The organism is Sphingopyxis sp. OPL5 (genome assembly GCF_003797775.2).
Taxonomy (GTDB): domain Bacteria; phylum Pseudomonadota; class Alphaproteobacteria; order Sphingomonadales; family Sphingomonadaceae; genus Sphingopyxis.
Genome location: NZ_CP060725.1, coordinates 1 through 115,343, shown reverse-complemented (window position 1 = coordinate 115,343; position 115,343 = coordinate 1). Strand labels below are relative to the sequence as shown.

The window sequence follows — 115,343 nt, the reverse complement described above, 5'->3', positions numbered from 1 at the left end:
CGTCGATATCAAGATGCCGGGCGGCTTTTCGGCGCGGGTCGAGGGCGAGTTCACCGCCGACCCGATCGAATTCGTCGACGCCTATGTCGCGTGGAACGGCGACGGCATCAATGTGACCGCGGGACAGCAGAAATTCTTCACTCCGCTCGACGATATGACGAGCGACCTCAACACCAGCTTCACCGAACGCGCGGCGCTGGTCACGGCGTTCAACTTCTCGCGGCGCACCGGCCTGTCGGCGGGCTATGCCAAGGGCGATTTCCAGATCAACGGCGGGGTCAGTACCGATCCGCTGATCCAGCTCGACGATGTCGACGACAACAGCCAGGCGGCGCATATCCGTGCGGTGTGGATGCCGAAGTTCGGCAAGACCAATGTCCATTTGGGCGCCGCCTATCACTGGAAGCATCGCCAGGATTCCGAGCTGGTGCCGGTGCGCTATCGCCAGCGTCCGCTCGTCCATTCGACCGAGACGCGCTATATCGCGACCCCCGGCCTGCTCGCCGAACGCGAGCAGACCTATGGCGTCGAGGCGGCGGCGGTGAACGGCCCGTTCCATTTCGCCAGCGAAGCCTATTGGCAGCATGCGAGCCGCGACGGGGCGAGCGACCCGACCTTCTTCGGCGCCTATGCCGAGGTCGGTTTCTTTCTGACGAAAGGCGACAGCCGGCCGCTAAAGGGCGGGCAGTTCGGCGCGATCAAGCCGAAAAAGCCGCTTGGCGACGGGGGCATCGGCGCGGTGCAGGTCAACGCGCGCTACGATTATCTCGACCTCAACGATGCCGGGATCACCGGCGGCACGCAAAAGGGCTATATGGCGTCGATCATCTGGTCGCCGACCAGCTGGATGCGGTTGATGGCGCAATATGCGCGGCTGAACTATCGCGACGCGGCGATCGCGGTCGTGGGCGACCGCGACTATGGCGTCGACGTCGTCGGCGCGCGGGTGCAGTTCACTTACTGAGGTTGCAAACAAATACGCCGTCATTGCGAGCCCTTCGACTGCCTTGCAGGCGCTCAGGATAAACTCGCGCTCTGCGCGAGCGAAGCAATCCAGAGCGGTTTACACGCGCTCTGGATTGCTTCGCTGCGCTCGCAATGACGATGAAAGGGATCAGCCCTTGCCCGCATCCAGCGCATAACCCGCCGAACGCACGGTGCGGATGATGTCCGCGGTGCCCGGCAGGTTGATCGCCTTGCGCAGGCGGCGGATATGGACGTCGACGGTGCGCAGCTCGATGTCGCTGTCCTGTCCCCACACGCTGTCGAGCAATTGTCCGCGCGAGAAGACGCGTCCCGGATGCTCCATGAAATGGCGCAGCAGGCGGAACTCGGTCGGCCCCATGTTCACGATCTGCCCGCCGCGCACCACCTTGTGCGCGACCGAATCGAGTTCGATGTCGGCATAGGTCAGCATCTCGCCGGCGAGCGCGGGGCGCAGGCGGCGGAGCACCGCCTGGACGCGCGCGACCAGCTCGCGCGGGCTGAACGGCTTGGTGACATAATCGTCGGCGCCGGTTTCCAGCCCGCGAATGCGATCCTCTTCCTCGCCGCGCGCGGTGAGCATGATGATCGGCACATTCGCCGATTTCGGGTTGCGGCGCAGGCGGCGGCACACCTCGATCCCGGGCAGGCTTTCGATCATCCAGTCGAGCAGGACGATGTCGGGGACGCGTTCCTCGACGAGGATCAGCGCCTGCTCGCCGTCGGGGGTCTGGCGCACCGAGAAACCTTCGCGGGCGAAATGCCACACGATGAGTTCGGCGATCGCTTCGTCATCTTCGATGAGAAGCAGGTCGGGCTGCGGCATCAGCCTTGCTCCTGTTCCGCGGCGCCGTCCTCGGGCTGCTCGCCGCGTTCGCGTTCGTCCATCTGGCCGCCGGTCACGACATAATAGACCATCTCGGCGATGTTGGTCGCATGGTCGCCCATGCGTTCGAGGTTCTTGGCGACGAACAGCAGGTGTGCGCTTTCCGAGATATATTTCGGATTTTCCATCATGAAGGTCACGAGGGTGCGAAAGATGCTGTTGTAGAAATCGTCGACATTCTTGTCGCGGACGGTCACCCGCACCGCGAGTTCGGCGTCGCGCGCCGCGAAGCTGTCGAGCGCGTCGTGGATCAGCTCGGCGACGATGTTGGACATCGAGATCAGCAGCGGGATCGCCTCGATCGACCGCGTCTGGTCCATCAGCGCGACGCGCTTGGCGATATTCTTGGCATAATCGCCGATGCGCTCGACGACCGACACGATCTTCAGCGCCGCGATCATCTCGCGCAGATCGTCGGCCATCGGGGCCCGAAGGGCGATGGTCTGGACCGCGAGCTGTTCGACTTCGCTTTCGAGCGCGTCAATCTTCTTGTCGTCGCGCACGACCTGTGCCGCGAGTTCGAGGTCGCCCATGTTGAGCGCGGTCATCGCCTGGAGCAGCGCCTGTTCGGCGCGGCCGCCCATCTCGCTGATCAGGCCGCGGAGGCGGTTGAGATCCTCGTCGAACGCCTTGACCGTATGATCATTCACAATCGCCATCGTTCAGTCCTTCAGGGCCGGTGCTTAGCCGTAGCGGCCGGTGATATAGTCCTTGGTGCGTTCCTGCTTCGGGTTGGTGAAGATGTCGGTGGTCTTGCCATATTCGACCAGCGTCCCGAGGTGGAAGAAAGCGGTGCGCTGCGACACGCGGGCCGCCTGCTGCATGTTGTGGGTGACGATCACGATCGCGAAACGGCCGCGCAATTCGTGGATCAGCTCCTCGATCTTGGCGGTCGCGATCGGGTCGAGCGCCGAGCAGGGCTCGTCCATCAGGATGACTTCGGGATCGACCGCGATCGCGCGCGCGATGCACAGGCGCTGCTGCTGGCCGCCCGACAGCGCGGTGCCGCTTTCGCCGAGCCGGTCCTTGACCTCGTCCCACAGGCCGGCGCGGACCAGCGCGCGTTCGACGACGACGTCGAGATCGGCCTTGTTCGGCGCGAGGCCGTGGATGCGCGGGCCATAGCCGACATTGTCATAGATCGACTTGGGAAAGGGGTTCGGTTTCTGGAACACCATGCCGACGCGCGCGCGCAGCTGCACGACGTCCATCGACGGCGCATAGATGTCCTCGCCGTCGAGTTCGATGCGGCCGGTCACCTTGGCGCTGGCGACCGTGTCGTTCATGCGGTTCAGCGAGCGCAGGAAGGTCGACTTGCCGCAGCCCGACGGGCCGATGAAGGCGGTGACCAGGTCGGTGCCGACGTCGATCGACACGTCGTTGATCGCCTGTTTCTCCCCATAGAAGACGTTGACGCCCTGCGCCTTCATCTTGGGATCGAGAATCGTGAGGTCTTCTTGGGTCATGATCACCAGCGTTTTTCGAATTTGTTGCGAAGATAGATCGCGAGGGCGTTCATCGACAGCAAAACGATGAGCAGCACGATGATCGCGGCGGAGGTTTTTTCGACGAAGCCGCGATCGACCTCGTCCGACCAGAGGAAGATCTGCATCGGCAGCACCGTCGCGGGCGAGCACACGCCGCTCGGCACGTCGCCGATGAAAGCGCGCATCCCGATCAGCAGCAGCGGCGCGGTCTCGCCCAGCGCGCGCGCCATGCCGATGATCGTGCCGGTGAGGATGCCGGGCAGCGCGAGCGGCAGGACATGGTGGAACACCACCTGCACCGGGCTGGCACCCACGCCGAGCGCCGCGTCGCGGATCGAGGGCGGCACCGACTTGATCGCGTTGCGGCTGGCGATGACGATCACCGGCATCGTCATCAGCGCCAGCGTCAGTCCGCCGACGAGCGCGCTCGCCTGGCAGATGCCGAACCAGTTGATGAACACCGCGAGCGCGAGCAGGCCGAAGATGATCGAGGGCACCGCGGCGAGATTGTTGATCGACACCTCGATCAGGTCGGTCCAGCGGTTCTTCGGCGCATATTCCTCGAGATAGAGCGCGGCGAGCACCCCGGTCGGGAAGGCGATGAGGAAGGCGATCAGGATCGTCAGCACCGACCCCTTCAATGCACCCCAGATGCCCGCGACCGCGGGGTCGGTGGCGTCGGCGTTCTTGAAGAAGGGCCAGTGGATGCCCGTCGACAGCTTGCCGTCGCGCTCCAGCGCATCGACCTTCGCGCCGAGTTCGCCCTTGGCGCCCTCCTTGGCGGCGATGTCGACCGTGCTCGACGTCGGCAGGTGGAAGACCGTCGCGCCCTTCAGCAGGTCGGGATCGGCCTTGATCGCGGTGCGGACTTCCTTCCACGCATTTTCGCTGATCATCGCCGACCCGCCGTCGCCCAGCGCCTCGTCGGCGGCAAAGGCGACGATGTCGGCGAGGCCGGCGCCCGCGATCACCTGGTCGGCGTCGGCATCGCCCAGCCGCGACGCGTCGACGGTCAGCGGCATCGCCTTGAAATCGACCGGCACTTCGACATTGGTGTAGGTGAAGCCGCGCAGGCCGTTGCCGACCATCGTGAACAGCAGGAAGGCGAGGAACAGGCCCGATAGCAGCACCGCGCCCAGCCCGAGCAGGCGGAACCGGCGCTCGGCGGCATAGCGCCGGGCGATGCGGCCCTGCATCGCGCCGCCCTTCCAGTCGGTGGGGGAGGTTCTATCACTCATAAGCTTCGCGATACTTTTTGACGATGCGCAGGGCGACGATGTTGAGCAGCAGGGTCACGACGAACAGCACGAGGCCGAGCGCGAAGGCGGCGAGCGTCTTGGCGCTGTCGAATTCCTGGTCGCCGGTGAGCAATTTCACGATCTGCGCGGTCACCGTGGTGACGCTGGCAAAGGGGTTGGCGGTCATGTTGGCGGACAGGCCGGCGGCCATCACGACGATCATCGTCTCGCCGATCGCGCGGCTGACCGCGAGCAGGATGCCGCCCATCACGCCGGGCAGCGCGGCGGGGATGAGCACCTGGCGGATCGTTTCGTTCGGGGTCGCGCCGAGCGCGAGCGATCCGTCGCGCATCGCCTGCGGCACCGCGTTGATGCTGTCGTCGGCCATCGACGAGACGAAGGGGATGATCATCACCCCCATCACGATGCCCGCGGCGAGCGCGCTTTCGGTGCTGGCGTTGGGGATGCCGATCATCACCGCGAATTCGCGCAGCGCCGGCGCGACGGTCAGCGCGGCGAAATAGCCGTAGACGACCGTCGGCACGCCCGCGAGGATCTCGAGGCACGGCTTGACCCAGCGGCGCACGCGCGGGTTGGCATATTGGGTCAGATACACCGCGCTCATCATGCCAATGGGAATGGCGACGATCATCGCGATGATCGCGCCGATCAGCACCGTGCCCCAGAACAGCGGGATGCCGCCGAAGGTGTCTTTCACCGGCGCGCCGCTGGTCGGCGCCCAGTTGGTCCCGAACAGCAGTTCGGCCGGCGAGACGAGGCGGAAGAAACGGATCGATTCGAACAGCAGCGACAGCACGATGCCGAAGGTCGTCAGGATCGCGACGAGCGACGCCACCAGCAGCAGCAGCATGACGATCTTTTCGACCCGCGTCCGGGCGCGGAAATCGGGCTTGATCCGCGTGAAGGCGTAAAGCCCGCCCGCGAGCGCCAGCGCCAGCATCGCGGCGATGCCGACCCACGCATAGGTGTGGCTCGCATCGGCATAGGGTTTGACCAGCGGCGCCGCCGCGGGAATGCGCACCGCCGCCTGCCTGCCCGTCGCGACGTTGCGCGCGTCGGACAATATCGCACCGCGTTCGAAGCCGAAGGCGGGCAGCTCTTTCGCCGCCTCGCTCGCCAGCACCGTGTTGGTGACCAGCCCGGGCGACACCGCGCTCCACACGGCAAGGAACAGCGCGGCGGGGGCGAACAGCCACAGCGCGACATACCAACCATGATATTGCGGCCGCGAATGCAGCTTGGCGCCCGCGCGGCCCGCGAGCATCGACGAGCGCGCGCGGCCGGCCAGCCAGCCGATCAGCGCGAGGCCGGCGATCAAAAGCAAAAGGGCGGCGGCGTTGAAGGTCACTTGGTCCTCGTCAACTCGTGAAAATAAAGCGGCATGCCATCCATCCCGCGATCGTCATTGCGAGGAGCGAAGCGACGCGGCAATCCAGAGTAGGCGCAAACCGCTCTGGATTGCTTCGCTTCGCTCGCAATGACGATGGTATTTGATGGTCTGATTACGCTTTACCGACTTACTTCAGCGTCGAACCGTCGAGCGCCGTCATCCCCTTGGCGTTCGCCGCGGCGGTCGCGGCGATGTCCTTGGGCGACACGATCAGGCCCTTGGCGGCGAGGTAGCCGCCTTCGCCCGAACCCTTCAGGAATTCGGCGACATATTCGGCGAGGCCGGGGATCACGCCGATATGCTTCTGCTTGACGTAGATGTAGAGCGGGCGCCAGCCGGGATAGCTGCCGTCGGCGATCGTGGTGTAGGTGGGCGACACGCCCTGCACCGGCACCGCCTTGATCTTGTCCTTGTTGGCGTCGAGATAGCTGAAGCCGAAGATGCCGAGGCTGGTCGGGTTCTTGTCGAGCTTCGAGATGATGAGGTTGTCGTTCTCGCCCTGCTCGACATAGAAGGGCGCGCCGCGCAGCGCGGTGCAGGTCGCTTCGTGCTTGTCCTTGTCGCTGTCCTTCAGCGCCTTCATCTCGGGATTGGCGTCGCAGCCCTTGCCGAGGATCAGCTCCTTGAACGCGTCATAAGTGCCGCTGGTCGACGGCGGGCCAAAGACCGAGATCGCGACCGCGGGAAGGGCGGGGTTGACGTCTTTCCAGGTCTTGGCGGTGTTCGGCTTGCCATAGGGGTTGGCGGCGAGCGCCTTATAGACATCCTCTTCGGACAGCTTGAAGCCGGGGCCGCGTGCGGCCTCGCCCAGCGCGATGCCGTCGATGCCGATCTGGATTTCGACGATGTCGGTCACGCCATTCTTGGCGCAGGTGTCGAATTCCTTCTTCTTGATGCGGCGCGAGGCGTTGGCGATGTCGGGGGTGTCGCCGCCGACGCCCGAACAGAAGCGCTCGAAGCCGCCACCGGTGCCCGTGCTGTCGATCTTGGGGGTCTTGTTGCCGGTCGCCTCGGCGAATTTCTCGCCGACGGTGGTGGCAAAGGGATAGACGGTCGACGAGCCGACCGCGCTGATATAATCGCGCGCCGCGCCGCCCGAGGAGGCCTGGTCCTGGCACGCGGAAAGCGCCAGAGCGCACGTCGCGGCGCCGGCGATAAGGGCGAATTTCTGCAGCATTTGAGAATGTCCTGTCGGGGGTCGCTAACGGACCGAGCCACCACCCCCGCGGCGACTCGCTGAGGGCCATTTGGGGGTTTTGTGTGACGTGTTTGTGACAGGGATTGTCATGGAAGTGTCATGGATGAGGGGTCGCTTTGACAGTCCGAGTACTTTATTTAATGTAGGAAGAGAATAGAGGTTGGGGGCAGGCATGGAGCAGATGAAATTCGTTTTTGACGGCAAGCTAGCGTCAATGCACCGGATGGAGTTTTACGAATCGGCAAGATTTCAATATTCTGCATCTAGGCTATTGGTAAAAATAGACAATTTTCGACGAACGGGATCATTTCCTTCGAAAATTTCTTCAAAAAATATTCACGACATCCAGGTCAGGGCCTTCCAGCAAGGAAGTTTCGGTATCGAAATTTTGATCCCGGCTCTGATGGCAGCCGGTCCCGCCGTGTTCGAGACTTCAGTTTCTGCCATATTCTCGTATGTAGTGGATAGGGTGTTCAAGAGTGCAGATGATGACGTCATCCGCGACGCGCTTTCTACTCAGCGTCAACTTATGGAAACTTTCGATGACACCATACGCGGGCGAGATGACACGATAACCCGGACGTTGGACCTTCTGAGGGATGAAATGGCGCATGAGCGAGAGTTATCTCTCGATAATAAGGAATTATATGAAAGATTGCTTGCAGAGCAAGAGCGTCGCTTGCTTGTGCAGGCCGAAAGAGACGTTTTGCGGAGAATGACTGAAGAGCAGCGTGCAGATTTAGTCACCATGTCGGCTCCTTTGCTCAAGGAAATGAATGTTCCTCTCCGTAGGAGCGCCTCTCATGTTTCGATATCGTCGGTCGTGGACGGGCAACCGCGCAGGCTTCTTTACGCAGATAAGCGAATGACTGATGAGGTCGACGTAGCAGTCGTAGATCGGCATCTGACAACGATCGATATCAATGTCGTACAGTTCAACAAGGAGAATGGGTGGGGCAAATTCCGGAACGAGGAATGGGATGGATTGGCCTCGTTTTCAGTTCCTGCCGACATCCTTGACGAGCTACGCCGAGAACTGGTGGCGGCTATGAGATTAAATGGCGTGTCCGTCGACTGCTATGTGGTTAGAAGTCCCGCGCTGGTGCCTTTGCGGATTATAGTGGTCGATGTAAATCCTATAGATGATTGAGATTGTCCAGAAATGTCTATTGAATTCAGTATAGCTGCAGCATTGGAAGCCGCATCAAGAAAGATTCTAAGGGCATATTTTTCTCCAATAGAGAGATTGCTTGAATTACTGGCACCATCGCTCCATCGGCGATTTCCAAAGACCTTTGGCCCGTTCCTTCCTCCTTCAGTGGACGAGCGGATCGCTCACATTGATACGGCTCGACAGAGCCTGACTTCGGCACTTTCCGCACTGAATGAGATGAAGGAGGAGGCGACGCAGCGAAAATCCGATCTTGAGGCACTCTTGGAAAATCTGAAGAGTGTAAAGTTCGAACACCAGAGTGAGGCGCAAAAGCTCGAATCCATTAGAAGAATGAAGGCGGAGGAGATTTCTGGATTCCAAGAGATGGCGGGAATTGGAAGTAAGAATGTTGAAAGAATTATAGGATTTGTAGGAGGTATATTTGCCTCGTTGATAGCGACTGCGCTTTGGGTTTTCTTTTCTCGTGCTTTCTCGTGAGATGATTGACGGCGACATGATCCTCATCACCGGCCACGTCATCCTCACCCCCGAGCATCGCGAGCGCATGATCGCGCTGGGCGTCGAGCATAGCGCGCGGTCGCGGGCCGAGCCGGGGTGTCTGGCGCATAATTGCCATATCGATGTGGAAAACCCCGACCGCCTCGTCTTCGTCGAGGAGTGGGAAAGCATCGACGCGGTCCACGCCCATTTCGCGGTGCCCGCGTCGGGCGCCTTCGTCGCCGAAATGCGCGCCCTGTCGCCGCAACCGCCAGCGATCCGCATCTATGCCGCCGACGACATCACCGCGAAGCTGATGGGCTAGGAGCGGAACTTCCGCCCAAAGGGTGGGAGTAGCATATTTCGTCGTCATGCCGGGCTTGACCCGGCACCCGCCTTGCCCTTCAGAATAGGCAGGCCCCGGATCAAGTCCGGGGTGACGAGGGAAGCACGGGGGTTTCGGGACATATGAGCGGGTTCGAATTCGTCTTTTCGCTGTTCGGGCTGATCCTCGGCCTCGCGCTCGCCGAGGGGCTGGGCGGGCTGGCGCGCGCGCTCAAGGCGAGCCACCGCGTCCGCATCGGCTGGCCGACCGCGCTGCTCGGGCTGTTCGTGTCGTGCGACGTCGTCACCTTTTGGATGTACGGCTGGGCGGTGCGCGACCTGATCCCGATCAGCTGGCCGGTGCTGTTTGGCGGCTTCCTCGTCACCGCGCTCTATTATGTCGCGGCGTCGCTGGTCTTTCCCGACGATCCCGAGGAATGGACCGACCTCAATGCCCATTTCGACAAGCACCGCCGCAAGGTGATCGGCGCGCTGCTGCTCTGCAATGTGGCGCTGTTCGCGACGGTTATCTGGCTCGACGGCTTTCCGCCGCTGACCCTGCGCAGCCTGGTGATCGCCTGGAGCTTCTTCCCCGTGTCGGCGCTGGCGATCGCGGCGAAGGATCGGCGGGTGACGCTGGGCTGCCTGGTGTGGCTGATCGCGCTCTATCCGCTGTCGGCGGTGTGGGGCGCGGGTTAGCTCCCCTCCCATTTATGGGAGGGGTTGGGGAGGGCCGGTTCGCCGCTCGATCCGATGGGACAAGCCCTCCCCAAACCCCTCCCGCAAGCGGGAGGGGCTTAAGTTCTTAAAGCGCGACGAGGTTGACGGCGCTGGTCTTGCCCTTGCGCGGGTCGGTTTCCTCGTCATAGCTGACCTTCTGATTGTCCTTCAGGTCGCCGAGGCCCGAGCGTTCGACCGCCGAGATGTGCACGAAGACGTCACCGCCGCCGCTGTCGGGGGTGATGAAGCCATAGCCCTTGGTGCTGTTGAACCATTTGACGGTACCGGTAGCCATTTTTAGATATCTCCACGAACTGCGTGGACGATATGCCGACGCGTTGCCGCAGCCTTTTGCCATAAGATGAACGGAAAGCCAGCGAGAAATGGCGATGGCGTGCTGTGTTTCAAACGAGGACGTTATCCCCCTCCCACTTGTGGGAGGGGCCAGGGGAGGGCCTGTTTCGCCGATAGGGAAGGTCACAGACCCTCCCCAAACCCCTCCCTGAAGGGAGGGGCTTCAAATTACTTCGCCGCCGCCAGCATCGGCGCCAGATATTGCCCCGTATAGCTGCGCGGGTTCTTCGCGACCTGCTCGGGCGTGCCCGCCGCGACGACCTCACCGCCCTTGACCCCGCCTTCGGGGCCCATGTCGACGATATGGTCGGCGGTCTTGATGACGTCGAGATTATGCTCGATCACGATCACGCTGTTGCCCTGTTCGACCAGCGCCTGCAGCACTTCGAGCAATTTGCGGACATCCTCGAAATGCAGCCCGGTGGTCGGCTCGTCGAGGATGTAGAGCGTCTGCCCGGTCGAGCGGCGCGACAATTCCTTGGCCAGCTTGACGCGCTGCGCCTCGCCGCCCGACAGGGTCGTCGCCTGTTGCCCGACCTTGATGTACCCCAGGCCGACGCGCACCAGCATCGCCATCTTCTCGCGGATCGACGGCACCGCCTTGAAGAACTCCGCCGCATCCTCGACGGTCATGTCGAGCACGTCGGCGATGCTGTACCCCTTGAACTTCACCTCCAGCGTTTCGCGGTTGTAGCGTTTGCCGTGGCACGTCTCGCACGTCACATAGACGTCGGGCAGGAAGTGCATCTCGATCTTGATGAGGCCATCGCCGGTGCAGGTCTCGCAGCGCCCGCCCTTGACGTTGAAGCTGAAACGCCCGGGTTTGTAGCCGCGCGCCTGGCTTTCGGGCAGCCCCGCGAACCAGTCGCGGATGATCGTGAAGGCGCCCGTATAAGTGGCGGGGTTCGATCGCGGGGTGCGCCCGATCGGCGACTGGTCGATGTCGATGACCTTGTCGCAATGCTCCAGCCCCTTGAGGCTGTCGTGCGGCCCCGCGACCATCCGCGCGCCGTTGAGTACGCGCGCCGCGCTGGCGTAGAGCGTGTCGATGATCAGGCTCGACTTGCCGCTTCCCGACAGGCCGGTAACGCAGGTGAAGGTGCCGAGCGGGATCTTGACCGTGACATTGTCGAGATTGTTCGCGCGCGCGCCCTTGAGCACGAGGTCGAAGCCATTGCCCTTGCGGCGGTGCTTCGGGATGTCGATCTTCTTCGCGCCGGTGAGATAGGCTGCGGTCAGGCTGTTCTTGTTCGCGAGCACCTGTTCGAGCGTGCCCTCGGCGACGATTTCGCCGCCGTGGAGTCCCGCGCCGGGCCCCATGTCGACGATATAATCGGCGTGCCGGATCGCATCCTCGTCATGCTCGACGACGATGACGGTGTTGCCGAGGTCGCGGAGACGCTTGAGCGTCGCGAGCAGCCGGTCGTTGTCGCGCTGGTGAAGCCCGATGCTCGGTTCGTCGAGGACGTACAGCACCCCCGACAGGCCGCTGCCGATCTGGCTGGCGAGGCGGATGCGCTGGCTTTCGCCGCCGCTGAGCGTCCCGCTGGTGCGGTTGAGGTTGATATAATCGAGCCCGACATTGTTGAGGAAGCCCAGCCGCGCGTTGATTTCCTTCAGGATCGCCTTGGCGATCTGCTGCTGGGTGTCGTTCAGTTTTTCGTCGAGGGTCGAGAACCATTCGAGCGCGTCGGCGACCGAGCGCTGCGCCGACAGGCTGATGTCCTCGCCGGCGATCTTCACCGCGAGCGGTTCGGGGCGCAGGCGTGCGCCGTGGCACGTCTCGCACGGCTGCGGCGTCTGATATTTGCTCAGCTCCTCGCGCATCCACGCGCTTTCGGTCTGGAGCAGGCGGCGGTTGAGGTTGCCGATGACGCCCTCGAACGCCTTGTGCGTCGTATAGCTGCGTTTGCCGTCCTTGAAGGTCAGTTCGACGGGCTTGCCGCCGGTGCCATAGAGGATGACCAACTGCACCTCGCCGGGCAGGTCCTGCCAGGGCGTCGTCAGGTCGAAACCATAGGCTTTGCCAAGGCTTTCGAGCACTTGCATATAATAAGGCGAGGGCGGGTTCGATTTCGCCCACGGCACCACCGCGCCCTTTTTCAGGCTCAGCGCATGGTTCGGCACTACAAGGTCTGGGTCAAACTCCTGCCGCTCCCCCAACCCGTCACACGCGGGGCAGGCGCCCTGCGGCGCGTTGAAGCTGAACAGCCGCGGTTCGATCTCGGCGATCGTGAAGCCCGACACGGGACAGGCGAATTTCTCCGAGAAGATCAACCGGTTCGCGGGGATGCCCGCGCCCTTCATCGCGCCGCCGGTGTCTTCCTCTTCGCGCCCCGGCACCGGGCCGTCGGCGAGGTCGACATAGGCGAGCCCCTCGGCGAGCTTCAGCGCGGTCTCGAAACTGTCGGCGAGCCGCGTGCCGAGGCCTTCGCGCACCGCGATGCGGTCGACGACGACCTCGATGTCATGTTTGTATTTCTTGTCGAGCGCGGGGGCGTCGCCGATCTCGTAAAATTCGCCGTCGATGCGGACGCGCGTGAAGCCGTCCTTCTGCCACTGCGCGAGTTCCTTCTTATACTCGCCCTTGCGGCCGCGAACGACGGGGGCGAGCAGATAGGCCCGCGTGCCCTCGGGCAATTCCATCACGCGGTCGACCATCTGGCTGACCGTCTGCGCGCTTATCGGTTCGCCGGTGGCGGGCGAATAGGGAATGCCGACGCGCGCCCACAGCAGGCGCATATAGTCGTAGATTTCGGTCACCGTCGCGACCGTCGAGCGCGGGTTCCGCGACGTCGTCTTCTGCTCGATGCTGATCGCCGGCGACAGCCCGTCGATATGCTCGACGTCGGGCTTCTGCATCATCTCGAGGAACTGGCGCGCGTAAGCCGACAGGCTCTCGACATAGCGCCGCTGGCCCTCGGCATAGATGGTGTCGAAGGCGAGGCTCGACTTGCCGCTACCCGACAGGCCGGTGATGACGACCAGCGCGTCGCGCGGCAGGTCGACGTTCACGCCCTTCAGATTATGCTCGCGCGCACCGCGCACGGAGATGTGGGTGAGACTCATGGGAGGGGTGTGTTCCAGATTTGTTCTTTGCGCGCAAGGGGGCGCGTTCGCTTGAAGATAAGAACAGCTGGGCTGACTCGCAATGTATTGGGGCGCCGCCACCGCGGAATGACGTCGCGCCGTGATTCCGTCGAGAATGCGGATTCGCTATGTGTCGTTGTCGATCGAAATATCCGCCTCGATCATCGGCGATGCGACGACAATCGTCTGGCCCGACAGGCCCCTCAGCCGCACAGTATACCGTTCATCGGGCAGAATTCGGGCAATTTCGCCGGGCCAGTAAGCATCAGTGCCAAGTCGCCGGACACGGATCGCGCTGCCCACCGGAAAATCGGCATTCGAAACCATGAGCGCCGCGGACAAGTGGATATCGGCAGAGTTGGTGACGGGGTATTCGCCGGGCGCATCGACTCGCTTGACCCCAACGTACTGCATTAATTCCGACCAAGGCTTCACCACAACGGCCGAGCGCCACACGCCGGCAAGCCTTGCCTCAACCAAATCATCCGGCTTATAGTCCTTAAGGTTCATGGCCCCGTCCCATCCCCGCTGCCCGGCGTCGAACCGGAGTATGTCGATTTGTTGGCCGCGATCGTCGCATTCACGATGCCTGTCGCCGCCCCGTCACCCGCTCTTAGTTTTGCAAAATTGGCAACCACCGTATCGCCGATCTGGAAAAGGCTGTTCCGAAACGCTTGGTTTTTGGCGGCATCGGCGGCGATCGCAATTTCGGGGTCGGATAGCAAACTGTCTGGCGTAAAGGCGATTTGAGACGGAGCACCACCCTGTCCGGGCGTCAGCGCCACCGGCGCTCCATATGCCGCGGCGACCGTGGACACCGCTAGCGTCGATAACTTCTTTACCATGTCCGCAGTCGCACGTCCATCGAACACAAAACCTTTCACCGAAAAATCGGCCGTATTATTCAATTTCAGGGCGACGCTGGTGTTGCCTCCAAAGCCGCGACCAAACGCATGGTTGTAGTTCGGCGCCCAAGCCGAATCTCCGGCTCTCGTAACGAAATAGGCGTGCGGCAGATAATTTAATAACGTGCCGTCACCGACCACAGACGGCGAAGCCGACTGCGTTACTTGTTTTTGAGCGATGTCTTCTGCCGTTTCTGCCTGAACTTCCAACTTGGGATATTTTAGATTGGAGCAAGTTCCAATTCGCTCTGCGGCCACATAGCCTCGTATATTCTCGGCATGCTGGTCATAGGCCATCTGCCAGATCATCAGCGCCGCTTTTGCCTCATCGGGAAGCGGCGTAGCCCACACGTTCTGCGAATTACGAGATTGTTGAAACCCGCTCAGTCCCGCGAAAGACGAAAGCGACGGAATGGACGCGCGAGCCTGTTTATCAGCTTCTTCCAGGGCCGGACGCTCACGATCGATGATGCGATGAATAGGTGAGAGATCGGCTTTCAAGCTTCTCAACAAGGTGTTGGCATCCGCCGCGCCGGCGGCTTCGTTAGACGCTATTTTCAAGTCATAGCAGGTATCGACAAAAGCGATCATGCTGGCTTGGGAGACCGACAAAACGCGCCCTGCTCTCGAATGTCCGCCGCTCGCTAGTTCGTTAATGTCTTGCAACATGCGGGCCTCGGTTACCGCTGCTGCGGCGTAGGCCGGATTCATCACATCCACCTGAACGGTCAGATTGCTGGTACAACCACAAAGCAAAAAGAATGCGGTTACCAAAATGGGGAAGAGGCGGCTCATTGTTGAAGCCCGCGGGGCTGCCTTGCGAACCATGCGTTCGCCTCGGCGATGGTTGTGAACCCGGGTGGCGCCTGCGGCGCTATCCCAGCTGCCGCGGCGCGCAGGATCGCAAGCCAGCGTTGCTCCTGCTGTGCCGGCGTGAGCGGGGCACCTGCGGCGCCCGTTATTTTTGACAGCGCATCGATCGTATCCATCGTTGCACGCCGCTGCTGCGTAGTGGTGGAGGTCGTCGCTTCGATAATGGCTGCATCCCTGCGCTTCTCTTTGGTTGCGAGATACATAACCGACTGCATGACGACGTCGCTTTCGCTGAAAGCACCGATGGTGTTCGCGATCGCGTCGGCGTTTGTGCTCAGCAGCAGTACGAAGGCACCTTTTTTTCCGCTGTCATTTCCGATCGGGATCGTCGCGAGCCGTTGTTCACGTTTGGCCGCGCACGCCGCGGGATCGAGGTCGGCGCAGTCGAATCCGTTAAAAAAAGAAGGTGCGGCGCCGAAGCCCTTCGAACTGTCCAGCGGTGTCGATTGCACTTCGTTAAAGAACAGGTCGATGGCGCGTTCATCATAGTATCCCGACAGATAACGGGCGTTGGTGTTGATTGCCTCTCCGCTCACTGTGACGCGGAATATATTGACGACTTCGCCGTTACTTTTGTCGACTGTCGCGAAATGATGAACATCGCCAAACGTCGCGGTGCACCCAGGCAATCCGACCATTATGGCCAATCCTGCAAGATAGCAGCGAACCGCTGTCTTTCTCATATGCTCTCCCCCCGAACAGCAGTAAATATTGTGCTCCACGCTGCAACCTAAAATCTTTATCACCCAGACCGCACGCGAATTCAATCTTCGATACACTAATTCGATCCCTTCGTCTAACGGCTACGCTATTTGATTGCGCCTGGTCGCGGCATTGTCAGAAGACGGGTGAAGACCGAGCACGGCGTATGAAGCCGCCGATTTATCGCGCCAATTATCGTTCAAGTGGCGGCACTCGATCTTCCACCAAACAGCCAGGATATTCGACGAATGCCTGGGCGGTTCGCTTGACCCCTGCAGGTTGCGAGCAGACAAGCAAAGCTATGTTGCCTGCGCGACGTGTTCGCGTGGCAAGCAAAGGAGCTGGGGAATGAAGAAATTTTTGACGGGGGCCGCGGGCCTTGCGATTGCGGCGACGTTGGTCGCGGTGCCAGTATTGGCGAACGACATGGCGCCCTTCGCGTCGCTGAAGGCCGAGGCGGGCGAGGCGTCGGCGAAGGATGATGCGTCGCTCAAGGCCTTGACCTTCGGCGCTTGGGGCGTCGACCTCGGCGCGCGCGACACGTCGGTGAAGCCGGGCGACGATTTCGACCGTTTCGCCAATGGCGGCTGGTTCGCCAAGACCGAGATTCCGGCCGACCAGGCATCGGCGGGAGTCGATTACGATGTGTATAACCTGACCCAGCGCCAGCTGCGCCAGGTCGTCACCGGGGCGCCGGGGACGAGCCAGGTCGGGGGATTGTACCAGAGCTTCACCGACGAGGCGCGGGTCGAAGCGCTCGGCGCCAAGCCGCTGATGGCCGATCTCGCGCACGTCGCGGCGATCAAGGACAAGGCCGAAATGGCGCGCTTCATGGGCGCGTCGCAGGGCGCCTTCGGCATGACGATCGTCGGCGGTGGTCCTTACGCGGACACCGACGATCCGACGATCAACGTGCTGTGGCTGGGGCAGGGCGGGCTGGGCCTGCCCGAGCGCGAATATTATCTCGACGACCAGTTCAAGCCTCAGCGCGACGCGTACCGCGCCTATATCGTCCGCACGCTCGGCATGACGGGGACCAAGAACCCCGAAGCCGCCGCCGACGCGATCCTGGCCTATGAGACCGAGATCGCCAAGGTCAGCTGGAAGATCGCCGACCGCCGCGACATCGGCAAGATCAACAACCCGATGTCGTCTGCCGAACTCGCCGCCTATGCGCCGGGGCTCGACTGGGACGCGTGGTTCGCGGGGGCGGGGATCGCGCCGCAAAAGCGGATCATCGTCAACGAGACGACCGCGATCCGCGACATCGCCGCGCTGTACGCCAAGACACCGCTCGATACGCTGAAGCTGTGGCAGCAATTCCATGTCGCCAATCAGGCGGCGCCCTATCTGTCGAAGGCGTTCGTCGACAGCCGCTTCGATTATACCAAGGTGCTGAGCGGGGTCAGCGAACTGCGTCCGCGCTGGAAGCGCGGGCTGACCCTTGTCGACGGCAGCCTTGGCGAGCTGGTCGGCGAAACCTATTCGCACGAATATTTCCCCGCGAGCGCCAAGGCGAAGATGGAGACGCTCGTCGCCAATCTGAAGCTGGCGATGGGCGACCGGATTCGCGCCAACAGCTGGATGGCACCCGCGACCAAGCAGGCGGCGCTGACGAAGCTCGAGCGGATGGACGTGATGGTCGGCTATCCCGACAAATGGCGCGATTATTCAGGGCTGAAGATCGATCCGGCGGACCTTTACGGCAATGTGAAGCGCAGCGGTCAGTTCGAATATGCCTATGGCCTGTCGGACCTGAACAAGCCGGTCGACCGCAAGAAATGGTCGATGAACCCGCAGGAGGTGAACGCGTATAATGGCGGGCTGGAGAACAAGATCGTGTTCCCGGCCGGCATCTTGCAGGCTCCCTATTTCAGCGAGAGCGTCGACGATGCGGTCAATTATGGCGCGATCGGCGCGGTGATCGGGCACGAGATCGTCCATGGTTTCGACGACCAGGGGCGCAAGATCGACGCCAATGGCGCGGTGCGCGACTGGTGGACGCCCGAGGATGCGGCGCGCTTCGATGCGGCGGCCAAGGCGTTCGGGGCGCAATATGCGACCTATGAGGCGGCGCCCGGGGCGTTCATCAACCCCGACCTGACGATGGGCGAGAATATCGCCGATCTCGCGGGGCTGGAGGTCGCGTACGACGCCTATCACCGCTCGCTGGGCGGCAAGGAAGCGCCGGTGATCGACGGGCTGACCGGCGACCAGCGCTTCTTCCTCGCCTTCGCCCAGGCCTGGCGCGACAAGGCGCGCGAGGATTCGATCAAGCAGCAGGTGGCGAGCGATCCGCACAGCCCGGCGCGCTGGCGGATCATCGGGCCGGTACGCAACGTCGACGCCTGGTATACGGCGTTCGGCGTCGATGCCGGGGCCAAATATTATTTGAAGCCCGCGGATCGCACGAAGATATGGTGATCTGACATCCTTCCTGCCGCAAAGCGGTAGGGAGGGGGACCGCGCTCGAAGGGCGTGGTGGAGGGGCGGAGGCGTCGCGCCATTGCCCCTCCGTCAGCGCTCCGCGCTGCCACCTCCCCATGGCTGCGCCACAAGGAGGATATCTTCAGTCTTCCGGAACGACGGGGGCGGCGGTCGGCCGTCCCCGCAGCGCCATCACGCCCAGCGACAGCGCCGCGCCGACGATCACGAACAGCGCGGGAAAGCCTCCGAGCACCGACATCATGCGGATGCCGTCGAGCCCCGCCGCAGCGACGAGCACCATCGCGACCAGCCCGACGGTGACGCCCCAGACGATCTGGATCCACAGCGGCGCTTCGGGGCGCTCGGGGGTGATGCCGTGCGTCGACAGCGCGCTCATCGCCGACACATTGGCGTCGGCGCCCGCGACGTAAGACAGGAAGATTGCGAACAATACGATCGCGGTCACGACGGATCCGCCGCCGAGCGCGTCGAACAGGCGGAACAGTACGGGGTCGGGACCCTGCGTCGACAGGATCGCATAAAGGCTGGCACCGCTTTGCTGGTCGAGGATGATCGTCGCACCCGCGATCGCGGTCATCCACACCGCGCCGAACAGCGCGGGGAGGATCAGGTTGAACAGGATGAAGGCGCGGACGCTGTAACCGACCGCGAGGCGGCCGAGGAACAGCGCGGTCACCGGCGCCCAGGCGAACCAGTTCGCCCAGTTGAAGATCGTCCATTGCCGGTGCCAATCGCGGTCGACGTCGAGCCCGAGGTTGCGCGGTACGAAGGTGCCGACATAGTCGGCGCCGCCGCGCAGCGACAGGCCGAGCATCTCGGCGGTCGGTCCGGCGAGAAGCACGAAGGCGATGATCGCGAAGAAGATCCAGGTGTTGAGTACCGACAGCCCGGCGATGCCCTTCTGCAAGCCCGTCGCGGCCGAGATCAGGAAGCTGGCGACGATCGCGATCATGATGCCCCAGCGCAATCCCGGGCCGCCAGCAAAGCCGCCGAGCCCTTCGATTCCGCCCGCGAGCGCCAATATGCCGGCGCCCATCGACGCGGCCATGCCGGCGACGAGCGCATAGAGGCAGATGATGTCGATCCCCGATCCGACCGGTCCGTGGGCGCGCTGGCCGATCAGCGGAACGAACAGCGACGACAGGCTGAACGGTTCGCCGCGGTTGTAATAGACGAGCGCGAAGGCGAGCGCGGCGACGGTGTAGATCCCATAGGGCGTCAGCGTCCAGTGGAGGAACATCGTCGACATCGCGAAGGCCGCGGCGCCGTCGCTGCCCGGTTGCAGCCCCAGCATCGCGGGCGGGGTGTTGAGATGGAACAAGGGCTCGGCGGCGCCCCAGAACAGGATGCCGGTGGCGATGGTGGTGCACAGCATGACCGCGAACCAGCGCCAGCGGCCGAGCAGCGGCTTCGCATCGGGGCCGCCGATGATCGTCCTGCCGAGCGGAGACAGCGCGACGGCGGCGAGCAGGACGAGGAAAGCGACCCCCGCCACCGCGAAGACCGGGCCGAGCCAGAGGAGGACCCAGTCGTTGATCGCGACCTCGGCCTCGAAAAAGGCCGCGCGCTGCCACAGGCTGAACCCCACCGCCGCGGCAAGGATAGCGAGCGGTACGAAGAAGACCGGGCGGTTGATGCGGCGCGGCAGTGCGGCTGGCAAAGGCTGGTGTCGCTTGACAGGGGGAAGGGGCGCCCAGCATGACGTGGCGGGCGCGATCGGTCAAATCCGGGCGGAACGGCCAGCGTGCATGCGCGTTTGAATCGACGGACAAGACTCGCAAGGAGAGCTTCGATGACCAGGAAGATTTTGACGGCGGTTGGCGCATTGGCGCTGATCGCCGGGACGCAGGCCGCGGCGTTTGAGCCGCTGCCCGACGGCACCACGACCGAGGAACGGGCCAGCACCGCGCGGCTCAACGCCGAACAACGCGCCCGCGCCGAGGCCGAGCGGGCAGCTTATGAACATCAACTCGCCACCATCGCGCAGCAGGAAGCCAATTCGCAGGCGACCTTCGCGCAGGAAACCGCCGACTATGAAGCGGAAAAGGCGCGGGTTGCCGCGATGTCGGCCGAAGAGCGGATCAAGTGGGAGGCCGACGTCGCAGCATGCAAGGCCGGCGACACGACGCGTTGTGCGCCGCCCGCGGTGCCGCCGCAGCCCTGACCGCGGACCAGTCACCATGGCCCACCTTTTATTGCGGGGGCGCGGTTCCGACCGGCGGCATTTCGGCCGAAGGCGTCGTTGCCATCACGATGGGCGGCGCGCCGCTTTCCGGTTGTGACGACGCCGGGGGTGAGGGCGGCTGTGCCTGTGCGGTGGGGACAGGCGACTGCATCACGATAATCTTCGCAGCGTCGGGATCGTCGAAGCTGCCGCCGTAGCGATAATCGTCGGCCGGTTCGTCGGCATAATCGATCGCGACGGCGCCGAGTTCGCGAAATTCGCCGTCCATTCGGTCTTCGCGGGCGAATTTCGCGCGCATGCCCGATCCATATCCCTCGCCGCAGCCATCGCAAGGCACGACCGGCCGGGTTTCGACCCGCAAGGCGTCGGGGTTGCCGGTGAGCTCGGCATAAGAGGCGCCGTCATCGCGGCCGCCGTTCATCCCGCCGGTCGCCATCTGCCCAAGCAACAGGCCACCGATGGCGCCGAGGCCGGCGACCCCCAGCCATGCCAGGACTTTGAGCGGTGCCCCTTTTTCGGTCATGGCCGATAAACGCGGCGGGATCATTCGGGTTGCATCGTCGATCGTGTGCGCCTTTGGCCATTCGTCGACGACCGAACGCGCTTCGTCTGCCAATCGAGCGCTCGTTCCAGCCGGTCGAACCCCGACTGCGCGGCGCGGGAAAAGCCCATATCTCTTCAAATGCGGGATACGGGGGCGGTGGCCTTCCCCGGTCCAGGTCCTCGTATCCCGCATCCCCCAAGAGAGGACTCCCCCATGGCGAAACTGACCCTGATCCTGCTGGCGGCACCCATCGCGCTCACCAGCCTTTCCCTTCCTGCCGCCGCGCAGGAGAAAAAGACCGTGATCGTTCGCTACGACGATCTCAATATTTCGAGCGTGTCGGGTCGCGAGCGACTGAACACGCGCGTCAAGATGGCGGTGCGCGACGTTTGCGGCACCCGCCTCGCGCAGGGGCTGCGTGCCCAGCAAAAGGCACGCTATTGCGAAGATATCGCGATGAACGACGCCGACGTGAAACTCGCCGCGCTGTTCAACGGCGACGGCACGGCGCTCGCCTCGCGCGGCCCGGTGATCGTCGCCGCGCCCTGACGATGTCCCACGGCCATTGGCCGGAAAAGAAGGCGGTCATGCCCCAGCATGGCCGCCTTTTTGCGTAAGGGACCCGGAATCGTGCGACGAGCCGACGCTTGGTCTGCTGAAAAGATTTGCGGAGCCCAAATTCCATGGGCAATAGATGATTCATCTTGTTTTTTCGGGGGAAATTTGGGTGGCGGAAATTGTTGGCGGCCCGAGCGACGACACGCTGAACGGCACGGCGGACGCCGACACGATCATCGGCAATGACGGCAACGACAAGATCGATGGCATGGGCGGCGCCGACACGATCCAGGCAGGGGCCGGCGACGACATCATCTATTCTTCGGCGACCGCTCACAATGTCGCCGGCGACACGATCGACGGCGGGGAAGGCTTCGACACGGTCCAGGTCCGGACCGCCGGTCAGAATATCAGCCTAGTGAGCTTCATCAATATCGAGGCGCTTGTATCGCCCTTGGGCTCCTCAGGCCTCGCGACGCGCGTTACCGCCGCGCAGCTCGATGGCCTGATTTCGCTCTCGGGCATGTTCGAAATCGTCGATGGAGGGACGATCTCGCTGGCGGGCGCGCGACTCGGCAACGGGACGGCCATCCGCTTTTCCAATGTCGCGACGACGCTCGATCTAAGTTCGGCCGCGGTCGTCGGACCTAATAGCCTGATCGACGTGATCGTCCACGGCGGTACCGGCAATGACAGTATTACCGGCAGCATTTCTAACGACGTCATCTCTGGCGGCGGCGGTAACGACACGCTCGAAGGCGGCGACGGCAACGACAAGCTCACTGGCGGCGCCGGGGTCGATATCATGCGCGGCGGGGCTGGCGACGATACGCTGGTGATCCAAAGCATGTCGGAGGTGAACAGCGCGGAAGTCTATGAGGGCGGCGCGGGGTTCGACACCCTGTATTTCGATGGATTTTTCGGTCTGGGGCAATTCGATCTCACCGGTCTGACGCTGTCCGGGATCGAGCGGGTTTCGGATGGCTCCAGTTTCTCCAACTATGCCCATCTGACGATGCGGATAGCGCAGGTCGATCTGTTGACCGAGATCGACGCCAATATCGTGCTGTTCGACGGCGGAACCTTGTCGCTCGCCGGTGTCACGCTGACGGGCGATGCGATTTATTCGAGCAATAGCGCGACGACGGTCGATGCGAGCGCTGCTGCCGCGGGTTTTCTCCGCTACATCGGCGGAACCGCGGCCGACGACGTTACCGGCACTGCGAACCGCGATAACCTCAACGGAGGCGGCGACGACGATATCATCAGGGGCGGGCTCGGGAACGACAGGCTTCAGGGTGGAAGCGGCGTCGATCGGCTCTATGGCGGCGACGGCGACGATCAACTTTATATCGGCAACGGCGAAGGCGTCGCGGGCGAAGTCTATGATGGTGGAGCCGGGATAGATACGCTGTTCGTTGTCGATACCATCGACCTGCGGACCGTATCGATTTCGGGCATCGAAGAGATCACGTCCGGCGGCGCGGAGGGGCGTATCACGATCGGCATCGCGCAACTGACGGGTCTGCAGCGTGCGGTGGGCGATTTCCAGCTCGCCGAGCCCGGCAACCTGGTTCTCGCCGCCGACGGGGTCGACCTCAGCCAAAGCCGGCTGAGGACTACCGACACCGCAACGATGATCGATGCGCGGGCGCTCGGTTACGGTCTCCGGATACACGGCGGAGCGGGGAACGATGTCCTGCTCGGCGGTTTGGGAGCGGACGTGCTCGAAGGCGGCGGCGGCATCGACCGTCTCGACGGGGGCGACGGCGACGACCTCCTGCACCTCGGCGGATCCGACTACGTGTCGGGTGCCTATGTATTTACGGGCGGCGGCGGCTTCGATTCGCTTTCGCTGTTCGTCGGGGATTTCGATCTGACGCGGGCGACGGTGACGGGCATCGAGTCCATCCACTATAACTCTGCTTCTTCCGACAATATTTTTATGATCTCGGTCGCACAGATGAACGCGCTGACGGCCTTCCGTGCCAACGGGCGTGTCCAGATCGCCGATGGTGGCACGATTTCGATGAACGGCAGGACGTTCAGTGCATCGACCGTCGTTCTGTCCAATGCTGGCAATATCTTCGATCTCACGAGCGCTACGGCGAGCCGGGTCCATGTCGTGGGCGGCACGTCCGCCGACACCGTCACCGGCAGTGCCTTCAACGACTACCTGTTGGGCGGCGGCGGTAGCGATGTGTTGAATGGGGCAGACGGTGCGGACATGCTCGAGGGCGGTGCCGGGCGCGACACGTTGCGCGGCGGCCTTGGGGACGATACGCTGGTGATCGGTACGATGTCGGAAACGGTAGCGGGCGAGATTTACGACGGCGGGGACGGCTTCGACACGCTATTCTTCCTTGTCGGTGCCGACGGGTATGATCTTTCGAACATCACTTTGACCAGCGTCGAGGAACTGCTCGTCAACGGCGGCCGCCTGTCGCTGACCGCGGCGCAGCTCGACCAGGCAACCTCGATCCATGTGGGGACCTATATCCTCACGACCGCGGGCTCGGTCTCGATGAACGGTGTGTCGTCGCGCGGATCGACTTTCTTCCTGTCGGACCTGGGCAACGACTTCGACCTTACCGGCTTCCTGCCCGGCTCGGGCACCGTCACAGGCGGTGCCGGCGACGACCGGATTACTGGTGCGGGCGGCGCCGATACGCTGTTCGGCGGCGGCGGGAACGACATCATAGCCGGTGCCGGGGGCAATGATGTCATCGATCCGGGTACCGGCGTCGACCGCGTCAGTGGCGGCGGCGGTGCCGACACCATCGTCTTCTCCGCGGCCTCGTCGTCGAGCACACCGACGGGTATCGGCCTGATCGACGGCGGTGCGGACGCCGACACCATCGATTTGCGCAACGTCGGCCCCACCGCGGCGGGGACGATCGAGGCCGAGCCGGGGCGGTTTGCCTTCGGGATCATCGTCGGCAGCCAGCGCTTCGAAGTGACCGCAGTCGAACGCATATTCTTCGGCAATGGCAACGACACCATCGGCGTGCCGCCGGGCTATACCGGCACGATCGACCTGCGCGCCGGGGGTGGCAACGACATAATCACCGCCGAGGGTTCTTCCAAATTCTATGGCGAGGACGGCGACGACAGTTTCTTCCTGTCGGGCGTGTTCGGGCGCACCGCGTCGGGCCTCGTCGATGGCGGCGCCGGACGCGACCGGCTCGATCTCAATATCGCTTTCACGGTCGATCTTACGACGGCGATCGCCCGGGCGGGCGATGCGACCTATTCGGTGCGCGGCTTTGAACATATCCGCGCGGCAGCGACCGGCGGCTACCTGACCACCATCCTCGGCTCTGCGGCGGCGGAAACGATCGAAGTCAATGCGCAGTTCGATGACGGGTCGGTCGGCGTGGTCTTCGACGGGCGCGGCGGCGACGATATCCTGAACGGCAGCAAGGGGGCCGACGAACTGCGCGGCGGCGGCGGTAATGACGTGATCGACGGACGGGCGGGCGCTGACCAGCTTTTCGGCGGCCTCGGCAATGATATTTTCCATGTCGACCGCACCGGCGATATCGTCTTCGAAAATGCCGGCGAGGGGACCGATACCGCGATCGCCACGGGCAGCTTCTACCTCTACGCCAATATCGAGAATCTGACGCTTGCGGCAGGCGCGGGGAATATCTTCGGGGTCGGCAACGAACTTGCCAACACGATCCTCGGCAACGAAGGCGAAAATCTGCTGATTGCAGGCGCGGGCAAGGATGTTGTCCGCGGCGGCGGCGCGCGCGACGCGATCTTCGGCGAGGACGGCGACGACCAGCTGTTCGGTGACGAGGGGATCGACTATCTTGTCGGCGGGACCGGCAACGACGTCATCGACGGCGGAGCCGACGCGGACGAGATTTATGGCGAGGACGGCAATGACACGCTGATCGGCGGGACGGGCTTCCACACCGACATCCTCGTCGGCGGCATCGGAAACGACATCTTGCGCGGCGACAGCACGCTCGGCGATTACGACCTGCTCTATGGCAATGAGGGCGACGACCGCTTTTACGTCGATACGCCCCACGATCTGGTGTTCGAGCAGGCGGGGCAGGGCGTCGATACAGTCTATGCCAATATTCAGGGTGCCGGCTATTATCTCTATGCCAACATCGAGAATCTGGTGCTGGAGGGCAACACGCCGTTCGGCGTCGGCAATAACCTCGACAATCGTATCACGGGCAATGCGACCGGCAACTATCTGCTCGGCGGCGCGGGGAACGATGTATTGAACGGGATGGGCGGCAACGATGTGCTGTTCGGTGAAGCCGGCAACGACATTTTCGTCTTTACCCCAGGTTCGGGCGCCGACGTCATCGGCGACTTCACGCGCGGGCAGGATCGCATCGACCTCAGCGCGCTTGGCATCACCGGGCTGGGCCAGATCAGCGGCGGCTTTGTGCAGGACGGCAATGTCGGCGCGATCCTGCTCGCGTCCGGCGACGTGATCGTGCTGCACAATGTCCAGATGGGCACGCTCACGGCGGGCGACTTCATTTTCGCCAGCGGTTCCGCGAAGGTGGCCGACTTGTCGGATAAGGCGATGGATGCCTTGCAAACCTTGGAATTCGGTAGCGATGCCGCGCTGTTCGGCGCCGATCAGGGGGCCGAAATCTGGCTGAGCTACCTCAATCGCGAGGCCGTGATATTCGGGTAGCCGGCGGCGGGTCAGTTCTGCATGATCGCCTTGACGTCGTGGAGGTAGGTGCGTCCGATACGGTGGACGCCGCCTTCGCCCAGATCGACGCTCCAGGCGCCGTCGCCATGATGTTTGAGCCCGACGATACCCTCGCGGCGGATCATCTTAGACCGGTGGATCCGCATGAACTGGTCGGGGTCCATGCGCGCTTCGAGCGACTTGATCGTCTGATGGATCAGCCAGCTACGCGCGCCGACGTGGAGCCGCATATAGTCGCGTTCGGCCTCGATCAAATCGACCTGGCCGGCGTCGATGCGCAGCATCTCGCCGCGGTTCTGGACCCAGAATTCGCCGATCCACTTGCTCTTGGGTGAGCGGGTGCGGTCGGTCGTGCGCCATTCGCGTACACGGCCTAACGCGCGGCCGAGCCGGTCGGGGGATACCGGCTTGAGCAGATAGTCGACCGCCGCGACGTCGAAGGCGGCGACGGCATATTGGTCGAAGGCGGTCACGAAGATCACCGCCGGCGGATTGTCGAGCTGGTCGATCGCGGCGGCGACGTCCAGACCGTTCAGCCCCGGCATCGCGATGTCGCAGAGTACGAGGTCGGGCGCGAGCGCATCGACCAGCCGCAGCGCCGAGGCGCCGTCGGTCGCGGTGCCGACCAGCGACACGCCTTCCTGTTGCCCGGCAAGGATCTGGAGCCGTTCGATCGCGAGCGGTTCGTCATCGACGATCAGGGTTCTCAACGTCTGGATCATTTCTTCAGCACCCCTGCCTGGCGAAGGGCAGCCACAGCGAGACGACGAAGCCGCCATCGTCCGACTTGCCCCATTCGCAGCCCGCGGTCGGGCCATAGCGCGTCATCAATCGCTCGCGCACATTGCCGAGACCCAGGCCGGTGCCGGGTTCGGGAACCGGCGCCGCTGAATCGACATCGTTTTCGATACGCAGCACCAGCAGGCCGTATTCGGCGCTGGCGGTCAGGCGGATCGCGATCGTGCCCTTGCTGGGTGCGACGCCATATTTGATCGCATTCTCGATGATCGGTTGCAGGATCAGCACCGGAACGCACGCATGCTCCAGTTCCTTCGGCATCGTCACTTCGACGTGCAGCCGGTCGGGAAAGCGCGTCTGTTCGATGTCGAGATAGAGGCGCTGGAGCGCGATTTCCTCGTCGAGGCTGACGAGCTGTTCGGGGTCGATCGCGAGGCTCGAGCGCAGGAAGGAGGCGAGGTTCATGATCATCGTCTCGGCCTCCGCCTTCGAGCCGCGCAGGACGAGGGTCGACAGCGAGTTGAGCGTGTTGAACAGGAAGTGCGGATTGACCTGGTAATGGAGCGCACGAAGCTGCGCGGTCTGCGCCTCGATCCGATAGCTGTCGGCGCGCCGTTCGACCGCGTGCATCTCGTTCGCATAGCCGAAGGCGACATAGAGCGCCGCCCACACCGCGAAGAAGAAATACCAGCGGATCGAGCTGTCGAGGATCAGCACCGTTTCCCATGCGACCGGATATTTTTCCTGTACTTCGGCGATGATCGTCTTGGTGTCGGGGCCGGGAAACCAATAGTAGAAGACCAGCAGGTTGATCGTCGCATAGAGAACCACCAGCGGAATCGCCGTCCCCAGGGCGGCGGCCAGCCTGGCGCCGAAACTCTTTGGCTGCACGCGCTGGAGCAGTTGATAGAGGACGAAGGTGCACAGAATGCCCGCGACGACGACGATCGCGCGCCGGCCGACGAACTCCCATTGGTCGGGCGCGCCGGTGAGCAGCGCGAGCCCGGTGGTAATGAGGAAATAGAGCATCCACATCGCGAGGATCGAGCCGATGGCGACGCGCGGATTGACGCGGGCATCGGAGGCGCGCCAGTCGGGCGCGGCGGCGAGGAATCTGGCGCGGCGATCGCTCTGGGCCAGTTTGCGGTCGGACATGTTCATTGGCGCCCTCCTATCGCAGCCCACGCAATAGCGCGAGTCGTCACCTGACCGCCAGTCGAAGGCGGGGGGAGGTTGGTCGAAAGCGCGGCCCGGCTCAACCGGCCGCCGCTGGCGCTCTCATCGCGCCGCGCCAGCCGCCGCGCCGGTACACCGCCCATGCCATCGCGAGCGAGGCAATCGAGGACAGCGGGAAGCTCCACCACAATATGTCGCTGCCGATCAGCGGGTAGCCGAAATAATAGATGCCGAGGCGGATCGGGAACATCGACAGGAACAGGATGATCAGCGGCGGCACCACCGAACCGTTGGCGCGCAGCGTGCTGATGAGGACGATCGTCGTGCCGAAGGGCAGGAAGGTCCAGGTCGCGATATACTGGATGTTGCGCGCGACATCGATCGCGTCGCTGCCGCTGCCGAGGAACAGCGCGAGCGCAGCGCGGTCGAAGAGCAGCAGCAGGACAATCAGCACCCCGGTCATCGCGAGATTGATCGCGATCCCGCTGTTGGTGACCGACGACACGCGATCCCAGCGCCCGGCGCCGATATTCTGCGCCGCCATCGAGCTGACCGCGGCGCCGACCGCGAGCGCGGGCATCTGGATATAGTTCCACAGCTGCAGCGTCGCGCCATAGGCGGCGGCGGTGACGAGCCCCTCGCGGTTGACCAGCCCGACCATGACGAGGCCGGCACCCGAAATGACGAGCATCTGGGCGCCCATCGGCAAGCCGCGCCCGATGATGAAGCGCAGCTCGCTCCATTTGGGAACCAGATAGGACAGTTCGTGCCCGCGCAGGCGCAGGACATGGTTCTTCGCATAGAACCAGCCGATCATGCCGATCAGCGCGATCGTGCCGGCAACGGCGGTCGCCAGCGCGCTGCCCGCGATGCCGAGGCGCGGGAAGGGGCCGAGGCCGAGGATGAGGATCGGGTTGAAGGCGATGTCGAGCACCACGGCGAGGATCATGAAGCGCAGCGGCGTCACCGCATCGCCGGCGCCGCGCGAGGCCATCATCAGCGTCACCGACAGCATCGAGGCGGGCACGGCGAGGAAGGTCACGCGCAGATAGTCGTGCGCGAGCGCAAAGGCCTCGGGCGGGGTTTTCAGCCAGTGCAGTATCTGATCGGACGCGAACCAGCCGACGATCGCGATGACCACCGAGAAGATCAGCGCGAGGCCGATGACGCCGCCGGTCGCCCGGCGCGCGGCGTCGACGTCGCCGCGGCCCATCGACTGGCCGATGAGCACGGTCGCCGCCATGCCGAAGCCGAAGAAGGCGCCGAACATCAGGAACATGATGATGTTGGCGTTGGCGGTCGCGGCGAGTGCGCTTTCGCCGAGGAACTGGCCGACCCAGATGGCGTTGACCGAACCCGACAGCGTTTGGAGAATATTCGACGCCAGCGTCGGCAGCGCGAAGAGAATCAGCGTTTTGGCGATCGGCCCCGTCGTCAGGTCCATCCGCCCGCCGCCGCGTGCGGTCTGGCGCGGCGGAACGGGATTGGCCGCCGGGTCGGCGGCGGCCGCAACCGGCGTCGGCGTGACGGGTGTCTCGCCGTCGCTCACCCCAGACGGGCCAGCGCGGCGGTCAGGCGATCGGCCTCGGCGTCCTTCGCGGCATGGTCGGCGCGCGCCTTTTCGACCGCTTCGGGCTTGGCGCGCTCGACGAAGGACGGATTGTTCAGGCGGCCGGCGAGGCCGTCGCGTTCCTTCGTCGCCGCGGCGAGCGTCTTGGTCAGGCGGTCGCGTTCGGCGGCGATGTCGATCACGCCTTCGAGCGGGACGGTGATCGTCTCGCCTTCGACGACGAGTTGTGCCGACGCACCGGCGGGCGCGGGGTCGAAGCTGACGGCTTCGAGCCGCGCGAGGCGGTCGAGCTGCGCCGCGAGCTTGTCGGTGCGGGTCCTGAGCGACGGCGGGAAGTGTGCGATGAGGCGGGCGCCCGGCGGGAGGCCGAGTTCGGCCTTGGCGGTGCGCAGTTCGCCGACGAGCTTGATCAGCCAATCGATATCGGCGCTGGCTTCGGTGTCGCGCACGGCGTCCGGTTCGGGCCATTTGGCGGTGATCAGCGGATAATCGGCGCGGTCGCCGAGCCCGGTCCACAGCTCTTCGGTGATGAAGGGCATGAAGGGGTGGAGCATGACGAGGATCTGGTCGAGCACCCAGCCGGCGACGGCCTTCGTCTCGTCGTCGATCGCACCCTTGATCAGCTCGAGATACCAGTCGCAGAAACGGTCCCACGCGAAGCTGTAAATCGTGTTCGCGGCTTCGTCGAAGCGGTAGTCGGCGAGCGATTTGTCCATCGCCGCGACGGTTGCGGCGACTTCGCCGATGATCCAGCGGTTGACCGGCAGCGTTGCGGCGGGGGCGGCGAGGCTGGTCGAGGCCGAAATGCCATTGGCTTCGCAGAAGCGCGCGGCGTTCCAAAGCTTGGTCGCGAAGTTGCGGTATCCGGCGAGGCGCGCGTCATCCATCTTGATGTCGCGGCCCTGGCTTTCCATCGCCGCCATGAAAAAGCGCAGCGCGTCGGCGCCATATTGGTCGATCAGCCCCAGCGGGTCGACGACATTGCCCTTCGACTTCGACATCTTCGCGCCGTCGGGCGCGCGGACGAGGCCGTGGAGATAGAGCGTCTTCCACGGGACATCGCCCATGAACTCCATCCCCTGCATCGCCATGCGCGCATCCCAGAAGAAGAGGATGTCGAAGCCCGAGATGAGGACGTCATTGGGGTAGTGGCGTTTGACGAGGTCGGTGTCTTCGGGCCAGCCAAGCGTTGCGAAGGGCCAGAGGGCGGAGGAGAACCAAGTGTCGAGGACGTCGGGGTCGCGATATAGCGGTATCTTGTTGCGATTGGCTTCCGCTAGATCGGCGTTGCTCGATACAGCGCTATCCCAATCCAGATATTCCAGCTCCGTTTCAAGGATCACGAATTCTTTTTCGGCGCCATAATAGCTTTGAAGCTGGCTCTGGAGTTCTTTTTCATCCGCCGCAACGAAAGCCACATCTTCGGTGGTCCATGTGATGTCAGTGATGGTCGCGTCTTCGGGTGCCTTCTTCGGCCCATACCAAGCCGGAATCCGGTGGCCCCACCATAGTTGGCGCGAGACGCACCAGGGCTGGATGTTCTCCATCCAGTTGAAGAAGGTCTTTTCCCATGTCTTGGGGACGATGTTGATGCGCCCGTCGCGCACCGCCGCCATCGGCGGCTGTGCGAGGGTTTCGGCGTCGACATACCATTGGTCGGTCAGCCAGGGCTCGATCACCACGCCGCCACGGTCGCCGAACGGCGTCTGGATCGTGCGCGGCTCGGCGTCATGCTCGACGCCGTCCTTGTCGACATGCGCGATGAGGAAGCCGGCTTCCTTCATCCGCGCCACGACCAGTTCGCGCGCGCCGTCGATGCCGTCGCGCTTGAAGCGGTGGAGGCCGAGATATTCCGCCGGGATCAGCCCGTCGGCGGTCTGGATGACGTTCGCGTCGCCGTCGAGCATGTTGAGCATCTCGCCGGGCTTGAACCCCGCGCGCTTGCCGACGTCGAAGTCGTTGAAATCATGTCCGGGCGTGATCTTCACCGCACCCGACCCCAGTTCGGGATCGGCATGTTCGTCGGCGACGATCGGGACGCGGCGACCAGTGATCGGCAGCGTCACAAACTTGCCGATCACGCTTTGGTAGCGCGCATCGTCGGCGTTCACCGCGACCGCCATATCGGCAAGCATCGTTTCAGGGCGCGTCGTCGCGACCTCGATATAGTCGCGCCCATCGTCGAGGGTCACGCCGTCAGCGAGCGGATATTTGAAGTGCCAGAAGCCGCCCTGGATTTCGTGCGTTTCGACCTCGAGGTCCGAAATCGCGGTCTTGAGCTTCGGGTCCCAGTTCACCAGCCGCTTGTCGCGGTAGATCAGCCCCTTTTTGTGGAGGTCGACGAACACTTTGACCACCGCGGCGGTGAAATGCGGGTCCATGGTGAACTGCTCGCGGCTCCAGTCCATCGAACAGCCGAGGCGGCGGAGCTGGCCGGTAATCTGGCCGCCGCTTTCGGCCTTCCACTGCCACACCTTGTCGATGAAATCTTCGCGGCTGTAATTGGTGCGCTTGTCCTGCCGCGCTTCGAGTTGGCGTTCGACGACCATCTGCGTCGCGATGCCGGCATGGTCCATGCCGACGACCCATAAGGCATCCTTGCCGCGCAGGCGTTCGTAGCGGACGAGGACGTCCTGCAGCGTGTTGTCGAGCGCATGGCCGATGTGCAGCGCGCCGGTGACGTTCGGCGGCGGATTGACGATCGTATAGGGTGTCGCGTCGGGGCGCGCGGGGCGAAACAGCCCGCGGCTTTCCCACTCATGGGCCCATTTCGCCTCGATAGCGGCGGGATCGAATGTTTTTTCCATCGGCATAATGCGCCGCGCTTTGCCAGCCATGGTGCGGCGCGGCAAGGGGGAACCATCCCATTCTCGTCATGGCGGACGCGAAGATCGTCGCCCCCGCGAAGGCGGGGGCCGTTGTCGGCCTTATCCCCCCTCGCTGCGTAGAACTCCAGCGGCCCCCGCCTTCGGGGGGGCGACGTAGAATGCCTATTTCTTCAGATAGCTGCCGAGCCAGTCGAACACCGTGCCATACCATTGCACGCTGTTCTGACCCTTCAGCACCCAATGATTCTCGTCGGGGAAGACCAGCAGTTGCGACGGGATGCCGCGGCGCTGGAGGGCGGTGAAGCTGGCGATGCCCTGCGTATAGGGGATGCGGAAATCCTTTTCGCTGGTGATCACCAGCATCGGGGTCTTCCACTTGGCCACGTGATTGACCGGGTTCCATTTTTCATATTCTTGCGGAACGTCGTAATAGGTGCCGCCATGCTCCCACTCGTCGAACCATAGTTCCTCGGTTTCATAGGCCATGGCGCGGGCGTCGAAGACGCCGTCGTGCTGGACGAGGCATTTGAAGCCGTCGGGCCATTGGCCCGCGATCCAGTTGGTCATGTAGCCGCCATAGGAGCCGCCGAGCGCGCAGGCGTTGGTCACGTCGAGCGACATATCCTGCTTGCCCGCCGCGGCGAGGCCGAGCTTCAGATCCTCAAGTGGCTTGCCGCCCCAATCCTTGTTGATGCTGTCGGTGAAGGCCTGACCGTAGCCGGTCGAGCCGTGGAAATCGATCGTCACCGCAGCATAGCCCGGTGCTGAGAACAGCCGCGGGTTCCAGCGCGTCGACCAGCCGTTGCCGAAGCTCGACTGCGGGCCGCCGTGAATCAGGAAGGCGACGGGCAGCTTGCCCTCGGCCTTCGCGGGCTTGACGATCTGGCCCCAGACGGTGTCGCCGTTCGCGCCCGCGAATTGCAGCCGCTTGACGTCGACGGGATCGATCTCGGCCATTTGCGCCTTGTTGACTTCGGTCAGCCGGGTAACCTTGCCCTTGGCGTTGCGGACGAACAGCTCGGTCGGGTCGGCGATGCTGTTGCGGCTGTAGAGCAAAGCGCCGCCCGGCAGCGGGGTGACGTCGCCGATATTGCCTTCCCACTGGTCGGTGGTGGCCTTGAGCTTTTCGACCTTGCCGGTCTTGGCATCGACCTTGAACACCGGATGATCGAGTACATCCTGCGCGGTGACATAGAGCGACTTGCCGTCGGGGGCCCAGACGATCGAGGCGACCGAGCGATCCCAGGCGTCGGTCAGCTTGCGCGTCTCGCCGGTCGACAGGTCGCGGAGCATGAGCACTTGGCGGTCGGCCTCATAGGTCGGCCGCGCCATTGCCGCGTACGCCAGAAACTTGCCGTCGGGCGAGGGGGTGGGCAGGGTGTCGGTCGCCGCATTCGCCTCGGTCAAATTCTGGGGCATCATCCGGCTGTCGACCAGCCAGCTGTAGATATCGAGGTTGGTCGACATCGGTTCGCCGCGGTCGGCCTTGCGCAGCGTGAAATAGACGGTGCGGCTGTCGGTCCCCCAGGCGAGTTCCTCGCCGCCGCCGAAGGGTTTGGAGGGGCTATCGCCGGTCACGCCGGCGTCGACCGCGCGCTCGGTCGTCGCCTTGCCGCCCACAAGGTTGAAGACGAAGGGGCGGCTGTAGGTGCCCGGCGTCTCCCATTCGTCCCAATGGCGGACGAAGCCGACGCCGTCCTTGTACAGGCGGCCGGTGCCGGGGCCGGGCAGCGCGCCCTTGTCCTTGGCGTCGCAGCCGAAGGTCGTGCATTCCTTGGCGATGTCGCCCCAGGCGAGCAGCTTGGTGCCGTCGGGCGAAATCTTGAAGCCCGAAACGTCAGCCTTGGTATCGGTCACCTGCACGGCCGGCGTGTTCATCGACTGGAGGTCGATGCGCCAGAGCTGGCTCTTTCCCGAAGCGTTGGAGAGGAAGAACAGCATGCCGTCCTTGTGGAAGGCCGGGTCAGTTTCATTCTTGCCCGCGGTATCGGCGATCCGGACCGGCGCGGCATCCTTGGCGTTGCGATCGACGACCCACAGTCCGGTCGAGCGCTTATACGTCTCGGGCGCGGTCTCGGTCATCTGATAGACCACCCATCGTCCGTCGGGCGAGGCGGTCGGCGCGGCGACGCGCTTGAGCGTCGCGAGGTCGACTTCGGTCATCGGCCGGGCGAGGGCAGGGGTGGAGAGAGCGGCGGCGAGCGCGATCGCGCTGGGCAGGATGAAGTTACGCATGCAACGGCTTTAGCGATGCGGCGGGCGCGTTCAAGGACGAAGCGGCCGTCGCCGCCGTCCCTTTTTCGAGGCGACGGAAAAGCGGGCTTGCCGACGACAAATCAATCCTCTCTGGCTTTGTCGGCGCCCTGGCGCCATCGGCCCGCGCTCGAAGGAGAATTGCGTGTCGAAGCCCGAGCCGAGTCGTTTGTTCATTCCGCTGCTCGCCGGCGCGAGCCTGCGCGACCGGATGATCGGCAGCATCGGCGCGTTGATGGGCATCGGCCTTGCCGGGCTGATCTGCGCCGCGATGTTTCCGGCGTCGATGCCGTGGATCATCGCGCCGATCGGGGCGTCGGCGGTGCTGTTGTTCGCGGTGCCATCGAGCCCGCTCGCGCAGCCATGGTCGATCGTCGGGGGCAATGCCATCTCCGCGATCGTCGGTATCGTCGTCGCGCAGGCGGTGTCGACCCCGGCCCTCGCCGCCGCGCTCGCCGTGTCGACCGCGATCCTGGTGATGTCGCTGCTGCGCTGCCTCCACCCCCCGGGCGGCGCGGTGGCGCTGAGCGCGGTGCTCGGCTGGTCGACCTTCGGCAGCCATGTCGTCGACTTCCTCGTGCCGGTGCTGATCAATTCGCTCGTCCTCGTCGCGATCGGCATGTTTTTCCACCGCTTTTCGGGGCACAGCTATCCGCATCGGGCGCGGCCGGTGGACGGGAAGACCCTGGTTCCCGCGCCGTTGGGCCTGCAAATGGCGGACATCGACGCCGCGCTCGACGACCTGGGCGAGACCTTCGACATCAGCCGTGAGGATCTGGCGCTGTTGCTCGAGCGCGCCGAGGTTCATGCGGCGTCGCGGATGGGCAAAAGCTAGGGCGTTCAAGGGACGCTTTCGGTCTCTTCCTCGCCGGCCTTGTCGCACTGCTTGCGGCTTTTGGCCATCGTCTCGGATTTGCGCCATGCCGAGCGGAACAGACGGTCGCGTTCGGCTTTCGCGCCGAGATCGTAGCGTGCCTGGGCAACGGGGCGACCCATGGTGTCGCGTAGCGATAGCGTGACAGCGGACCCGGTTTCCAGGCGTTCATAGGGATCGCCATCCCAGTCGGTGTCGTCGAGCTGCGCCGAGGCGTAGCGAAAGGGGTTTCCGCCGATCTTGTAGGCGACGCCGAACGGTTCGGGCTCGACGCTCCAGCTGTCGCCGCCGTCCAACAGCACCCACATGGTCAGCCGCCGGAGCGCGCCGCCGGGGCCGCCGACGCTCGACACATCGCCGATCGCGCTGGTCAATTCGCCGATCGCCTCGGCGTCCGCATCGTCATATTGGATGACGAGACCGGGGTGACCCAAATCCTGATATTGGGGCGTGCTGGCGTCGAGCATCGGCGGCGCCCAGCTGACCGAGCGCGACCATATCTCGCCGTCGCTGTCGACCTGCGCGGTGATATCGACATGCGCGCCGCGGCTGCCCTTGGCGCTGGCCGTGCAGACCCATTCATCGTCGCCATATTGCGCCGCCGCGGGCGTCGAGGTGGTGAGCAGCGCGGCGACGACCAGCGCGCGGATCATCGGATCAGCACTCCGCCCTTCATCACATGATCGATCTTTTCGAGCGCGCCGATGTCGGTCAGCGGGTCGGCCTTGACCACGACCATGTCGGCATAGCGCCCCGGCACGAGGACGCCGATGTCGGTACGGCCCATTTCCTCGGCGGCGCGCCCGGTGGCGGACTGGATCGCCTGCATCGGCGTCATGCCATAGCGCACCATATAGGCGAACTGGCGGGCGTTGAGGCCGTGCGGATAGACTCCGGCGTCGGTCGCGAAGCCGATATTGACCTGCAACTCGACCGCGCGCTTGAACGCCGCGCGCTGGGCATCGGTGGTCTCGCGGTTCTTGCGCAGATATTCGGCGGGCCAGCCCTCCTTGGTCCCGATGTCGTCGATGTAATCGCCGTTGTAGATGTCCATCGCGAGCCAGGTGCCGTGCTGCTTGGCGAGGCGGAGCGTCGCTTCGTCGGCGAGGCTGGCATGTTCGATGCTGTCGACCCCCGCTTCGATCGCATTGCGGATGCCGATCGCGCCATGGGCGTGCGCGGTGACGCGTTTGCCGCGGGCGTGGGCGACCTTCACGATCGCACGGAGCTGCTCGGGCGTCAGTTCGGGGGCGCCGGGTTCGGTGCCGATCGCGAGCACCGCGCCGGTCGCGATCGTCTTGATGAAATCGGCGCCATGGTCGAGCAGGTAGGTCGTTTTAGCGGCCGCTTCCTCGGGCGTCGCCGCGACGCCGAGGCGCATGTCGGCGGGCAACTGATCGTTCGGGACGACGCCGTTGAGTTCGCCGCCGCCGCCGGGGATGGTGAGATAGGCGCCGGCGACCCACATGCGCGGACCCGGCACGTCGCCACGCTCGATCGCATTGCGCAGCGTCACGTCGGTGAGGCCGCGATAGGTGCCGACGTCGCGGACGCTGGTGAACCCGGCGTCGAGGGTCACGCGGGCGTTGCGCGCGCCGACGAGCGCGGTTTCGGCGGGCGACGCCTTCATCGGCGCGGCGAGGTCGGCGCTCTGGCCAAGGTCGGCGAGGTGGGTGTGGAGGTCGATCAGGCCCGGCAGCACGGTGTAGGCCGACCAGTCGATCACCCTGGCGCCGTCGGGCGCCTTGCCGCACGGTGCAACCTCCTTGATCCGCTCGCCCTCGACCGTGATGCAGTGGCCGGTGCGCACCTCGTCGGTGACGCCGTCGATCAGCCGCCCCGCCGTGACATACAGCGTTTCCGCTGCGGCCGGGGCCGATGTCGCCAGAAGGGTCGCCGCTGCGGCGGCGATCAGATGGCGGCGCTGAAGGTGTCGCACTGGCGGGGGTCCCCGGTCTGCAGGCCGCGGCGCAGCCAGCTCATGCGCTGTTCGCTCGTGCCGTGGGTGAAGCTTTCGGGGACCGGGCGCTGGCCCGCCGAGCGCATCAGCGTGTCGTCGCCGATCGCATTGGCGGCGGTCATCGCCTCTTCCAGGTCGCCGGGTTCCATCACGGGTTGGCCGGCGCTGTTGCGCGCGCGGTTCGCCCAGACCCCGGCATAACAATCGGCCTGCAATTCCATGCGCACCTGATAGGCATTGCCCTCGGCCTGTGAGGCGCGTTGCTGTGCCTGACGGACCTTGTCCGAAATACCGGTGATCGTCTGGATATGGTGACCGACTTCGTGCGCGACGACATAGGCCTGCGCGGCGTCGCCCGCGGCGCCGAAACGCTGCGCGAGTTCGTTGAAGAAGGCGGTGTCGAGATAGACGCCCTGATCGGCGGGGCAATAGAAGGGGCCCATCGCCGCCTGCGCCGCGCCGCAGCCCGACCGGTTCTGGTCGGTGAAGAAATTGAGCGTCGGGCGCTGGTAATTGCTGATAAGATTGCCCCACACCTGATGCGTCGAGCCGAAGACATTGCACGCGAATTTTTCTGCCGCCGTGTCGCAGGCGACGTTGGTCCCGCCGCGGCTGTCGGCCTGCGGATCGACGGTGCCGCCGCCGCCCGACAACATATTCATGCCGCCACCGAAAAACATGAAGGCGAGCGCGCCGAGCAGGAGGATCGTGCCGCAGCCCATCTTGCGCCCGAGCAGCATCGGGAGCAGTCCGATGAGCAGCCCGCCCATGCCGCCGCCGCCCCCGCCGCCGCCAAATCCGCCGCCGCCGCGGCCGAGGTCGCGGATATCGTCGCCGGGATCATAATCGTCGAGGCGCATTTCGGGGTCTCCAGCGCAAAAGTCAGGTCCTGTCCGTTTGTGGCAGTAGCCCGCCGCAATTGGAAGGGGCTTCGCATCGTCCGCCTTGCAATGCGCCGTGTTGCGGTGCACCAATCAGCGCCCCCGACCGAAGGATGCCCCCGAGTCCATGCCGCGCCGCGCTGCCAAAGCCGCCTTGCCTTTGCCCGACCTCGTCGTGCTGGTGCTGCAGGGTGGCGGCGCGCTCGGCGCCTATCAGGCGGGGGTTTATGAGGCGCTGATCGAGTTGGGGATCGAACTCGACTGGGTGGCGGGGATTTCGATCGGCGCGGTCAATGCCGCGATCATCGCGGGCAACAAGCGTGACGAGGCGGTGGGCAAGCTTCGCGAGTTCTGGGACGGCGTGTCGTCGGCGCTGCCGTCGCTGCCGATCCCCGACAACGACATGGCGCGCGAGTGGAACCACCTTGCGGCGGCGGGGCAGGTGATGGCGTTCGGGGTACCGGGATTCTTCACCCCGCGCTGGCCGCCGCCGGCGCTGGCCGAGCGGCAGACGCCCGGCGCCGTCAGCTTCTACGACACGGCGCCGCTGGTCGCGACGCTCGACCGGCTGGTCGACTGGGACCGTCTCAACGACGGCAATGTCCGGTTGTCGGTGGGGGCGGTCGCGGTCGAGACCGGGAATTTCCGATACTTCGATACCAAGAGCGAGCGGATCGACGCGCGGCATATCCTCGCATCGGGCGCGCTGCCGCCGGGTTTGCCCCCGATCGAGATCGACGGGACATGGTATTGGGACGGGGGTCTCGTGTCGAACACCCCGCTCGAACATGTCGTCGAGGCGGCGCATGAGGATATGCTGGTGTTCCAGGTCGACCTGTTCCCGGCGCGCGGCGAGCGGCCGCACGATCTGGAAGAAGCCTGGTCGCGCGAGAAGGATATCCGGTTTTCGAGCCGGACGCGGCGGATTTCGGACGGACTGGTTCGGCGGCGGAAGGAGCATCGGTTGATCGACCGGATGTTGGCGAAGTTGCCGCAGGGCGTGAGCGAGTTGCCCGAGGTTCGGGCGGTGCGCAAGATGGTCGATTGCAAGGCGCTCAATGTCGTGCAGCTGATCCATAACCCCTTGAAATGGCAGACGGGTGCGCGCGATTTCGAATTCTCGCGGACCGCCGTGGAGGCCAATTGGGCGCAGGGCAGGGAGGCGGTCGAGGCGGCGATGAAGGACGGGCATCTGCTCGCGGAAAGTATCGCCGAGGGGCGGTCGGAGAGCTTCGCGGTGCAATCGGACGGTCTGGTTCCGAAACGGACCACGGAAAATACAGGGTAAAATCTCCCCCCAACAAAGGAATTCATCATGCACCTGAAAGGCAAAACCGCCCTCGTCACCGGCTCGACGTCGGGCATCGGGCTCGGCATCGCCAAGACATTCGCGGCGGCGGGCGCGGACATCATCATCAACGGGTTCGGCGAGGCGGCGGCGATCGAGGCCGAGCGCGCGGCGCTGGAAGTGCTGAACGGCGGCAAGGCGGCCTATGACGGCGCCGACCTGACCAAGCCCGACGCGATCGAAGACATGTTCCAGCGCGCCGACAAGGATTTCGGCGGGGTCGACATCCTGGTCAACAATGCCGGGATGCAGTTCGTGTCGCCGATCGAGGATTTCCCGGTCGAGAAGTGGGACATGATCATCGCGCTGAACCTGACCGCGTCGTTCCACACGATCCGCCACGCGGTGCCCGGGATGCGCAAGAAGGGCTGGGGGCGGATTATCGGCACCGCCTCGGCGCACTCGCTCGTCGCCTCGCCGTTCAAATCGGCCTATGTCACCGCGAAGCACGGGCTGGCGGGGCTAACCAAGACGGTCGCGCTGGAAGTCGCCGATGCGGGGATCACCGCGAACTGCATCAGCCCCGGCTATGTGTGGACGCCGCTGGTCGAGAACCAGATCCCCGACACGATGAAGGCGCGCAAGATGACGCGCGAGCAGGTGATCAATGACGTGTTGCTCGCGGGTCAGCCGACCAAGCAGTTCGTGACGATCGAACAGGTCGCGGCGCTGGCTGCGTTCCTGACACGCGACGAGGCGGCGAATATCACGGGGGCGAATTTGAGCGTCGATGGCGGGTGGACGGCGGCGTAATCGCTAACCCTCTCCCCTTGAGGGAGAGGGTTGCGAAGACTTGGTAGCTTGCTGCCTAGTCGAAGCTGGGTGAGGGGTTGCGGTCGCAAGCGACCGCGCGAGCCAAAGGCTCGCGACCCCTCTTCCAACTGCGGCTAGTTCGCTTCGCTCACAAGCCTTCGTATCCTTCTCCCTCAAGGGGAGAAGGAATTTGCATCCGCCTTGAGCATTCTCCCTTCGCCCCCTAAGGTTAACGCCGAACCGGACAGGAGAGACGGAGCAATGTGGGGTCGTACATCGATAATCGGGGGCATTCTGGCGGCGTCGACGCTCGCCGCGTGCAACACGGTGCCGAAAATTCCGCCGTCGGTCGCCGACGTGCCGCCGCCCGCGACCGAGGGCGGCTGGCGTTCGACCGCGACCGAGCAGGACAAGGGGCGCGTCCGGAACTGGTATTCGAGCTGGGAAGCCGCGCTGGCAGATGCGCGCGCCAAGGGGTTCGGGGCGCAGATCGACCGCGAGGGCATCCTGCTGCACCCGACCGCGGCGCTGCCCAATCCGCACCTGCCCGCGGGCGATTACAAATGCCGCACGATCAAGGTCGGCGCCAAGAGTGGCGGGACGCTCGGCTATATCGCCTATGGCTGGTTCCGTTGCCGCGTGGCGGCCGAACAGGGGATTTCGAGCCTGATCAAGCTGACGGGGTCGCAGCGGCCGGTCGGGCTGATCTTTCCCGACAATCTGACGCGGCAGGTCTTCCTCGGCACGCTCGAACTCGGCGACGAGAAGATGGCGGTCAATTACGGCAGCGACCGGATGCGCGACATGGCGGGGCTGGTCGAGCGGATCGGCGACAATCGTTGGCGGCTGGTGCTGCCCGCGCCGGCGTATGAATCGCTGGTCGACGTGATCGAACTGGTGCCGGAAAGCTGACACCCATTATCAAAACGAGCCTATAATCCCCGTTCGACACGAACGGATAACCAAGGCCATCATGGCTTGAAACAGGGGAATAAGATGCGGATTTTGCTGGCGGGCGTGGCAGCCCTCGCGCTTTCGGCCGTGGGTGCGGTTTCGGCGGCGGCGCAGGCGGGCGACCCGGCGATTCAGGCCGAGATCAAGAAGGACATGCCGTCGCTGATGGCGATCTATGCCGACCTGCACGCCAACCCCGAACTCAGCTTCATGGAGGTGCGCTCGGCGGGCATCATGGCAGCCGAGGCGCGCAAGCTGGGCTTCAAGGTCACCGAAAAGGTCGGCGGCACCGGCATCGTCGCGGTGATGGAGAACGGCCCCGGCCCGGTGGTGATGCTGCGCGCCGACATGGACGGGCTGCCGGTGATCGAACAGACCGGGCTGCCCGGCGCGTCGAAGGTGCGGGTGACGACCAAGGAAGGCGTCGAGACCGGCGTGATGCACGCGTGCGGCCACGACACGCATATGACCGCGTGGGTCGGCGTCGCGCGGCGCATGGCGGCGAACAAGGACAAATGGTCGGGCACTTTGGTGATGATCGGCCAACCCGCGGAGGAACGCGGCGCGGGCGCGCGGATGATGCTCGAGGACGGGCTCTATACGCGCTTTCCCAAGCCGCAATATGCGCTCGCGTTCCACGATGCGGCGCAGTTTCCCGCCGGGCAGATCGGCTATACGCCGGGCTATGCGCTCGCCAATGTCGACAGCGTCGATATCCTCGTGAAGGGGGTTGGCGGGCACGGCGCCTATCCGCAGACGACCAAGGACCCGATCGTGCTGGCGAGTCGCATCGTCGGCGCGCTGCAGACCCTGGTGTCGCGCGAGATCAGCCCGCTCGACAGCGCGGTGGTGACCGTCGGCAGCTTCCATGCGGGCGCCAAGCATAATATCATTTCGGACGAGGCGAAGCTGCAGCTGACGGTGCGCAGCTACTCGGACGAGGTGCGCAATCATCTGCTCGACGGCATCGCGCGCATCGCGAAGGGCGAGGCGATCGCGGCGGGCATGCCCGACGACAAGATGCCCGTGGTCAGCGTGCAGAAGGACGAATATACCCCCGCGACCTTCAACACCGTCGATTTCACCGAGGATATGGCGGCGTTTTTGAAGACGCAGTTCAGCGAGGCGCGGGTGACCAAGATGCCGCCGGTGATGGGCGGCGAGGATTTCAGCCGCTATTCGCGCGACGCGAACAAGGATGTGAAAAGCCTGATCATCTGGGTCGGCGGCGTCCCGCGCGCCGAATATGACGCGGCGCAAAAGGCGGGGAAGAGCCTGCCGAGCCTGCACTCGCCCTTCTGGGCGCCCGAGGCGGATACGGTGATCGAGACCGCGACCGAGGCGCTGACGGGGATGGCGATGAAGTTGATGGGGAAGAAATAGCCGAGAGCGCTCAAGTCCGGGCGGGTCTTTCCAACACTGACCGCTTTCCAAATAAATTGGGATGGACCTGTTCGCGGCGCTATGGTGAGCAAGAGCCTATGTCTGCCACCGACCCGATCCCCGGCTTGTCCGCATGCCTGACCGACCGGGAACTGGAGATCCTGCGCCTGCTCGCCGCCGGGCATACGGTGAAGACGATCGCCGCGCGTCTGGAGAATTCGGAAACCGCGATCAACGAGCGCTTGCGGAGCGCCCGCCGCAAGACGGGGGTCGGCAGCAGCCGCGAGTTGGCGCGCCTTCTGGATACCCCAGAAAATTGTGACAAAAATATCGATCTTTCGAACGCGCGCTCGGTCGGGAAGGACCGGGAGCACACCGCGGCCATAGGGGCGCGCGGTTCGAAAGGAATGATCGTCATGCTCATCACGATACCTCTGGCCGCCGCCGGCCTGATGCTCGCCGCCGCGCCGTCGGCGGAACAGGCCGCCGCGCCGACCGCCGTTGCCAGCGCCGCATCGCAGCCGCTGCCGCTCGCGGGGAGCTGGTCGCTCGACACCTCGCAGATGCCCGCGAACGAGCGACCGCAGCGGGTGACCATCGCTTTCGATGCCGCGCCGGACGGCAAATGGAAAACGCGCGTCGAAATCGTCGCGCCTGACGGATCGCGCCGCTATTCGGAATCGACCGCAGCGCTCGACGGCGTCGCGGTGCCGATCACAGGCAATATGGATTTCATCGACAGCGTGGCGCTGCGCCAGCCGGCGCCGGACACGTTGGTGATGACGTTGGGCAAGGCCGGCGCGCGGGTGTCGACGCGGGTCTACACCGTTGCCAAGGATCGGGAATCGATGACAGAAACGATCGTCTGGTCGGGCAACAGCCGCGAGAAGCTGGAAACGACGCATTTCAATCGCATGGATTGATTGCGCACCCGCGTCGGTTGCAGCGGCGGGTCGCGGTGGCTTATTCCCCGGCTTTCAGGGTTTCGAGCCACCGCAGAACCTCCGCCTGCAACCGGATCCGCGCGTCCGACCAGCTATGGTCGGTCGCGACGTGGAGCGTCTTCACCTTCGTCCCGCCGCCATCCTGGATCGCCTTGGCTAGTGCATCAGTGCCCGGCGCCAACCCGTCGTCGGAGGAGAGGATGAACAGGTTGGTGGCGGTCAGCGCGGGAGCGGCCTTGAGCCAGTCGAAGGCGTCGCCCTTGGCGATCAACTCGTCGGCCATGATTTCGGGCGAGGTGCCGGCGAGGGCTTCCTGGCCGTTGGCCTTCATGCCCGCGGCGAGCTGGTCGCGCGGGGCCTTGGCGAAGGCGCCGAGGTCGGCGGCGGAGATCATCGCGGCGCCGAGCAGATTTTTGTCCTTCGCGGCGGTGAGCGCGGTGACCCAGCCGCCCATGCTGTGGCCCATGATGACGAGGCGTCTGGGGTCGATGCGCAGCTTGGCGGCGTTGGCGGGGTCGCGCGCGAAGGCGAGGACGGCGTCGGCATCCTCGAGGTTCTGCGCGAAGCGATACTCGCCGGGGCTGCCCCACGAGCCGCGATAGTTGAAGGCGATCACGGTCCAGCCGGCGCGGCGCATCGCCTGTGCGAGGTCGAGGCTCTTTTCGTTGCCGGGCAGGCCGTGGCAGAGGATGACCGTCGGGTGCGGGCCGGCGCCGGCGGCGATATAGACGACGCCGTTGATTTCCACGCCGCCGCTCGGGATATGGACTACCTCCATCGCGGCGGGATGGGCCTTGTCGGCGGGCGGGTCGGTGTAGATGGCGGCGGGGAGTTCGGGCGGCTGCGCGAGCGCGGCGCTGGTCAGCATTGAGGGCAGGACAAGCAGTGCGGCGGCGATCCAGGTTTTCATCGTCATTCCCCCTCGATTTCGAAGCTGCGTCGCTACTTCTGTTTTTCGACCATCCTGATGTCGAAATCCAGGTAACCCGCTACATTCAGCGTGAAGATTGCTCCGCCAAAACATTCATAATGAGCCTGAGGCGTGACAAAGATGTCCAGCGATTTGATCGGCTGTCCCTCTTCTTCCTTAATCTCGCGATACGATCGTGTGAAATGCAAAAGCTGAACGGAATCGACACGGTTTGTACCGAAATGAACGTCGCATTGGGGCCGACCCATTACGCTTTGGGAATCGATATAGACAAACATATCCGGACTCCCGAGTACGGCTATGTCATAAATGTCGTCGCCGGCGATCAGTGGATTCTCGGTTATGTCGAAGCGAGCGAACCGCACATTGCCACCAAGACCGAGCTTGTGACCGAGCCGCGCGTGGGCCGCCTTATAAACCTTTAGAAAATCGGAAAATCGCACATTGTTTTCGGTTGATATCCGGATGCGATCGTCGCCCGATTTTTGGATGGCCGCCAAAAAATTCGCAACGGAGATTTGATCCTCGTTGTGACGAAGATTGCCATCGACGAGCAAATCGTAGTCGTCGATATCGGAAGCCTGTTCATCGTCATATTTATTGACCATCGGCCATGACGTAAGCTTCATGCTGTCCAGCACTTTATAAGATTGCTGTACTGCGGCCATAACGGGCCAAGGCGCGGCAAGCAGCAAGGCAAAGGTCACTATCAAAAGGCTTTGTCGCGGCATCGGCTGACGTTCTTTCTGTATCTGGCTCATAGTTGCGGGCAGCTAGCTGACGAATGATCCACCCCGTCCGGCCCCTTCGGTAAAGCGCTTCGCGCCCGCTGTCGCCCCTTCGCGCAAGGGCGCGACGCCGGCATGGGCTTCGTGGGCGAGGGCGTCCGCCAGGTCATAGTCCCATTGGCGATAGGCGCTCATCCGGTCGCTGGTCATGCAGAGCTGCGGGAAGGCGGCGATCTGCTTCGCCAGCGCGATCGCCGCGTCGAGCGCGGTGCCGTCGGGGACGAGGCGGTCGGCGAGGCCGATGCGATGGGCTTCCTGTGCATCGACCGGGCGGCCGGTCAGGATCATGTCGAGCGCGCGGCCCTGACCGACGATGCGCGGCAGGCGGACGGTGCCGCCGTCGATCAGCGGCACACCCCAGCGGCGGCAATAGACGCCGAACACCGCGCTCTCGGCCGCGACGCGCAGGTCGCACCACAAAGCGAGTTCGAGCCCGCCGGCGACGGCATGGCCCTCGACTGCGGCGATCACCGGCTTTTCGAGCAGCATCCTTGTCGGACCCATCGGGCCGGGGCCGTCGGGGGCGTAGCGGGCCTGGCCGACCGCCGTGAGGTCGAAGCCCGCGCAGAAATGGCCGCCGCTGCCGGTGAGGATCGCGACGCTTGCCGTGTCGTCGTGGGAGAAGTCGGCGAACGCGTCGCGCAGCGCGGCGGCGGTCGCGGGATCGACGGCGTTGCGCTTTGCCGGGCGGTCGATGGTGACGATGAAAACGGGGCCATCGAGGGTGACAAGGACGGACATGAAAAGACTCCCCCGGCGCCGGGACGAGGCCGGCTCGCGCCAGCATGACGCGGTGGCCCCTTGAAAGCCAGCCCCCGCGTCTCTAGATGGGAGTCATGCGGGCCGGGCCCCTCTGGCGTCGGCGGGATATTTCCCGCCACGTGATGTCGGACCGCATCGGGTGACACCGATGCTTGCGGCCCATCTCCCCCCTGACAAGGGTTCGGGCGTCGGCGTCACCTGTCTTTTGAGTTCGCTCAATCAGGAGGCCTGTATGACGTCATATTCGCGATTTTATAAACTGACCGCGCTGTACCGCCGGCTCGACGATGCCGTGCGCAGCGAAGGGCGACGCCGCGGCGCCGATGCGTTCCGCCTGCTGCGGCTGAAAGCGGCGAAGCTCGCGGTCAAGCGCCGGCTCGCCGCGCAGATGCAGCCCGCGCTGGCGCGCTGATCCAACAACAAGAATGACCGGCGCGCGGCTTTCCCCTCCCTGAGGGGCGGGCGGCGCGTTCGACCTGTACCAGGGACAATATCATGGAATTTCTAACCGCGGACTGGCTGGGCACCCCGGCCTGGTTCTGGCTGGCCTTTATCGGGCTGGTCGTGCTGCTCACCGCCTTCGACCTTGGCTTCCTGAACAAGGAGAACAAGGAAATGGGGATCGGCGAGAGCCTGAAGCTCTCGGCCTTTTACATCAGCATCGCGCTCGCATTCGGGGCGTGGATCTGGGCCGCGAAGGGCGGCGAGGCGGGGCTGCAATATTATACCGGCTTCTTCATCGAGAAGGCGTTGTCGATCGACAATATCTTCGTGATCTCGCTGATCTTCGCGACTTTCGCGATCCCGCCGCGCTTTCAGTATCGCGCTTTGCTCTGGGGCATTGTCGCGGTGATCGTGCTGCGCGGCATCATGATCGCGGGCGGCGCGGCGCTGGTCACCGAATATGGCTGGGTGCTCTATATCTTCGCCGCGTTCCTGATCTTCACCGGGGTGAAGATGCTGTTCGCCGACGACACGCCGATGGACGTCAAGGGCAATCCGGTGGTGAAGTGGCTGTCGCGGCACATTCCGCTGACGGACGAGCTGCACGGCGAGAAATTCTTCGTCAAGCAGCCCGATAGCAAGACTGGCAATCTGGTGACGGCGGCGACGCCGCTGTTCCTCGCGCTGGTGGTGATCAACCTCGCCGACCTGGTGTTCGCGGTCGACAGCGTGCCGGCGATCTTCGCGATCACGACCGACACCTTCATCGTCTATACCTCGAACATCATGGCGATCCTCGGCCTGCGCGCGCTCTATTTCGCGCTGTCGGCGATGGTCCACCGCTTCCATTACCTGAAATATGCGCTGGCGCTGGTGCTGGTGTTCATCGGGTCGAAGATCTTCGTCGCCGATTTCATCCTCGGCGGCGACAAATTCCCGCCTTTGGTCAGCTTGGGCGTCACCGTCGCGCTGATCGCGGGCGGGGTGATCTGGTCGCTGGTCAAGACGAGCGACGAGCCGCTGGTCGCCGAGAAATAAGGGGAAGGGGCGGGCCGCGATGCCCGCCCTTTTTCGCTCAGACGGCGAGGAGCAGGGTGTCGTCGGCGTGCGGCGCTGCGGCCTCGAACGACGGCAAAGGCTCGAACTCCTCGTCCTGCAATTCGGTCACGGCGAGGCCGTCGAGCTTGAAATGGCCGAGCTTCCAGTCGTCGGGCGAGCGCCAGTTCTTGCTGAGGTTGAGCGCGCTGACGAAGAGGTCGCCGCGGCGTTCGAACATCTGGTGCGGGGCTAGGATCATCTGGTTGCCGTTATAGTGCGCGGTAACGCGGCGCCGGCGCGCGATGGCTTCCATCAGTTTCAGGCGGGTGTCGTTCATGGCTCGATCGATCGCGGGGAGAAGGGATTCTGATTGTGCATTGCACCATAATGCACGTCGTTTGTGAAGGTTCAAGGTCGGAATCGACAAAAAAGTTGATGAATAGCTTTGGGGCGATGGCGGTCTTGGGCGCGGTGAATTGAAAGAGCGTCAGTTTTTCGCCAGATTTTCGTCAGCCAAGACCGGCCAATATCGCCGCCGCCGCCAGCCGCCCGGTCTGCGCGCCGCCGTTCATATAGCCGGGAAAGGCGTCCGACAGATGCTCGCCGGCAAAGACGATCGGCCCGGCGACCGCCTGCCGCGTCGCGGCGCCATTCTCTTCGACCCAGAAATGCGGGGCGAAGCGGGTCAGCTGGCCGGGCTTGAAGGTCGAATAAGCGCCGCGCGCGAACGGGTCCTTGCCCCATGCCGTGCGGCGCATTGTGCGAGCCTTGAGGCCCGGAACGGCCGGCGCGATCGCCGCTTCGGCGAGGCGCAGAGTGGTTTCGGGTCTGGCGCCCATCAGCGCATCGACCTGATCGCCGCCGAAGAACCAGGTGAGCACCCCGGCTTCGCCCGGCTGGCCCGAACTGGCGTCCCAAAATTCGGAGAAGACGCCCGGCCCCTTGGTGTCGACCGCCCAGGCGGACCCCGCGGGGCCGGTCGCCGGCTCCCAGACGCGCGATGCATAGCCGGCGTTGATCTTTTCATTGCGGCCGCAATCGATCTCGCCGACGAGGTCCGCCCATTCTTTGGACAACAGCCCGCCATAATCGATCGTGCGCATCAGCGGCGCGGGCACGGTGACGATCACGCGGTCGACGCGGTCGCGCTTTCCATTGGCGAAGCGCAGGTCGAGCCCGTCCTTGCCCGGAGCGATCGACCTCAGCGCATGGCCGGTCGAGATGCGCGACATCAACGGTTCGGACAAGGCCCTGACGACGCTCGACGAGCCGCCGGTCAGGATGAAGCGCTCGTCGCTGAGCGAGATCAGTTCGGCCTGTTCGCCGTCGACCACGGGCAGGTTGAACAGCAGTTCCAACGCCGAGGCCTGATCGGGTTCGGCGCCGAATTCGGTGCGGATCGTCGCCTCGATCAGCGCGCGGACGTGCGGCTTCATCAACCCGGCATTCGCGTCGAGATAGGTGGCGACCGAAATCGAGTCGAGCCCGAGCGCGGCAACCTGGTAATCGGCGTCGAGGATCTCCGCATCCCGACCGATATGCGCGGCGATCGGGCGCAGGTCCTCGATCAGTTCGGCGTCGCCGAGCAGGCGTCCGTCGGCGACATAACGGGTGTGCGCGACCATCGGCTGGCGGTCGATCAGCGCGATGCCGAAGCGTTTCGCCAGCGCGAGCATGTCGTCATGGTCGGTGTTGATGAGGTTGCCGCCATCCTCGATGTTCAGCCCCGGTTCGGGCGCATTGTTTGCGGTGAGCACGCGCCCGCCGAGCCGGCCGCGCGCTTCGTAGAGATGCGCCTCGACCCCCGCGGCATTCAGCGCATCGAGCGCGGTCAGTCCCGCGAGGCCGCCGCCGATGATGGCGACACGCAGGCCGGACGCGGCGCGCGACGGGGCGGGCCAGCCGACGAAGGGAAGCGCCGAGGCGGCGCCCAGCGCCGCGAGCATCCGGCGGCGGGTGATCCCCTGCGCAGCGGCGATCGGCGGCGGCGCGCCCCGTTCGGCCAGATTGGCACGGCGGGCCTGATTGAGCAGCCCCCACAACGGCCCGGAACCCCGCATCGGTTTTCTCCCCTGATGATGCGCCCGGGGGACGTGTAGCATGGTTGGGGGGTGAGTGCGACTATGCGGCGGCGGTTGCGCCTATCGTCAGACGAACGCGGGCGGGCCGACCCCGGTCGGGACGGGGCCGATCAGCGGCTGACTCAATGCGGTCGTGCTGAACTGCGCGGCCGTCTTCGTGACGCGCTCAAAGCGGATTGCGGGTTTGCGCCGATCTATCTCGAGCTGCTTCACGCTATCGGGCTTTCAAGCCACGGTTTTGATATCGATCTTCAGTTGGCTACGCTCAACACTTTGGTCTTGAGTCCATCACCGATCAAAAGCTCCTTCAAGATTGGTTGCCACGCAGCATGCGTGCGGTGAGGCGGAATATGGCGTCGGGCGACACGCGCGTTTCTTCATAGAGCATCTCGTCGGCGGCGAAGCCCAGTTCGACCGTCAGGCGCAGTTCCTGCCACAGCTCGTCGCGGTCGGCGTCGGGCAGATTGCGGGCATAGGCTTCGACCAGCCGGTCGGTGACATAGCGGTGCGATTCGAGGCGGATATGCGCAAGTTGGGGCGTTGCGTGGAGCGCGCGCAGAATCCACACGGCGCCGGGTTCGGGGCGCGTCACCGCCGCCGTTTCGCGCATCAGCTCTTCGATATTGTCGCGCAGCGCATCGACGCCCTGATCGACATGGCGCGCGATCCACGCTTCCAGTACGTCGTTCTGCTTGGTCATCAGGCGCTGCCCCAGCGCCTCAAGCACGGCATATTTATCCTTGAAATAACGATAGAGCGCTGGCGGCGTCAAACCGGCGCGCGCGCAGATCATGTTGGTCGAGATGCGTTCGATGCCGACTTCGCCCAAAAGTTCGCCGGCGACGTCGAGCAGCAAGTCGTAAGTCGCCTGCGCGCGCTCCTGCTTGGGCGGCGAGCGGGGCTTGATTTTGGCGCGGGCGTTCACATCGACCTTTCCATGATCATGGGCGGGTCGAATCCGGTACCCCACGCGTTTGATGACCTGATGGCTACCATATCGGCGCAGCGACTGCGCGTCATCTTCGATGTCGCGAATGACGCGTCATCGAATGGCTTTGGTGCCGCCCGCGGCGTCGTTTGCGGCCGACTGATACTCACCGCGCCGCACGATTCTTTTGGATCAGTGCGCGATACCAATGGAAGGAATCCTTGGGTGTGCGCTGCAATGTTTCATAGTCGACATGGATCAATCCAAAGCGCTGATCGTAACCTGCCGCCCATTCGAAATTGTCCATCAGCGACCATGCGAAATAGCCGCGCACATCGATTCCCCGCCCCATCGCGGCCTGTAACGCGCCAAGATGAGAGCGAACATATTCTATGCGCCGGGCATCGCGAACACGGCCGTCGGCGCCCGGCCCGTCGCTGTACGAACAGCCGTTCTCGGTGATGTAGATCGGCGGCAATTTCGCGCCGTAGCGGGCCTGCAATTGCGTGAGAATTTCTTCCAGCCCGGCGGGAATGACCGGCCATCCGAAGTCGGTTTGGGGATAGCCTGCGATGTCCTGAATCGAAAAGAGCGGTTGCGCCGCTATGGCTGCACCATCGATAATCGCGGCGCGTCCGTCGGGAGCGCCGACGCGGGTCGGATTGTAATAATTTACGCCGTACCAGTCGAGCGGCGCCGCGATGATCTTCAGATCGTCCGCTTGCACCGGCATCAACTCCGCCACGCCTGCCGGATAGGTGCCGGCCAACAGGGGGTCGGCGAAGGTCCAGTTGACCAGATCGTCGTATATTTTCGCCGCGTCCACGTCTGCGGATGCCGCGCTGGCAGGCCATGTGGGAGCGTGGACGTTGGCGATTCCGATCGCGCTCGCCCCGGCAGCGCGCAGCGCGCCGACGCCCAGGCCATGGGCCAGTAGCTGATGGTGCGCCGCCGCCAACGCGGCCATGCCCAGCTGCTTGCCGGGGGCGTGGAGGCCCAGCATATATCCCATCGACGTGAGCGATAGCGGTTCGTTGAGCGGCATCCACATCGCGACGCGGTCGGCGTATCGTTCTCCAACCAGCGCGGCATAATCGGCAAAGCGGAGCGCGGTATCGCGGACCATCCAGCCCCCCGCATCCTCGAGCGCCGCCGGGGTGTCCCAATGGAACAAGGTCGCGACGGGCTTGATTCCCGCGGCGAGCAAGGCATCGATCAGCCGGTCGTAGAAATCGAGCCCTTTGGGATTGGAGGCGCCCGACCCCGTCGGTACGATCCGCGGCCAGGCGATCGAAAAGCGGTAGTGGGTCAGCCCGAGCGCTTTCATCAACGCCACATCGTCGCCGAAACGATGATAATGGTCGTCGGCGACCGCACCGCTGGCGCCACCTTTCACGCGTCCTGGTTCGGCGCAGAAACGATCCCATGACGATGCGCCGCGGCCATCCTCATCGACCGCCCCTTCGATCTGATAGGCCGAGGTCGCGGCGCCGAAGGCGAAATTCGCGGGGAAGGGCGCCAACACATTGTCCAGCTGAGCCAGTTTGCGCGCGGTCGCACTCGATCCCAGTCCAGCCGATACAATGCCGGCGGCGATCAAATGACGACGTGAAAGCATGTCTCGACCTCTCTAACAGTCCATGTCGGCAAGGAAAATCGCGAAAAAGTCATATCCCGCGATCCGCCATCACGCCGGCCGCGGGGCGGCCGCCGATCGGCCCACCCGCGCACCGACCAATGCGATGGTACCTGCCGCGGCGCAGGCCGCACCGAACCAGAGCACGGGCCCGACGTCGCGGTCGCTGACGAGAAACGCCGCGATGAACGGCCCGAGGCTCGACCCGATCAATTGTGCACCGCCGATCAGCATCGCGGCGCGGCGGCTGGGGTCGGCCGCGATCAGGATCGGGACCTGAAACGGCATCGCGAACAGCCAGAGAAAGCCGAACAGCGCGGTGGCGATCACAAAGGCGGAAGCCGACGGCGGGGCGGCCATGACTGCCAGCAGGACGAGGTTGGCCATCGCAATGGCGCTGACGACCGCGCGCGCGGGCAGGCGCCCGGCCAGCATCGCCGCCACAGCGGCGCCCGCCACCTGCATCGCCAGCGACAGCGGCGCGACCAGCCGGACGGTGGCGGCATCGATGCCACGTTGCAGCCCGAGCGGCTCGATATAGACCCACACCGAGACGATGAACGCGAGATAGAGCGTCACCCCGGCGAGCGCGATGATGCCGCGCGCGGGCAGGGCGGATCCCGCCGCATCGCCATGATCGAGATCGGCATAGGCGCGCGGAAGCAATGGCAGCGCGGCAAGGCCGAGCGCCGTTACCAGCGCAAGCAGGGTGAAGCCCCCGGCCGATCCGAACCGCGGGATGACCGCCAGACCCATCGCCGTCGCGAGCGCGAGTTGCGCGACCGTCTGCAGTGCCAGATAGATGCCCGACCAGCGCTCGGGTCGGCGCGCGCGGACGATCAGGCCGATGGCGATCCAAATCAGCACCCCTTCGGCAAGGCCTGCGGCGATGCGAGCAGCGAACAATCCACCGCCCGACACAAAAGGCGTGCCAAGGTCGAGGGCGGCTGTCGCCATCAGGGCAGCCGCGGCAATCAGGCGCAGCCGACCGACCGAGAGCAGTAATCCGGCGGTTCCAGCGGCGATCCCCATCGCGAGCAATTCCGCCGTCGCCAGCAGGCCGAGCGCATTCGTCGATAGCTTGGCTTCGGCGAGCAGCGCGCCCAGCAATTGCGGCTGTAGTCCCGGGATCAGCACCCCGATGACGCCGACGACCATCACCGCGGCGGTCTGGCGGGCGGTGAAGGCGGCCGGCGCGGTCAACGCGCGCGGCCGCGTGCGCTTACCGGCCAGATCGCGACGAGCGTGTCGCCTTGCACGACATGATAATGATCATAGAGGTTCACCGTCGGGTCGCAGTGCGGCACCGTCAGGCTCACAGGGTCGCCGGGCCGAAGGCGCGACCCGATGTCGGGGCCGATCAGCGCGGCATGTTCGTCGCCCATGAAAACGAACATCGTCTCGGCCGGCGCGCCGCGTGTCACCACCGCAACCCCACCGTCGGTCGACAGCGATTTGAACCCGGCGTCGATCGTCACCAGCGCGTCGTGATTGGCGCTGACGACGCGGGCATCGACCCCGAGCGACGGCGCGAAGGGGATTGTCGCATCGCCGGTCAGATCGCAGTCGAGATATTGCTTGTCCATCAGCGCATAGGAACCGGTCTGCAATTCCGTGAAGACCCCGAGATCGAGGTCGATGCGGTGCGTACCGGTGCCCGATCCGCTGACGATTTCGGGCGCGTGGCCCGCCTCGGTCAGTGCGGCGATCACGCTTTGGAGGTAATCGGTGCGCTCGACGATCGCGGCGCGGCGTTCGGCATAATCCTCGACATGCTGCTGCATCCCGCAATAATATTGCACCCCGCGCAGGCGGAGATTCCCGGCGGCGGCAATCGCCTCAGCCAGTTCGACCGCGGCTTCGGGCGAGGCGACGCCGGTGCGGCGAATGCCCGGATCGATGTCGATCATCACGTCGAGAGATGCGTCCGCGTCGGTCAGCGCCCGCGCGATCCGTGCGACGACGGCGGGGTTGTCGACGGTCGCGATGAGGCCGGCGCTCCTTTTCGCGAGCGATGCCAGCCGCACGATCGCGGCGGGGGCGCTGACCGGCGACGTGATCAGCAGTCCGGTGATCTCGCTGTCGGCGAGCACCTCGGCCTCGCCGATTTTGGCGCAGCACAGTCCGACCGCGCCCGCCGCGAGCTGGCGCCTGGCGATGTCGACGCTCTTGTGTGTCTTGGCGTGCGGGCGCAGCGTCACGCCATGGGCTTTCGCCAGTGCCGCCATCGCGGCGATGTTGCGGTCGAGAATATCGAGATCGAGGACCAGCACCGGCGTGTTGAGTGCGGCGCGCGAGCCCTGTTGGCCGATCAGGGCGCCATGAAGTTCGATATCGTCCATCAGCTGAACAGCTCCGCCATATGGGCATTGAGGAATTTGCCGTCGGGATCGACGGCGCGGCGCACTTCGCGATAGCGTTCGGCCATCGGATAGAGCGTATCGACATCGGCGCGCGACAGCGTGTGGCGCTTTGCCCAGTGCGGTCGCCCGCCATGGTCGCGGAAAATCGCCTCGGCATCGGCGAACAGGCTTTGCCAAGGCATCAGCGCATATTGGTGCATCGAGATTGCGGCGACGGGTCCCCGGTTCATCGGGCTCATCCAGATATCGTCGCCGGCGACGGTGCGATATTCGAACGGGAAGGACACCGGCAGGCGTTTCTTGCGGATCCAGTCGACGACCGCGGACAAGGCTTCGAGGCCGACCGCGTGCGGCATCTCATATTCCATCTCTTCGAAGCGGATCGTCCGATCGGACGGAAAAATCGCATGCGCGGGACCGCGCCGGCCACCCTCGAAGCCCGTCTTCATCATCATCCGCTGCAGGCTGGGAATCAGAAAAGGCAGCTTCGCGCCGATCCCCAGCACGCGGCGAAAGGGCGCCTCGTCGATGTCGCTCGTGCTCGGTGGCGCCTCGCAGGGGTCGATCAGCGACAGGGTCTTCAGGATGACGTGATCGGCGTGGGGAAAGAACCAGAATTCGACGTGGCGATGTTCACCGGTCAGCGTATCGAAGCGTTCGCGCGCTTCATCCCAGCGCATCTTCCGGACCCGCTCGGCAAGATAATAGGCCGGAACGATATCGCATTCGATTTCGGTCGCGATCCCGAACAGTCCCAGCGACAGGCGCTGCGCCTCGAACAGTTCGCGATTGGTCTGCGCGTCGCACCATCGGGCCTCGCCGTCGGCGCCGATCAGCCGAAAACCACGCGCGAAGGTTGCGAGATTGCCGAGATCGAGACCGGTCCCGTGCGTTCCCGTCGCCATCGCACCGGCAAGGCTCTGCGGGTTCACGTCGCCCTGATTGGCGAGCGCGAGGCCTTCGTCGGCGAGTGCGGCCGTCAGCCGCTTGATGCTCCATCCCGCCGGAATGCGCGCGGTCTTGCGGTCGGGCGCGATCGTCATCACCCCCGCCATATCCTCGAGGCAGACGATCAGCCCGTCGGATGCGCACAGCGGCATGAAGCTGTGCCCCGCACCCGTCGCGCGCACCGCGCGGGCATCGCGAACCCCGGCACCGAGTTCGACCTCGGTGCGCGGACGCAGCACTGCCCCCGTCGCACTGACGCTGCCCGACCAGTTTGACCAGCTCATCTATTCTGTCCCGCCCGTTGATCGTCAGAATTTGAAGCCAAGCTCGACCCCATAGAAAGCGGGTCGGTCGCGGCGCACATACGGCGTCTGGAACACATCGGCCGAAATCGTGTTGAGCGTCCGCAGATATTTCTTGTTGAGCAGGTTTTCCGCATAGGCCGCGATCGAGAAGCGATGGTCTTCGCCAAAGCGATAACCGATCTTGGCGTTCACGATATTGCGCGCCGAACGGAGCCGGCCAAGCTGCGAAAAATCGACGAAGGGGGCGATCGCGGCATCTGTGAAGCGCACCGCGTCGTTGATCCGCTGATGCGTGGTGTAGCTGTAGCTGACATCGGCGAACAGCGCGCCGCTGCCCGTGTCGTGCAGATAATGGGCGCCCAATATGCCGCGGAAGCTCGGTTCGCCCGTCGGCTGCCCCGAAATGTCGATGCCCTGTTCGACCCGCGACGACCATTTACTGTCGATATAGCCTGCCGTCGCCGAGATCGAGAAATCGTCCGACACGACGAACTGGGCATCGAGATCGATGCCATAGGCGCGCGAATCCCCCGAGCGGGTGAGATATTGCGGCAGGCACACGGTGCCTGCCGGTGGCGGTGATATCTGACAGGCGGGATTGGTGCTGGGTTCGAGGCTGATCGACTGGCGATTGCGGTATTTGAAATAATAGGCCGAGGCGTTGAAGCGCACGCGGCGATCGAACAACTCCGATTTGAAGCCGCCTTCAAAATTCCAGACATTTTCGGGCGAGAAGAAGGAGTTGATCTGGACCGAATTGAATCCGCCTGCCTTGTACCCGCGCGAGGCCGACGCATAGAGATGGACATTGTCGGTCGCGTCATATTGGACGACAAAGCGCGGGCTGACGTCGCTGAATTTCGCGCGTCGGGTGAAAGGCACGCCTTCGAGCGCGCCCTCATCGAAAATCAACCCGTTGGGGCCAACCGTCGCGCGATAGAAATCGGCAACGCTGATCTGGGCATCGTCGGGAAAGGCAGGGACGCCAAGGATCGCGTTGTACAGCGCGCCCGGAGCGGTCGTCGTCTCGAGGCCATGGCCGTCGAATCCGCCGTTGAGCCAGGTGAAGTCCTTTTTATCGCGGGTGTAGCGAATGCCCGCAGTCAGCTTCAGGCGCGGGGTCACTTCGAACGTCGCGTCGGCAAAGGCGGCGAAGCTGTTGTTCGCGACGCGGTTGTTCATGTCCTCGCGCATCTGCTCGCCGAATACGGGAAGCCCGACGCTGTCGAGGATGGTGAAGATCGGGAAGCCTGCGAGTTCCCCAAGCAGCCGGTCCGCCGAATCGCTGAGCAGCGTCACCGCGCTCGTCTGACGCCCACGCTCGTGAAAATAGCTGACCCCCGCGATCGCGTTCAGCGGGCCGTCGTCGTATCCGAGCCGCAGTTCCTGATAGAAGCTCTTGTTCTTCTCGATATTCTCCGTGTCGAGATAGCGCGTCGGGTCGCCGGTGCCATCCTCGTCCTCGCGATTGTGCGTCTCGAACTTCTTGAACGAACTGATGCTGGTGACGGTCAGCGGCCCGGCATTATGCGTCGCGGTCAACGATACCGCGTTCAGTATCCGCGTTTCCCTGTCGTCGATGACGTCGTTGGTGAACGGGCCGAAGGGACTGCGGCTCAGCGCGAAATTGCTGATTCCGACCGACGCCGGGCCGTCCTTGTCGGTATCATCATGATCGTAGGTCAGGATGAAGTCGGTGTCGGCATTCGGCGCCCAGCGCAGCGCCGCACGCGCCGACACATTGTTCTCGCGCTCGCGGTCCTCGCCGGTCACCGCGTCCTTCAAATAGCCGTTGCGATGATTGACGACTCCGTTGGCGCGAAAATAGAGCGTGTCGGTCAGTGGGATATTGACGGTGGCGTCGGCGCGGACGGTGTCGAAATTGCCATATTGCAGCGTCGCCGAACCCCCGAATTCATCGACGGGCTTTTTGGTGATGATCGAGATAGCGCCGGCCGAGGTGTTACGTCCGAACAAGGTGCCCTGCGGCCCTTTCAGGATTTCGACGCGGTCGATGTCGTTGAAAAAGATCAGCGAGGCGCCCGACCTGCCCGAATAAATGCCATCGATGAAGATGCCGACCGACGGATCGGTGCCGATGCCAAAATCGTCGGTCGCGACGCCGCGGATCGTATAGCTCGGCTGCGTCACCGACGTGTCGTTGATCGTCAGTCCGGGGGTGAAGGTGTCGAGATCGCCGATCGACTGGGCATTGAGCGCCTCCAGGCCGGCGGTGTTAAAGGCGGTGACGCTGATGGGCACTTCCTGCAACGACTGTTCGCGCCGCTGCGCGGTGACGACGATCTCCGATACCCGTCCGGCGTCGCTGCCTGAATCGGTCGCCGGCGAAGCGCTGCTGTCCTGTGCCATCGTCACCGTTGGCGCCACGCCGATCGCCACGGTCGCTGCGAGCCATGCAAGCCTGCTTGTCGTCATCATGTCGGCCTCCCATTTTCAACAATGGGTATCTATCGCTATCTAATAGTCAAGACTATATTATGGCCACGCGCTGCCCTGTCGCTCGCAGTCAGACGTGGTCCGCCGTGGCCGGACTCGGGTATCCGCCGCTATTGCGCCGCGCATTGGTCCGTCAGAAAGTTTGGCAACGCACGCATTGAAGGAGGGAGTCTGCCCCGCCCCAAAAAAAATGCCCGCCGGAAGCCCGGAGGCTTCCGACGGACAGGCTTTCCTCCCCAGGAAAGCTCGGTGGGCGCGGGCCGGGGAACGCCCCGCGCCGAACTGGTGACGCGATTTACGCGGCGAACTGGTTCATGGTATTGTCCTTGCCCGCGGCCTTGAGCGCCGCTTCGCCGGCGAAATATTCCTTATGGTCGTCGCCGATGTCGCTACCGCTCATATTCTGGTGCTTGACGCAGGCGATGCCCTGGCGGATTTCGGCGCGCTGGACGCCCTTCACGTAACCCAGCATCGCTTCGTCGCCGAAATATTCCTTGGCGAGATTGTCCGTGGACAAAGCGGCCGTGTGATAGGTCGGCAGGGTGATCAGGTGGTGGAAGATACCCGCCCGCTTCGCCGAATCGCGCTGGAAGGAGCGGATGCGGTTGTCGGCTTCGTCGCCGAGTTCGGTGCCGTCATAATCGACGCTCATCAGCCGGGCGCGGTCATAGGCGCCGACGTCCTTGCCGTCCTTCTCCCACGCGTCGAACACCTGCTGGCGGAAGTTCAGCGTCCAGTTGAAGCTCGGCGAATTATTGTACGCGAGCTTCGCATTGGGGACGACTTCGCGGATGCGGTCGACCATGCCCGCGATCTGTTCGATATGCGGCTTTTCGGTCTCGATCCACAGCAGGTCGGCGCCGTTCTGAAGGCTGGCGATGCAATCCATGACGCAGCGGTCCTCGCCGGTTCCGGGGCGGAACTGGTAAAGGTTCGAGGGCAGGCGCTTCGGGCGCATCAGCTTGCCGTCGCGGTTGATCAGCACGTCGCCGGGATTGCCCGCGCCGGTGACCTCTTCGCAATCGAGGAAGCTGTTATACTGGTCGCCAAGGTCGCCGGCTTCCTTCGAGAAGGCGATCTGCTTGGTCAGGCCCGCGCCGAGGCTGTCGGTGCGGGTGACGATGATGCCGTCCTCGACGCCCAGTTCCATGAAGGCATAGCGGCAGGCGCGGATCTTCGCGATGAAATCCTCGTGCGGAACGGTGACCTTGCCGTCCTGATGGCCGCACTGTTTTTCGTCCGAGACCTGGTTTTCGATCTGGAGCGCGCAGGCGCCGGCCTCGATCATCTTCTTGGCGAGCAGATAGGTCGCCTCGGCGTTGCCGAAGCCGGCGTCGATGTCGGCGATGATCGGCACGACATGCGTTTCGTGATTGTCGATCGCGGCCTGGATCTGCTTCGCCTTGAGCTCGTCGCCCTCGGCGCGCGCGGCGTCGAGATCGCGGAACAGGCCGCCGAGCTCGCGGGCGTCGGCCTGACGCAGGAAGGTGTAGATTTCCTCGATCAGCGCCGGAACACTGGTCTTTTCGTGCATCGACTGGTCGGGCAGGGGGCCGAATTCGCTGCGCAGCGCGGCGATCATCCAGCCCGAGAGATAGATGTAGCGGCCCTTGACGGTGCCGAAATGCTTCTTGATCGAGATCATCTTCTGCTGCGCGATGAAGCCGTGCCAGCAGCCGAGCGACTGGGTGTAGTTCGCGGGATCGGCGTCATAGGCGGCCATGTCGGCGCGCATGATGCGCGCGGTGTAGCGGGCGACGTCGAGGCCGGTCTTGAACTTGTTCTGGGCGCGCATGCGGGCGATGCTCTCGCCGCTGATGCCGTCCCAGGTGCCGTCATAATCGCGGATGAGGCGGCCTGCCTGCGCCATGTCTTCCTGATAGCCCATGATATCGTCCTTTCGGTGCGGCCAGTCGGGGAGAGCGGCCGGGTGATGGGCAAGATGTGCCGCCACGGGCGCCAAAAGTGAAAAGCTTTGTCAATAAGTTTTGTGAAATATGGCGGTTTGGTGGTAGTGTGCGTGTAAATCAGTAAAGAAAGTTACATTCATGGCCGAGCGGCGGGTGTTTGCAGGGGCGGCGGTGCGGCGGGCGCGGCGCGACGCGGGGATGACGCAGGCGGCGATGGCCGAGGCGCTCGACATCTCGCCGAGCTACCTCAACCTGATCGAGCATGGCCAGCGGCCGCTGAGCGCGACCGTGATCGTGCGGCTGGCCGAGCGTTTCGATTTCGACGCGGCGAAGCTGGGCGGCGAGGACGTGCCCGGCGGGCTCGCGGGGCTGCGGCGGCGGTTGTCCGATCCGCGCTTCGCCGACCTGGGGATTGCGGCGCAGGAGGTCGAGGAATGGTTGCAGGCGGCGCCCGCGACCGCGGCGGCCTTTGCGCGGCTGTTCGATGCGGCGCCCGAGCCGCGCGGCGAGGCGCAAGAGGAGGCGCCCGAGGTCGGCGCGGTGCGGCGCGCGATCGAGAAATGGCGCAACCATTTCGCCGACCTCGATGCGAAGGCCGAGGAACTGGCCGACGAGCTGCGGCTGGCGGGCGGCGACCTCTATGGCACGATATCGGAGCGGCTGCGCACGCGGCACCAGCTCGGCATCCGCATCCTGCCGAGCGACGTGATGCCCGACCGGCTGCGCTGGCTCGACTGGCACGCGCGGCAATTGATGCTGAGCGAGCTGCTGCGCCCCGCGTCTCGGACCTTCCAGGCGGCGGCGACGCTGGCGCAGGTCGAGGCGAAGGGCGAGATCGCTGGACTGGTCGCGGGGGCGGAGTTCGCCGAGCCCGCGGCGGCGCGCCTGTTCGAGCGGCATCTGGTGCATTATTTCGCGGCGGCGCTGATGATGCCGTACAGCCGGTTTTTACGCGCGTGCGATGCGACGGGGTACGACCTGCTGCTGCTCCAGCGGCGTTTTGGCGCGGGCTATGAGCAGGTCGCGCACCGGCTGACGACCTTGCAGCGCGTCGGCGCGCGCGGGCTGCCCTTCTTTATGCTGCGCGTCGACCGCGCGGGGCAGGGGAGCAAGCGCTATGCCGGGGCGAGCCAGTCGCCGCTGGTCGACGGCGACGCGCGCTGCCCCTTGTGGGGGGTGCATGAGGCCTTCGCGCGGCCGGGCGAAGTGATCGCCGATCTGGTCGAACTCGAGGATGGCAGCCGCTGGTTCACCCAAAGCCGTTCGGTCGCGGCGCCGGGGGCTAGCGGGAGCGGGACGCCGGCGCGCTTCGCGGTGTGCGTCGGGGTCGATGCGAAGGTCGCCGCGCCGTTGATCGCGGCGCGCGGCATCGACCTGATGCGCGGGCGGGCGACGCCGATCGGTCTCGGGTGCCGCCGCTGCACGCGCACCGGATGCGTGCAACGCTCGATGCCGCCGCTGGGGCGGCCGCTGCGGTTCAGGGATGGCGAGCGGGGGGTGTCGGCGTTCGATTTTGCGGGGGATTAGAGGGGAATGTCCGGTTGGTCGATGCGTCGCCCACCCGGATCCTCGCCGAGGTGCGGCTGATAGATCAGACTTCGGACGCGGAGAATCCTGTCGCGAAAGGGCAGGAACAAAAGCAAGCTCGCCGCAGCGACGATCGCGAGCAATATCGGCCATGTTATCGGCGAGAGCGCGACATAACGGGCGAAGGCGAGCACGCCGAAATAGGCGATGACCGAAAATTCGATCCATAGCGCGACGAAGTCCCGGCGCGCTTGTCGCTTGCGTGTCGCCTCGTCGACCAGGCTGGGATAGAGATGTGCCGCAAAGCGCGTCGCCGCGATCGCGACAGCGCCGACGACGGCACCGGCGATAACGAAGGAGAAGAGGATCGCTTCGGTCGACCAGGCGATCGCCTGGGCGGATTTGGCAGGCCCCGACCACAGTGCGTCCCAGGATACGGCGAGTATGGCGACAAAGCTGATTGTCTGATCGGCCGCCGCCGCATGGTCCGCGTTTATCCACGACCGGAACTGTCCGAAGAGAAACCATGCCACCAGAAGCAGTGCCAATACCCCCAGGACCGCGCGGACCGCAGGGAGGTCATGATATGCCCATGCGAAGCCATAATAGCCGATCATGGGAAAGACGATGTGGGTCGCCGTCACCGCGCGCACCCAATAGCGCGCATTGTCGCGATCGATCAGCCAGCGCCCCATGGCAAGCGTCGCCATCGCGACATCGACCGCAATGCCTGCACCGAGCAGGCCGGATGCCATCAGATAGGAAAAAGCCGGCGCGATCTCGTTCAAGGTCTGGTTGCATCCTCCTTCGCCGCCGGGATGGAGAGGCGGCGTAGCGCGGGCACCGTCATGATCCTAAGCCAATTCTCGAGCCATTTCGGGAGCGAGGGTACCGGCTCGCGGAGCCTCAGTCCGCTGACCAGTCGCATCACATCATAATGGGAGGAGCGCGCCGCTTCGTTCACAGCGTCAAGGCCCGCGTGAATGATCAGATCGCCGCCCCGGCGGAGGAAGATCATGTGCACCTTGTCATAATCGAAGGCTGCTTCGTCATCGAAGCCGGTTTCCAGTCCATCTTCGACGCGATCGCGGTGGAGATGGGGAAGGTGGGTCACGATGATCGCTTGCGCCTGCGCCCGGTTCGCATGATCGAATATTTCGTCCATCAGCGAGGTGCCGGCACCGAAGGTCAGGTGCAGTTCGGGTTCGTCGAAGATCATGCAGGAACCCTGCTTGGCGAGGCCATGAAGAACCGACAGGATGAAGAGTGCCTGATTTTCTCCCGAACTGACGAATTCGGCAACATCCTGCCTGTCGCCGATATGGAAGGCCCAACGGAAGTCATGATCGATGTCGCCGCCGCTGGCGGCCGTGTCCGAACGGCGAAACACCTTCCCGGACTTATATCCCCGGCCCCCCTGATCTTCGCGCTCCGACCCGGCAATGCCATTAGGATCGCGAAACACCCGCGACCAGGCGCCGATCCGTTTGACCTCCCCCGTCGTATCATATTCCGACTTCAGCGCCATATCGCACAGCAACGGCCGTCCTTCGTTGATCGTGTAGGCCGCGGCAACTCGCCGTTTGATAGAGATTTTTGACGGCTCGCATTGAACGAGTTGGAGGCGTTCGAGAAACACCTCGGTCATGTTCTTCTTCAGATCCTTGGGGCTTTCGCGGATGTCGAGGCCGATTCCGAAGTCGTACATGTCGGTATTGACGTAAAAAGATGTCGCCGGGCTTGCCCAATCCGGCGATCGACCATTGTCCTGAATGAATCGCGGCGTCGGCAGATAGCCCTTGTCGTGCGCGCGCGGACGCGACCAGAGGTTGAGTGCGCGCAGGACGAGTAATTGGTTGGCGTCACCCGAAAGCGATACGCCGGCATTCAGCCTGGCTTCGTCCGCCAACATTTCCTTGAGTACACCGTGCTCGCGGTTCGAAAAGGTGAAACGGATTTCGAACGGGCCGGTCGATGCTTTGCTGTCCTTGATCGCCTTCCACGCCAGCTTGAGGCCGGGCAGGTTCGCCGAAATCGAAGCCAGCGCGTCGTGGAAGGCCGAAGCGGCCTCACCCCGATCCGTCAATCGATCGAGGCCGTCGAGAAACTCAACATCCTTTGCGGACAGCTTGACCTGCATCAACAGGTCTCCGGCATCGAGCGGAGATTTGATCTCAAGCGCCGACAAATGGCCGAGCAGAGACGCATATTCGAGGATCATGGTCTTGCCGATACCATTTTGTCCGCGAATGACGTTGATTCCAGGGCAAAAGGCAAAGCTTTGGGTTTCGAACGGCCCCGACTGGGGCGTCAAGGACATGATTTTCATGCCGCAGCCTTTCGATGGGATTGTGCCGCGGCCCGGCCGACGACGTAAACAACGAGTGCCAGTTCCAATAACAGCGTGACGAGCGTGACGCCGAATTTCGATTCCGTCCCGCTGACCAGCAATACCAGTGGTTTGAGGACCAGGATCGCGATGGAGATCACCGTGATCAACGCGAAATGCCGGGCGTTGGAGGCGTGGGGCAGTTCGGAAGCGGGAAGCTGATGCTTCAGCGCGCTAAACACGCGTGCCGAGTAATTTTCGAGAAGAAAGAGAAAGAAAAAGGCGATCGGGTAGGAAGGCGCAACCGCCAGATAGCCATACCAAGGTATTCCCGACAGGTCGCTACTGCTGTTCAGAATATATATCTCCATATGACCGGTTATCTGGACCGCGACCTGCCCGTAAATGAAAATCATGAAAGCCCGGATGAACGCGCTTGGTTCGGAAACGGAGATATGCTCGATCCCGTGGATCAGAAAGGTTCCGAAAGAAAAGAGCAGCAGGGAAGAGCATATGCTGATGGTAATGGGACCGGCAAGATTGACCATCATCTTCTTGCTGAAGATGATCGAAGCATATTGTTCCAGAAGAGCGCAGAAGGACGGCGGCGGGGCTGTGCCTTGCGCCGTTACGTTGAGGATGAAATGGATGCCGACATAGACCACAAAAAACACAAGGCAGGCCCACGAAAGTCGCGTCATGCTGAGCTTGTGATTCGGAAATTCCGCAGCCATTATTACCCCCTCAGGCCATTCGATCCAGTTGTAGCTTGGAAATCCCGCTCGCAAAGCGCCAATATTTGTCGCTGCGCAATTAGACGCCAGATGAAGGCGCATGGGCTTCGCGGACGCCGATGGTCGTGTCTGGCGCGTTTCTGGCAAGTCGTTGACGATATTTGCGACGAAATGATTTTAAATCAGCGTTTTGTTCGTCGTAAATGCCGTAGGCGGCCTTCGGTCGCGCGTATCAAGGACCAGCGATCGCATGTTGTTTCGCGTCAATCCGGGGGAAGTCCAGATCGGGATGTTCATCCACGCCTTTGAAGGGCGGTGGATCGATCACCCCTTCTGGCGCAGCCGGTTTCTGGTCGAGACCGCCGAACAGCTCGAGCGGATCCGGGCGTCGGGGGTCGATGCGCTGGTGATCGATCGCAGCCGGAGCCGCATGGCGGCGGACGGCACGCCCGATGCCGCGCTTCCCGAGCGGCGCGTGCGTGACATTCCGCTGCTCGGTCCCGAGCGGCGCAGCGTCTGGCCAGCGGCGCGGGCGATCGCGGCAGCATCGCAGCACATCCGCCAGACGCGCCCCGCCAGCTATGCGCAGGAACGGCGCCGCGCCGAGCGGGTGATCGGCAAGTCGAAGCAGGCGGTCGTCGACATGTTCGAGAGCGCGCGGCTGGGGCGCGCGGTCGAGGTCGCGAAGCTGGCGCCGCTGGCGCGCTCGATCGGCGATTCGATCGAGCGCCATTCGCGCGCGCTGCTGGGCCTCGTGCGGCTCAAGCAGAAGGATGAATATACCTATCTCCACTCGGTCGCGGTGTGCGCGCTGATGATCAATTTTGCGCGCCACCTGAAACTCGACGAGGAGGAGGTGCAGCAGCTGGGGGTCGCGGGGCTGCTCCACGATGTCGGCAAGGTCGCGATTTCGGACGCTGTGCTGCTCAAGCCCGGCTCGCTCGACGCCCGCGAGCGCGCGATGGTCGAGCATCATCCGGTCGCCGGACACGCGCTGCTGGCGCAGTCGGCGGATATCCCGGCGGCGGCACTGGAGGTCGCGCTGCACCATCATGAGAAGATCGACGGCACCGGCTATCCCGACCGGCTGGGCGGCGACGCGCTGTCGCTCCACGCGCGGATGGGGGCGATCTGCGACGTTTACGACGCGGTGACGTCGGACCGGCCGTACAAGGCGGCGTGGACGCCGTGCGAGGCGCTGACCGCGATGCGGGGCTGGACCGGGCATTTCGACCCGGACCTGCTCGATCGTTTCGCCGACAGCCTGGGCATCTGGCCGGTCGGCACGCTGGTGCGGGTGTCCGACGGGCACCTCGGCATCGTCATGGGCAGCGGCGGCGCGAGCGGCGAGGCGATGATCGTGCGGATATTCTTCGATTGCGACACGCTGACCGAGGTCGAACCCGCCGATCGCAGCTTTGCCCCGTCGGGGCGCGCGCCGCATGTCGTCGGGCGCGACAGCCCCGGGTTCTGGCGCTTCGACGAATGGGATGCCGTGCGCCACCGCGTCGTCGGTGCGATCCTGTCCTGAGGCGCCGCTAAAACCCCGATTTGTCGAAGACATGCCCCTCGGGGTCGAGGTCGCGCAGGTCGGCGCCGCGCGTCTCGCGGCCGAAGCGCCAGACCAGCAGGAGCGACAGCGCCATCGGCACCGCGATCATCAGCGCGCTGGCGGCGAGGGTGGGCACGATCGCGAGGATCGCGAGCGCCTGTGCCAGCACGCCGCCCGCCTTGCTGCACGCCGCGACCCAGCCCGTGGTGCGGCCACGGATGCGCAGCGGGAAGCTTTCGGCGGCATAGGGCAGCAGCATCGCGATGATGCCGTTGCTGCCGATGATCAGCAGCGCGACGGGAAGCACGGGCGAGGCATGGTCGCTGAGCGCCAGCCACAACACCCCGGCGAGGCCGAGCAGCGAGACGGCGATCGCGGCGAGCAGCGATTTCTTCGCGCTCCACGCGCTGTAGATCCATGCGACGAGGAAGACGGTCGGCAGCGCGATCAGCGCCGAGGCGGCGAGCAGCCGGCTCGACACCTCCATGCTGTAGCCGCGCGCGATCAGTTCGACGGGGAGCCACAGCAGCAGCCCGAAATTGACGAGGCCCCAGCCGATCGCGGTCAGGCTGAGCGCCGCGAGCTTGCCGACAAAGGCGCGGCCGATCGGCGCCGAGGTCGGCCCGCGCGGCGCGGCGGGCTCGTCGGGGACGATACGATGCATCGTCGACCCGAATTGCGTCATCACCTTTTGCGCCTCGGCGCGGCGGCCGCGCGCCATCAGGAACTTTGCCGATTCGGGGATGAAGGTGCCGAGGACCACGAGCATCAACCCGCTCGGCAGGTTGGCGAGCCACAGGATGCGCCAGCTGTAGATCGGTTCGAGCCAGGCGGCGATCAGGCTGGCCGCGGCATAGCCGCCGACCGCGCCCAATCCGCCGACGAGGACGAGGCTCCAGCCGCGATGGCGGCTCGGCATCATTTCGGCGAGCAGCGCATAGGTGACGGGCAGCATGCCGCCCGCCGCAGCGCCCATCATGAAACACATGCCGATATTCCACGCGAGCGAGGGCATCGCGCCGCAGATCGAGGTGCCGACGAACATCACTGCCGACAGCAAGATCGACGCCTTGCGGCCATAGATGTCGGCGACCCAGCCCCAGACGAACGAGCCGAGCACGGTGCCGACCAGCGCGACGAACGGCACCAGCGACACCGTCGCGCGTGGCACGCCATATTCGTCGATCATTCCGGGAATGGTGAAGCCTAGGCTGGCGGGTTTCATGATGTCGATGACGAGCGCGATGACGAGCACCCCCATCAGCCGCCAATGCGCCCACGACAGCGGCGCGTCCTCGGGCGCCGAGACCGCGATCCGGCTCGACGCCGCGATCTGTTGCGACAGGTTTCGCGGCAACAGGCCATAGGCGGCGACGGCGATCCCGGCGACGATCAGATACATGCCCGCGATCATGCCGCTGTCCATCGGCATGCCGACCATGCGGAACCCCATGTCGCGGCCCATCCAGAACATCGGCAGGTGGAGAAGGACGCCGATGGTGACGGCGGCGACGCCGAGGACAAAGGCCCAGAGGCGCCGGTCGCCGCCGGTCGTGCTGATGGTTTCGCTCAATGAAGGGCTCCCTCTCCCGAAGGGGCTTCATTTCACACGAGCGCGAGTCCGGCAATCGGCTTTCGCCGGGGTGGCAATCGGCTTTCGCCGCGTCGACAGTCGGCCTTCGCCGCCGCGGCGAACGGGTCAGAAGCGCGCGTTGACGCTGACCCAATAGCTGCGCGCCTTGTCCTTGTTGTTATAGTGATCGATGTAGGTCGGGGTGTAGGCGCCGCCGACCGGATCGCCGAAATCGACGTCATAGGCGCGGAAGTCGCGGTCGAGCAGGTTGTTGACCCGGCCGCTGATCGTCAGATGATCGTTCAGGCGATATTGCGCGCCGAAGTTCAGCACGGTGTAGCTGCTGTAATAGAGATGATCGCCGTTGGTCGCGACGCCGCGATAGCGGCGCGAGCGATGCTCGGTCGACAGCTGCGCCGACAGGCCGTCGAGCGGCTGCCAGTCGAGTGTCGCATTGGCCATATGCTTCGCCGACTGGGTCAGCGGCTGGCCCGCCGATGCCCCGGTCTGCTGCTTGCTGTCGGTGTAGGTGTAGTTGGCGCGGATCGACAGGCCGGCGAAGATTTCATAGCGGCCCGCGACCTCGGCGCCCTTGATCCGCGCCTTGTCGACGTTGAACGGAATGCTGATCGTCCGGCCGAGTCCGAGCACTTCCCAATAATCGCCGAGATTGGCGCAGGGACGCACGAAATTGGTGAGCGCGCACGGCTCGACGATCGTCGTGTCGATCTTGTCCTTGAACTTGTTGTGGAACAGCGTGACGTTGAGGCCGCTCGCCGCCGACGGGTTCCAGTAGAGCGCGATCTCGCTGTTGACGCTGGTTTCGGGCTTGAGGTCGGGGTTGCCGATGAAGGGGCTGGTGCCCTGGCCGCCGAAACCGCGGATGCCGTCGTAAAGGTCGGTGGTTTTGGGAGTCTTGTAGCCGGTGCTCACCCCGCCCTTGACCGTCAGCGTCGGGCTGATCGTGTAATTGGCGTAGAGGCGCGGGCTGAAGCGGCCGCCGAACAGATTGTGATTGTCGTAGCGGACGCCGCCGGTGATGCTGAAGCCTTCGAAGGGGGTCCAATTGTCCTCGGCGAACAGCGACCAGATGCGGTGGTCCTGCACCGCCTCGACCCCGCCGACGGCAGCTTCGAGCCCGAAGACGCCGTCGTCGAGCGTGCCGTCGATATATTGGCCGCCAATCACGAAATTATGCCGCCCGGCGAGATTTTCGACCGGGATGTCGATGCGGCCGTCGACGGTATATTGCGCGCTTTCGAGGGTGCGGATCGGGCGCGGCAGAAAGGTGCGTTCGGCGAGCGCGCGGCGTTCGGCGGTGGGCATGCCCGCATAGGGACCGGTGCCGCTGAACATCTGTTGCAACAGCAGCCGTTCGGCGACCGAGAAGGGCATGGTGCGGCCCTTGTTGTTCGTCTCGATATAGGCGAACGACAGGAAGGCACGCGCGAAGCCGAAGTCGCCATTATAGGTGCCGGCCCATGACAGGCGGTCGAACACCTGTTCCTGGGTATAGCCGACGCGCGGCTGGACGACGCCGCCGGTGGCGCGCCAGATGCTCTCGATGCCGTCGAGGGTGCCGAGCGGATAGGTGATCACCCCGGTGTCGGGATCGACGATCGGCGTGTTGTCATAGACCTGTTTCGAATAGTCGATGTCGAAGATGAAACTGTGATCGGGCGAGGGGGTGAAGGTCAGCGAGCCGCCATAGGCGCGGTTGGTGTTGCTGACCGTCTTGCCGCCGCCGCCGAAGCCGAGGCCGCGGACGTGCGACACGCCGGCGGGATCGACGACGGGCGCGAAATCGGGCTCCGACGGGTAGCGCTTGTAATAGGAACCGCGCAATTTCATCCCGATGATGCCGGGAACGATCGGGCCGCTGAGCGCGGCGTCGAAGGTCATGTCGTCGCCGAAGTCGGTGTCTTCCTGGATGCTGCGGCCAAAGGTCGCCGAGCCGGTCCAGCGGTCGAGCACCTTCTTGGTGATGATGTTGATGACGCCGCCGAGCGCGTCGGCGCCATAGAGCGTCGAGGCGGGGCCGCGGATGACCTCGATCCGCTCGATCGTGTCGAGCGGTGGGATGTGGTTGAACTGGTTGCCGCCGAAGCTGTTGGGATAAATGTCGCCATGGTTGTTCTGGCGGCGGCCGTCGATCAGGATCAGCGTATAGTCCGACCCCATGCCGCGGATGCTGATCGTGCGCTGGCCGGTCTTGTCGGAGGTTTCGCCGACGTCGACGCCCTCGATATCGCGGACCGCGTCGATCAGGGTGATATAGGGGCGCTGGCGCAATTCGTCCGCGGTCACCACGGTGATGCTGGCCGGCGCATCGGTGATCTTCTGCTCATAGCCCGTGGCGGTGACCACGATATCGCCGCCCGGCGCTTCGCCCTCTTCGGCGAACGCTGCGGCGGGCATGGCGAGAAGGGCGGCGATCGCGACGAGGCTGGCGCTGGACGAAGGAGCGAAGAAAGGCGTGTTCATGGTTACCCCCGATAATGCGAATGATTATCATTGACATTCGGGGGGCGAACTGGTGCGGACGGGGCCCTGGGTCAATCGCGAAGACGCCCGCCGGGCGCAGGAGCAACACTTTGTCACAATTGGCAATCATCGACCGGCCTGGAACCCTGCAGGCTCCACAGGCCCCGGCGATCCCGCAGCATATCGTCGTCGTCGACGACGATGCCGGGGTGCGGACGCTGTTGTCGCGGATCCTGCGCGAATGCGGCTATGACGTCACCGGCGCCGCCGACGGCGGCGAACTGGAAACCGCGCTCGCCGAGCGGCAGGTCGACCTGGTGCTGCTCGACATCATGCTGCCGGGGGCGAGCGGGCTCGATCTGTGCCGGATGATCCGCGCGCGCAGCGGGGTGCCGATCATCATGATCAGCGCGCGCGGTCAGGAAAGCGACCGGGTGACCGGGCTCGACCTCGGCGCCGACGATTATATCGCCAAGCCGTTCGGGCGGCCCGAGGTGCTGGCGCGGGTGCGCGCGGTGTTGCGGCGCGCGGCGGACACGCATGTCCCGCTCGACATTCCGGCGCCCGAGCGTTTCGACTTCGCCGGCTGGTCCTATCATGGGCGCCGCCGCGAACTGATCGCGCCGTCGGGGGCCGAGGTCGACCTGACCGCCGCCGAGCATGAACTGCTGCTCGCGCTGCTGCGCTATCCGCAGCGGATGATCGGGCGCGAGCGGTTGCTCGAACTGGCGCGCAGCCGGATCGCGACCCCGACCGACCGCAGCATCGACGTGCTGATCAGCCGGCTGCGCCGCAAGCTGGGCGACGGGCGCAAGACGCGCCCGCTGATCCGCACCATCCGCGGCGTCGGATATATGTTCGCCGCCGACGTCAGCGTCGCCTGACCATGGGCCGCCGTCCGCTGGGCATGGTCGCGCGCATCGCGCTGGTGCTCATCTGCGCGGTCGTTCTCGAGCTCGTCGGCAATGTCGCGCTGCATCGCTGGCAGGAACGCGAACTGCTTCCGGTCGAACAGGTCGAGCGGATCGCAGCGCAGCTGGTCGAGGCCGAACGAACGGCGCTGGCGAATCCGGTGGACCGGCGCGAGCGTGCGATGCACCGTCTCGCCACCAGGGGCCTGTCGCTGAACTGGGTGCCGCGCAGCGTCATCACCGATTACAGCGCGTCCTTCGAGCAGCTCGGCACGATGCGCGCGCGGCTCGTCCGCGCGGCGCCGGGCCTCGCGGGGCGCGAGCTCAGGCTGACGCTGATCCCGTCGGAAGCGGCGGGCGAGCGCGACCTGATCGGGGCGCTGCAACTCGCCGACCAGAGTTATATCACCTTTCGCATCAGCCCCTATCTGGGGGCGCCGCCGTCGCCGGGGGCGGTGATCGCGATGCACCTGTTGCTGATCGCGACGGTGCTCGGTCTGGCGCTGATCATGGTGCATGCGCTGGTGCGCCCCTTGCGCAACCTTGCCGAAGCCGCCGACGCGACGGGGCAGGGCCAAGTCGGCGTGCTGGCGGTCGAGGGGCCGCCCGAGGTGCGACGCGTCGCCACCGCCTTTGCCGCGATGCAGCTCCGGCTGCTCGATGCGATGGAGGACCATACGCATGCGCTGGTCGCGGTGTCGCACGATTTGCGCACCCCGATCCAGCGGCTTCGGTTGCGCGCCTCGCTGCTCGATGACGACGAGGGACGCGACGCGATCGCCGCCGATCTCGTCGAGATGGAGCATTTCATCGAATCGACGCTCGCCTATGTCCGCAGCGGCGAGGACGAGGCGGTGCGGTTGATCGACGTCGCGGCGCTGGTGTCGACCGCCGCCGACAACGCCGCCGACCTGGGCGCCGCGATCGCCTATCGCGGCCCCGACGAACTGCTCGTCATGGGGCGGCCGCTGGCGATCAAGCGGATCATCGCGAACCTGATCGACAATGCGCGGCGGCACGGCGAGCGGATCGAGCTGATCCTCGCCGAGGCGGCGCCCGACCGGTTCGTCGTGGCGGTCGAGGACGACGGGCCGGGCATCGCGCCGGGTCAGCGCGCCGAGGCGCTATTGCCGTTCCGGCGCCTCGACGATGCGCGGGCGCGCGACGCCGGGGGCGCCGGGCTGGGACTGGCGTCGGCGGCGAAGGCGGCGCAGGCGATGGGCGGCGCGCTCGAACTGGGCGAGAGCGGGCTGGGCGGGCTGGCGGCGCGACTGGTGTTGCCGAAAAACCCGCCCGTCATCACCGCTTGAGGCGGAAATCCGCGCCGGCGTAGGTCCGCACCGGATTGCCGCGTTCGAGACCCTGATTGCGGTCCCATGCGTCGCGCCGGGCATCGCCTGCAGCGGCTTCGCGCCGTTCGGCGAGCAGCAGTACGAGCTTTAGCCGCGCGACCTTGCGGTTGGCGTGCTGCGACCTTTGCTCCTGGGATACGGCGACCAGGCCGGTCGGGCGGTGGGTCGCGCGCACCGCGCTGTCGGTCTTGTTGACATGCTGGCCGCCCGGACCGCTCGCGCGCATTGCCTGATAGTCGATGTCGGCATCGCGGATTTCGTCGGTCTCTTCGGCCAGCCCGACGGGCGCGACGCCGACGAACCAGTTCTTGCGTTTGTGCGTTGGCCGGAAGGGGCTTTGCCCGGTCCACAGGATCGTCCCCGTCCGTTGCTGCGCAAAGGATTCGGCGCCGGATCCCGACACGCGCAGCAGCAGCGAGGCCGGATCGTCGTCGGGCACCTCCAGCGGTTCGCATTCGACATCGCAGCCCCGCGCCTCGCGGATGAAGGCGCGGGCGAGGCGGGCGACGACCCAGCGGCATTCGGCGGGGCCGCTTCCCGACGACAGGTGGAGGATGATTTCGGTCATGCGCGCCTCACCTTGTAGCTGATGAGCGGGCGGAGCCGCGCGACGACGCGGACGAGGCCCGCCTGTTCGAGGTCGGCGATCACGCGCGCGATATCCTTATAAGCCTGCGGCGCTTCCTCGAAGATCAATTGCCGATCCTCGCAGATCACCCGGCTGCCGAGCGCGGTGCGTTCGAGTTCGGCCACCTTGAAGCGGTCCGACAGCCGCGCGCGGGCATCGCCGCGGCTCCATTTGCGTCCGGCGCCATGCGCGAGCGAATGGAGAGCTTCGTCGGCGCGTCCCTCCAGCGGCTCGACGAGATAGCTGAAGTCGCCGCGCGAGCCGGGGATCGCGACCAGCCCGCGATCGGCGGGAGCCGCCCCCTTGCGGTGGAGCCAGCCGCCGCTCAGCGCCGTGACGCTGTTGTGGCAGATGTCGAGCAGCCGCCGCCCGCCGAGACCGAGCGCCGCGAGAAAGCGCGCGGCGATCACGTCGCGGTTGACGACCGCCCAACCCATCGCGCGGTCATGATCGGCCAGATAGGCGCGGCCATCTTCGCTGTCGGCGACGAGCCCGGCCAGCGCGCCGCGCGCGGTCCAGGTGTCGAGGATCGCCTGACCGAGCCCGCGCGAGCCGCTGTGCACCATCATCCAGACGCGGTCGGGATGAAGGGCGAGCGCCGCGAAGCGTTCGGCATCGACCACCTCCTCGACCCGCTGCAACTCGACGAAATGATTGCCGCCGCCGATCGTGCCGAGCGAGGCGTCGGCGAGGTCGGCGGGAAGGCCCGCAGCCGCAAGCACCGCCGCCGCATCGCCGTCCCACGGGCCGTCGAGGCCGTGGAGCTTGCGCTCGGCGGCATCGGGGCGGAATTTGCGCAAGGCTCCTCCGGTTTGCCAAAGCGCCATGCCGCAGCCGATGTCGCCGCCGACGAGGTGCGGATAGATATGCGTCGGCGACCAATAGGCCGCGCCGACCGCAATGCCGCGTCCGGCGTGGAGGTCGGGAAGCCCGACGACCCGCGCGATGCCGGGCAGCGCGGCGGTGCGTTCGAGCTGGTCGAGCGCGACCGGATCGAACAGGCGCGGGTCGGCGCCGACGAGGTGGAACGGAGTATCGCTCATCGTCCACCGCCTTTCGCCGCGCGGTTGGCGGGCGGCAGGCGGCGTTCCAGTTCGGCCGCGTCGCGCAGGATGCCGTCGGTCGGATCGACGAAGAAGTGCCAGCGACGCCAACTCCACCGACCCTTGCGGCCCAGGACCTCTCCGTCCATCATCCATTCGCCGTCGCGTCCGATCGAGATGCGCGAGGCGATAAAATCGTCGAGATGAGCGCGGACGTGCATCTTCACCGTGCTGCCGGTGTCGAGCCCGGCGCAGATTTCGCTGAACACATCGTCCCAGCGGCGACCGCGCCGGCTCCGCAGGAAGCGGATCAGCGGGGCGAAATTTTCATTGAGGTCCTTGTAATAGCGTGCCTCGGTTTTGACCTGGCGCTTGTGGCCGACGAAATGGATGCCGGGATCGCTCCTCTTGAGTTTGACGGATGGTACATGTCGCGAACCGCAGCGCGGGCGTTCGACGATGACCTTGAACATATCAGCGCGCACGACGAAGCTCCCCCGCGAGGGAAGCAGCCGATGCGGCGCCTTTGGTAATGAAATAGTGGCTCGTGCCGGTACGGCGCGAAAGGGTCAGGCGAGCGGTGCCGCCTGCAAGCAAAGTGCCCATGTCACAGAATCCTGATGACGGTGGAAAGTTAGGATGCGGTGTGTGTGAACAGCGGTTCGCATGATCTCTCCTTTCCGTTTCAGACTGTGGCCGGGATTTGGCTGGCGCGGCCTTTAGCTGCGCCGACCGCTTTTTGCAAGGCGGCGCGACGTCGGGCGCTAGGCCAGTTGCGCCGCGGTCCAGCGCTCGATCAGTCCCGCGAGCACCTCGATCGGCATCGCGCCCGCCGACAGCGCGGTGTCGTGGAAGGCGCGAAGGTCGAATTTGTCGCCGAGCGCGACCTTCGCCTTTTCGCGGATCGCCACCCACCGGGTCTGGCCGACCATGTAGCTCGTCGCCTGACCGGGCCAGACGCAATAGCGTTCGATCTCGGTGACGTTCGACGGTTCGGGGGTGCCGAGCGTCTCGTTATAATATTGGATGCCCTTCTCGCGGGTCCAGCGATAATGGTGGAGCCCGGTATCGACGACGAGGCGGGCGGCGCGGAACATGTAACTTTGCAGATATCCGAGCCGGCCCCACGGGTCGTTTTCATAAACCCCCATCTCGTCGGCGAGCTGTTCGGCATAGAGGCCCCAGCCCTCGGTATAGACCGAGTAAGCGGGCAGGCGGCGGAGGCGCGGGATGCCGGTCGCTTCCTGCGCCAGCGCGATCTGGTGGTGATGGCCCGGCGAGGCCTCGTGATAGGTCAGCGTGGGTAGCGTCCAGCTGGGGTTTTCGGCGGTATCGCGCAGGTTGATATAATAGGCGCCGGGGCGCGAACCGTCGAGCGCGGGGACCTGATAATAGCCGCCGGTCGCGCCATCCTCGATATCGGCGGGGACGCGGCGGATTTCGGCCTTCGCCTTGGGCAGGCGGCCGAAGGCTTCGGGCAGGCGGGCCTGCATCGCCTGCATCTGGTTGTTGAGCTCGGCGATCAGCTTCGCCTTGCCTTCGTCGGTGTTGGGATAGAGGAAGCGCGGGTCCTTGCCGAGCGCGCGCATCCGTTCGGCGACGCTGCCCTTGGTCATGCCCTGCGCCTTGAAGATCGCGTCGGCCTGCGCCGACAGGTCGGCGACGCGGTCGAGGCCGAGCTTGTGCACCTCCTCTGCCGACATGCCCGTCGTCGTCGCGAAACGCAGCGCATAGGCGTAATAATCCTCGCCCTGCGGCAGGCGCCAGACGCCGGCATCGTGCGTCGCCTTTGGCCGCACCGCGCGAAGTTCGGCGGCCTGACGCTGCATCGCTGGGTATATCTTGTCCTCGATCAGCGCCGCGCAGCGCGCCGCCCAGTCGCCGGGGATGTCCTTGGTCTTCGCCGCAATATTGGTGGTCAGGCCGTTGGCGTCGGGCGCGGGGGCCCAGATGCGGTCGAACTGGCCGAGGGTGCGGTCGATGACGAAGTCGGGCGGGATGATGCCATTGGCATGATCGGCCTTGAGCCGCCCGGTTTCGTTGTCGAGCTGGACCGCGAAGTCGGCGCAGCGCGCCAGATAGGCTTCGGCATCGGCGGCCCCGGCGATTGCATGCTGGTTGATCAGGAAATCGGGGACCGCGCGATAGGCGCCCGACAACTGGGTCACCGGATGCGGTTCGGGCCAGCTGTGGAGGCCGTAGGAGAATGTGTCATAGGCCTTCACATAGCCCTCCCACGGGCCGCGGAAGGTTTCGTAATTGACGAGGTCCATGCCCGAAAGCTTTGATACGTTTATCTTTTTGAGGTCGGCGAGGCCGTCGCGATAGAGCTGGTGGTTCTTCTTGATCCCCGCGGGTGAACGGTCGTCGAGCTTGGCCTTGAGTGCCGCGCGCTCGCCCTTGTCGAGCCCGAGCGCGGCGGCGAATTCGGGGCTTTCGTCGATCAGCCGGTCGTAGATGCGTTCGTAGAGCGCGGTCAGCCTGTCGCCCTCGCTGGCGGGTTCGGCGAGCATCGCGTGCGCGCGGGCGCCGGCGAGCGCCGAGGTCGCGGCGAGCGTGGCGAGAAGCGTGCGGCGGTCGAGCATGGGGAGGTCTCCGGACGAGGTGTGTTGTCCCAGCCCTACACGATCGGATCAGGCGGGTCTTGTAGCCAATTGACCTCGCCGCCAGAAACCCGGGGTGGCACCGGTGAGCCGCGCGACGGCGTGGGTCATATGCGCCTGGTCGGTGAAGTGGAGCCGATGGGCGATCGCGGTCAGCGCCTCACCAGTGGTGCGGATCGCCGCGAGCGCGGCGCGGGCGCGGACGTCGGCGCGATACGCCTTGGGTGTGCAGCCATAGGCGGCGCGGAAGCCGCGGCTGAGAGTTTCGGCGCGCACGCCTTTGCTCTCGGCCCAGGCGGACAGCGCGAAGGGGTCGAGGCGGCGGAGGTCGCCGGCGAGCAGGTCGGGCCAGTCGAGCGCCGACGGCGGCGCGGCGACGAAATCCCCGGCGAGCGCGGCGGTGGCGGCGTCGCGGTCGCGCGCGGCGAGGCGGACGAGGCGGTCGGGGTCGCGGACATGGCCGCGGACATGCGCGGTGGCGGCAAGCGCGGGCGGCAGGTCGAGCACGAGGACGCGGGCGCCGCGCGCCGCGATGCGGCCCAGATGCGATTCGAACGCGTGATGGATCAGGACGTCGCCGGGACCGACGTCGAAGCGGCCTTCGTCCCCCGCCTCCTGATAGCCGCCCTCGAGCACCACCGCGACGAAGGCGTTGTCGTGGCAATGGCGCGCGCGCCGTTCGAGCGGGCGATGCTGCAGCAGCCCGAGCGGCGCATCGGCAAAGCGGTGCGACCCGGTCATGCGGCTATTCGCGCGCCTTCGCGGCGGCGCGGACGTCCTGGCAGCGTTTGAGCGGCATGACCAGGATGTCGTCGCCGTCGACGATCACCGCGACCCCCTCCATGCCGACGACCGAGACGCGCTTGCCGCCGGCGCGGATCAGGTTGCCGAGGCTGTCGTGGAGGAAGACGTCGCCGACGGTCGCATTGTCGGCCTCGTCGCACGCGGCGAGGGCATGGACCGCCTGCCAGCTGCCGAGGTCGGACCAGCCCATCGCGACAGGGACGACGGCGACGCGGTCGTCCTTTTCCATCACCGCATAGTCGATCGAATCCGACGGCGCGGTTTCGAACAGCAGCGCGTCGGCGTAGAGCGCGTCGCCATCGCGCATCCCGGCGGCCGCGGCCTTGTCGGCGGCCTCGAAGATCGCGCGGCAATGGGTGAGCATCGCATCGCGCATCCGCCCGGCACGGAACAGGAAGATACCCGCGTTCCAGTTGTAGCCGCCCGCCGCGAGCATCGCCTCGGCGGTTTCGAGCGGCGGCTTCTCGACGAAACGGTCAACCGCGAAACCATCCTCGCCGATCGGGGCGCCGCTGGCGATATAGCCGAAGCCGGTGTCAGGGCGCTCGGGAGTGATGCCGAAGGTGACGAGCCAGTCCGCCTGCGCGAGCCGTGCCGCCTTGGCGATCGCGGCGTGGAAGGCGGGGACGTCGGCGATGACATGGTCGCTGGGCATCACCAGCAGCAAGGTGTCGGCATCGGCCTGCGCAACGGCAAGGGCGATCGCGGCGGCGGTGTTGCGCGGCATCGGTTCGACGAGCAGCCTGGCCTCATGCGCCCCCATCTGGTCGCGCACCGTCGCGACATGGCCGTCGCCGCACAGGATGACCGGCGGCAGGAAATGTTCGCCGGCGGGGGTGCGCGCGACGGTCTGCTGGAACAGGCTGTCGGCGCCGGTGAGCGGGAGGAACTGCTTGGCGCGATCCCCGCGCGATTCGGGCCACAGCCGCGTGCCGGCGCCGCCGCACAGGATAACGGGTTGAATCTGAAGGGTCATGGAGACGGTCTAAGCCTTTCGGACGGAATGGTCATCCCTTGAATGGGTTAATGGTGCAAGGCTGGCCTTGAACCGCTCTGGATTGCCGCGTCGCTTCGCTCCTCGCAATGACGGAGCATTTGGAGGCTCGTCATTGCGAGCGAAGCGAAGCAATCCAGAGCGGTCGGCGCCAACCTGTGTGTAAAGTTAACCGACACTTCACCCCTCACAGCTAGGTGTGCGCCTGAAAGGGCGCCACTTTCCCATGTTCCGACTGTTCAAACATTATGTCCCGCACGCCGTCGTCTGGCTGGCGCTGATCGAGTTTTTCGCGCTGCTCGGCTCGGCCGAGGGGGCGTGGCATCTTTATGCGCACCAGGCCGGTTTCGACGCCGGCGAACTTGCCGACCGCTGGTTGCCGCTGTTGACCTTTGCGGTGTCCAACGCGCTGGCGATGATGGCGGTCGGCATGTACGGGACCGAGGCGCTGCGCTCGATGGGTTTCGCCACCGCGCGGCTGCTCGCGGCGATTTCGCTCGGCGTGATCTTCCTGTCGCTCACCGGCTTCCTACTCCCCGACGCGACCCTGTGGCGCGCGAACAGCGTTTACGCGATGGCGTTCGCGATCGCGCTGTTGTTCCTGATCCGGCTGGCGGTGACCCAGACCGCGGGGGCCGACCAGTTCCGGCGGCGGATCCTGATCCTCGGTGCGGGGCCGCGCGCGGCGCGGCTGCGCGTGCTCGCCGACGAGCCGGGCAGCGGGCTGACGATCACCGGCTATGTCGCGATGGCCGATGGCGAAACGGCGATCGCCGACGCGGTGCCGCGCGGCGATGTCGCGAACCTCGCCGACCATGCCGTCGCGCTGGGGGCGGGCGAGGTGGTGCTGGCGATGGAGGAACGGCGCGGGTCGCTGCCGCTTGCCGACCTGCTGCGGGTCAAGACCACCGGGGTGCATGTCAACGACATCGCGAGCTTTCTCGAGCGCGAGACCGGCCGCGTCGACCTGGCGACGACGAACCCGAGTTTCCTGATCTTTTCGGACGGCTTTTCGGCGGGGCAGCGGATCGGCAAGGTCAGCAAAAGGCTGTTCGACATTTTTGCCAGCCTCGCCGTGCTGGTGATCGGCCTGCCGCTGATCGTCATCGCGGGGATCGCGGTGCGGATCGACAGCAAGGGGCCGATTTTCTATCGCCAGCCGCGCGTCGGGCTGTTCGGCGAAACCTATAATATCGTCAAGATCCGCTCGATGCGCACCGATGCCGAGGCCGCGGGCAAGGCGGTGTGGGCGAGCGCGAACGACCCGCGGATCACCCGTGTCGGCAACATCATCCGCAAGCTGCGCATCGACGAACTGCCGCAGACCTGGTGCGTGCTGAAGGGCGAGATGAGCTTTGTCGGCCCGCGCCCCGAACGGCCGAGCTTCGTCGAGGAGCTGACCGAGGAACTGCCCTATTATGCCGAGCGCCACATGGTGAAGCCGGGGCTGACCGGCTGGGCGCAGATCAACTATCCTTATGGCGCGTCGGTCGAGGATGCGCGGGTGAAGCTCGAATATGATCTCTATTACGCCAAAAATTATTCGCCCTTCCTCGACCTGCTGATCCTCCTCCAGACGGTACGCGTCGTGCTGTGGCCCGAGGGCGCGCGCTAAAATGGGCGCGCTCACCGGTCTTTCGGCGATCCTCGGCGGCCTGGCGCTGGCGGGTTTCGCCGGCGTCACCTTGTGGCTTCTGATGCGGCCGCGCGCGCGCATGGCAACGCTGATGCCGGGTTTCGGCTGGCTGGTCGCCGCGGCGGCGGCGATGACGCTGTGGTGCGCCGCAGCTTATGTCTTCGGTCCCGGATCGGCCGAGGCGCTTGTCGGGCGGGCGCTGCGCAACATCGCCCTGCTCGGCTGGCTCGGCGCGACCTTCTGGAACGAGCGTGCGCCGATGTCGCGGCCGCTGCGGCTGATTCAGCGCATGCTCGTCACCTTCTGCGTCGTCGCGCTGTCGTTCGGCAGCGCGGTGTGGCTGCGCCAGGGCGGGCTGTCGGACGAATGGGCGGGGCCGGGGCTTGAACTGGTCGCGATGATCGCCGCATCGGGCGGGCTGCTGCTCATCGACAGCGGGGTGCGCCACGGCAGCGCCGGGCTGCGCATGCCGGTGCTCGCGGTCGCCGGGGGCTTTGCGATGCTCTGGGCCTATGAACTCAACATCCAGCTGATCGCCGCGCTGACCGGGTCGGCGGCGACGACGCTGATCCTGTTGCTGCCGGCGGTCGCACTGCTCGCGTTGCCGACCTTCGTCGTTGCCGCGATGGATGTCGGGCGCGAACGGATGCGGCTGTCGCGCACCGCGGCGACGCGGACCTTGCTGCTGATCGGCGGCGCCGCGTATCTGGTCCTGATCGGGCTGGCTGGCGCGGTGGCGCGGATGGTCGGCGGCAATTACGGCGAACTGGCACAGGGGCTGTCGCTGGTCGTCGCGCTCGGCGCCGGCGGGATGCTGCTCGCCTCGGGCCGCGCGCGGGCGTGGCTGTCGGTAATGATTTCCAAGCATTTCTTCGAGCATCGCTATGACTATCGCGCCGAATGGATGCGCTTCACCGCGACGCTGGCGCGTGCCGGCGACGACGCCGACAAGAGCGCCGACAAGGGGGAAGGCGACCTGTACCGCCGCGTCGCCAAGGCGCTCGCCGAACTGACCGGAAGTCCGGGCGCGCTGCTGATGCTGCCCGACCCGCAGGGCAGCTATCGCGTCGCCGACCGCTGGCATTGGGAAGGCGGGGTCGAGGCCGATGCGATATTGTCGCTGCGCTCGGCCTTCATGCTGCAGGACACCGGCCATATCGTCGACCTCGATGCGGTGCGCCGCGGCGCGACGACGGTCGCGGGCGGGCACGACCTCGCGATCCCCGACTGGCTGGTCGCCGACACGCGCGCGTGGGTCGTCGTGCCGGTGCTCCATTTTCAGCGCATGATCGCGGTGGTGGTGCTGCACCGTCCGCCGGTGACGCGCGCGCTCGACTGGGAAGATCTCGACGTGCTGCGCATCGCGGGACGGCAGGCGGCGAGCTACCTCGCCGAATCGCACAGCCAGCAGGCCTTGTCGGAAGCGAAGCGTTTCGACGAGTTCAACCGCCGCTTCGCCTTCATCATGCACGACATCAAGAATCTGGCGAGCCAGTTGGCGCTGCTCGCGCGCAATGCCGAGCGTCATGCCGACAATCCGGCGTTTCGCGCCGATATGGTCGAGACGCTGAAGCTGTCTGCGGGACGGTTGTCCGACCTGCTGGCGCGCCTGTCGCCGCGCGAGCGCGGGCGCGCGGCGGAGGCCGGGCGCGTGGCGATCGAACCGCTGCTCGACGCCGTCGCGGCGCAGATGCGGCCGCGCCGGACGCTGTCGATCGGCTGCGACGCCGGGCTCGCCGCCTGGGCCGATAGCGGATCGGTGCGGCAGATCCTCGAGCATCTTGCGACCAATGCGATCGACGCCTCGTCCGCCGACGGATCGGTGCAGCTGATCGCGGCGCGCGAGGCGGGGCGGGTGCGGATCGACGTGCTCGACCAGGGATGCGGGATGACCCGCGAGTTCATCCGCGACGAATTGTTCAAGCCCTTCGTTTCGACAAAGGAAGCGGGGTTCGGGCTTGGCGCCTATGAAGCGTTGCAGATTGCGCAGGCGATGGGCGGCACGATCGATGTCGCGAGCGAGCCGGGCAAGGGAAGCCGCTTCACCCTGTGGTTGCCCGCCGCGGGCGAAGGCGGTGCGGCGGGGCGGGGCAACGACTGGATGAAAGTGGCATCATGAAGAACGACGGCGCCGAAGCACCGCGCAAACTGCTGGTGGTCGAGGACGACCCGGGGCTGCAGACGCAGCTCAAATGGGCCTATGACGGCTATGCGGTGCTGATCGCGGGCGACCATGACAGCGCGATCGACCTGCTGCGTGCCGAAGAACCCGATGTGGTCACGCTCGACCTGGGCCTGCCGCCCGATCCCGACGGGACGCGCGAGGGATTCCGGACGCTGAAGGCGATCCTGGAGATCAAGCCCGACACCAAGGTCATCGTCGTGTCGGGGCACGGCGAGCGCGCCAGCGCGTTGAACGCGATCGCTCAGGGCGCGTGGGATTTCTACCAGAAGCCGATCGATATCGAGGAGCTGGGGCTGATCGTGCGGCGGGCGTTCCATGTTCGCGAACTCGAGGTCGAAAATGCGCGGCTGGCGGAGCAGGGGACGAACGACAACCGCGTACTCGGCGGGATGATTACCGGGGCGCCCGAAATGCTGAAGGTCGCGCGGACGATCGAGCGCGTCGCCAATCTGGGCGTATCGGTAATGCTGCTCGGCGCGAGCGGCACCGGCAAGGAGTTGCTGGCGCGCGGGCTGCACGAGGCGAGCGGGCGGCGCGACGGCGCCTTCGTTGCGATCAACTGCGCCGCGATCCCCGAGAATCTGCTCGAAAGCGAATTGTTCGGGCATGAGAAGGGCGCCTTCACCGGTGCGGTGAAGACCACCGAGGGCAAGATCGAGCTTGCGCATGGTGGCACTTTGTTCCTCGACGAAGTCGGCGACATCCCGCTGCCGCTGCAGGTCAAATTGCTGCGATTCCTGCAGGAACGCACGATCGAGCGGATCGGCGGGCGCAAGCCGATCGCAGTCGATACAAGGATCGTCTGCGCGACGCACCGCGACCTCGACGCGATGATCGCGGCGCAAAGCTTTCGCGACGATCTTTATTATCGGCTCGCAGAGATGGTGGTGAAAATTCCGGCGCTCGCCGAACGGCCAGGCGATGCGGTGCTGTTGGCGCGGCATTTCCTCCACCAATATGCGCCCGAGATGAACCCCGGGGTGCGCGGCTTTGCCCCCGACGCGCTGCAGGCGATCGACGAAGCACGCTGGCCGGGCAATGTCCGCGAACTGGAAAACCGCATCAAGCGCGCGGTGATCATGGCCGACGGCAAGCTGGTGACGAAGGGCGATCTCGATATCGCCGGAAGCGCCGATGGCGCCCATGGACCGGGCGACGAGGAAGCCTGGCTCAACCTGCGCAGCGCGCGCGAGGCGGCCGACCGGGTCGCGATCCGCCGCGCGATGATGCAGAGCGAGGGCAATATCTCGCTCGCGGCGAAGCTGCTCGGGATCAGCCGCCCGACGCTGTACGATCTGCTCAAGCAATATCGGATGCAGGCGGCCTGAATTGCGGCGCCTGCGCATCTTGACCGGGGTGCTGTTCGGTGCGCTGTTGCTGGCAGGGTGCGACGGGCCGCGCCCGGCGAGTCCGCGCGCCGATCTTGAACAGCGGCGCGTCGAACTGCAGCAATCGCTCGCCGACGATCCGAGGCAGCTTGCGGCGCAGGTCGAGCTGGCGCGCATCCTGTTCAAGCTCGGCGACGGTGTCGGGGCCGAGGCCGCGGTGCAGGCGGCGCTCGGTGCGGGGGGCGACGCGGCGGCGCTGCGCCCGTTGGCGGCGAAAGCCGCGGCGATGCAGGGCGAGGGCGACCGCGCCTTCCGCATCCTCGACGCCGGGCCGATCGCGCCCGAGATGATCGGCGAGGCGGCGTGGGTCGCGGGCAATGTCCACCTGGGCAATGGCGACCTTGCCTCGGCGCGCGATGCGTTCGACCGCGCGGTGCAGGATTTGCCGCGTAGTTCGGACCTGTGGGTCGACGTCGCGCGCTTTCGCGACGCCAATGCCGATGCGCTCGGCGCGCGCGATGCGATCGACTATGCGATCGAACTCGACAAGGCGAGCAGCGCGGCGCTGGCGTACAAGGCGAACCTGGTGCGCACCCAGCTGGGGCTGACCGCGTCGCTGCCCTGGTACGACCGTGCGCTGGAGGCCGATCCCGACAATGCCGGGGCGCTGATCGACCGCGCCGCGACGCTCGGCGATCTGGGGCGGTACAAAGACATGCTCGTATCGCTGCGCCACGCCGCGACACTCGTGCCGGGCGAGCCGCGCCTCTATTATCTGCAGGCGGTGGTCGCGGCGCGCGCCGGCAACTATCGACTTGCGCGCAGCCTGCTCCAGCGCACGCGCGGGCGAATGGACGAGGAACCGGCGTTCATGCTGCTCAGCGCGATCGTCGAGCTCGAACTCGGCGGCGAGGCGGTGGCGGCGACCTGGGCCGACCGGCTGATCGAGGAACAGCCGCACAATCTGACCGCGCGGCGCATCCTGGCGGTGTCCGAATGGTCCGGGGGCGATGCCGATGGTGCCGCCGAGGCGCTGGCGCCGATCGTGTCGCGCACCGATGCCGACAGCTGGTCGCTGTTGCTCGCCGCGCGGGTCGCCGCCGAACTGGGTCGGGCGACCGATTCGGCCGATTATCTGGCGCGCGCTGCCGCGCTTGCGCCGGGCGAGGCGGCGCCCTTCCGCCCCGATGGCTATGCGCTGTCGGCCGCGGCCGATGCCGACCCGCTCAACCCGGCGAAGGTCATCCCGGCGATGGAGGCCGAGATGGCGGGCGGCAATGCGACGCGGGCGCTGGAGCGCGCGACACGGCTGCGCGACGCCAATCGCGGCGTCGCCGATGCGCATATCCTATATGGCGACGCGGCGCTGGCGGCGGGCGAATATGGCCAGGCGGTGCAGAGTTTCCGCGCCGCGCGCGACCTCGACGCAGGCGAGCGGACGACGCTTCGGCTCGCGAATGCCCTGTTCCGGGCCGGTGACATCGCGGGGTCGGGGGCGACGATCCTCGCGCTGCGCGACAGCCAGCCGTCGAGCATCGCCGCCGACCGGCTGGCGGGATCGCTGGCGATGGACATCGAGCATTGGGACGATGCGATCACCCATTTCGAGCGCGTGCGCCAGCGGATCGGCAATCGCGACGTCGTGGTACTGCGCGAACTGGCGAAGGCCTATGCGGCCAGAGGCGATCGCGCACGCGCGACCGGGCTGATCGCGCTGGCGTACCGGCTGCAGCCCCTGAACGGCGAGGTCATGCGGCTCTATGCCGACCTGCTCGCTGAGGGCGGAAACGCGCGGGGCGCGGCGGATTTGCGCGAGAAGATGGAGCAGGTGGGGCGGTAGTTTCGAAATCCTCCCCATGGCTTCGCCACAGGGAGGATTTTTCTCAGGCCTCGGTCAGATCCAGCAACGTCCGCGCATCCAGCCCGATGCGGCGCATCTGGTCGGCGACCGGGGGCCACACATTGGCCAGGAAATCTTCGCGCATCAACGTGCGCAGGCGCTCGGTCGCGCCGTCGGCGACGAACATGCCGACCCCGCGCTTTACGGTCACCAGGCCTTCGTCCTGGAAGGTCTGGTACGCCTTGGCGACGGTGAGCGGGTTGGCGCCCTCTTCGGCAGCGAGGCTGCGCACCGACGGGAGCATGTCGCCGTCGCCGAAGCTGCCGTCGAGGATGGCGTTGGCGATCACATCGCGCAGACGCTGGTACACGGGTTTGGACTGATCGAGCATGCCGCCTTAATGCCATAAGACAGCAGCACAGTCAAATCACAATATTATCGATGTGCAGTGGAGTTTGAAATTAAATGTCCCAGTCGCGAACGACGTCGTCATATTCAGGACGGGGGCGTTCGGAGAGGTTGGCGCCGGCGGTGCCGAGGAAGAAATAGCCGACGATCGTGTCGCCGACGCGCGCGCCGAACGCCGCGGCGACGTCGGGGCTGTACGCCGCCCAGCCGGTGAGCCAGCTGCCGACGAAGCCAAGCGCGTGGGCGGCGTGGAGCAGGTTCATGCCGACCGCGCCCGCCGACATCTGCTGTTCCCATAGCGGGATCTTCGATCCTTCGACCGGAGTCGACAGGAGGACGAGCAGGGTTGGCGCCTGATGTGCGAACTGGTCGAGCGCGGAGAGGTCGAGACCCGCCGCGCCCGGATTCTCTTTCACCCATGCCTGCTTGAGCAGCGTCGCGAGCGTCTCGCGCTGGTCCTCCGCGACCGTGACGATGCGCCAGGGGGCGAGCTTGCCATGGTCGGGGGTACGCAGCGCGAGTGCGATGATGTCGTGCAGCGTCGCGGCGTCGGGGCCGGGCGCGACCATGTCGCGGGCCTTGCCCGAACGGCGGGTGGCGAGGTGGGCGCGGAGCGAGGAGGTGTCGTTGAACATGGCCAGCCATGTGGCGGTTTCCGAGCGTTTGCGCAAGTGTTGCGAATCGTTCGCAACACTATTTCGGCCCGATTGCGATGGTTTCACGCGCAATTAGATTCTTCCCATACGCAATTTTGACGCTAGTGTTACGTCCATCTGTCCCGTTTTCGGGACCAACACCATACCCAGGGAAGGGTCGCCATGACCAAAGCCTATGCCCAGCACGGGGATGCTGCCGGGACGTTTCTCGGCCATCCGAAGGGCCTGTTTGTTCTGTTCTTCGCCGAAATGTGGGAGCGTTTTTCCTATTACGGGATGCGCGCGCTCCTGATTTTCTACCTGACCAAGCACTGGCTGTTCTCGGACAGTGAATCGGGTGTCATCTATGGGGCGTATACCGCGCTGGTCTATATCACCCCGGTGCTCGGCGGCTATCTCGCCGACCGATGGCTGGGGCAGCGAAAGGCGGTGCTTTATGGCGCCGTGTTGCTGACCTTCGGGCATTTCATGATGGGATTCGAGGGCGATGGCGGACAGGATCCGACCAGCCTCAACATCTTCTGGCTGGCGCTCGCCTTCATCATCGTCGGCTCGGGCTTCCTGAAAGCCAATATCTCGGTGATCGTCGGCCAGCTCTATCCGCGTACCGACGTGCGCCGCGACGGCGCCTACACGATCTTCTACATGGGTATTAACCTCGGCGCGGCGCTCGGTTCGCTGCTCTGCGGCTATCTCGGCGAAGTCTATGGCTGGGCCTATGGCTTTGGCGCCGCCGGCTTCGGCATGCTGCTTGGCCTGATTGTCTTCGTGGTGTTCAAGCCGCTGCTGCTCGGCCGCGGCGAGCCGGAGAATCCGGCGCTGCTCACCGAAAAGAAGTTCGGCGTGCCGTTCGAATGGCTGCTCTATCTCGTCGGCCTCGTCGCCGTCGTCGTCTGCTGGTGGCTGGTCCAGAATCAGGCGATCGTCGGTACGCTGCTCGGCGGTGCGGGTGCGATCCTTGTCGCCTATGTCATCGGCACCGCGGTCATCAAGCTGCCCGCCGAGGACCGCGATCGTATCTTTGCCGCGATGTTCCTGATTCTCGGTTCGATCCTGTTCTGGGCGCTGTTCGAACAGGCCGGGTCGTCGCTCAACCTGTTCACCGACCGTTATGTCGACCGCGGCGGGGTGCCGGCATCGGTGTTCCAGTCGGTCAACGCCATCTATATCGTCCTGCTCGCACCGCTGTTCGCGGGGCTTTGGACCTGGCTCGGACGCCGCGGCATGGAGCCGTCGACACCGGTCAAGTTCGGCCTTGCGATGCTGCAGCTCGGACTTGGTTTCTATGCGCTGAAATGGGGCGCGGCGGCGGTCGGCATGGAAAATGCCACCCCGGTGCTCTTCATCTTCCTGATCTACCTCTTCCACACGACCGGCGAACTGTGCCTGTCGCCCGTCGGTCTCAGCGCGATGAACCGGCTCGCGCCGGCGCATATGGCGAGCCTGATCATGGGCACCTGGTTCTTCGCATCGGCAACCGGCAACTTCGCCGCCGGCCTGATCGCGGCGGCGACGGGGTCCGAAAAGGCGAGCGGCGAGGGGGCAGGCAAGGCGCTCGTCCTCGACGTCTATGGCACGATCGGCCTGTGGGCGGTCGGTTTCGGTATCCTGGTGATCGTCGTGTCGCCGCTGATCAAGAAGCTGATGCATCTCGACACGCTGCGCGATGCCGACGATCTGGCTGGCCAGAACGAGTTGGCCGAGCCGCAGGCTGCGGGCGTCCATCCCGAACCCAAGGGGGCATAATCGATGATCCGGGGCGTGAAAGCCGGCCTTTTGGCCGCGGTGTCGCTGGCGTTCGCGGGTTGCACCGCGAACGGCGGCGAGGTGGAGACGGTGAGCAGCAAGCCCGCCGCCGAGAAGCCGGTGAAGTTTAACAAGGATCCCTATCCGTCGACGTACAAGGGATATCCGACGCGGCTGACCGTCGTGCGGAACGTCACCATCTTCGACGGCGAGGGCGGGCGGATCGACAATGGGTCGATCGTCCTGTCGAGCGGCAAGGTCTTGTCGGTAGGCGGTCCCGATATGGAATTGCCCACCGACGCCGATGTCGTCGACGGCACCGGCAAGTTCCTCACCCCCGGGGTCATCGACATCCACAGCCACCTCGGCGACTATCCGTCGCCCAGCGTCGAGGCGCATTCGGACGGCAATGAGGCGACCTCGCCGACCACCCCCGAAGTCTGGTCCGAACATAGCGTCTGGCCGCAGGACCCGGGGTTCAGCCGCGCGCTGGCCAATGGCGGCGTGACGTCGCTCCAGATTCTGCCCGGCAGCGCGAACCTGATGGGCGGGCGCTCGATCACGCTCAAGAATGTGCCCTCGCGCACGGTGCAGGGGATGAAATTCCCCGGCGCGCCCTATGGCTTGAAAATGGCGTGCGGCGAGAATCCGAAGCGCGTCTATGGCAGCAAGGGGCGGATGCCCTCGACCCGCATGGGCAATTTCGCGGTCAACCGCGCGACCTGGCAGAAGGCGGCCGCCTACAAGAAGAAGATGGACGAGGGGAAGGTCGTCGACCGCGACCTCGCGATGGAAACGCTCGCGGGCGTCTTGTCAGGCGAGATTCTCGTCCACAATCATTGCTACCGCGCCGACGAAATGGCGCTGGTGATCGATATGTCGAAGGAATTCGGCTATAAGGTGTCGACCTTCCACCACGCGGTCGAAAGCTACAAGATCGCCGATATCCTCGCGAAAGAGGGCATTTGTTCGGCGATGTGGGCCGACTGGTGGGGCTTCAAGATGGAAGCCTATGACAGCGTGCCCGAGAATATTCCGCTCGTGTACAAGGCCGGCGCCTGCACGATCGTCCATTCGGACGATGCCAACCAGATCCAGCGGCTGAACCAGGAGGCGGCGAAGGCGCTCGCCTCGGGCCGCCGCATGGGCATGCAGATCAGCGACGAACAGGCCTGGACCTGGCTGTCGTACAATCCCGCCAAGGCGCTGGGCATCGGCGACAAGACGGGCAGTTTGAAGCCCGGCAAGATGGCCGACGTCGTGCTGTGGAACGGCAATCCGTTCAGCGCCTATACCCGGCCTGAGAAGGTGTGGATCGACGGCGCGATGATGTATGACACGATGAACCCCAAATTGCGGCCGGTGAGCGATTTCGAGCTCGGCCAGCCGGGCGAAGGGGATGTGAAATGATGCGCGCGCTCCTCCTTTCCGCCGCCGCGCTGATCGCGGCTCCCGTCGCGGCGCAGGATGTCGCGATCACCAATGCCAAGCTCGTCATCGGCGACGGCAGCGCCCCGATCGAGGGCGGCACCGTCGTCGTGCGCGGCGGCAAGGTCGTCGCGGCGGGCGCCGGCGTCGCCGTGCCGGCGGGTATCGAACGCGTCGATGCGGGCGGCCGCTGGGTCACCCCCGGCATCGTCGCGGCGTTCAGCCGCGTCGGGCTGACCGAGGTCGATGCCGTCAGCGGCACCAACGACCGGTCGGCGAACAAGTCGCGGTTCTCGGCGGGGCTCGACATCGCCCCGGCGCTCAATCCGATGGGATCGCCGATCGCGGTCAACCGCGCCAACGGGGTCACCCGCGCGATCGTCGCGCCGGGATCGAGCGGCAATTTGTTCGCCGGGCAGGGCGCGGTGGTCGACCTCGCCGACGACAATGACATGGTGACCAAGCCCCGCGCGCTGCAATATGTCGCGTTCGGCGAGGATGGATCGGCAAAGGCCGGCGGCAGCCGCGCCGCGCTGTTCCTGCTGTTCCGCGAACAATTGCTCGCGGCGCGCAGCTATGCGCGCAATCCCGCGACGCTCGCCGAATGGGGCAGCGACGCGCTGATCCAGCGCGCCGACGCCGATGCGCTGGTGCGCGTGATCGACGGCACGACGCCGCTGTTCGTGCGCGTCGACCGCGCGACCGACATCCTCAACGTGCTCAAGCTGAAGACCGAGTTTCCGGCGCTCAAGCTGGTGCTGGTCGGCGCGACCGAGGGCTGGCTGGTCGCGAACGACATCGCCGCGGCGCGGGTGCCGGTGCTGGTGTCGCCGCTCACCGACCTGCCGGGCAGTTTCGAACAGCTCGGCGCGACCCAGTCGAATGCCGGACGGCTCGCCGCCGCCGGGGTGCCGGTGTCGGTCGGGGTGTTCGACGACGACGACGCGCACAAAATGGGCTATGCGACGCAATATGCGGGCAACCTCGTCGGGCTGGCGAAGCTGCCGGGCGCGAGCGGGATGAGCTGGGACCAGGCCTTCGCCTCGATCAGCAGCGCCCCGGCGCGCGCGGTCGGCATGGACGCCAGCATCGGCTCGCTCCGTGCGGGCCGGGTCGGCGACGTCGTGATCTGGGACAATGATCCGCTCGAACTCGGCAGCCGCCCGACCGCCGTGTGGATCGATGGCAAGGCGCAGTCGCTGGTGACCAGGCAGGATCGCCTGCGCGACCGTTACCTGACGCCGCAGGAAGGCAATCTGCCGAAGGCTTACGACAGGTAATCGCCCGCGCCTGATGACCAAGCGGCGGACCGGGGAAACGGAGAGGAGAACTCCATGCAACCGATGACGCTGTTGATCACCACCGGCGCGCTGTTCGTCGGCACCCATTTTGCCCTGTCGCACCCGCTGCGCGCGCCGCTGGCGGGACGGATGGGCGAAAGGGCGTTCCTGATCGTCTATTCGGTCGTCGCGATCGCGACCTTCGTCCTGCTGGTGCAGGCGTGGCGCGGCATGCCGCCCGAACCGCCGCTGTGGGCGGTCGGCGACGGCCTGTGGATGCTCGCGTCGCTGCTGGTGCTGTTCGCGAGCATATTGTTCATGGGCTCGCTGATCGGCAATCCGGCACTGCCGGCGCCGAACGCCGCCGCGGCGGCGCAGGGCGCACCGCGTGGGGTGTTCGCGATCACGCGCCACCCGATGATGTGGGGCTTCACTTTGTGGGCGCTGGCGCATGCGCTGGTGATGCCGACGCCGGGGCAGATCGTCCTGTCGGCGATCATCGCCTTTCTCGCGCTTGCCGGGTCGGCGGGGCAGGACGTCAAGAAGGCGCGGCTGATGGGCGATGCCTGGCGCCACTGGGCGGCGCGGACGAGCTTCGTGCCGTTTGCGAGGCAGCTTGGCGGGCGCGGGTCGTGGATCGACACGATCCCGCGGCCGCACGCGCTGTTCGGCGGCATCCTCCTGTGGGTCGCCGCGACCTGGGCGCATGGCGCGCTCGGTTACATGGTCGCCGGCATCTGGCGCTGGGTGGGATGATCGGATGAACGGCGAGGCGCATCTTTCGGACCTCTCGCTGCGATTGCTCGGGCGGCCCTATGCGGACCTCGACCCCGACGAATGCCGGGTGATCGCGGCGATCGCCAACCGCCAGTTGATCAGCCGCGATGCCGCCGACCTCGACGATGCCGAGGCCACGTTCGGCGCGCGGCTATCCGACAAGGTCGCGGCGGTCGGCGGGTCGTGGAGTTTCATCATCCTGTTCACCGCCGTGCTGCTCGGCTGGATGCTGCTCAATTCGGACGTGCTGGCGCGCTGGGGAATGGCGTTCGACCCCTATCCGTTCATTTTCCTGAACCTGATGCTGTCGACGCTGGCGGCGGTGCAGGCGCCGATCATCATGATGAGCCAGAACCGGGCGGCGGCGAAGGATCGCATCGCGGCCGGGCTGGACTATGAAATCAACCTGCGCGCCGAGCTGGAGATCATGCGGCTGCACGAGAAGGTCGACCAGTTGACGGAGGCGGTGAAGGCGTTGAAAGTACAGCCCTGACCAAGCGGAATGGGGCGCTGCGACGATGACCACCGACCTGTCTTTTTGCGGCCGCGAGGTCGAGCTGGCTACCCTCGGCGAATGTTGGCGACTGGCGTCGAATGCGGATGCCCCGCAGCCACAGCTGGTGCTGCTCGCCGCCGAGCCGGGGGTGGGCAAGACGCGGCTGGTGCTCGAATTCCTGCGCCGGCAAATCGCGGGCCTCACCGATCAGCCGGGCTATTGGCCCGATCCCGCGGGCCTTGTGTCCGATCGCCTGCATCTGAATTTTCCGCCCGACCAATGCCGCTTCGACCGGCCGATACCGTTCCTGTGGTGGGGCATCGCGGCGCAGGCCGAGGGCGGCGACAGCGTCGCGCTCCACGATCGCTTCCTCGCGCCGCACCTCGTCGCGATGTCGATGCGCGCCCGCATGGCGGGCACCGGCGTTTCGCTGGCAAAAATCTGGGCGGGGGCCGGCGTCGATGCGCTGGCCGGCGCGTTGCAGGTCGACACGATCTTGTCGGTCGGCGGTGCCTTTCTGGATTCGGTCAAGCTGCTGCAGGGCGAGATCGGCAAGGGCGCGGCGCAGGCCTTGGCGGGGGACACGCTGGTGAAGAACCGCGTCGATGCGCTGCTCGCCGACCTCGAACAGGTGCTGAACCCCGCCGCACGGCTGGGCTATGCGCGGGTGCCGGCGATGATCCTGATCGATGATGCGCAATTCGCCGCCGCCGATCCGGGCCTGCTGCGCTTCGTCGAGCGGCTGACCCATGCCGCGATGACGCAGCGCTGGCCGGTGATGATCGTGATGACGCACTGGCAGACCGAATGGACGCTCGAAGGCGATCGCGGCGGCCGGTCGGTCGCGACGCTGGTCCATCATGCGCGCCATGGCGGCAGCGACGAGCCGGGGCCGATCTCGCGGATATTCGGCGGTTATCTCAACAGCGAAAATTATCACGAGATCCGGCTGGCAAAGCTGAACGATCTCGATCCCGCGCTGCGGACCGCCTTGCCGGGCCTGCCCGCCGACCAGCGCAGCGCACTGCTGGACGCGGTCGACGGCAATCCGCGCTTTCTGGAACAGATCATCGCCTATCTGCGCGGCGAGCCGCGGCTGTTCGACGATTTCGATCCGGCGCGCGCTCTCACCGCCGAGGGGCTGGCCGAAGCGCTGTCGCGCTCGCAGCGCGTGCACGAGGTGGTGCTGGCGCGGCTGACGTCGGCGCAGGTGGCGCCCGAGGTTCGCGAGGCGCTGGCGCTGGCGAGCGTGCAGGGCATGCAGGTGGTTCGCGAGGTGGTCGAGGCGGCGGGGCGGTCACTGCTAGGCCACGACCTCGGCGAGCCGCTGCTGCGCGGGCAGGACCCGTTCAGCGTCATGGCATTCGAGAGCGGCGGCGCGGTCGGCAGCTTTACCGAGCGCCTGTTCCTCCAGGCGGCGGCGCAGTTGCGGCGCAACATCAAGGGGCTGCACGACGAGGCGGCGGTGAAGGCGGCGCTGATCCCGGCGATCCAGACGATGCTCGACGATCCGGACGCGGATGCCGCGACGCGTGACGCGGCGGCGTCGGTGGCGCTCCGGCTTGTAGAGGATGCCGGCGATGCCGCCGCGCGCCGCCTGGTCGCGACCGCGGCCGCCACACGCATGGAGGCGAGCGATGAGCCCGAGGCGATCCGCGCGCTGCTCGATCGGTTTCTGAGCACGATCGCGGGGGGCGACGATGCCGAGCAGGCGGCGACGATCGCGGCGATGCCGCACGAACCGCTGGTGACGGCGGTGACGAATGCCCGGTTGTTCGACCGGAAAGAGGCGATCGCGCGGCTGGCCGACCTGCGCATATCCGCGCTGCGCAAGGCGGGCGGAACCTCATCGCGCGAGCGGTACGAACTGGCGATCTGGTTGAAGGGCCGCGGCGTGATCCACGGTGGTGCGGGCGCGTTCGACGAAGCGGCCGCCTGTTTCGAGGAAGCCATCGCCCTGTACCGCGATGCGCTGTCGACCGAGCCGTCGCGGGCGATCCTCGACGGGATTCAGGACGTGCTGACCTTGACGGCGGGCGACGACGACATGACCGGATCCTATGCCAAGGCCGACGAACGGATCGACCTGTTGTTCGACATTATCGGCTGGGCGCGGGACCAGGCTGTGCTGACCGGCGACGAGGCGGATTACCGGCGCGGTGCGACCCTGTCGCTGCGCGGGCATATGCTGATGCGTCGCGATCATCGGTCGGCGCGATCCGGCGGGGATATTCGCGCCCGGATGCGCGCGCAGGCGGCGCGTCGGCCGATGATCGAGGCGAGCTTGGCCGAAGCCGAGGCCATCGCGCGCAAGCTGGTCGAGCGGGGCGACGGCGACGCGCGGCGCGACCTGTCGGCGGCGCTGAACAGCCGCGCCGACCGGACGCGAACGAGCGATGCCGATGCGGCGCTGGCGGCAAGCGATGAGAGCGTCGCGATCATGCGCGCGTTGGTTGCCGAGGCACCGCGCGTGGCATGGCTGAGGGATCTGGCGACGGCGTTGACCGTCCGCGCGCGCGTGCTGCGACAGCGCGAGGAATCGTCGGCGGACGAACTGGCCGAGGCACTCGATTTGTTGAAGCAGGCCGAGGCGCGATTGATGAACGATGCGGCGCGCGCCGATGTCGCGGCGGCGATCCGCAATGTCGCGACGGATCACGCGCGGAGTGCCCCGCAACTGGCGACGATGGGACAGATGCTGCTCGAACGGCGCGATATTGCGGGTGCCTTCGCGGCGTTTCGCGCCGCGGTGGCCGCGGTCGCTCCGATCTATGACCGGGAGATTCCCCACGAGTTGCTGACGCCGCTGTATCAGTCGGCGTTGACGATGCTGGGACTCGCCCCGCATCTCGACCCGCCGCTCGACGCCGAAGCCGCCGAGCAGGCGATGCTCGAAGGCTTCATGGCGGCGATGGCCTTCGTCAAGCGCCGGATGCCCGATGGCGCCGACGGGATTGCCGAGGCAGGCGCGGCGTGCGCCGACGCTTATGCCGACACCGGCCTCGCCAAGATGTTCGCCGACCTCCTCGCGCTGGTGCAGGACCAGCGCGAGGTCGATGCCGACCTCTCCTAGAGCCGCACCATCCGCATGCCCTGTTCGCCATAGCGCGGGCCGCTGGTGCCGCCCATCGGCGCCGCCGCTGCGATCGCGGCGAGGTCGTCGGGGGTGAGCGTCAGCTCGGCGGCGGCGACGCTGTCCTCCATCGTGACGCGGCGCTTGGTGCCGGGGATCGGGACGATGTCGTCGCCCTGCGCGAGCAGCCAGGCGAGCGCGACCTGGGCTTTCGAGGCGCCATGCTTGTCGGCGACCGCGCCGATCGCGTCGACGATCGCGAGGTTGGCGGGGAAGTTTTCCTCGCTGTAGCGCGGGTCGTTACGGCGCCAGTCCTCCTCGGGCAACTCGTCGCGGCTGCGCACCGCGCCCGCGAGGAAACCGCGGCCGAGCGGCGAATAAGGGACGAAGCCGATGCCATTTTCGCGGCACGCGGTCAGGATTTCCGCCTCGACGTCGCGTTCCCAGATCGAATATTCGCTCTGCAGCGCGGTGATCGGCGCGGCCTTGGCGGCGCGGCGGATCGTCTCGGGGCCGGCCTCGGACAGGGCGATGTGGCGGACCTTGCCTTCGTTGACCAGGTCCATCATGCCGCCGACCACCTCCTCGATCGGGATCGCGGGATCGACGCGGTGCTGATAGAAAAGGTCGATCGTGTCGATGCCGAGCCGCTGGAGCGAGCCTTCGCAGGCGGCGCGGGCGTTGGCGGGCGAGCCGTCGACCCCGACGATCTGGTTGCCATCGAATTTGAAGCCGAACTTGGTCGCGATGACGAGGCCCTCGCGCTTGCCCTTGATCGCCGCGCCCAGCAGTTCCTCGTTCGAAAACGGGCCATAGATTTGCGCGGTGTCGAAGAAGGTGACGCCGAGGTCGATCGCGCGGTGGATCGTCGCGGTCGATTCGTCGAGGTCGGCGGCCTCGCCATAGAGGATATTGCCGCCCTTGATCATCGGCATGCAGCCGATGCCGATGGCGGACACTTCGAGGCCGTGGCCGAGCTTGCGATATTTCATGGCGTCTCTCCTGCTGATTTCGTGTCGTCGTCGATGCCGTCTGCCGCATATTTCGTCGCGGCGACGTCGCCGATAACATTGCCGAGCGTCCGGAAGATGTCGGGGAAGGTCTCGACCGCGACGAGCAGCCCCAGCGGCGCGACGGGCACCCCCATCGACACCGCGATCGGGGCGATTGAGGTGACGAAGCTGATCGACCCGGGCAGGCTGACCGAACTCAGCGCCGCCGCCATCGCGACCCCCAGCCCGACCGCCATCTCCCACGGCGTGAGCTGAATGCCGAACAGCCAGGCGACATACACGACGACCGCGAGGTTCATCGCCGGGCTGGTGAAGCGGAACAGTGCGACCGCGAGCGGCAGGACGACATCGGCCTTCTTGGGATCGACGCCGAGTTCTTCGGAGGATTTGAGCATCGCGGGCAGGCTGGCGAGCGAGCTTTGGGTGCTGATTGCGACCGCGAGGGTCGGGACCATCGCGCGGACGAAGCGCGGCAGCGAAATGCCGACGACGAGCCAGGCGAGCAAGAGCCCGAGGATCAGGCAGCAGACGCCGATTCCCATCAGGATCAGCACATAATGGATGAGCCCGCCGAACGCCGCGACCCCGGCCTTGACGGCGAGCGCATAGCCCAGGGCGAAGACGCCGATCGGCGCCAGCGCGAGCACCCAGCCGATGACGATCAGCATCGCATCGCCCAGCGCCTTGAACAGCCCCGACAGCGTCGCGCGCTGCACGGGTTCGAGCTTGGTGATCGCGAAGGCGAAGATCGTCGTGAAGACGATGAGCGGCAGGATCGCGGTTTCGGCCGCCGCGGCGATCGGGTTGGTCGGGATCAGCGAGAGCAGGAAATCGGCGAAGGTCGGCGACGGTCCGGCGGTTGCCGTGCCGCCAAGCCCGTGACGCAGCGCTTCGGCGGCCCCGGCCGAGAGCGGGAAGAGCCGCAACAGCAGCGGCGTCATCAACAGCGACATCGTCCCCGACAGGAAGATCGCGGCAAGAAAGATCATCACCGAGCGCGCCGCGAGCCGGCCCGCGCGCGCGGCGTCGGCGGTCGCGGTGATCCCGGTGATGAGCAGCGCGACCACCAGCGGCACGATCGTCATCTTGAGCGCGTTGAGCCACAGCAGGCCGATCGGTTCGATAAAGGGTAGCGAGGCGGTCGCGGCGGCGAGCGAAACGCCCTCGACCGCGATCCCGAGCAGCATGCCGGCGACGAGCGCCCCAAGGATGATCCATGCCGATTTCAAGTTCAAATCCCCCAAAGGAACGCTGGCCAGCTTGCCAAGCAAAACGGCGTAACCTAGGGCCATCCCAGGAACGCCGGGGCAGGCTCTGTCTTCATCCCGGCTTAGGTAGCAGAGGTGGTATGCGCAAGTTTTTCGGAACCGATGGCATCCGCGGCCTGACCAACCAGATCCCGATGACGGTCGAGGTCGCGATGCGCGTCGGCATGGCGGCGGGCGCGCATTTCCTGCGCGGCGACCACAAGCATCGGGTGGTGATCGGCAAGGACACGCGGCTTTCGGGCTATATGCTTGAAAATGCGCTCGTCGCGGGGTTCACCAGCGTCGGCATGGACGTGGTGCAGGTGGGGCCGATGCCCACTCCCGCGATTGCGATGCTGACCCGGTCGATGCGCGCCGACCTCGGCGTGATGCTGTCGGCCAGCCACAATCCCTTTTACGATAACGGCATCAAGCTGTTCGGGCCCGATGGTTACAAGCTGTCCGACGCCGACGAGGCACAGATCGAGCTGTTGCTCGCGAGCGAACCGAAGCTCGCTGAACCCGCACAGATCGGCCGCGCGAAGCGCATCGACGATGCGCGCGGGCGCTATATCCATGCGGTGAAGCAGAGTCTGCCCGAATCGGTGCGCCTCGACGGGCTGAAGATCGTGCTCGATTGCGCCAATGGCGCCGCGTACAACAGCGCGCCGACGGTGTTCTGGGAACTCGGCGCCGATGTCGTCGCGATCGGGGTCACCCCCAACGGCATCAACATCAACGACAAATGCGGCTCGACCGCGCCCGGCCTGCTGCAGGAAACCGTCGTCGCGAGCGGCGCCGACATCGGAATCGCGCTCGATGGCGATGCCGACCGGCTGATCGTCGTCGACGAAAAGGGCGCGATCGTCGATGGCGACCAGATCATGGCGCTGATCGGCGCGAGCTGGGCCAGACAAGGCCGGCTGAAGGGCGGCGGGGTCGTCGCGACGGTGATGTCGAACCTCGGCCTCGAACGCTTTCTCGAAGGCCAGGGCCTGACGCTCGAGCGGACCAAGGTCGGCGACCGGTACGTGCTCGAACGCATGAAATCGGGCGGTTTTAACGTCGGCGGCGAACAGTCGGGGCATATGATCTTGTCCGACCATGCGACCACCGGCGACGGCACGCTGGCGGGGCTTCAGGTGCTCGCCGAACTAGTCGCGTCGGGCAAGCCCGCGAGCGAATTGCTCCACCAGTTCGATCCTGTGCCGCAATTGCTCAAAAATGTCCGCTTCGCCGGCGGTGCGCCGCTCGACGATGCCCATGTCAAAGCCGCGATCGCCGACGGCGAGGCCGCGCTCGCCGGGCGCGGGCGCCTCGTCATCCGCGCTTCGGGCACCGAACCCCTCATCCGTGTCATGGCCGAAGGCGATGACGCATCCCAGGTAGAAAGCGTCGTCGACAGTATCTGCGACGCAGTCAGAAAGGCAGTAAGTTAATGTTGGAAATGCGACCCGATTGCGAAAAGTGCGGCAAGGACCTGCCCGCGAACATGCACGGCGCCTTCATCTGTTCGATGGAGTGCACCTTTTGCGCCAATTGTGCCGACCGGATGGACGAGCAATGCCCCAATTGCGGTGGCGACCTGCTCGACCGGCCGCTGCGCGAGGGCGCGATCCTCGCGAAATATCCCGGCTCGACGGTGCGGAAGTACAAGGTTTGACCGCACGCGTCCTGATCATCGCCGGCTCCGATAGCGGGGGCGGCGCGGGGATTCAGGCCGATATCAAGACGGTCACGATGCTCGGCGGCCATGCGATGACCGCGATCACCGCGATCACGGCGCAGAACACGCTGGGGGTCGAGGGCGTCCATGCGATCCCGACCGAGATGGTGGTGCAGCAGATGCGCTGCGTCGCCGAGGACATCGGGGTCGATGCGGTCAAGATCGGGATGCTCGGCAGCGCCGACACCGCGATGGCGGTCGCCGAGGAACTGATCTCGGGCGTTTACGGCGAATCCTTCGCCTTCGATCCCGTCATGGTCGCGACCAGCGGTGCGATGCTCGCCGATCCCAAGACGGTCGACGCGATGGAACTGCTCGCGAACCTGAGCACCGTCGTGACGCCGAACTGGCCCGAGCTCGCCGCGCTGCGCGGCTGTGCGGCGATCACCGCCGACACGGTCGAGGCCGAAGCGGTCGCCTATGCGCAAAAGGTCGAGGCCGCGGTGCTCGCCAAGGGCGGCCATGGCGGGGGCGAGACGGTCATCGACCGGTTGGTCACCGGCCATGGCACGATCGCGCTGTGGGAAGCGCCGCGGATCGACACCCGCAGCACCCATGGCACCGGCTGTACGCTGGCGAGCGCAATTGCGACCGGGCTGGCGCAGGGCATGCCGCTCGAACCCGCGGTCGCGCGCGCGCGCGATTTCGTGCGGCTGGCGCTGCTCGATGCGCCGGGGTTGGGGCAGGGGCACGGCCCGATGGGGCAGCAATTGGTGCGCAACGACGGGCTGTTCACCGGCCCGGCGCTCAACCAGATCACCTTGCCGGCGAAGGATTATGCGGCGTCGGTTGCCTTTTACAAACAGATGGGTCTGACGCAGATCGTCGATAGCGCAGACAATGGATATGCAAGGTTCGAGGCGATCAACGGCGTCACGCTGTCGATCCACTTGTCCCCCTCCCGCTTGCGAGAGGGGCTAGGGGAGGGCGTGTCATCCACGTCGTCCAACAGGACAAGCCCTCCCCCGACCCCTCCCGCAAGCGGGAGGGGAGAAGAGGGGCCTGTGACCTATCTGGAAAGCGGCGCGCTCGACGCGTGGGTCGCCTATCTGGCGCGGCGCGGGGTGCAGTTCGAGCAGATGCCGGCCGACGAGGAATGGGGCTGGCGCGAGGCGCGGCTGAGCGATCCGGCGGGGAACCGGCTGTGCCTGTACCAGGCGGGCGAATATCGGAGATATCCGCCGTGGCGGGCCTAGCTCCCCTCCCGCAAGAGGGAGTGGGACCGATGATCGTCGGCGTCGACGAGGCCGGGCGCGGACCGCTCGCCGGCCCCGTCGTCGCGGGCGCAGTGCTGCTCTGCGACGGCGGCATCGCCGGGCTCGACGACAGCAAAAAACTCAGCGCCAAACGCCGCGCCGAACTCGAGATCGAGATCAAGGCGCGCTGCCGCTGGGGCATCGGCGAGGCGAGCGTCGAGGAAATCGACCGCATCAACATATTGCAGGCGACCTTCCTCGCCATGACCCGCGCGGTCGAGGCGTTGGGGATCGAACCCGCCGAGGTGCTCGTCGACGGCAACCGCCTGCCGCGCTGGCGCTACACCGCGCGCGCGATCATCGGCGGCGACGCGACGCATGGCTGCATCTCGGCCGCCAGCATCATCGCCAAGGAGCATCGCGACCGCTTCATGGTCGCGGCGGCGCGCGACTTCCCCGGCTTTGGCTGGGAAACCAACATGGGTTATGGTACCGCCCGTCATCTAGCGGCGCTGCGTCAGCATGGTCCCACGCCGCTCCATCGGACCAGTTTTGCCCCGGTCGCTCAATTGCAGCTGGTCTGACCGAATATCCGTAAAGGGGAGACGGCGATGCGCAAGGGTTTCACGGCCGACGACGTCGGCGCGCAAACGGGCCGAAGCTTCCTTGTCACCGGTGCCAATGCCGGGCTGGGTTTCGAGGTGTCGCGAGTGCTGGCGGCGCGCGGCGCGCATGTCATCCTCGCGTGCCGCGACGCGGGCAAGGCGGCGGCGGCGATAGACCGCATTCGCGCCGACGTGCCGGCGGCCGAATTGTCGTTCCAGCCGCTCGACCTCGCCGATCTGGACCAGGTGCGCGAGGCGGCCGAGGCGGTGCTGGCGGGGCCGCGGATCGACGTGCTGGTCAACAACGCCGGGGTGATGATCCCGCCCAAGACGCTGACCAAACAGGGCTTTGAGCTGCAATTCGGGGTCAACCATCTCGGCACTTTCGCGTTGACGGGACTGATCCACCCCCATGTCGACGACCGTATCGTCATCACCGGCAGCATCGCGCACAAGGGCGGCGAAATCGATTTCAGCGACCTCTCGGCGAGCCGGAGCTATCACAACTGGCAACGCTATCAGGCGAGCAAGCTCGCGAACCTGCTCCATATGTTCGAACTCGACCGGCGGCTGAGCGCCGCGGGGCGCTCGACGCAGGCGATCGGGTGTCATCCCGGGGTCGCGCTGACCGAGTTGACGCGGCATTTGCCGTTGCCGCTGCGCACGATGACACCGCTCGCGGCGCCCTTCTTCAACAGCGCCGCGCAGGGCGCCTGGCCGACCCTGCAGGCGGCGACCGGCGCGCATGTCCAGGGCGGGGATTATCTCGGGCCGCAGGGGCTGGGCGAGATATCGGGACGCTCGGGCCCGGCCCGCGCGACCCGTACCGCGCGCGATCCGAAGCTGGGGCGCGAATTGTGGGAACGGTCAGTGGAACTGACCGGGGTCGATCCGGGGATATAGGCGGCAAAGACCGTATGGAATGGGGGGTGCGATGGGTCAGCATGTGATGGGCGAAGGGCCGCTGCACGATGATGCGGGACGGCTGATCGATCCCGGCTATGCCACGCGCGAGGTGCGCCGGTACGATCGTGCCGCGATCGGCGCCGAAGCGGTGCGGATCAAGGAATGGGACTATTATTGCGTCATGAACGCCGATCTGGCGCTGGCGCTGACCGTCGCGGACAACGCCTATGCCGGCTTTCTGGGGGTGTCGTGGATGGATTTGCGGGCCGGGAACTTCGTCAATCACGGCGTGCTGATCCCCGAACCGATGGGGCGCATGGCCCTGCCGGCCAGCGCCGATCGCGGCAATATCGTGCAGGCGGCGGACGGAATGGAACTGGCGTTCCGACACGAGGCCGGAGGGCGCCGGCTGACCGTCCATGCGCCGGGCTTCGCCGATGGACGCGGATTGTCGGGCGAGATCTGGCTCGACCAGCCCGCGATGGACCGGATGGTGATCGCGACCCCCTTCGCCGACGATCCGCATGCCTTTTACTATAATCAGAAGATCAACTGCATGCCGGCGCGAGGGCGCGTGAAGGTCGGCGACGAATCCCATGATTTCCTGTCGGAAAATGCGCTTGCGGTGCTCGATTGGGGGCGCGGCGTCTGGACCTATGACAATGTCTGGTACTGGGGGTCGGCATCGGGGCTGGTCGACGGTCGGCGCTTCGGTTTCAACATCGGCTATGGTTTCGGCGACACCTCGGCGGCGAGCGAGAATATGCTGTTCGTCGACGACCATGCGCACAAGCTCGACGAGGTGACATTCCATATGCCCGAAGGCCCGCCCGACAGCGGAAATTGGCGCTTTTCGAGCAATGACGGGCGGTTCGAACTCGACTTCGCTCCCGCCGTCAATCGCTGGGCCAAGGTCGATGCCGGGATGGTCAGGACCGAACAGGACCAGGTCTTCGGCTGGTTTTCGGGGCGCGTGATCCTCGACGACGGCACCGCGATGACCGTTCGCGACCTGCCGGGCTTCGCCGAGAAGGTCTGGAGCCGCTGGTAGCAGCCAGCGTCCAGGTTGACCCGTCAATCCTCCCTGTCGCGTAGCGATGGGGAGGGGGACCGCCGCGAAGCGGTGGTGGAGGGGCCGCGACGTTACGCTATAGCCCCTCCGTCAGCGCTCCGCGCTGCCACCTCTCCATGGCTTCGCTACAGGGAGGATGGAATTTGAGATTTTTTTCGGCACTGAGTCCTCTTCGCCACACCACCACCCGTTGAGTCTCCGATTCGGCCGAGACTCCATATGGTGTGTGGGACTCGTTTCGTTCCCATGGCGTTAACCTTTATGACACCCGGAATCCTTAGAATCCCGGGCTTGACGGCGGACTCCGCCGGACTCATCAGGGCCTTCTTTTCATGCGGGACAGGGGCGAAACATGGGTGTGATGGAACGGGTGAAGATGCCCGCAGTGAAGCAACGCGCGCCGAAGGCCGCCCCGGTCGACCTGCCGCTCGACAGCATCCTGCAGGGCGATTGCGTCGAAATGATGCGCAGCCTGCCCGCCGCGAGCGTCGACATGATATTCGCCGACCCGCCGTATAATCTCCAGCTTGGCGGCGACCTGCATCGCCCCGACGGCAGCCAGGTCGATGCGGTCAACGACGAATGGGACAAGTTCGACAGCCTTGCGACCTATGACCGCTTCACCCACGCCTGGCTCGCCGAAGCGAAGCGCATCCTGAAACCTGGTGGCAGCATCTGGGTGATCGGCAGCTATCACAATATCTTCCGCGTCGGCGCCGCGCTGCAGGATCGCGGTTACTGGATCCTCAACGACGTCGTGTGGCGCAAGGCGAACCCGATGCCCAATTTTAAGGGCACCCGTTTCACCAACGCGCATGAGACGCTGATCTGGGCCTCGATGGGCGAGAAGGCGAAATATACCTTCAACTATCGCGCGATGAAGACGCTGAACGACGAATTGCAGATGCGCAGCGACTGGCTGATCCCGATCTGCGCGGGGCAGGAGCGGCTGAAGAAGGGCGGGCACAAGGTCCATCCGACCCAGAAGCCCGAAGCCTTGCTCTATCGCATCCTGCTCGCCTGTTCGAACCCAGGCGACGTGATCCTCGACCCCTTTTTCGGCACCGGCACGACGGGCGCGGTCGCCAAGCGTCTCGGCCGCCATTATATCGGGATCGAGCGCGAGGATGATTATATCGCCGCGGCGAAGGAGCGCATCGAAATGGCGCTGCCGCTCGACGAGAGCGCGGTGAAGACGATGATGGCGCCCAAGGCGGCGACGCGCGTCGCGTTCGGGACATTGGTCGAATGCGGCCTGATCGCGCCGGGTTCGGTGCTGACCGACACCAAGCGGCGCTGGAAAGCGACCGTCCGCGTCGACGGCAGCCTTGACTGCGAAGGCCAGCCCGCGGGGTCGATCCACAAGGTCGGCGCCGGTGTGCAAGACGCCCCGAGCTGCAACGGCTGGACCTTCTGGCATGTCGACGACGGCAAGCAATTGCGCGTGATCGATGCGGTGCGGCAGGACTGGCTGCTGGCCAACGAGGCGTAAAAGGCCGTCGCCCCCGCGAAGGCGGGGGTCGATGGAGAGGTAGCGCAAGGCCGACAACGGCCCCCGCCTTCGCGGGGGCGACGTGTTTTGGGGAAGAGGCATGTTCCAACCACTGACCAAGCCCGACCTCGGCAACGCATCATCCGACGCGCGGCTCTATTGCCGCCCGGCCTGCTTCGTCGACCGCCCGCACGAACTCGACGACGCCTGCCTGCGCATCGCCGACTCCATGGTCTGGTTCGCCGCCTGGCATGTCAGCATGCGCGACGCGGGTGTGGTCAAATCGGCGATCGTCACCGTTCCCGAACTCGCCGACTGGGTCGCGGCGATGCCCGACCCTCTCGTCGCCATGGCCGCCGCCCAGCGCGCCGGCGTGCTGCGCCCGCGCGGCGCGCTGCAGCTTGGCGAACGCATTGTGCGGCTGAACGAGCCGCAGTTGATGGGCATCCTCAACATCACCCCCGACAGCTTTTCCGACGGCGGTAAACATGTCGACAGCGCCGCGGCGATCGACGCGGGCTTCGCGATGGCGTCGGCAGGCGCGGCGATCATTGACGTCGGCGGGGAGTCGACCCGGCCCGGTGCGCCGCTCGTCTGGGAAGGCGACGAGATCGAGCGCGTGCAGGCGACCGTTGCGGGGCTGGCCAAGGGCGGCGTCGCGGTGTCGATCGACACGCGCAAGGCGGCGGTGATGGAGGCGGCGCTGGCCGCCGGCGCGACGATCGTCAACGATGTGTCGGCGCTGCGTTACGACGACCGCGCGATGGAGGTCGTCGTCAAGGCGGGCTGCCCGGTCGTGCTGATGCACGCGCCCGCGGCGAAGAGCGACCCGCATGAGGGCGGCGATTACGACCATGTCCTGTTCGACGTCTATGACCTGCTCGCCGAGCGCGTCGCGGCGTGCATCGCGGCGGGGGTCGACCCCGCGAAGATCATCGTCGATCCGGGGCTTGGCTTCGGCAAGGGCATCGGCGACAATCTGGCGCTGATCAACGGCCTCGCGCTGTTTCACAGCCTTGGCTGCCCGATCCTGTTCGGCGCGAGCCGCAAGCGGATGATCGGCGCGCTTGACAATGAAGCGCCCGCCGACCAGCGGCTCGGCGGCACGGTGGCGCTGCATTATCAGGCGGCGACGCAGGGCGCGCAACTGCTGCGCGTCCACGATATCGCCGAAAACCGGCAGGCACTGCGCGTGTGGCGCGGGCTGCGCGATGCGGCGCTGACCGCCTGATCCGGCGTGGCGGCGCTGTTCGAGCTGCTGCTGATCGCGCTGCCGGTACTGCTGCTCGTCACCCCGCGCAATCTTTATGGCTGGACGCTGGCGGTCCTCGTGCTCGCGACCACATGGCTGGCGTGGGAGAGCGGCCGGCCGCTGAGCATGAGCGAGGATTGGGGCGCGCTTGGCCGCATGCTCGCGACGGGGGCCATACTGATCTGGCTGGCGGCTTGGGCGCTGCGCGCGCTGATCGACTTCATCGTCTCGCGCAAATTTCCGGTCGACCCGATCGATTACCGGCCGTTTCGGGCCGCACTCGCGATCGCCGGCACCTTCTGGTGCGGCTGGTGGTTCGCCGCGCCGCTCGCGCGCTGGCTCGGGGGTTGGCCGGTGCTACTGCCGGGCGGGGCGGCGGCGATCTTCCTGCTCGTCCTCGGCTGGCGCGCGGATCGGGGCCGCTGGGTCTTGGCGAGCATCGGCGCCACGATCCTTCTGGGCATCGCGGCCATCTTGAGCTGGCCGCCCATCGTCGCGCGCGCGGCCGAGGATCGCGCGGCGGGCCAGCCCTATTGCATCATGATCGGCGACGGCGACCGCGACTATCGCCCCGCGCGCACGATGCTCGACCTTTCGCCGCTGCTGATGCGCGCGACCGAGGTGCCGAGCTTGCGCAACCAGCACGCGCTGCTGATCTTCCCTGCGGGCGGCGGGCTGCATTTTTCCTATCGCGGACGGCTGTTCGAGCGCGGGTTTGAGGGCGACGAATATGTCGACCATGCGCTGTGCACGCCGCAGCGCGATTTCGCGGGGTCGTTGCCGATCTGGTAAGGTTAGCGGTCAGGCCGCCGTGTCGATCCCGAGGTCGCTCAATTTGCGATACAACGTCGAGCGCCCGATCCCGAGCCTTCGGGCGACTTCGCTCATCCGGCCGCGATAGTGGCCGATCGCGAGGCGGATCACGTCGGCCTCGATCTCCTCGAGCGGGCGGAGGTTGCCGTCGGGCAGGTAGAGGGTGACGCCGATCGCTTCGCCGTTGATCGCGACATCGCCCTGGCCGACCATGCTGCCGCCGGCGAGCGTCGCCTCGAGCGCCTGGAAATCGGCGCTGGTGAGCACATCAGTGGTGCTGCCGACCGCGGCGCGGAACAGCACGTCCTGCAACTGGCGGACATTGCCCGGCCAGGCATAGGCGGCGAGCAGGCGCAGCGCGTCGTCGGTGACTCCGATCGGTCCCATGCCCGGCAGGCCGCCGATGCGCGCGAGCAAATGGCGCGCGAGCGGACCGACGTCGCCGCGGCGTTCCGAGAGCGAGGGCAGGGTGAACTGCGCGCTCGACAGCGCATAGAACAGGTCTTCGCGGAAATGACCGGCCTCGATCAGCTTGTCGAGCGGGCTGGCGCTGGTCGCGATGATGCGCACATCGACGCTCTGGCGGATGCTGCCGCCGATCATCTGGACTTCGCCGGTGTTGAGGAATTCGACGAGCTTCGCCTGCGTCTCGAGCGGGATGCACTCGACATGGTCGATGATGATGCTGCCCGCGTCGGCCTGGACCAGCCGGCCGACCTGGCGGTCGAAGGCGCCGGGAAAGGCGCCGCGTTCGTGGCCGAACAGCCCCGATCCGATCAGCCCCGGCGACACCGCCGAGCAATCGACCATCACCAGCCCGCCGCGGGCGCGCGGGCTGGCGCTGTGGATCGCGCGGGCAAAGACTTCCTTGCCGGTGCCGGGCTTGCCGTTGATCATCACCGGCACGCGCGCGCGCGCCGCCTTGGCGGCGATCGCGAGCGCGCTGCGGAAATTGGGGCTCGACCCGATGATTTCCTCGAACGCCAGCGGCGCGCGCAGCTTTTCGGTGAGCGGGCGGAGTTCGCCCTGCGGGCCGCTGGTCGCGGTGATCCGGTCGAGCGCGTTGAGCAGGCGGTCGGGGGCGATCGGTTTCTGGACGAAATCGCTTGCCCCGGCGCGCATCGCGCTGACCGCGACCTCGACCCCGTTGCGCATCGTGATGACGATCAGCGGCAGCGCGGGGCGCCAGCGGCGCAGTTCGGCGACGAATTCGGCCATATCCATGCCCGGCGTGCCCTGGTCGACAAGCACGGCGTCGAGCGCCATGCCTTCCTGGGTGCCGAGCTTGGCGAGCGCGGTGTCGGTGTCGCCGGCGATCACGCTGCGCCAGCCGCCACGCGACACGAGCGCCGACAGGAAGCGCTGTTGCGCCGGTTCGCTGTCGACGATCATCACCATTCGGGTGTCGCGCGCGCTTGCCATCGGTGTGAATATGCCCCCATTGGGCGGCAGTTTTCTGCCACCTGTTCCGCGTCGAACCGCCGATCTACGCGAAAGGGGTAAAAGGGCGATTAAGCGCGTCGGGCTTTTGCGGCGGGCGACTTATCGCAAAACCATCTATTGAGCATCGCGGGAGGCATGGCTAAGACCGGCGCGAAGGCCGATTCCGGGCCGGGCGCGGCGCGCCCGCTCGGCTTTCGGCAGCGACAAAGGGGAAAGAGCCATGGCACAGCAGGAAATGAAGGCAGCGGAAGACACCTATTCGGGTTTCATCAGCCTGTTCAAGGTCGGGTCGATCATCACCGCGGTCGTCGTCGTCCTCGTCGTCCTCCTGATCTCCTGACCGAACCGGCATGCGCATCGCCGTCCTGAAGGAGCTCGCCCCCGGCGAGACCCGCGTCGCCGCGACCCCGGAAACCGTGAAGAAATTCATTGGCCTGGGTGCTGAACTTGCCGTCGAATCGGGGGCGGGCGACAGCGCGTCGATCGCCGATGCCGATTATAGCGCCGCGGGCGCGACGGTCGGATCGCGCGCCGATGTGCTGAAGGGCGCGAACATCGTCCTCGCCATCCAGGGACCCGATCCCAAGGGGCTGACGGGCATGGCCGACGGCGCCTGGCTGGCGGCGGGGCTCAACCCGTTCGGCGAGCGCGACCGTGTCGATGCCTATGCCGCGCTCGGTATCGAGGCGCTGGCGATGGAGTTCATGCCGCGCATCACCCGCGCGCAGTCGATGGATATCCTGTCCAGCCAGGCGAATCTCGCGGGCTATAAGGCGGTCCTGATGGCGGCGAACGCCTATGGCCGTGCGTTTCCGATGATGATGACCGCGGCGGGCACCGTCAGCGCCGCCAAGGCGTTCGTGATGGGCGTCGGCGTTGCGGGGCTGCAGGCGATCGCCACCGCGCGCCGCCTGGGCGCGCAGGTCAGCGCGACCGACGTACGTTCGGCGACCAAGGAACAGATCATGTCGCTCGGCGCCAAGCCGATCTTCGTCGAGGCCGTCGCCGGCATCGAGGGCGAGGGCGCGGGCGGCTATGCCACCGAAATGTCCGACGAATATAAGGCGGCGCAGGCCGAGCTGGTCTCGTCGCACATCGCCAAGCAGGACATCGTCATTACCACCGCGCTGATCCCGGGGCGCCCTGCGCCGCGGCTGATTTCGGACGCGCAACTCGCGACGATGCGCGCCGGCAGCGTGATCGTCGACATGGCGGCCGAAAGCGGCGGCAATGTCGAGGGTGCGGTCTCGGGCGAGGCGAAGAAGATCCACGGTGTCACCGTGATCGGCGCGAAGAATATCGCGGCGCTGATGCCCGCCGATACCAGCGCGCTGTTCAGCCGCAACCTGTTCAACTTCCTCTCGGCCTTCTGGGACAAGGAAGCCGGCAAACCGGTGCTCGACGAGGAAATCGGCACTGCGGTGCGGCTGACACAGGGCGGCAAGGTGGTGCACGAGCGTTTGCTGGGGTGATGCGGCGCTACGCGTGCGTCGCGACACTGGCGCTGGCAATTGCGACGTCTTCGGCGGATGCCAAAGAGGCCGACGCCGGGTCGATCCGTTATGGATTTGATACGTTGCTGGTCCCCGGGACCCCGCCGAGCGGACGCACACGGTAGACAAGAAGGACGCCTGGTTCGTCGGCAAGGCCGTGCCCGCAGGCGCGGTCGTGCTTGATGCGCCGGTTGCCATTCCGAAAACCAAGGCGGTCCTCGAAAAGGGCCTGCCGCTGTCCATTGCGACGAACAGTTATTTCATCGCGTGTCAGCAGGGTCTGTCGGTCACCGCCGGCCTTTTCGGCGGTGGCAAGGCGTCGGTTTGCCTGATCGATTACGACCGGGACGGTGTGCTCGATTCATGGTTCCGGAGCAGCGTCGCCACGATCTGGAGCGAATATCACGGCAATATCCAGCGCGATGACATCTATCCTATCGGACCGATTGCGGCGACGCGCCTTACCCCTGAACAGGTCGACGACCTTGAACCCTGGACGGTGTATGCGCTGCGTTATGTCGGCGGCAGGCTGACCTACTGTATCGGCCTCGGCTATACTTGCCTGACCAATGGTCCGAAGATCGAGCCGATGGCGACCGAGCAGACGGTGGAGTTCGTGGGCGGCGAATATGGCTTCGCCCTTTTGGCCGACGGGCGATTGAACATCCGCATGATCCGCGATCCGCACAAGATGGTCTTCGTGCGCGGCGGTCTCGTAGCGCCGGCCCCTTGACCACGGGCAGCAAGGTTCGCTTCGCTTGCTAGGCCAAGCGTAGCCGGGCAATTTGTGCCGCCACGCGTCGCGTGACCCGCACTCCATTCGTCGCAAACGAGCGACCCGCTGGAACGATCCTGTCGCCGTGGGAGTCATGCAGGGAGAGGGGGACATCCCCCCGATCTCTGGAGATGATGTCATGAAAATCAGCTATCTGACGACGGCGGCCATGGTCGCCGCGCTCGGCCTTTCGGCTTGCAGCAAGACCGACGCGCCGCCCGCCACCGAAACCACGACCGTCGCCGAAGGCGACGCGGTGCCCGCCGATACCATGGCGCCGAGCACCAACCCGATGGTCGGCGGCGCCGAAATGTTCCCGACCAAGACGATCGTCGACAATGCGATCGCCTCGCCGATCCACAAGACGCTCGTCGCCGCGGTGACGCAGGCCGGACTGGTCGACACGCTGAAGGGCGCGGGTCCGTTCACCGTCTTCGCGCCGACCGACGACGCCTTTGCCAAGGTGCCGAAGGCGACGCTCGACGGCCTGATGCGTCCGGCACAGAAAAGCGTGCTTGCCGACGTGCTGAAATATCATGTCGTCGCCGGCAAGCTGACCGCAGCCGATCTCGCCGCCAAGATTACCGCCGGCGGCGGCAAGGCGGTGCTCAAGACCGTCAACGGGCAGGATCTGACCGCGACGATGGCGGGCAATGTCATTACCCTGACCGGCGCCGACGGCAGCAAGGCGACGGTGACGCAGGCCGACGTCAACCAGTCGAACGGGGTGATCCATGTCGTCGACGGGGTGCTGACGCCGAAGATGTAGGCTTGAGGCGCGCCGACCGCGATGCCGACGAATCGGGCCCGCGATGCCGTCTGGATGGCGCCGCGGGCCTGTTTCCCTTGGCGGACTATCGCCAGCGAAGCACGGTTCGTGGGAAAATTGATAGAAAATGGCCGATTATGGCCTTTTCATGACAATGTTCTTGCTTAGGATGGGGCCGAGGGTTTGACCCCGTCCTTTCCTTATCCGGAGAAATGTCTGATGTTGCGTGCCAAGTTTCTTGTTGCCCCCCTTCTTGCCTTGACCACCGCGCTTGCCGTTCCTGCCCATGCCTGGGCCGACGAAGTGGCCGCCGAAGCCGCGCCCGACACGACCGTCGCGCAGGCCGCCGCCAACACCCCCGATCTGACGACGCTGGCGCAGGCGATTTCGGCCGCCGGACTTGGCGATACGCTCAACGGCGCCGGCCCCTACACCGTCTTTGCGCCGACCGACGCCGCTTTCGCCGCGGTTCCGCAGCCGATGACCGACTATCTGATGGCCCCCGCCAACAAATGGGCGCTGGAGCAGGTCCTGACCTATCATGTCGTGCCCGGCCAGATCACCGCCGAGGATCTGTACAAGAAGATCAAGGCCGGTGGCGGCACCGCGAAGCTGACCACCGTCGCGGGCCAGGAGATCTCGTTCACCGAGGTGCAGGGCAATATCAAGGTCGACGGCACGCAGGGCAGCTCGGGCTACATTACCCGCTCCGACGTCGCGCAGTCGAACGGCATGGTCCATGTGCTGAACGGCGTGCTGATCCCGACGATCACGCCGCCCGCAGCGCCCGCAGCCGATGCCGCGGCGCCGGCGGAAGCGACCCCCGCGAGCTGATCGCCCGCGACATTTAATTGCCGCACGGGCCCGCAATCCGCCACCCGGCGATTGCGGGCCCGTCTTTTTGCGCGTCTTAGGAGTCGACAGGGTGGCGGCGGCGCGGCAAGAGGTGCGCTCGCGGAATCAGCAGGGGAGCTCGCCGTGGATTTCATCGGTATTTTTTCGATTTTCGTCCTGGCGTGCTTCGTCGGTTATTTTGTCGTCTGGTCGGTGACCCCGGCGCTGCACACGCCGTTGATGAGCGTGACCAACGCCATTTCGTCGGTCATCATCGTCGGGGCGTTGATCGCCAGCGCGGCCGCCGGTTCGGCGACCTCGAAATGGCTCGGCCTCGCCGCTGTCGTGATGGCCAGCATCAACATTTTCGGCGGCTTCGCGGTCACCGCGCGCATGCTGGCGATGTACAAGAAGAAGGTGCGCTGAGATGGACGTGCAATCGATCCTCTCCGCCGCGACCGGCGGTCATGGCCTCGCGGTCAACCCCTGGGCGGCCCTAGCATATCTGGTTGCGGGCGTTCTCTTCATCATGGCGCTGCGCGGGCTTTCGAGCCCGGCGACGGCGCAAAGCGGCAACCGCTTTGGTATGGCCGGCATGACGATCGCGGTCGTCACCACGCTGTTGACGCATGCGCCGGGAACGCGGGTAAGCACCGGGCATGACAGCTGGGCCTTCACCCTCGACACCGTCGGCCTGATCGAGATTCTCGTCGCGATCGCTATCGGTGCCGTCATCGGTATCGTCATGGCGCGCCGGATCGCGATGACCGCGATGCCGCAGCTCGTCGCGGCGTTCCACAGCCTCGTCGGCCTGGCGGCGGTCGCGGTCGCTGCGGCGGCCTACCTCAACCCGCTCGCTTTCGGCATTGCCGATGCGGCGGGGCAGATCCATGTCGTCAGCCGCATCGAAATGGGGCTCGGCATCGCGATCGGTGCGATCACCTTCTCGGGCTCGGTTATCGCCTTCCTCAAGCTCAACGGCAATATGTCGGGTTCGCCGATCATGCTGCCGGGACGGCACATCATCAACCTTGGCACGCTCGCCGCGATCGTCGGCCTGACCGCCTATTTCACGCAGGACCAGTCGCCCTGGGTGTTCTGGACGATCACCGGCCTCAGCTTCGCGATCGGTTTCCTGCTGATCATCCCGATCGGCGGCGCCGACATGCCGGTCGTGGTGTCGATGCTCAACAGCTATTCGGGCTGGGCGGCGGCGGCGATGGGCTTCACGCTCGGCAACACCGCGATGATCATCACCGGCGCGCTGGTGGGCTCGTCGGGTGCGATCCTGTCGTACATCATGTGCCGCGCGATGAACCGCAGCTTCATCAGCGTGATCGCGGGCGGTTTCGGCGGCGACGATGCGGCGGCAAGCTCGGGCGGGTCGAAGGAACAGCGGCCGTGGAAACCCGGCAGCGCCGAAGACGCCGCTTTCCTGATGAGCCAGGCCGAGAATGTCATCATTGTCCCCGGCTACGGCATGGCGGTGGCGCAGGCGCAGCACGCGCTGCGCGAGATGGGCGACCAGCTCAAGAAGGAAGGCGTCAACGTCAAATATGCGATCCATCCGGTCGCGGGACGCATGCCGGGCCATATGAACGTGCTGCTGGCCGAGGCGAATGTGCCCTATGACGAGGTGTTCGAGCTCGAGGACATCAACGGCGAATTCGCGCAATGCGACGTCGCTTTCGTCATTGGCGCGAACGACGTGACCAACCCGGCGGCGAAGACCGACAAGACGTCGCCGATCTATGGCATGCCGATCCTCGATGTCGCCAATGCCAAGACCGTGCTGTTCGTGAAGCGCTCGATGGGCGGGGTCGGCTATGCCGGCGTCGACAATGACGTCTTCTATATGGACCAGACGATGATGCTGCTCGGCGATGCCAAGAAGATGGCCGACGACATCGTCAAGGCGCTGAGCGGCAGCGGGCACTAGACAAGAATCGTCGCCCCTGCGAAGCAGGGGCCGCTGGCGGCCTCGCGCTGCCTCGATAGCGGCCAGTTAAGGGTTGGACATGCCCCCAGCATGTCCAAGGATTGTCCGGGGGACAATCCGACCCTTCACTCCTTCGCGGGGGCGACGTGTTTTAAAGGGACCTTATGCGCAAAATCGGCCTGATCGGCGGCATCAGCTGGGCATCGACCGAGCTTTATTACCGCCACCTCAACAAGGGCGTGCAAAAGCGCATCGGTACCGCCTGCTCGGCGCCGATCATCCTCGAAAGCCTGAATTATTGTGAGCTGTCGCGGCTGACGACGCCCGAGCAATGGGACCATGCGAAGTTCGTGCTGATCTCCTCGGCGCTGCGGCTCCAGGCCGCGGGCGCGACCGCGCTGATGATCGCGGCCAATTCGATGCACCGGATCGCCAAGGATATCGAGGGCGCGCTGTCGATTCCGCTGATTCATATCGTCGATGAGACGGGCGAGAAATTAAAGGCCGACGGAATCAAGTCTGCGGCGGTCATCGGCACCCGCAATGTGATGACCGAGCCATGGTTCCGCCAGAATCTGGTGCGCTACGGACTGACACTCGCGCCCTATGATGCCGAACGCGCCGAGGCGATCGACAACATCATCTATGACGAGCTGATGCAGGGCAAGGTCACCGAAAATTCGCGCCGCACGATGAAGACCTTCATCACCGACATCGCGAAACAGGATGTCCAGGCGCTGGTGCTCGCCAGCACCGAACTGGTGATGCTCGTCGATCCCGATGCCAATGTGCTGCCGGTCTATGACACCACGCGCATCCATGTCGCGGCAGGGGTGGACTGGATTTTGGGCGATACGCCCTGAACTGATCCTCCCTG

The 115,343-nt window shown here is 65.4% G+C and carries 98 protein-coding genes (1 of these 98 running past the window's edge); 48 read left to right on the top strand and 50 right to left on the bottom strand.

Annotation, left to right across the window (positions count from 1 at the left end):
- Positions 1-964 carry the 3' portion of a porin gene (locus EEB18_RS00490; protein WP_187142331.1) on the top strand. The gene continues 257 nt to the left of window position 1, outside the view, so 964 of the gene's 1,221 nt are visible here — the last part of the coding sequence; its start codon lies off the left edge, out of view; it ends in the stop codon at positions 962-964.
- Between the two features lie 150 nt (positions 965-1,114).
- Here EEB18_RS00490 and phoB read toward each other — a convergent pair whose 3' ends face one another.
- The 6 genes from phoB to EEB18_RS00460 all read right to left on the bottom strand — a co-directional run bounded on the left by phoB (position 1,115) and on the right by EEB18_RS00460 (position 7,183).
- On the bottom strand, positions 1,115-1,810 hold the full coding sequence (gene phoB / locus EEB18_RS00485) for a phosphate regulon transcriptional regulator PhoB (protein ID WP_056350731.1): 696 nt from the start codon (positions 1,808-1,810) through the stop codon (positions 1,115-1,117).
- Positions 1,810-2,529 carry a phosphate signaling complex protein PhoU gene (gene phoU / locus EEB18_RS00480; RefSeq protein WP_056350733.1) on the bottom strand — a complete coding sequence of 240 codons (720 nt, stop codon included), beginning with the start codon at positions 2,527-2,529 and terminating at the stop codon, positions 1,810-1,812. The genes phoB and phoU overlap by 1 nt, the downstream gene beginning before the upstream one ends.
- A 24-nt stretch (positions 2,530-2,553) precedes the next feature.
- Positions 2,554-3,336 carry a phosphate ABC transporter ATP-binding protein PstB gene (pstB, locus tag EEB18_RS00475; protein ID WP_187142330.1) on the bottom strand — a complete coding sequence of 261 codons (783 nt, stop codon included), beginning with the start codon at positions 3,334-3,336 and terminating at the stop codon, positions 2,554-2,556.
- Between the two features lie 2 nt (positions 3,337-3,338).
- Positions 3,339-4,595, bottom strand: a complete 1,257-nt coding sequence (gene pstA, locus EEB18_RS00470) for a phosphate ABC transporter permease PstA (protein ID WP_056350738.1) — start codon at positions 4,593-4,595, stop codon at positions 3,339-3,341.
- A complete protein-coding gene (gene pstC, locus EEB18_RS00465) occupies positions 4,588-5,964 on the bottom strand; it encodes a phosphate ABC transporter permease subunit PstC (protein ID WP_187142329.1) in 1,377 nt (458 codons plus the stop codon). Before pstC ends, pstA begins: the two co-directional genes overlap by 8 nt.
- Positions 5,965-6,133: 169 nt before the next feature.
- Positions 6,134-7,183 carry a substrate-binding domain-containing protein gene (locus tag EEB18_RS00460; RefSeq protein WP_187142328.1) on the bottom strand — a complete coding sequence of 350 codons (1,050 nt, stop codon included), beginning with the start codon at positions 7,181-7,183 and terminating at the stop codon, positions 6,134-6,136.
- A 193-nt stretch (positions 7,184-7,376) separates the two neighbouring features.
- On the opposite strand from EEB18_RS00460, the gene EEB18_RS00455 reads away from it, so the two are divergent.
- From EEB18_RS00455 to EEB18_RS00440, 4 genes are all read left to right on the top strand, one after another.
- The gene (locus EEB18_RS00455; protein WP_187142327.1) at positions 7,377-8,354 is read left to right on the top strand and encodes a hypothetical protein; all 978 of its coding nucleotides are present in this window, start codon (positions 7,377-7,379) and stop codon (positions 8,352-8,354) included.
- 12 nt (positions 8,355-8,366) lie between these two features.
- The gene (locus EEB18_RS00450; protein ID WP_187142326.1) at positions 8,367-8,855 is read left to right on the top strand and encodes an OmpH family outer membrane protein; all 489 of its coding nucleotides are present in this window, start codon (positions 8,367-8,369) and stop codon (positions 8,853-8,855) included.
- A 1-nt stretch (position 8,856) separates the two neighbouring features.
- A complete protein-coding gene (locus tag EEB18_RS00445) occupies positions 8,857-9,180 on the top strand; it encodes a putative quinol monooxygenase (RefSeq protein WP_262408050.1) in 324 nt (107 codons plus the stop codon).
- Between the two features lie 143 nt (positions 9,181-9,323).
- A complete protein-coding gene (locus tag EEB18_RS00440; protein WP_187142324.1) occupies positions 9,324-9,878 on the top strand; it encodes a hypothetical protein in 555 nt (184 codons plus the stop codon).
- Between the two features lie 106 nt (positions 9,879-9,984).
- On the opposite strand, the gene EEB18_RS00435 is transcribed toward EEB18_RS00440, so the two are convergent.
- The 5 genes from EEB18_RS00435 to EEB18_RS00415 form a co-directional block, all read right to left on the bottom strand.
- Positions 9,985-10,194: a cold-shock protein gene (locus tag EEB18_RS00435; RefSeq protein WP_056350749.1), complete on the bottom strand. Its 210-nt coding sequence runs from the start codon at positions 10,192-10,194 to the stop codon at positions 9,985-9,987.
- 227 nt (positions 10,195-10,421) lie between these two features.
- Complete coding sequence (uvrA, locus tag EEB18_RS00430) at positions 10,422-13,322, bottom strand: excinuclease ABC subunit UvrA (protein ID WP_187142173.1); 2,901 nt, start codon at positions 13,320-13,322, stop codon at positions 10,422-10,424.
- Positions 13,323-13,469: 147 nt separating this feature from the next.
- Positions 13,470-13,853 (bottom strand): hypothetical protein, encoded by a 384-nt coding sequence (locus EEB18_RS00425; protein WP_187142172.1) that lies wholly within the window; start codon positions 13,851-13,853, stop codon positions 13,470-13,472.
- Positions 13,850-15,043: a hypothetical protein gene (locus EEB18_RS00420; RefSeq protein ID WP_187142171.1), complete on the bottom strand. Its 1,194-nt coding sequence runs from the start codon at positions 15,041-15,043 to the stop codon at positions 13,850-13,852. The genes EEB18_RS00425 and EEB18_RS00420 overlap by 4 nt, the downstream gene beginning before the upstream one ends.
- Entirely contained in the window at positions 15,040-15,804 is a 765-nt protein-coding gene (locus tag EEB18_RS00415; protein ID WP_187142170.1) for a hypothetical protein, read from the bottom strand. Before EEB18_RS00415 ends, EEB18_RS00420 begins: the two co-directional genes overlap by 4 nt.
- A 367-nt stretch (positions 15,805-16,171) precedes the next feature.
- On the opposite strand from EEB18_RS00415, the gene EEB18_RS00410 reads away from it, so the two are divergent.
- Positions 16,172-18,247 carry a M13 family metallopeptidase gene (locus EEB18_RS00410; RefSeq protein WP_187142169.1) on the top strand — a complete coding sequence of 692 codons (2,076 nt, stop codon included), beginning with the start codon at positions 16,172-16,174 and terminating at the stop codon, positions 18,245-18,247.
- 145 nt (positions 18,248-18,392) lie between these two features.
- On the opposite strand, the gene EEB18_RS00405 is transcribed toward EEB18_RS00410, so the two are convergent.
- Positions 18,393-19,931: a BCCT family transporter gene (locus tag EEB18_RS00405; RefSeq protein WP_222943132.1), complete on the bottom strand. Its 1,539-nt coding sequence runs from the start codon at positions 19,929-19,931 to the stop codon at positions 18,393-18,395.
- A gap of 132 nt (positions 19,932-20,063) precedes the next feature.
- Between EEB18_RS00405 and EEB18_RS00400 the strand changes: the two genes are divergently transcribed.
- Positions 20,064-20,435 (top strand): hypothetical protein, encoded by a 372-nt coding sequence (locus EEB18_RS00400; RefSeq protein WP_187142168.1) that lies wholly within the window; start codon positions 20,064-20,066, stop codon positions 20,433-20,435.
- A 28-nt stretch (positions 20,436-20,463) separates the two neighbouring features.
- Here the strand turns inward: EEB18_RS00400 and EEB18_RS00395 are convergent, their stop codons facing one another.
- Positions 20,464-20,979, bottom strand: a complete 516-nt coding sequence (locus tag EEB18_RS00395) for a hypothetical protein (protein WP_187669053.1) — start codon at positions 20,977-20,979, stop codon at positions 20,464-20,466.
- A gap of 234 nt (positions 20,980-21,213) precedes the next feature.
- Here EEB18_RS00395 and EEB18_RS00390 point away from each other — a divergent pair, with 234 nt between their 5' ends.
- Together EEB18_RS00390 and EEB18_RS00385 are read left to right on the top strand one after the other, a co-directional pair.
- Entirely contained in the window at positions 21,214-21,549 is a 336-nt protein-coding gene (locus tag EEB18_RS00390) for a UrcA family protein (RefSeq protein ID WP_187142166.1), read from the top strand.
- 178 nt (positions 21,550-21,727) lie between these two features.
- Positions 21,728-26,230, top strand: a complete 4,503-nt coding sequence (locus EEB18_RS00385) for a beta strand repeat-containing protein (RefSeq protein WP_187142165.1) — start codon at positions 21,728-21,730, stop codon at positions 26,228-26,230.
- Positions 26,231-26,241: 11 nt separating this feature from the next.
- Here EEB18_RS00385 and EEB18_RS00380 read toward each other — a convergent pair whose 3' ends face one another.
- The 5 genes from EEB18_RS00380 to EEB18_RS00360 form a co-directional block, all read right to left on the bottom strand.
- A complete protein-coding gene (locus tag EEB18_RS00380; RefSeq protein WP_056350771.1) occupies positions 26,242-26,973 on the bottom strand; it encodes a LytR/AlgR family response regulator transcription factor in 732 nt (243 codons plus the stop codon).
- A gap of 4 nt (positions 26,974-26,977) precedes the next feature.
- Positions 26,978-28,150 carry a sensor histidine kinase gene (locus tag EEB18_RS00375; RefSeq protein ID WP_056350773.1) on the bottom strand — a complete coding sequence of 391 codons (1,173 nt, stop codon included), beginning with the start codon at positions 28,148-28,150 and terminating at the stop codon, positions 26,978-26,980.
- Positions 28,151-28,244: 94 nt separating this feature from the next.
- Positions 28,245-29,609 carry an MATE family efflux transporter gene (locus tag EEB18_RS00370; RefSeq protein WP_187142175.1) on the bottom strand — a complete coding sequence of 455 codons (1,365 nt, stop codon included), beginning with the start codon at positions 29,607-29,609 and terminating at the stop codon, positions 28,245-28,247.
- Between the two features lie 101 nt (positions 29,610-29,710).
- Complete coding sequence (locus EEB18_RS00365) at positions 29,711-32,548, bottom strand: valine--tRNA ligase (RefSeq protein ID WP_187142164.1); 2,838 nt, start codon at positions 32,546-32,548, stop codon at positions 29,711-29,713.
- 177 nt (positions 32,549-32,725) lie between these two features.
- On the bottom strand, positions 32,726-34,798 hold the full coding sequence (locus tag EEB18_RS00360; protein ID WP_187142163.1) for an alpha/beta hydrolase family protein: 2,073 nt from the start codon (positions 34,796-34,798) through the stop codon (positions 32,726-32,728).
- 163 nt (positions 34,799-34,961) lie between these two features.
- Between EEB18_RS00360 and EEB18_RS00355 the strand changes: the two genes are divergently transcribed.
- Positions 34,962-35,651: an HPP family protein gene (locus EEB18_RS00355; RefSeq protein ID WP_316248981.1), complete on the top strand. Its 690-nt coding sequence runs from the start codon at positions 34,962-34,964 to the stop codon at positions 35,649-35,651.
- Positions 35,652-35,656: 5 nt separating this feature from the next.
- Here EEB18_RS00355 and EEB18_RS00350 read toward each other — a convergent pair whose 3' ends face one another.
- From EEB18_RS00350 to EEB18_RS00340, 3 genes are read right to left on the bottom strand one after another with little or no spacing between them, the layout of a single operon-like run.
- Positions 35,657-36,343 carry a hypothetical protein gene (locus EEB18_RS00350; RefSeq protein ID WP_187142162.1) on the bottom strand — a complete coding sequence of 229 codons (687 nt, stop codon included), beginning with the start codon at positions 36,341-36,343 and terminating at the stop codon, positions 35,657-35,659.
- Complete coding sequence (locus EEB18_RS00345) at positions 36,340-37,629, bottom strand: metal-dependent hydrolase family protein (protein ID WP_187142161.1); 1,290 nt, start codon at positions 37,627-37,629, stop codon at positions 36,340-36,342. Before EEB18_RS00345 ends, EEB18_RS00350 begins: the two co-directional genes overlap by 4 nt.
- Positions 37,602-38,510, bottom strand: a complete 909-nt coding sequence (locus EEB18_RS00340) for a neutral zinc metallopeptidase (RefSeq protein ID WP_056350782.1) — start codon at positions 38,508-38,510, stop codon at positions 37,602-37,604. The genes EEB18_RS00345 and EEB18_RS00340 overlap by 28 nt, the downstream gene beginning before the upstream one ends.
- A 148-nt stretch (positions 38,511-38,658) precedes the next feature.
- Here EEB18_RS00340 and EEB18_RS00335 point away from each other — a divergent pair, with 148 nt between their 5' ends.
- The 5 genes from EEB18_RS00335 to EEB18_RS00315 all read left to right on the top strand — a co-directional run bounded on the left by EEB18_RS00335 (position 38,659) and on the right by EEB18_RS00315 (position 43,892).
- Positions 38,659-39,819, top strand: a complete 1,161-nt coding sequence (locus EEB18_RS00335; protein WP_187139686.1) for a patatin-like phospholipase family protein — start codon at positions 38,659-38,661, stop codon at positions 39,817-39,819.
- Between the two features lie 27 nt (positions 39,820-39,846).
- Entirely contained in the window at positions 39,847-40,632 is a 786-nt protein-coding gene (locus EEB18_RS00330; protein ID WP_187139687.1) for a 3-hydroxybutyrate dehydrogenase, read from the top strand.
- A 261-nt stretch (positions 40,633-40,893) separates the two neighbouring features.
- The gene (locus EEB18_RS00325; RefSeq protein ID WP_187139688.1) at positions 40,894-41,544 is read left to right on the top strand and encodes a DUF4893 domain-containing protein; all 651 of its coding nucleotides are present in this window, start codon (positions 40,894-40,896) and stop codon (positions 41,542-41,544) included.
- 84 nt (positions 41,545-41,628) lie between these two features.
- Positions 41,629-42,969 (top strand): amidohydrolase, encoded by a 1,341-nt coding sequence (locus EEB18_RS00320; RefSeq protein WP_187139689.1) that lies wholly within the window; start codon positions 41,629-41,631, stop codon positions 42,967-42,969.
- Positions 42,970-43,067: 98 nt separating this feature from the next.
- Positions 43,068-43,892 carry a response regulator transcription factor gene (locus tag EEB18_RS00315; RefSeq protein WP_187139690.1) on the top strand — a complete coding sequence of 275 codons (825 nt, stop codon included), beginning with the start codon at positions 43,068-43,070 and terminating at the stop codon, positions 43,890-43,892.
- Positions 43,893-43,932: 40 nt separating this feature from the next.
- Here EEB18_RS00315 and EEB18_RS00310 read toward each other — a convergent pair whose 3' ends face one another.
- Genes EEB18_RS00310 through EEB18_RS00300 form a run of 3 tightly spaced genes read right to left on the bottom strand, consistent with a single transcriptional unit; the run spans position 43,933 to position 46,373 of the window.
- Positions 43,933-44,829: an alpha/beta hydrolase family protein gene (locus EEB18_RS00310; RefSeq protein WP_262408048.1), complete on the bottom strand. Its 897-nt coding sequence runs from the start codon at positions 44,827-44,829 to the stop codon at positions 43,933-43,935.
- Positions 44,830-44,855: 26 nt separating this feature from the next.
- A complete protein-coding gene (locus EEB18_RS00305; protein ID WP_187139691.1) occupies positions 44,856-45,605 on the bottom strand; it encodes a hypothetical protein in 750 nt (249 codons plus the stop codon).
- Positions 45,606-45,617: 12 nt separating this feature from the next.
- Complete coding sequence (locus tag EEB18_RS00300) at positions 45,618-46,373, bottom strand: crotonase/enoyl-CoA hydratase family protein (RefSeq protein ID WP_187139692.1); 756 nt, start codon at positions 46,371-46,373, stop codon at positions 45,618-45,620.
- 253 nt (positions 46,374-46,626) lie between these two features.
- Here EEB18_RS00300 and EEB18_RS00295 point away from each other — a divergent pair, with 253 nt between their 5' ends.
- Together EEB18_RS00295 and EEB18_RS00290 are read left to right on the top strand one after the other, a co-directional pair.
- Positions 46,627-46,806, top strand: coding sequence for a DUF465 domain-containing protein (locus EEB18_RS00295; RefSeq protein ID WP_187139693.1), 180 nt, complete (start codon positions 46,627-46,629; stop codon positions 46,804-46,806).
- 83 nt (positions 46,807-46,889) lie between these two features.
- Positions 46,890-47,876 (top strand): TerC family protein, encoded by a 987-nt coding sequence (locus EEB18_RS00290; protein WP_187139694.1) that lies wholly within the window; start codon positions 46,890-46,892, stop codon positions 47,874-47,876.
- Positions 47,877-47,913: 37 nt separating this feature from the next.
- On the opposite strand, the gene EEB18_RS00285 is transcribed toward EEB18_RS00290, so the two are convergent.
- The 10 genes from EEB18_RS00285 to EEB18_RS00240 form a co-directional block, all read right to left on the bottom strand.
- On the bottom strand, positions 47,914-48,213 hold the full coding sequence (locus EEB18_RS00285) for a WYL domain-containing protein (protein WP_187139695.1): 300 nt from the start codon (positions 48,211-48,213) through the stop codon (positions 47,914-47,916).
- 172 nt (positions 48,214-48,385) lie between these two features.
- Complete coding sequence (locus EEB18_RS00280; RefSeq protein ID WP_187139696.1) at positions 48,386-49,936, bottom strand: flavin monoamine oxidase family protein; 1,551 nt, start codon at positions 49,934-49,936, stop codon at positions 48,386-48,388.
- A gap of 87 nt (positions 49,937-50,023) precedes the next feature.
- On the bottom strand, positions 50,024-50,170 hold the full coding sequence (locus tag EEB18_RS00275; protein ID WP_187139697.1) for a hypothetical protein: 147 nt from the start codon (positions 50,168-50,170) through the stop codon (positions 50,024-50,026).
- Between the two features lie 94 nt (positions 50,171-50,264).
- Positions 50,265-50,882 carry a TetR/AcrR family transcriptional regulator gene (locus EEB18_RS00270; RefSeq protein WP_262408047.1) on the bottom strand — a complete coding sequence of 206 codons (618 nt, stop codon included), beginning with the start codon at positions 50,880-50,882 and terminating at the stop codon, positions 50,265-50,267.
- A 169-nt stretch (positions 50,883-51,051) separates the two neighbouring features.
- Positions 51,052-52,503 carry a GH1 family beta-glucosidase gene (locus EEB18_RS00265; RefSeq protein ID WP_187139698.1) on the bottom strand — a complete coding sequence of 484 codons (1,452 nt, stop codon included), beginning with the start codon at positions 52,501-52,503 and terminating at the stop codon, positions 51,052-51,054.
- 69 nt (positions 52,504-52,572) lie between these two features.
- A complete protein-coding gene (locus EEB18_RS00260) occupies positions 52,573-53,724 on the bottom strand; it encodes an MFS transporter (protein WP_187139699.1) in 1,152 nt (383 codons plus the stop codon).
- Positions 53,721-54,863, bottom strand: coding sequence for a DSD1 family PLP-dependent enzyme (locus EEB18_RS00255; protein ID WP_187139700.1), 1,143 nt, complete (start codon positions 54,861-54,863; stop codon positions 53,721-53,723). Before EEB18_RS00255 ends, EEB18_RS00260 begins: the two co-directional genes overlap by 4 nt.
- Positions 54,863-56,116, bottom strand: a complete 1,254-nt coding sequence (locus EEB18_RS00250; RefSeq protein WP_187139701.1) for a D-arabinono-1,4-lactone oxidase — start codon at positions 56,114-56,116, stop codon at positions 54,863-54,865. The genes EEB18_RS00255 and EEB18_RS00250 overlap by 1 nt, the downstream gene beginning before the upstream one ends.
- Positions 56,117-56,140: 24 nt before the next feature.
- Positions 56,141-58,576, bottom strand: coding sequence for a TonB-dependent receptor (locus tag EEB18_RS00245; protein ID WP_187139702.1), 2,436 nt, complete (start codon positions 58,574-58,576; stop codon positions 56,141-56,143).
- A gap of 313 nt (positions 58,577-58,889) precedes the next feature.
- Positions 58,890-60,482, bottom strand: coding sequence for an isocitrate lyase (locus EEB18_RS00240; RefSeq protein ID WP_187139703.1), 1,593 nt, complete (start codon positions 60,480-60,482; stop codon positions 58,890-58,892).
- A 160-nt stretch (positions 60,483-60,642) separates the two neighbouring features.
- Here EEB18_RS00240 and EEB18_RS00235 point away from each other — a divergent pair, with 160 nt between their 5' ends.
- Complete coding sequence (locus tag EEB18_RS00235; protein ID WP_187139704.1) at positions 60,643-62,031, top strand: short-chain fatty acyl-CoA regulator family protein; 1,389 nt, start codon at positions 60,643-60,645, stop codon at positions 62,029-62,031.
- On the opposite strand, the gene EEB18_RS00230 is transcribed toward EEB18_RS00235, so the two are convergent.
- From EEB18_RS00230 to EEB18_RS00220, 3 genes are read right to left on the bottom strand one after another with little or no spacing between them, the layout of a single operon-like run.
- Complete coding sequence (locus EEB18_RS00230; RefSeq protein ID WP_187139705.1) at positions 62,028-62,819, bottom strand: hypothetical protein; 792 nt, start codon at positions 62,817-62,819, stop codon at positions 62,028-62,030. The genes EEB18_RS00235 and EEB18_RS00230 overlap by 4 nt on opposite strands.
- Positions 62,816-64,360 (bottom strand): ATP-binding protein, encoded by a 1,545-nt coding sequence (locus EEB18_RS00225; protein WP_187139706.1) that lies wholly within the window; start codon positions 64,358-64,360, stop codon positions 62,816-62,818. The genes EEB18_RS00230 and EEB18_RS00225 overlap by 4 nt, the downstream gene beginning before the upstream one ends.
- Complete coding sequence (locus EEB18_RS00220; protein WP_187139707.1) at positions 64,357-65,094, bottom strand: hypothetical protein; 738 nt, start codon at positions 65,092-65,094, stop codon at positions 64,357-64,359. Before EEB18_RS00220 ends, EEB18_RS00225 begins: the two co-directional genes overlap by 4 nt.
- Before the next feature lie 250 nt (positions 65,095-65,344).
- Here EEB18_RS00220 and EEB18_RS00215 point away from each other — a divergent pair, with 250 nt between their 5' ends.
- The gene (locus EEB18_RS00215; RefSeq protein WP_187139708.1) at positions 65,345-66,625 is read left to right on the top strand and encodes an HD-GYP domain-containing protein; all 1,281 of its coding nucleotides are present in this window, start codon (positions 65,345-65,347) and stop codon (positions 66,623-66,625) included.
- Between the two features lie 7 nt (positions 66,626-66,632).
- Here the strand turns inward: EEB18_RS00215 and EEB18_RS00210 are convergent, their stop codons facing one another.
- Both EEB18_RS00210 and EEB18_RS00205 read right to left on the bottom strand, forming a co-directional pair.
- Entirely contained in the window at positions 66,633-68,219 is a 1,587-nt protein-coding gene (locus EEB18_RS00210; RefSeq protein WP_262408046.1) for an MFS transporter, read from the bottom strand.
- A 126-nt stretch (positions 68,220-68,345) separates the two neighbouring features.
- Entirely contained in the window at positions 68,346-70,703 is a 2,358-nt protein-coding gene (locus EEB18_RS00205; protein WP_187139709.1) for a TonB-dependent receptor domain-containing protein, read from the bottom strand.
- Positions 70,704-70,849: 146 nt separating this feature from the next.
- Here EEB18_RS00205 and EEB18_RS00200 point away from each other — a divergent pair, with 146 nt between their 5' ends.
- Positions 70,850-71,587: a response regulator transcription factor gene (locus tag EEB18_RS00200; protein WP_410468143.1), complete on the top strand. Its 738-nt coding sequence runs from the start codon at positions 70,850-70,852 to the stop codon at positions 71,585-71,587.
- A 2-nt stretch (positions 71,588-71,589) separates the two neighbouring features.
- Positions 71,590-72,924, top strand: a complete 1,335-nt coding sequence (locus EEB18_RS00195; RefSeq protein ID WP_187139711.1) for an ATP-binding protein — start codon at positions 71,590-71,592, stop codon at positions 72,922-72,924.
- On the opposite strand, the gene prfH is transcribed toward EEB18_RS00195, so the two are convergent.
- The 6 genes from prfH to EEB18_RS00165 all read right to left on the bottom strand — a co-directional run bounded on the left by prfH (position 72,914) and on the right by EEB18_RS00165 (position 79,020).
- Positions 72,914-73,534 (bottom strand): peptide chain release factor H, encoded by a 621-nt coding sequence (gene prfH / locus EEB18_RS00190; RefSeq protein ID WP_187139712.1) that lies wholly within the window; start codon positions 73,532-73,534, stop codon positions 72,914-72,916. The genes EEB18_RS00195 and prfH overlap by 11 nt on opposite strands.
- Positions 73,531-74,637 (bottom strand): RNA ligase RtcB family protein, encoded by a 1,107-nt coding sequence (locus EEB18_RS00185; protein ID WP_187139713.1) that lies wholly within the window; start codon positions 74,635-74,637, stop codon positions 73,531-73,533. Before EEB18_RS00185 ends, prfH begins: the two co-directional genes overlap by 4 nt.
- Positions 74,634-75,122: a hypothetical protein gene (locus EEB18_RS00180; protein WP_187139714.1), complete on the bottom strand. Its 489-nt coding sequence runs from the start codon at positions 75,120-75,122 to the stop codon at positions 74,634-74,636. Before EEB18_RS00180 ends, EEB18_RS00185 begins: the two co-directional genes overlap by 4 nt.
- A 279-nt stretch (positions 75,123-75,401) precedes the next feature.
- The gene (locus EEB18_RS00175; RefSeq protein WP_187139715.1) at positions 75,402-77,222 is read right to left on the bottom strand and encodes a DUF885 domain-containing protein; all 1,821 of its coding nucleotides are present in this window, start codon (positions 77,220-77,222) and stop codon (positions 75,402-75,404) included.
- A 48-nt stretch (positions 77,223-77,270) separates the two neighbouring features.
- Entirely contained in the window at positions 77,271-77,981 is a 711-nt protein-coding gene (locus EEB18_RS00170) for a helix-turn-helix domain-containing protein (RefSeq protein WP_187139716.1), read from the bottom strand.
- 4 nt (positions 77,982-77,985) lie between these two features.
- A complete protein-coding gene (locus EEB18_RS00165; RefSeq protein WP_187139717.1) occupies positions 77,986-79,020 on the bottom strand; it encodes a mannose-1-phosphate guanylyltransferase in 1,035 nt (344 codons plus the stop codon).
- Positions 79,021-79,264: 244 nt separating this feature from the next.
- Here EEB18_RS00165 and EEB18_RS00160 point away from each other — a divergent pair, with 244 nt between their 5' ends.
- From EEB18_RS00160 to EEB18_RS00145, 4 genes are read left to right on the top strand one after another with little or no spacing between them, the layout of a single operon-like run.
- Positions 79,265-80,653, top strand: coding sequence for a TIGR03013 family XrtA/PEP-CTERM system glycosyltransferase (locus tag EEB18_RS00160; protein ID WP_187139718.1), 1,389 nt, complete (start codon positions 79,265-79,267; stop codon positions 80,651-80,653).
- A gap of 1 nt (position 80,654) precedes the next feature.
- Positions 80,655-82,793: an XrtA/PEP-CTERM system histidine kinase PrsK gene (gene prsK / locus EEB18_RS00155; protein ID WP_187139719.1), complete on the top strand. Its 2,139-nt coding sequence runs from the start codon at positions 80,655-80,657 to the stop codon at positions 82,791-82,793.
- A complete protein-coding gene (gene prsR, locus EEB18_RS00150; RefSeq protein ID WP_187139720.1) occupies positions 82,790-84,187 on the top strand; it encodes a PEP-CTERM-box response regulator transcription factor in 1,398 nt (465 codons plus the stop codon). The genes prsK and prsR overlap by 4 nt, the downstream gene beginning before the upstream one ends.
- Position 84,188: 1 nt before the next feature.
- A complete protein-coding gene (locus tag EEB18_RS00145) occupies positions 84,189-86,027 on the top strand; it encodes a tetratricopeptide repeat protein (RefSeq protein WP_262408045.1) in 1,839 nt (612 codons plus the stop codon).
- A gap of 43 nt (positions 86,028-86,070) precedes the next feature.
- Here EEB18_RS00145 and EEB18_RS00140 read toward each other — a convergent pair whose 3' ends face one another.
- Both EEB18_RS00140 and EEB18_RS00135 read right to left on the bottom strand, forming a co-directional pair.
- The gene (locus tag EEB18_RS00140; protein ID WP_056350846.1) at positions 86,071-86,418 is read right to left on the bottom strand and encodes a GntR family transcriptional regulator; all 348 of its coding nucleotides are present in this window, start codon (positions 86,416-86,418) and stop codon (positions 86,071-86,073) included.
- 70 nt (positions 86,419-86,488) lie between these two features.
- On the bottom strand, positions 86,489-87,070 hold the full coding sequence (locus tag EEB18_RS00135; RefSeq protein WP_187139824.1) for a nitroreductase: 582 nt from the start codon (positions 87,068-87,070) through the stop codon (positions 86,489-86,491).
- A 183-nt stretch (positions 87,071-87,253) separates the two neighbouring features.
- On the opposite strand from EEB18_RS00135, the gene EEB18_RS00130 reads away from it, so the two are divergent.
- The 6 genes from EEB18_RS00130 to EEB18_RS00105 are packed head-to-tail and all read left to right on the top strand — an operon-like array spanning position 87,254 to position 95,891.
- On the top strand, positions 87,254-88,837 hold the full coding sequence (locus tag EEB18_RS00130; protein WP_187139721.1) for a peptide MFS transporter: 1,584 nt from the start codon (positions 87,254-87,256) through the stop codon (positions 88,835-88,837).
- A gap of 3 nt (positions 88,838-88,840) precedes the next feature.
- Positions 88,841-90,247: an amidohydrolase gene (locus tag EEB18_RS00125; protein WP_187139722.1), complete on the top strand. Its 1,407-nt coding sequence runs from the start codon at positions 88,841-88,843 to the stop codon at positions 90,245-90,247.
- The gene (locus tag EEB18_RS00120; protein ID WP_187139723.1) at positions 90,244-91,545 is read left to right on the top strand and encodes an amidohydrolase family protein; all 1,302 of its coding nucleotides are present in this window, start codon (positions 90,244-90,246) and stop codon (positions 91,543-91,545) included. The genes EEB18_RS00125 and EEB18_RS00120 overlap by 4 nt, the downstream gene beginning before the upstream one ends.
- 54 nt (positions 91,546-91,599) lie before the next feature.
- On the top strand, positions 91,600-92,301 hold the full coding sequence (locus EEB18_RS00115) for an NnrU family protein (protein ID WP_187139724.1): 702 nt from the start codon (positions 91,600-91,602) through the stop codon (positions 92,299-92,301).
- Between the two features lie 4 nt (positions 92,302-92,305).
- Positions 92,306-92,815, top strand: coding sequence for a DUF1003 domain-containing protein (locus EEB18_RS00110; protein WP_056350854.1), 510 nt, complete (start codon positions 92,306-92,308; stop codon positions 92,813-92,815).
- A gap of 25 nt (positions 92,816-92,840) precedes the next feature.
- Complete coding sequence (locus EEB18_RS00105; RefSeq protein WP_187139725.1) at positions 92,841-95,891, top strand: AAA family ATPase; 3,051 nt, start codon at positions 92,841-92,843, stop codon at positions 95,889-95,891.
- On the opposite strand, the gene EEB18_RS00100 is transcribed toward EEB18_RS00105, so the two are convergent.
- Positions 95,888-96,883 carry an aldo/keto reductase gene (locus EEB18_RS00100; RefSeq protein ID WP_187139726.1) on the bottom strand — a complete coding sequence of 332 codons (996 nt, stop codon included), beginning with the start codon at positions 96,881-96,883 and terminating at the stop codon, positions 95,888-95,890. The two genes, EEB18_RS00105 and EEB18_RS00100, sit on opposite strands and share 4 nt — an antisense overlap.
- Positions 96,880-98,133: a dicarboxylate/amino acid:cation symporter gene (locus tag EEB18_RS00095; protein ID WP_187139727.1), complete on the bottom strand. Its 1,254-nt coding sequence runs from the start codon at positions 98,131-98,133 to the stop codon at positions 96,880-96,882. The genes EEB18_RS00100 and EEB18_RS00095 overlap by 4 nt, the downstream gene beginning before the upstream one ends.
- A gap of 119 nt (positions 98,134-98,252) precedes the next feature.
- Here EEB18_RS00095 and glmM point away from each other — a divergent pair, with 119 nt between their 5' ends.
- The 9 genes from glmM to EEB18_RS00050 all read left to right on the top strand — a co-directional run bounded on the left by glmM (position 98,253) and on the right by EEB18_RS00050 (position 107,192).
- Positions 98,253-99,590, top strand: coding sequence for a phosphoglucosamine mutase (gene glmM / locus EEB18_RS00090; protein ID WP_187139728.1), 1,338 nt, complete (start codon positions 98,253-98,255; stop codon positions 99,588-99,590).
- The gene (locus EEB18_RS00085; protein WP_056350861.1) at positions 99,590-99,814 is read left to right on the top strand and encodes a DUF1272 domain-containing protein; all 225 of its coding nucleotides are present in this window, start codon (positions 99,590-99,592) and stop codon (positions 99,812-99,814) included. The genes glmM and EEB18_RS00085 overlap by 1 nt, the downstream gene beginning before the upstream one ends.
- Complete coding sequence (thiD, locus tag EEB18_RS00080) at positions 99,811-101,073, top strand: bifunctional hydroxymethylpyrimidine kinase/phosphomethylpyrimidine kinase (RefSeq protein ID WP_187139729.1); 1,263 nt, start codon at positions 99,811-99,813, stop codon at positions 101,071-101,073. Before EEB18_RS00085 ends, thiD begins: the two co-directional genes overlap by 4 nt.
- 29 nt (positions 101,074-101,102) lie before the next feature.
- Complete coding sequence (locus tag EEB18_RS00075; RefSeq protein ID WP_187139730.1) at positions 101,103-101,657, top strand: ribonuclease HII; 555 nt, start codon at positions 101,103-101,105, stop codon at positions 101,655-101,657.
- Positions 101,658-101,684: 27 nt separating this feature from the next.
- Positions 101,685-102,581: an oxidoreductase gene (locus EEB18_RS00070; protein ID WP_187139731.1), complete on the top strand. Its 897-nt coding sequence runs from the start codon at positions 101,685-101,687 to the stop codon at positions 102,579-102,581.
- Between the two features lie 31 nt (positions 102,582-102,612).
- Entirely contained in the window at positions 102,613-103,635 is a 1,023-nt protein-coding gene (locus tag EEB18_RS00065; RefSeq protein ID WP_187139732.1) for a DUF2804 domain-containing protein, read from the top strand.
- 373 nt (positions 103,636-104,008) lie between these two features.
- The gene (locus tag EEB18_RS00060; RefSeq protein ID WP_187139733.1) at positions 104,009-105,148 is read left to right on the top strand and encodes a site-specific DNA-methyltransferase; all 1,140 of its coding nucleotides are present in this window, start codon (positions 104,009-104,011) and stop codon (positions 105,146-105,148) included.
- A gap of 100 nt (positions 105,149-105,248) precedes the next feature.
- Entirely contained in the window at positions 105,249-106,379 is a 1,131-nt protein-coding gene (folP, locus tag EEB18_RS00055; RefSeq protein WP_187139734.1) for a dihydropteroate synthase, read from the top strand.
- Positions 106,380-106,385: 6 nt separating this feature from the next.
- Entirely contained in the window at positions 106,386-107,192 is an 807-nt protein-coding gene (locus EEB18_RS00050) for a hypothetical protein (protein WP_187139735.1), read from the top strand.
- A 9-nt stretch (positions 107,193-107,201) separates the two neighbouring features.
- Here the strand turns inward: EEB18_RS00050 and EEB18_RS00045 are convergent, their stop codons facing one another.
- Positions 107,202-108,635, bottom strand: a complete 1,434-nt coding sequence (locus tag EEB18_RS00045; RefSeq protein ID WP_187139736.1) for a sigma-54-dependent transcriptional regulator — start codon at positions 108,633-108,635, stop codon at positions 107,202-107,204.
- 241 nt (positions 108,636-108,876) lie between these two features.
- Here EEB18_RS00045 and EEB18_RS00040 point away from each other — a divergent pair, with 241 nt between their 5' ends.
- The 8 genes from EEB18_RS00040 (at position 108,877) to EEB18_RS00005 (ending at position 115,329) form a co-directional block, all read left to right on the top strand.
- Positions 108,877-108,996: an aa3-type cytochrome c oxidase subunit IV gene (locus EEB18_RS00040; protein ID WP_187139737.1), complete on the top strand. Its 120-nt coding sequence runs from the start codon at positions 108,877-108,879 to the stop codon at positions 108,994-108,996.
- A gap of 10 nt (positions 108,997-109,006) precedes the next feature.
- Positions 109,007-110,128, top strand: coding sequence for an NAD(P) transhydrogenase subunit alpha (locus tag EEB18_RS00035; protein ID WP_187139738.1), 1,122 nt, complete (start codon positions 109,007-109,009; stop codon positions 110,126-110,128).
- A gap of 196 nt (positions 110,129-110,324) precedes the next feature.
- Complete coding sequence (locus tag EEB18_RS00030; RefSeq protein WP_187139739.1) at positions 110,325-110,882, top strand: hypothetical protein; 558 nt, start codon at positions 110,325-110,327, stop codon at positions 110,880-110,882.
- Positions 110,883-111,063: 181 nt separating this feature from the next.
- A complete protein-coding gene (locus EEB18_RS00025) occupies positions 111,064-111,693 on the top strand; it encodes a fasciclin domain-containing protein (protein ID WP_056350882.1) in 630 nt (209 codons plus the stop codon).
- A 258-nt stretch (positions 111,694-111,951) separates the two neighbouring features.
- The gene (locus EEB18_RS00020) at positions 111,952-112,527 is read left to right on the top strand and encodes a fasciclin domain-containing protein (protein ID WP_222943131.1); all 576 of its coding nucleotides are present in this window, start codon (positions 111,952-111,954) and stop codon (positions 112,525-112,527) included.
- 144 nt (positions 112,528-112,671) lie between these two features.
- Positions 112,672-112,953, top strand: coding sequence for a proton-translocating transhydrogenase family protein (locus EEB18_RS00015; RefSeq protein ID WP_187139741.1), 282 nt, complete (start codon positions 112,672-112,674; stop codon positions 112,951-112,953).
- 1 nt (position 112,954) lies between these two features.
- Complete coding sequence (locus tag EEB18_RS00010) at positions 112,955-114,466, top strand: NAD(P)(+) transhydrogenase (Re/Si-specific) subunit beta (protein WP_187139742.1); 1,512 nt, start codon at positions 112,955-112,957, stop codon at positions 114,464-114,466.
- A gap of 164 nt (positions 114,467-114,630) precedes the next feature.
- Positions 114,631-115,329 carry an aspartate/glutamate racemase family protein gene (locus EEB18_RS00005; RefSeq protein ID WP_187139743.1) on the top strand — a complete coding sequence of 233 codons (699 nt, stop codon included), beginning with the start codon at positions 114,631-114,633 and terminating at the stop codon, positions 115,327-115,329.
- Positions 115,330-115,343 lie beyond the last annotated feature (14 nt).

Excerpts from the sequence above, each read along its gene's own strand:
- phoB (WP_056350731.1), bottom strand. The coding sequence starts at position 1,810 with ATGCCGCAGCCCGACCTGCTTCTCATCGAAGATGACGAAGCGATCGCC.
- phoU (WP_056350733.1), bottom strand. The coding sequence starts at position 2,529 with ATGGCGATTGTGAATGATCATACGGTCAAGGCGTTCGACGAGGATCTC.
- pstB (WP_187142330.1), bottom strand. The coding sequence starts at position 3,336 with ATGACCCAAGAAGACCTCACGATTCTCGATCCCAAGATGAAGGCGCAG.
- pstA (WP_056350738.1), bottom strand. The coding sequence starts at position 4,595 with ATGAGTGATAGAACCTCCCCCACCGACTGGAAGGGCGGCGCGATGCAG.
- EEB18_RS00460 (WP_187142328.1), bottom strand. The coding sequence starts at position 7,183 with ATGCTGCAGAAATTCGCCCTTATCGCCGGCGCCGCGACGTGCGCTCTG.
- EEB18_RS00455 (WP_187142327.1), top strand. The coding sequence starts at position 7,377 with ATGGAGCAGATGAAATTCGTTTTTGACGGCAAGCTAGCGTCAATGCAC.
- EEB18_RS00450 (WP_187142326.1), top strand. The coding sequence starts at position 8,367 with ATGTCTATTGAATTCAGTATAGCTGCAGCATTGGAAGCCGCATCAAGA.
- EEB18_RS00445 (WP_262408050.1), top strand. The coding sequence starts at position 8,857 with ATGATTGACGGCGACATGATCCTCATCACCGGCCACGTCATCCTCACC.
- EEB18_RS00440 (WP_187142324.1), top strand. The coding sequence starts at position 9,324 with ATGAGCGGGTTCGAATTCGTCTTTTCGCTGTTCGGGCTGATCCTCGGC.
- EEB18_RS00435 (WP_056350749.1), bottom strand. The coding sequence starts at position 10,194 with ATGGCTACCGGTACCGTCAAATGGTTCAACAGCACCAAGGGCTATGGC.
- uvrA (WP_187142173.1), bottom strand. The coding sequence starts at position 13,322 with ATGAGTCTCACCCACATCTCCGTGCGCGGTGCGCGCGAGCATAATCTG.
- EEB18_RS00425 (WP_187142172.1), bottom strand. The coding sequence starts at position 13,853 with ATGAACCTTAAGGACTATAAGCCGGATGATTTGGTTGAGGCAAGGCTT.
- EEB18_RS00420 (WP_187142171.1), bottom strand. The coding sequence starts at position 15,043 with ATGAGCCGCCTCTTCCCCATTTTGGTAACCGCATTCTTTTTGCTTTGT.
- EEB18_RS00415 (WP_187142170.1), bottom strand. The coding sequence starts at position 15,804 with ATGAGAAAGACAGCGGTTCGCTGCTATCTTGCAGGATTGGCCATAATG.
- EEB18_RS00410 (WP_187142169.1), top strand. The coding sequence starts at position 16,172 with ATGAAGAAATTTTTGACGGGGGCCGCGGGCCTTGCGATTGCGGCGACG.
- EEB18_RS00400 (WP_187142168.1), top strand. The coding sequence starts at position 20,064 with ATGACCAGGAAGATTTTGACGGCGGTTGGCGCATTGGCGCTGATCGCC.
- EEB18_RS00395 (WP_187669053.1), bottom strand. The coding sequence starts at position 20,979 with ATGACCGAAAAAGGGGCACCGCTCAAAGTCCTGGCATGGCTGGGGGTC.
- EEB18_RS00390 (WP_187142166.1), top strand. The coding sequence starts at position 21,214 with ATGGCGAAACTGACCCTGATCCTGCTGGCGGCACCCATCGCGCTCACC.
- EEB18_RS00380 (WP_056350771.1), bottom strand. The coding sequence starts at position 26,973 with ATGATCCAGACGTTGAGAACCCTGATCGTCGATGACGAACCGCTCGCG.
- EEB18_RS00375 (WP_056350773.1), bottom strand. The coding sequence starts at position 28,150 with ATGAACATGTCCGACCGCAAACTGGCCCAGAGCGATCGCCGCGCCAGA.
- EEB18_RS00370 (WP_187142175.1), bottom strand. The coding sequence starts at position 29,609 with ATGGACCTGACGACGGGGCCGATCGCCAAAACGCTGATTCTCTTCGCG.
- EEB18_RS00365 (WP_187142164.1), bottom strand. The coding sequence starts at position 32,548 with ATGCCGATGGAAAAAACATTCGATCCCGCCGCTATCGAGGCGAAATGG.
- EEB18_RS00360 (WP_187142163.1), bottom strand. The coding sequence starts at position 34,798 with ATGCGTAACTTCATCCTGCCCAGCGCGATCGCGCTCGCCGCCGCTCTC.
- EEB18_RS00350 (WP_187142162.1), bottom strand. The coding sequence starts at position 36,343 with ATGATCCGCGCGCTGGTCGTCGCCGCGCTGCTCACCACCTCGACGCCC.
- EEB18_RS00340 (WP_056350782.1), bottom strand. The coding sequence starts at position 38,510 with ATGCGCCTCGACGATTATGATCCCGGCGACGATATCCGCGACCTCGGC.
- EEB18_RS00335 (WP_187139686.1), top strand. The coding sequence starts at position 38,659 with ATGCCGCGCCGCGCTGCCAAAGCCGCCTTGCCTTTGCCCGACCTCGTC.
- EEB18_RS00330 (WP_187139687.1), top strand. The coding sequence starts at position 39,847 with ATGCACCTGAAAGGCAAAACCGCCCTCGTCACCGGCTCGACGTCGGGC.
- EEB18_RS00325 (WP_187139688.1), top strand. The coding sequence starts at position 40,894 with ATGTGGGGTCGTACATCGATAATCGGGGGCATTCTGGCGGCGTCGACG.
- EEB18_RS00320 (WP_187139689.1), top strand. The coding sequence starts at position 41,629 with ATGCGGATTTTGCTGGCGGGCGTGGCAGCCCTCGCGCTTTCGGCCGTG.
- EEB18_RS00315 (WP_187139690.1), top strand. The coding sequence starts at position 43,068 with ATGTCTGCCACCGACCCGATCCCCGGCTTGTCCGCATGCCTGACCGAC.
- EEB18_RS00310 (WP_262408048.1), bottom strand. The coding sequence starts at position 44,829 with ATGACGATGAAAACCTGGATCGCCGCCGCACTGCTTGTCCTGCCCTCA.
- EEB18_RS00305 (WP_187139691.1), bottom strand. The coding sequence starts at position 45,605 with ATGAGCCAGATACAGAAAGAACGTCAGCCGATGCCGCGACAAAGCCTT.
- EEB18_RS00300 (WP_187139692.1), bottom strand. The coding sequence starts at position 46,373 with ATGTCCGTCCTTGTCACCCTCGATGGCCCCGTTTTCATCGTCACCATC.
- EEB18_RS00295 (WP_187139693.1), top strand. The coding sequence starts at position 46,627 with ATGACGTCATATTCGCGATTTTATAAACTGACCGCGCTGTACCGCCGG.
- EEB18_RS00290 (WP_187139694.1), top strand. The coding sequence starts at position 46,890 with ATGGAATTTCTAACCGCGGACTGGCTGGGCACCCCGGCCTGGTTCTGG.
- EEB18_RS00285 (WP_187139695.1), bottom strand. The coding sequence starts at position 48,213 with ATGAACGACACCCGCCTGAAACTGATGGAAGCCATCGCGCGCCGGCGC.
- EEB18_RS00280 (WP_187139696.1), bottom strand. The coding sequence starts at position 49,936 with ATGCGGGGTTCCGGGCCGTTGTGGGGGCTGCTCAATCAGGCCCGCCGT.
- EEB18_RS00265 (WP_187139698.1), bottom strand. The coding sequence starts at position 52,503 with ATGCTTTCACGTCGTCATTTGATCGCCGCCGGCATTGTATCGGCTGGA.
- EEB18_RS00255 (WP_187139700.1), bottom strand. The coding sequence starts at position 54,863 with ATGGACGATATCGAACTTCATGGCGCCCTGATCGGCCAACAGGGCTCG.
- EEB18_RS00250 (WP_187139701.1), bottom strand. The coding sequence starts at position 56,116 with ATGAGCTGGTCAAACTGGTCGGGCAGCGTCAGTGCGACGGGGGCAGTG.
- EEB18_RS00245 (WP_187139702.1), bottom strand. The coding sequence starts at position 58,576 with ATGATGACGACAAGCAGGCTTGCATGGCTCGCAGCGACCGTGGCGATC.
- EEB18_RS00240 (WP_187139703.1), bottom strand. The coding sequence starts at position 60,482 with ATGGGCTATCAGGAAGACATGGCGCAGGCAGGCCGCCTCATCCGCGAT.
- EEB18_RS00235 (WP_187139704.1), top strand. The coding sequence starts at position 60,643 with ATGGCCGAGCGGCGGGTGTTTGCAGGGGCGGCGGTGCGGCGGGCGCGG.
- EEB18_RS00225 (WP_187139706.1), bottom strand. The coding sequence starts at position 64,360 with ATGAAAATCATGTCCTTGACGCCCCAGTCGGGGCCGTTCGAAACCCAA.
- EEB18_RS00220 (WP_187139707.1), bottom strand. The coding sequence starts at position 65,094 with ATGGCTGCGGAATTTCCGAATCACAAGCTCAGCATGACGCGACTTTCG.
- EEB18_RS00215 (WP_187139708.1), top strand. The coding sequence starts at position 65,345 with ATGTTGTTTCGCGTCAATCCGGGGGAAGTCCAGATCGGGATGTTCATC.
- EEB18_RS00205 (WP_187139709.1), bottom strand. The coding sequence starts at position 70,703 with ATGAACACGCCTTTCTTCGCTCCTTCGTCCAGCGCCAGCCTCGTCGCG.
- EEB18_RS00195 (WP_187139711.1), top strand. The coding sequence starts at position 71,590 with ATGGGCCGCCGTCCGCTGGGCATGGTCGCGCGCATCGCGCTGGTGCTC.
- prfH (WP_187139712.1), bottom strand. The coding sequence starts at position 73,534 with ATGACCGAAATCATCCTCCACCTGTCGTCGGGAAGCGGCCCCGCCGAA.
- EEB18_RS00185 (WP_187139713.1), bottom strand. The coding sequence starts at position 74,637 with ATGAGCGATACTCCGTTCCACCTCGTCGGCGCCGACCCGCGCCTGTTC.
- EEB18_RS00175 (WP_187139715.1), bottom strand. The coding sequence starts at position 77,222 with ATGCTCGACCGCCGCACGCTTCTCGCCACGCTCGCCGCGACCTCGGCG.
- EEB18_RS00170 (WP_187139716.1), bottom strand. The coding sequence starts at position 77,981 with ATGACCGGGTCGCACCGCTTTGCCGATGCGCCGCTCGGGCTGCTGCAG.
- EEB18_RS00165 (WP_187139717.1), bottom strand. The coding sequence starts at position 79,020 with ATGACCCTTCAGATTCAACCCGTTATCCTGTGCGGCGGCGCCGGCACG.
- EEB18_RS00160 (WP_187139718.1), top strand. The coding sequence starts at position 79,265 with ATGTTCCGACTGTTCAAACATTATGTCCCGCACGCCGTCGTCTGGCTG.
- prsK (WP_187139719.1), top strand. The coding sequence starts at position 80,655 with ATGGGCGCGCTCACCGGTCTTTCGGCGATCCTCGGCGGCCTGGCGCTG.
- prsR (WP_187139720.1), top strand. The coding sequence starts at position 82,790 with ATGAAGAACGACGGCGCCGAAGCACCGCGCAAACTGCTGGTGGTCGAG.
- EEB18_RS00140 (WP_056350846.1), bottom strand. The coding sequence starts at position 86,418 with ATGCTCGATCAGTCCAAACCCGTGTACCAGCGTCTGCGCGATGTGATC.
- EEB18_RS00135 (WP_187139824.1), bottom strand. The coding sequence starts at position 87,070 with ATGTTCAACGACACCTCCTCGCTCCGCGCCCACCTCGCCACCCGCCGT.
- EEB18_RS00130 (WP_187139721.1), top strand. The coding sequence starts at position 87,254 with ATGACCAAAGCCTATGCCCAGCACGGGGATGCTGCCGGGACGTTTCTC.
- EEB18_RS00125 (WP_187139722.1), top strand. The coding sequence starts at position 88,841 with ATGATCCGGGGCGTGAAAGCCGGCCTTTTGGCCGCGGTGTCGCTGGCG.
- EEB18_RS00120 (WP_187139723.1), top strand. The coding sequence starts at position 90,244 with ATGATGCGCGCGCTCCTCCTTTCCGCCGCCGCGCTGATCGCGGCTCCC.
- EEB18_RS00115 (WP_187139724.1), top strand. The coding sequence starts at position 91,600 with ATGCAACCGATGACGCTGTTGATCACCACCGGCGCGCTGTTCGTCGGC.
- EEB18_RS00110 (WP_056350854.1), top strand. The coding sequence starts at position 92,306 with ATGAACGGCGAGGCGCATCTTTCGGACCTCTCGCTGCGATTGCTCGGG.
- EEB18_RS00105 (WP_187139725.1), top strand. The coding sequence starts at position 92,841 with ATGACCACCGACCTGTCTTTTTGCGGCCGCGAGGTCGAGCTGGCTACC.
- EEB18_RS00100 (WP_187139726.1), bottom strand. The coding sequence starts at position 96,883 with ATGAAATATCGCAAGCTCGGCCACGGCCTCGAAGTGTCCGCCATCGGC.
- glmM (WP_187139728.1), top strand. The coding sequence starts at position 98,253 with ATGCGCAAGTTTTTCGGAACCGATGGCATCCGCGGCCTGACCAACCAG.
- EEB18_RS00085 (WP_056350861.1), top strand. The coding sequence starts at position 99,590 with ATGTTGGAAATGCGACCCGATTGCGAAAAGTGCGGCAAGGACCTGCCC.
- EEB18_RS00075 (WP_187139730.1), top strand. The coding sequence starts at position 101,103 with ATGATCGTCGGCGTCGACGAGGCCGGGCGCGGACCGCTCGCCGGCCCC.
- EEB18_RS00070 (WP_187139731.1), top strand. The coding sequence starts at position 101,685 with ATGCGCAAGGGTTTCACGGCCGACGACGTCGGCGCGCAAACGGGCCGA.
- EEB18_RS00065 (WP_187139732.1), top strand. The coding sequence starts at position 102,613 with ATGGGTCAGCATGTGATGGGCGAAGGGCCGCTGCACGATGATGCGGGA.
- EEB18_RS00060 (WP_187139733.1), top strand. The coding sequence starts at position 104,009 with ATGGGTGTGATGGAACGGGTGAAGATGCCCGCAGTGAAGCAACGCGCG.
- folP (WP_187139734.1), top strand. The coding sequence starts at position 105,249 with ATGTTCCAACCACTGACCAAGCCCGACCTCGGCAACGCATCATCCGAC.
- EEB18_RS00045 (WP_187139736.1), bottom strand. The coding sequence starts at position 108,635 with ATGGCAAGCGCGCGCGACACCCGAATGGTGATGATCGTCGACAGCGAA.
- EEB18_RS00040 (WP_187139737.1), top strand. The coding sequence starts at position 108,877 with ATGGCACAGCAGGAAATGAAGGCAGCGGAAGACACCTATTCGGGTTTC.
- EEB18_RS00035 (WP_187139738.1), top strand. The coding sequence starts at position 109,007 with ATGCGCATCGCCGTCCTGAAGGAGCTCGCCCCCGGCGAGACCCGCGTC.
- EEB18_RS00025 (WP_056350882.1), top strand. The coding sequence starts at position 111,064 with ATGAAAATCAGCTATCTGACGACGGCGGCCATGGTCGCCGCGCTCGGC.
- EEB18_RS00010 (WP_187139742.1), top strand. The coding sequence starts at position 112,955 with ATGGACGTGCAATCGATCCTCTCCGCCGCGACCGGCGGTCATGGCCTC.
- EEB18_RS00005 (WP_187139743.1), top strand. The coding sequence starts at position 114,631 with ATGCGCAAAATCGGCCTGATCGGCGGCATCAGCTGGGCATCGACCGAG.